This window comes from Synechococcus sp. MIT S9509, assembly GCF_047303035.1.
Lineage (GTDB): Bacteria > Cyanobacteriota > Cyanobacteriia > PCC-6307 > Cyanobiaceae > Synechococcus_C.
The window spans coordinates 900,992-1,006,006 of record NZ_CP138940.1 but is presented as its reverse complement, the minus strand read 5'-3'; the positions used below and the strand labels follow the sequence as shown (position 1 = coordinate 1,006,006).

Genomic DNA, 105,015 nt, shown 5'->3' with positions numbered 1-105,015 from the left:
GAGGCCCACCCATGGCGGATTTCTCAGCTTTTGCCCGTAGACCTGACTCAACACCAGACAAGCAACAACGCGATACGGCCGGCCGGTTCGTCGCAGGTCGCAGCTCAGTCGATGGCAGCACCGCCGAGGCGTTCCTGAACTGTTTCGGGAAGCAAGGCACGCACGTGAAGCCGGCAGAGGAGGCCATCCCCCTGGATCCCAAAACGCAATGGGACCTGGCTCAGCGGGGTTCACTGTCTCAGAGTTTTCAGGCCGCCTTCGCTCCGGAGTCCGTCAGCACCAACCGCGTTCGGTTTGAGCAGCAGCAACCTGCAGCAGCAGAACAACCCGAGGCCGAGGCATCAGCACCCGCGAACGACTTCGAGGCAGAACGGGCCCGCCTCCATAAAGAGATTGAAGACTTAAGGGAGATGCTCGGCGCAACCGTCGACAACAGCGCCGCCATTGTTGCTGAGGCGAAGCAAGGCGAGAAAGCGGCCGCAGCTATCGCCGCGCTGCGTGCAGAAAAAGCCCTGATTGATGAGGCCGGGAAGGCTTCAACCGACACCAAAACGGAGGGCCTGTGATCATGACCAGTCGCCACCTGGAGGGCTACGGGCCCGCACCTGAAGACGGAGACGCCGGACGCCTCCGCGATGAGATCGAGACCCGGCGCCTGTATGCCGTGAAGTCCCGCAAAGTTCAACCCGCAGAGGTTGGCCGTGAATGAGACCACCAGCAGCCGCACCTGCAGGCTCTACAAGCTGACCCGTGACCGTCTGCAGGGCTATGCCGATCAACACGGCTTGCCCTTCCATGAGGCCGCCCGCGCTGTGCTGATTCAGGAGGTCGAGAGCTTGACCCTGCTCACTCAGTCGCAGGTCCGTGCCGTTCTGCGGAAGGGCAACCCATGAGCGCCGCCGATCCTCGAAACACCGGGTTAAACATCCCCGTGAGTGACTGGCGCGTGCTCAACAACGTGCATGAGTGGGCCTGGCCGAAGGGCAAGCCCGGCCGACCTGATCGGGTCGCTTCGGCCCTGCTCAATCGGTGGGCTGCTGAGGCGGTTGAGGTTCCACTGGTCGAGATGGTGACCATCGGCGGGCGTCCTGCTGCCTCTGCTGACGCTTCGCCTCGAATTGATCAGCCAGACGACCCAGCTCATCCTCAGAGAGATCCGGCCTGATCTCTCGCGAACGAAGAAAGAACTCAGCCCGGCGATCCTGTCGGGCCTGGTGTTCCCGCTCCTCCTGTTGGAGGCGTTGCGCTTCGGCCTCCTGCCGCTGCGCTTCTTTCTGCTGCTGGATCGCTTGCCGGCTCAGGTCACTGGCCCGGCGTATCCGTTCCCAGCTCATCTCGTGACCGATCGGGCGCAGCTCGCCGTCAATCTCGAACGTCTCCAGGTGCCCGGCCTCCTCCGCTGCTGCAGCGTTCACACCCTGCAGGCCTTCGCCTGTGAGGCGGTGGTTCATCCATGCCTGGCCAGCGTCGACTGGGTCACCATCGGGAACCCATCGGGCGAACTCTGACGACAGCGTGCGGTCGACTTGTGAGGCGATCACCTCGCGGAGTCTGTCGCTGACGGTGTGACCTGTGTGCGCTTCAACGGCGGCCACCGCTCCGTCTGTCATCTCCTCAACCCTCAGCCGTCTCTCCCAGTCCATCGGTTGCGTTGTCGGTCCCTGAGGGTTCCGATTCCACGGGGAACCCGTACAGCTCGCCCATGGCCTCGAGAAAGCCCGGATCACCAGCCCAGAGGGTGCGGCCGTCAGGCGTAACTATCGGGCCCGCCTCCTCTCGACTGACCACATGAAGCGATTTACTCCGATCAGCGCTGCTACCGCTCTTTTGATGGCAACGACCTTCCCCGCCAAGCAATAGGCACTCGATGAGACAAGAGTTTTTTGATTCGTAGTTGGCAACTTACTTCAGAACTTTATGCGCGGTTCCATCGCCTTCATACTTGTCTGTGTTGTAAAAACCATTCCTAGTGCCGAAGTACAGGGTGACTAACACAAAGGGTATCGAGATATAAAGAAGTACCGTGGCTAAATCCATTTTAGATCTGCAGCTCAGTTTGATATTTCGACGTTAGGTGCAGGGTTTTGGATGTCGATGCATTGCTTGAGGTTGAACACCAAGCGGGCCTATCTGCCCTTAACAGTCCGGGATGACATGGGTGACTAGGTCGGCGTTGACCCAGCGGATCACGCCTGAATCGACATCAGCGATCTGGAAGAGGTTGTGGATGCTCGGATCACGGGCAGCACCGCCGCAGTGGATCACCTGCCCCATCCACCAATCCTTGTCGGCCTTCTCTCCGGTCAGATAGTCGTGGCGCACGATCACCGTCATCCCTGGAGCCACGTCCAGAAAGACCGGCCTCTCTGACTCGGGCGAGCTGTAAACCCCGTGGTCAATCGACATGCCTACAGAACTAGGACGCCAGTACTAGCGACAATTGAGGAAAGCTGCAGATTGACGGGCTGGGATCTTCGCAACGCTAAAAAGTAATAGACAGTGCTGACCTAAATGTTTAACTCTCCCGAAAAGTTGGTCCAAACGCAAATAGACACTTGGATGGGTTGGATTCAGAAAGCTAGTCAGCAAAACGAGGATATTAAGTCTGGAAAGTTAAAAATAAATGATGTAGATGGATTGTACCTTCAAAAGCAAAATGAGGATTTTATTGCCGAATGTACAGAGCAGTTGAAGGCCCTAGAGCTCAAGCAAATTGATGTCCTTTTAGCGGGAAGAACCGCGATTATTGCGTTTTTTGGTGCAGTGATCGGTGGTGCCATGGGCAGCGTGGTTACTGCTCTTTGGCCCGTGGAAGCGGAGAAGCTGCAGCCTCAGCCCGCGGAGACGGAGAAGCTGCAGCCTCAGGCTTTGCTTCCAAGTCATCGCTCTGAAAGGGTTATCGCTTTTGCAGGAATTGCAAGTCACTTGTCTCAATCAGGCGTTGTCACCCGCCATCACCCTTGAGGCTTATTGAGAGGAAAGTTTTCTAATTGCTGGAACGGGTTTGGCTTGTATCAAGAGGTGCTCCCAAAGCACCCGCGTTACTCCGTGGTCAGTGAGCCGATGGAAAAATGAGGTTGACGGGTCGGCCTGGTCAGCTTCCGTCGCGTTTAGTTCCGCCCCTTCTCAGGGTCGATCACCTCTCGGAGTGATGAATCCGCCTGCTTAGCCGAAAACCTCGGCGATCGTCTCGTTAGTCCTAAAGCGGGCGTGATCTGAGTACGTCAAGCGCAGTTGAGTTTCCGAGGTTGAGAGGAGGCCGGCGATCCGCCAGAGCTCCAGGGCCGGGCGCCCGTCGCGCTTCACCTCGAGCAATCGACGCGCAGCGTTGTGCCTGAGGGTTCTCAGCCCGATCAGTTCGCGGTCAGCTTTCATGCCCTTGCGTTCTGACAGCGTCCGCAGCAAGTAACCGGACACGGCTCCCAGTTCGCGCTCAGCCTCCTGCTGCTGTTCGGTGGTCGGTTTGTCATCCCATGGGAGGGCCGCAGTCCGAAGCCGTTCGGGTGGGTTGGCCAGACGATCAACGCCGACGGCCTCCAACAGTTCACGCCATGAGGGGCACAGGTTCGCCGGTCGGTTCCGGCCGCGCTTGCTGTCCCTGCATCGGACATATTCGCCCACCTTCACGGCAACCGATCCAGCCGGAGCGGTCAGCAGCTCCGAGCCCATCACCATGGCCCCACGGGCTCCGGTCAGGGCAACCCATGACGTCAGCCAGGCCGCGCAGTGTGCAAGGTCGGCCGGGTCGTCACCTTCGGACAGCTCCCACAGGTAAAGGATCACGCGCAGGATCTCGTCAGGGTCAACCGGTTTCCCCTGGCCAGGTGCCGGCGGTTCGTATGCGACCTCACTCCCTGGATTCAGTGGCCTGCCTTTCGTCGCGGCGTTGAACAAAAGGCAAGCGGCTGAGATTGCATCCCGACGGCTGCGCTGGTCAGCGGGCCAGGTACGGATCCACTCGAGCAAGTGCTCACGCTCGGTCGCTTTCCTGTCGTTCTCATCGAGCCAGGTGCACAGCGTGTTGAGCCATCGCCGGCGCCGTTCGGCGTGCTTAACCGTGTTGCCGCTCTCCTCGATCTTTTTAATTGCGGCCCGCTTGTAGATCCCCAGACTGCTGCCAACTGTGGCCGCTTTTTTCTCACTCTTCTGATCGAACTTGATCAGGGCGAGGTCGACAGCTTCGGAGATCTCGGCGTCGTTGCTGTGCCAGTCGACCCCATCCAGGCGGACCCACTTCTGCGTTCCCTGCCGATCCTCCTGCGTGTTGAACGTGACCCAGATCGGTTCGCTTCCATCCGGTTGCTTCTTACGGCGCAAGCTCAACCCGTACCGGGCAGGATGTTTCCCGCGCACGTACTTGCCAAGCTGTAGCAGCCGCGCCTTGCTCTCGCGTTGCCCTGTGCTGCGCGTCATGCGGTAAGGATCTGGTGGCATCTGTGCACATCCTACCCCTATAAAATCCTTATAGCCATTTGTGACCAGTTATCCCCGACAGCACACGAGAGAACAGTGAGACAAGAGAAGCAAGGCCAGAACAGCGGTTTAAGTGCCTCAGGTAGAGTCTCACCAGACGATCAAAGCTGGCCTTGGTGGCCGCTGCTGCCGCTTTATCCGTATGGCCGCCGTGCCACTCACTTTGAAGAGCTGATTCCCGGAGAGATCTGGAGCCTCGAGCAGCTTCAGGGTGTGTATTACGTGGCGGTGCCCATCCGGCTCACGGTGGTGAAGGTTCCCGGCGGTCTGATGCTGGTGAATCCGCTGCCGCCCACCGGTGAGCTTCGTGCGTTGATCCGCACGCTCGAATCTGAGCATGGTCCGGTATGCAGCATCGTGTTGCCCACGGCCTCCGGCCTGGAGCACAAGCTGCCGTTGGCTCCGATGGCCAGAGCATTTCCTGATGCTGATCTCTGGGTCTGTCCTGGTCAGTGGAGTTTCCCGGTCAATTTGCCGCTCTCCTGGCTGGGTGTTCCCGCTGGCAGAACTAGGGTGTTGCTCGACGATGGTGTGCCCCACCCCGAAGTCTGTGAGTGGATTTCATTGGGCCCGCTGGATCTCGGCGTTGGTTGTTTCCAGGAGGTGAGCTGTCTGCACCGCCCCTCAGGCGCACTGCTGGTGACCGATGCCCTGGTTGGTATCTCCTCGGAACCACCGGAGGTGTTTGCGCAGGACCCCGCACCGCTGTTGTTCCATGCGCGTGATCGTGGGGATCAACCCTTTGAGGACACTCCCGACAATCGCCGTCGCGGATGGGCTCGGCTTGTGCTGTTTGCTTCCTACCTGCGCCCGGAACCGCTTGATGTGCCTGGTTTGCTGCAGGTGATCCGGCAGGCCTTTCGGCCCGGTCTGCGCAGTGCGCGAACCCATTTCGGCCTGTATCCCTTCGCCTGGAAGCCCGGTTGGCTGGATTCAGCCAAGGCTCTGATGGGTGACGATCAACCACGACTGCAGGTGGCGCCGGTGCTGGAGCGCCTGGTGCTGCCCAGGCAACGACAGGCGTTGATAGCCTGGTTGGCTGCTCTCGAACAGCAGCGCGATCTGCACTGGCTGGTGCCCGCTCACTATTCAGCGCCGCTGAACTTCTCAACCCTTCAGGTTGTTCAGCTGCGCGAACATCTCATGATGCGTGAATGGGCCCCCAGTGAAGGCAACTGGGAATTCCTGGGCAGCATTGATCAAACCCTGCTCGATCTTGGAGTTGTTCCTGACTCGGAGAAGTCATCGCAGTAAGCCAACGCCGTAATCGCTGAGCACTGCAGATGTGAATTGGCTTGTGGGCTCAGAGATTCGATTCGGAGTCGATCGCCATTTCATCGTCTCCAAACAACGTCTCTTCCAATTCCTTGCGTTGCTCCATCTGGCGCAGGAAGTAACCAGTCATCATCGCGGAGGCCAGCATGTTGGCCAGATTGTCGCGATTGGATGTCACTTTCACTTCGAACTGTTCACCAGGGAGCATTCCCAGCAATCCCTGAACGTTATGGCGAATGATGTCCTGGATGTCCGGGCTGGCCGATTTAGCCACGCGTTGCAGCACGTCCGGAGATTGGTCCTGCAGGTACTGAATCAGGCCATTGACGGGCTGACCCTCCTGGTTATCAGTGGTCAGAAACTCAGGATTGAACATCCCATCGCGCTCCGTCATGCCCTTGACCCTATCGCAGCTGTGCTCTTCGTCACCAAGGCGTCCGGTCGTGAGAACCGAATCGGCCCGAATCTGCTGAGCGGCCAATAACGCAGTATTGCCGTTCCGATCACATCGGCTTCCGGCAGGGGGCCCCAGAGGTGTGAATCAAGGCTGGCATTGCGGTTGTCGCCCATCACCCAGAGCTCGTTGTCCGGCACGGTGACCGGGGCCATCACGTAGTCGATCGCCTCGTTCAGCCAGGGCTCATCCACGGCCTCGCCGTTGCGCCTGAGCTGGCCATCACGCACCTCCAGCTGGTCTCCAGGCCTGCCCACCACCCGCTTGATCAATGCAGCATCCGGGTCATAGCCGGCCTGCACCAGTGGCTCAGGAACCCGGAACACCACGATGCTGTTCAGGGGCAGCGCTTGGTGACGCGCCCGGTCAAAGCGTGGACTCAGCTTCTCCACAAGGATCCTGTCCTGCAGCTGCAATGTGGGCAACATTGATCCGGATGGAATCCAGCGCGGCTCCACCACGATCCAGCGCAGCAGCAGTGCCAGCAGCACCCAGATCAGCAAGGAGCGCCAGCTGTCCTGACGTTTCGTGGAGTCGGCGGACGGGTCGCTCATCAGCAGCGTCAGCAATGAGGGTTGGCCTTGACCGAGGATCGCATCAGCCTCGGCATCAGGTCTGAGTCACGCTTCCGACAACCTGGCCTCCGCCATCGGCCTGCTGCTGTACCTGCAGCGGCAAGGCCTGGAACGTCTGGTGCTCTGCCCTGGCAGTCGTTCCGCACCACTGGCGCTTGCGGCGGGTGGCCTGGCTGAACGGGGAATGCTGATGTTGACCACGGCCATTGATGAGCGCTCCGCCGCTTTTCATGCCCTCGGCATGGCCGCTGCATCCGGGCGTGCAGCGGCAGTGATCACCACCTCGGGTACTGCAGTGGCCAATCTGCTGCCCGCTGCGGTGGAGGCCGATCGCTCAGCGCTGCCCTTGCTGTTGCTCACTGCCGATCGTCCGCAAAGGCTCAAGAACTGCGGTGCCAACCAAACGGTCAATCAGGAGGACTTTCTGGCTTCGGTATGCCGTGCGTTCATGACAGGACCCATCGATGGCCTGCACCGGCTGTCGAAGACCCAGCTGCAAGCGCTGGCGGACAAGGCCTGGGAGCAAACGCTTCAGCATCCCGGGCCGGTGCACCTCAATCTCCCTTTCGAGGAGCCCCTGCATCCCAGCCGCGAAGACCAGCAGCAGGCCTGGTCTGATTGGGATTGTGCTTGGAATGAGCAGCGGCCGTTTTGCCTGCCGGTGGCCTCCGCTGCTGCCAGGCCAACCGATTGCCTCGACTGGTCTCGTCCCGGCGTGGTGGTGGCCGGACCCTGGCGGGGGCTGGAGGCCGACAAGCCCGCCTATCAGCAGGCACTCAGGACTGTGGCTGAGTGCAGTGGCTGGCCGGTGCTGGCGGACCAGTTGGCCGCAATTCCTGCAGATCTTCCCAATCTGATTCGCCACTGGGAGCTGCTGTTGCCGCGGGGTCTGCCGGCTCCTGAGGCAGGCCTTCAGGTGCTGCGGCTGGGCCCACTCCCTGCCAGCCGGCGACTGGAGAGTTGGTTACGCAGCCTTGGTTCGGGCCAGCTGTTGATCAGCGAAGGCGAACCCCGCTGCCTGGATCCGCTGGGGATGTCGAGGCAGTGCAGCAGTGGCCTGGTGGCCTGGTGGAACGCCATCAGCACCGATGCTCGCTTCGCTCCCTCCAGCTCCAGGGCGCTGCTCACGGCCTGGGCTGAGGCCGACGCCCAGGTGCAAAGCGTTCTTGATCAGCACTTGCCAGCTGCTGGCGCTGTCAGCGAGCCCGCACTGATGAAGGCCCTGCCCGAACTGTTGCCGCAGGGGCTGCCGCTGATGCTCGCCGCCAGCAGTCCCGTGCGCGACTGGCAGACCTTCGCCGCCTCGGATCTGGGGGCGCGTTGTTGTTTCAGCTTCCGAGGCGCCTCCGGCATCGACGGCACTCTCTCGCTGGCTCTTGGTCTGGCTCGCGTTCTGGGTCCAACCGTGCTGATCTGTGGTGATCTTGCGCTGCAGCACGACAGCAACGGTTGGCTGCTGGCCAGTGAGGCCTCTCCACCTTTGCTGGTGCTGTTGATCGACAACGCCGGTGGCGGAATCTTTGCCCAGCTTCCGATCGCCTCCAGTGCTTCCAGCTCGTTTGAGCAGCTGTTCGCCATGCCTCAGCGCCTCGATCCCCTTGCCCTTGCAGCGGCCCACGCGGTGCCCTCACGTCAGCTGAGCCGGCTCGAGGACCTGCAGTCGGCTCTGGAATGGGGGCTCTCGCAGCAGCGCACGGTTCTGCTGCGCGTCTGCACCGATCGATCCGCCGAAGCCGCACTGCGGCGGCTGCTGCGTGAGGTCACGGTCACCGCACTGCAGCAGTCCCGGGGCGGTACAAAAGAGTCCTGATCGTTGTCGCTGGCATGGCTGAGTCTTCGTCCCGTCCGGTGTTGCCCGGTGATTCAGGAGTGGCATGGCAACCCTGGGTCCAATACGAGGATGTGTTGCTCGATCGCAGCGACTCCGGTATCGCCAGGGTCGCCATCAATCGACCGCAGAAACGCAATGCCTTTCGCCCGCGCACCGTGGCGGAGCTCTGCGATGCCTTCGCCCGCATTCGTGATGACAGCGGCATCGGCGTGGTGCTGTTCACCGGGGTCGGTCCTGCAGACGACGGCGGTTATGCCTTCTGCGCAGGTGGTGACCAGAGCGTCCGTGGCGACGGCGGCTATCTCGATGAGCAGGGTCTGGCCAGGCTCAATGTTCTTGATCTGCAGCGGATGATCCGCAGTCTTCCCAAGGTGGTGATCGCCCTTGTGGCCGGCTATGCGATCGGTGGCGGCCAGGTGCTGCATCTGCTCTGCGACCTCAGCCTGGCGGCGGACAATGCCGTGTTCGGCCAGACCGGACCACGGGTCGGCAGTTTCGATGGCGGATTCGGTGCCGGTTATCTGGCCCGGGTGGTGGGCCAGCGAAAGGCGCGGGAGATCTGGTTTCTCTGTCGCAGGTACGGCGCTGAGCAGGCGCTGGCGATGGGGCTGGTGAATGCTGTTGTTCCTTTGCGGGAGCTGGAGACCGAGGGCGTGCGCTGGGCCCGGGAGGTGTTGCAGCACAGCCCCACCGCGATCCGTTGTCTCAAGGCTGCCTTCAACGCCGAAACTGACGGGCTGGCGGGGCTTCAGGAACTGGCCGGACAGGCGACCCATCTCTTCTATCGAACCGAAGAGGGTCAGGAGGGTCGTAATGCCTTCCTTGAGAAGAGAGATCCCGATTTCTCTTCTTCCCCCTGGCTGCCTTAGCTAAACAGGGTGAGATCCCGCTCTGCGCAGCGATGCCGGTTCACATTTCCATCCCCTCACCGGGCCCGGCATCCCTGGCCGCACTGATGTTGCTGCTGCCTGGTGGTGCTCTGTCCGCTGAGACAGAGTTCACCACTGAAAATGCTGCTGCGCCAAAAGCTGTGACGCCAACAGCCAAGCGCGAACCGGATCCGATCCCCCCCCTGGCAGCAGCGGTCACGGATGCTGAATCCATGCAGCGGGTTCCCGATGATCTGCTGCAGCGCCTGGGTCTGCAGCTTGTTCTTGATCGTCAGCATCGCCAGTTGCTGGTTCTCCACGACGGTGTCCTTACCCGACGCTTTCCAGCTGCGGTCGGAACGGTGGGATGGGAAACGCCCGCAGGACGTTTTCGTGTGATGCAGAAGGTGAAGAAACCGGTATGGACCCATCCGGTGAACGGCGAGAAGCTGGGACCGAATGATGCGGACAATCCACTCGGAAGCCGCTGGATCGGTTTTCACCGCGACTGCAAAGGTCGCGAAGGCTGGGATGGTGAGCAATATCTCGATATCGAGGGCTGCACGGTGGCTGGATTTCACGGCACCCCCTATCGCTGGACGGTGGGGCGCGCCGTGTCCCACGGTTGTGTGCGTCTCTACGAGGAGAACGTGCAGGAGATCTTCGAGATGGTGCGGGTCGGCACTCCGGTCACCGTGCTGCCCTGATCAGCCTGATCACCAGGCCTGATCAAGCGGCATTGCGCTTAAAGTCGCGCCGCTTAGCCGGATCGATCGTCCATGCGTGTGCTGTTTGCCGCCGCTGAATGTGCACCCATGGTGAAGGTGGGCGGTATGGGCGATGTGGTCGGTTCCCTGCCTCCAGCTCTGGCCCAGCTCGGCCATGATGTGCGCTTGATCATGCCCGGCTACAGCAAGCTCTGGAGCCAGCTGGAGATTCCAGCTGAACCCATCTGGCGCGCCCAGACCATGGGCACTGAATTTGCAGTCTTCGAGACCCGCCATCCCACCAACGGCCTGCCTCTCTATCTGGTCGGGCATCCCGTGTTCGACCCTGAGCGCATCTACGGCGGTGAAGACGAAGACTGGCGCTTCACCTTCTTCGCGAGTGCGGCAGCGGAATTCTCCTGGAATGTCTGGAAGCCCCAGGTGCTGCACTGCCATGACTGGCATACGGGGATGATCCCTGTCTGGATGCATCAGGACCCTGAAATCAGCACGGTCTTCACCATCCACAACCTCAAATATCAGGGACCCTGGCGCTGGAAGCTGGACCGCATGACCTGGTGCCCCTGGTACATGCAGGGCGATCACACGATGGCGGCGGCGCTTCTCTATGCCGAGGGAGTCAATGCCGTTTCGCCGACCTATGCGCAGGAGATCCGTACCCCCGAGTACGGCGAAAAACTGGAGGGGTTGCTGAACTACATCGCAGGCAAGCTGCGCGGAATCCTCAATGGCATCGATCTCGAGGCCTGGAATCCTGCTACAGACAAGGCCTTGCCAGCGAATTACAGCGCTGATGACCTCAGTGGGAAGCTGGTTTGCAAGCGCGTGCTGCAGGAGCGAATGGGGCTTGAGCCGCGCGATGACGCCTTTGTGCTGGGCATGGTGACGCGCCTTGTTGATCAGAAGGGTGTGGATCTGCTCCTTCAGGTCGCCGATCGACTCCTGGCCTATACCGATACCCAGATTGTTGTGCTCGGGACCGGTGAGAGAGGCCTCGAGTCGGGTCTCTGGCAGCTTGCCTCCCGCCATCCCGGCAGGGTTTCGGTGTTTCTTACCTACGACGATGCACTCTCACGCCTGATCTACGCCGGCAGTGATGCCTTCCTGATGCCCAGTCGTTTTGAACCCTGCGGCATCAGCCAGCTCAATGCCATGCGTTACGGCTGTGTGCCTGTTGTCCGCAAGGTTGGAGGACTAGTTGACACCGTGCCACCACATGACCCGCGCAACGATCTGGGAACAGGTTTCTGCTTCGATCGCTTCGAGCCGGTTGACTTCTACACCGCGTTGGTTCGCGCCTGGGAGGCCTATCGCCATCAGGACAGCTGGCGACAGCTCCAGCTGCGAGGCATGCGTGAGGATTACAGCTGGGCGCGTTCGGCCCTTGAGTACGACCAGATGTACAGGGATGTGTGTGGTCTGAAGGAGCCCGGACCCGATGCGGCGGCTGTCGAGCGTTTCTCTCAGGGTCAGGAAGCTGATCCATCGCGCAATGGAGCCGTTGATCCGCAGGCTGACCAGGCCTCGAAGGCTGATGGCCGTGGTCGAGGCAGTCGCAATCCCCTGGCCCGTTTGCTGCGTCAGTCACGTTCTTGAAGATCGCTTCGTCGCTGTCAGAAACGACCATGATGGGATTGAGCCTTGTGCGCAAAAACTGTGCGTCACTCGGTTTTCATGGCTTCATGGCTGAGTGATGCAGGAACAGGATGCAAAGGACCAACGTTCGCTTCCGGCTCCTTACCAGAGCCCCTGGGAAGCATTGCGTGAGGACCTTCCAGCTGCTCTGGCGGATCTGCGACTGCGCCTTCAGGAACTCAGACGCCGCAATCGTGAGGGTGATCTTTCCACTCCCGGATTCTGGCCACAGGATCTGGCTCCTCTTTTCTGGCCTCTGGTGCTGGCCGCTCTGTTGCTGGTTCTTTCGCTTGGTGTCGTCCAGCTGCGTGCAGCTTTGAACGTCGCAGAACCGGATCCAGCTCCGGTTGTCGAACGGATGCGCACGACTCCCTTGCCTGATGCACGCCCTCTGAGCCCCGAACCTGCGATCGTGCCTGGCGATGCTGATCAAGCACCGAGGTCCCTGACAACGTCTCCTTCACAGGCGCCGATTCAGGTCGCACCAGCTGAGCCCGAGCTTTTCGAATCCTCTGAGCCGGAGCCAGCGGCCCTGCAGGTGAATCCCCTGTTGAATCTGCTGGAGCAGGTGGATGTCGACAGCGCTGCTCCAACAGGTTTGCTGCTGTCTGCACGGCCTGTTCCCGCAGAGAATGCTGCGGTGCTGGTTGTGGATTCAGATCTGTGGTCTGAACTGCCGCTGACCCTCCGTCGCCAGTGCGCGGAAAGCTGGTGGTTCACCCTGCAGGACCAGGGCTTCGATGTCATCACTCTTGAAGATGTCAACCAGCGTCTGCTCGCCAGGCCCGCCAGGGTGGGCGGCGGCATGATCATGTTCGACCCGTTGCCTTCGTCATGACGCTGCAGCTCGCTCAGCTTGTGCAGCTCTGGGGGAATCCCGAACTGCGTGGAGCTGCGTCCGCAGATCAGCTGCAGGCCAAGCTCGGGCCTGTCTGCACGGACAGTCGGCAGCTGCAGCCTGGTGCTTTCTTCATTCCCCTGCGCGGTAACCGTTTTGATGGACATGCGTTTCTGAACCAGGCCGTGGAGCTTGGGGCTCAGGCCGCTGTTGTGGCCATTGACTGGAACCATCCCCTGCCGAATGGGCTGCTGCACTGGAGGGTTGACGACACGCTCTGGGCCTATCAGCAGCTGGCCACGCTGCACAGGCGTCAGCTGAAAGCGGGCGTTGTGGCCGTGACCGGTTCAGCCGGTAAGACCACCACACGTGAGCTGATCCGAGCATCGCTGGCGCCTCTTGGAGATGTTCAGGCCACCGTCAGCAACAACAACAACGACATCGGCGTGCCGCTCACCCTGATGGGTGCGCATCAAGGTCATGCTGCTGTGGTTCTGGAAATGGGCATGCGCGGCCTGGGTGAGATTGAGCGCCTTTCCCGTTGTGCGGAACCGGAGATCGCTGTGATCACCAACATCGGAACTGCTCATATCGGTCGGCTCGGAAGTCGAGCCTCCATCGCTCAGGCCAAATGTGAGATCACCGCCGCTCTGGCTCCTCAGGGAGTTGTGGTGATTCCTGCAGGTGATGCTCTGCTGGAGCACGCACTCTCCAGCTGCTGGAGCGGCCGCATTGTGCGGGTTGCCCTGGAGGGAGATCTCTCTGCTGATGACTCCGAAGTGGCGGGCCTGCCTGTGGCTGATCCTGATGTCGCGGATCTGATCGGGGTGCATGATGCGCGGGAGAGTGTGCTCAGCTTTGATGGTCTGCGCTTCAACTGTCCGCTCGAAGGACGTCATAACGCCCGTAATCTGATGCTGGCACTGGCGGTCGCTCTTGAACTCGGGGTTTCCCCGGCGGATCTGCAGGCGATCCAGGTGGATGTGCCCGGCGGGCGCAACAGGCGCCTGAGCATCGGCACACTCAATCTTCTGGATGAGACGTACAACGCTTCGCCGGAAGCCGTTTTCGCAGCTCTGGATCTGCTCGCACAACAACCAGGTCGTCGATTCGCCGTGCTCGGCACCATGCTTGAGCTCGGTGAAAGCAGCATCGAGCTGCACCAGGCAGTCGTCTCCAGAGCTGTGCAGCTCGGACTGGATGGTCTGGTGGCTGTGGCGTCCGGTGCGGAAGCTTCTGCCATGCAACGAGCTGCGGAGTCGATGGACCGCTTCGCTCTTGCGGAGTCTCCAGAACTCGCTGCTGAGGTTCTCAATCAATGGCTTCAGCCAGGAGACACTCTGCTGCTCAAGGCCAGCCGAGGAGTTGCGCTTGAACGGCTGATTCCACTGCTGCAAGAACCCTGAGCTAAGGGTTCAAGCCACCATTACATCGGTGTTGGAGTCTTCGCAGCGAATCAGATCAATGGCATGGGGGTGGTCTCGAATGAAGGGAACTGCCTCCATGGCCAGCACTCTGGCCTCGAACGCATCACTGGCATAAAAACAGGCTTCGAGTCTTCTGCTGCTGCCGTCGCGGTATCGCACCGTGTAGCGCTTCTGATCGCTCATGGATCCAGTGATCGATACACCCAAGTTCCCTCATGTTCAGCATGAAACCATTGCCAACAGCTTTAGAGATTCAGGGGATTCATGTCATTTTTCACGTCTGCTCTGGTTCGGCACTGTTGTTTCGAATCACTCATTTGTTGTTAATCCCTCATTCAGCTGTTGAGCTCATTGGTTTGAGCTGATCTGTCTGCAGCAATTCAATCGGATCCATGGTGACCTCATTCCAGCCATTGTCCTCACGATTGGAGATCAGCGGAGTCAGTTGAATCCTCAGAGGACATCCCTCGCTGATGTCGACTCGCAGGGCGCTGTACGCCTTGCCGCCATCGCAATCAGCCCAGTTTCTTCCCACGTAGAGGTCACTGCTGGCAACCAGTCGCTGTTCTCCGTTGTCCCGTGCTTCGGTCAGGTCAGGTCCCTGTCCCCGTTGATCGCGAAGGCTGTAGCCGCTGCCTCCGCAGACAACCCAGTTGGTGAATGAATCGCCGTGGCCGGTGTCATGAGTTCGCAAGACCTCGAGGCAATGGGCATGACCGCTGAGTACGAGATCAACGGTTCGGTGATTACGGCTGTGTCTGCCAAGAGCTGTGTTCACATCATCGAGAACGTTGCGCAGTCGGTTTCGGATCGCCAGCGCGTCGGCCTGAGCCCATTTGGTTCTCTCCGTCACGTAAGGCGGGTGATGCAAGGTCAGGATCCGGCCGCGGGCATCCGGATCACGATGGGATTCGATCAGTCCCTCACACAACCATTTCAGTTGCTCGCCGTCCACAGCGGTGTGGTGCTGAAGCCTCCGTTGCAGATCCAGCCTTTCCTCCTGGAGCGTTTCGAGGTCATCCATCAGTCCATCGCGTTGATTCTCGTCGCTTGCTTTGAGGGAAAGCGCCTTGAGGCAGTGAGCCTGTTCGTCTTCAAGGGATTTCAGCTGTTGTCGCAGCCGGACACGGTCATCCTGACCACTCACCGGTGCAATCAGGGTGTTGGAGTCAAGCGCGAAAACGTCGACACCGGCATGACGAAACCGGTAGTAGCGGTTCGGAAGACTTGTGTGATGACCGGGTTGATAGCTCAGGCAACGATGACCATCCCATTCAGCCGTGTAGTGACGGTCGAGATGGTCAGCCAAGCGGCTGCTGGGCACGTCCGACAGCACATCCATGAAGGCATGGGCAAAGCAGCCCCCCTGATCAGAACCGCGCCATCCGGTATCGACATCGTGAAACCACTGCAGATAGCGACGCAGGGGCAGGGTCAGTCCGGCCAGTGCCGAGATGATCGGGGCCAGATCGTAATAGTCGTGGTTGCCGAGCACCGGCAGAAAGGGTTGGTTGAACAGCAGGTTCTGCGGAGTGATGCTTTCCCAGTTCTCTCCTCCACAGAGCCATTCCCGGTAAGGGCGAATGAAGTTGTTGCGGTACTGGGCCGCGGCGCCCACCAGATACACCACATCTCCTGTGTGCAGCAGGAAGGCGGCCTTGTTTTTGTGAGGGAGCAGACGCTCGGCGATGTGACGCGGAGGGCTGTGCCGTCGATGGCGACCTGTTCCGCTGTCGCCGAGCACCAGGAAGTGAAACGCGTCGTGTTTTGTTCTGTGGCCTCCGGAAGGATCGATCACCAGTCGTGTCTGATCGATCCCTCGCTCCCTGATCGCCGGATGCTGCCAGCGGACGCGGTGTTCCATGCGCATGATCTTGCGCTCAATCGGCGGGTCGCTGGCGAGATTCAAGGGCTGAGGCGGATTGGTGCGATGACTTTCAGTGCATCGGGGATCACGGACACCGTCATGTGGTCGGTTTCCTCGATCTCACCATCAATGACCATGGTCTGCGGCTTGGGGAGGGTCACGCTCAGCTGATGTGTGCGTGTGCAGAAGATATCGGCATTGCTGGCACTGTTTTTCAGCACTGCTGATTTCGCCAGGCTGGACAACACCGAGAAGCCGCCCATCCGCCCTCTTGGTGAAGCGATGATCACCTCCAGTTGGCCGTCATCGGGGATCACCTGACCGAAGCCCTGTGCCATGACTGATGTTGCGGGGGCTGCATTGGCCACGGTGATGGCACTGGCATTCACTTCCGTTGATTCGCCGTCGATCAGTAATTCGGCCGTGAAGGGTTGCTGTTCCACCAACTGCCGGGCTCCCGAAAAGATGTAGGCCATCGGCCCCAGCATGTTCTTCAGTTCACGGCTGGCTTTGTTGACCATGCCGGCTTCGAAGCCAAGTCCTGCCAGCAGGATCATCGGCTTGTCATTGCAGAGCGCAACATCCACAAGGCGCGTGTTGCCGAGAATCAGATTGGTGCAGGCGGCCTTGACGGACGTTGGAATTCCCAGCGCGACCGAGAAGGCGTTGGCTGTGCCCCTGGGAATGATGCCCAGAGGAATGTCGGTGCCTCGCAGTGCACTGGCGACGGCACCCACTGTGCCATCACCACCGGAGGCAATGATCAGCGATTTACCCTGCCCCTCCTGATCGAAGGCGTTGATCTCCCTGATCAGTTCCTGTGCCTGCACGCTCGGATCGACACCGGGTTTGGTCATCCACACCTCAAGCATGATCTGGGGCTCGAGGTAGTTGCGGATCTCGGCGAGTTCGGCGTTGGGATCGCCTTGTCCTGAAATGGGGTTGAAAATCAGAAATCCTCGACGACTTCCCTTGATGCCCCGAAGGATTGCCGACGCGGTGGCGGGATTGAGCGCGATGGGCAGGTTGTTGAGCAGTGCTGCCCGCAGGAGTGGTTCGGAGAGCACGTCCCCGGCTCTTTCACCGCCTGGGGATGGGAAATGGACGAGGCCGCTGATTTCGCCGTTGATGATCGTTGCGGCCAGTTCGATATCACCTCCTTCAGTGATGGCACGCGATGCCGTGACAGCAAGATCGTCGAGGCTTCCGCCGCTGGTCATCAGCTCAAGCACATCCTCAGCGACGAGAAGTTCGAAACCTTTGAGAACCGCAGCGTTGTTGAGGATCCAGGTTCTGAGCGCCGAACAAACGTTCAGGTCGGCATTGAGAACAATTTTCGACGGCATCGATGCTCAGGTGAGTTGTCTGGTGTCTGGACATGGTTGGCCTGGAGTTCACCGACCTGACCTGACAGCCTTTCCGGCTCGACTGACGGCAGTGAGCCATTGAGGTCTTCTCTGTTAATAGTGGACCAGACCTTCCACGTCAGCTCACGACTAAATCCGACAGATCCCGATAGTGCTGAGATTGATCCTCGGCAGAGTGCTTCCCCGGTTCCAGTCGCAACGCAGGTCGGAAGACTTTTCGCTGGTGCAGATTGCCAGCGAGGCATCACCCGGTCGCCTGCCCCCTATGGCTTGGCTCCTGACCAGTTCTCTTTGATCGTCTGTTTGGCCCTCCCAATCGCCAGAGCTCCATCCCCGACATCCTTGGTGAGTATCGAACCTGCGGCCACGGTGACCTGCTTGCCAAGCTTGATCGGTGCGACCAGCACTGAATTGGCACCTGTTTTGCTGCCGTCGCCGATCACAGTGCGATGTTTGTTGGCGCCGTCGTAGTTGGCAGTGATGGTGCCAGCACCGACATTCACATTGGTTCCCAGCTCGGCATCGCCGATGTAGCTGAGATGGTTCACCTTGCTGCCGCTGGCAATGGTGCTCTTCTTGACCTCCACGAAATTGCCGATCTTGCAGTCATCACCGACTGCAGCATCGGGCCGCAGGTGAGCAAATGGTCCGACAGCCGTGTTGTTTCCCACTTCGGCCTTGATGACTACCGAGTGCAGCACAGTGACGCCTTCGCCCAGCACCGCATTTTCCAGAAAGCTGCCAGGGCCCAGTCGGCAGTTGTCACCGATCCGGCAGGAACCACGCAGATGCGTCTGAGGTTCGATCACCACATCCCGGCCGAACCGGCATGTTTCGCTCAGGCTGCAGCTGTCCGGGTCAATGAAGGTGACACCCTCATCCATCCAGTGCTCTTTCAGGCGCTGCTGCAACAGGGCTTCGCATTGAGCCAGCTGGCGTCTGTTGTTGATGCCGTTCACTTCATCGGCATCGTCCACTTCAAGATGCATGGCACGATCGAACATGCCAACGGTGTCGGTGAGATAAAGCTCGCCCTGATCGTTGTCGGTGCTCAGCGTCGGGAGCACGGCTGCAAGCTTGCGCCAGTTGAAGCAGTAGATACCGGCATTGGTGAGGCTGTTGCAGCGTTGTTCCTCACTGCAGTCGCGATGCTCAATGATGGCGCTGACCTGGCCATCCGCCTTCACGAAAACACGCCCGTAGCCGCTGGGATCCTCCAGACGGGCCGTCAGCAGCGTGACATCCGCTCCACTGCTTCGGTGACTCGCCACCAGCTGATCAATGGTTTCCGCACGCAGCAGGGGAACATCACCGTTCAGAACAAGAAGCTCTCCTTCAAAGTTCTGCAGAGGCATGAGCAGCTGTTGCACGGCATGACCGGTGCCGTTCTGGGGATCCTGCAGCACAAATTCGAGCCCGTTGATGTGGCTGAGCTGCTGCTCAACACGATCAGCCTGATGTCCAACGATCAGGATCCGTCGCTCAGGCCTCAGATTGCCGGCGCTGGCAAGAACCCGTTCCACCAGGGTTGCGCCAGCCAGCGGCTGCAGCACCTTCGGTAATGAACTCTTCATGCGGGTGCCTTTGCCTGCGGCCAGAACAGCGACAGCGAGCATGAACAGCGATGCGAATCGGGCGGAATCTATCGGGATGTGGTGGATTCCGCCCAGCGGTCAGGTTCCTGACCTCTTCAGCGGCCGACCAGAGTGCAACTGGGTTGGCGAATCAGGGCGTGGGCCCGTTGGCGGGTGCAGTCCATGGGTTGAAGAACTGTGCTGAGGCGGTCGTCGCCATGCAGGGCTTCGAGAACCAGAAGACTGCCGTAAAAAACGATCTGAAATGTCCAGGCGTCGAAGCCGGACAGAGTGAAAGTCATGGCAGAAATGCACATCACTGCATTCAGCCTGAACCTTCATGGGCCCGAAATCGACGATGTCTTGAATTCCCCATTGTGAATCAACAGAAAAGACAATCAAGATTTCACCCTCTGCCTTGTTTTTCATACCGGCAAAGGTTGATGCAGACCCCGAAAACTGTTTGATCAGATCATTTTTTCCTGTCTGTTCAACCCGTTGTTGATGTCGCTTCGGCACTCAAATCCCAACCTCTCATCGCTGTTTGTCATCAGATTCAGGTCTTGTACTAGGTCTGTTCGTGAGCACATGCGATCGCCAGCGGCGGTGCCAGAGGCTGGTGCTCTCAAGATCACAGGACTGCTGCTCGAGCTCGCGCCTCCGCTGGATGCTTACGGCCTCATCATCGCCATGGGGATCTCGATAGGGCACTGAAGCTCTCGTGTTCAGATGTTCCTCTTCCATGGCACTCAGTGAAGTCCAGCCTGGCCCCTCAGCGGCCAACGCTTTGTTGGTTCGTGGTTTCAGGGCCAGAGTGCCTGAGCTCCATTCCGCTCGTTCTCCTTTTGCCGGCAGCAATGAGCGAAGTGTCAGGCCTGCACGCCTCAGACTGCTTCTGACGGCAGCTGCTCTGCAGTAGGTCAACAAGCGCCCTCCCGGTGCAAGTCGACTGGCCAGAGCAGCGAGAAACTCCTCACTCCAGAGCTGAGGACAGTGCACTGGAGAAAAGGCATCCAGAAGGATCAGGTCAAGCTGGCAACCTCCTGGCAGCTTTTTGAGGTTGTGGCGCGCATCGCCCCACAGCATTGATCCATGGCCGCCCCTGTCGCACCATCTGCCGCTTCTCTGCAGTTGTTCAAGTCGCTGGAGCACGCCACTGGGCCAGAGCTCACGGAACGGTTTGTGGCCCAGGCCCCATCCCAGAGGACGTGGATCCAGCTCCAGCCCCCACCACTGCAATCTGGGATGGCTGGCTGGTGGGAGTGAACGCATGATGGCTGCGCTGTTGTATCCCATTCCGAAGCAGACATCGAGCAGCTTCAGTTCACTGTGTTGTGAGAAGGTTTCCAGCTCAGCGGGTCTGACAAATTTCGCCTCCGCTTCCTCAAGAGCTCCTGTGGAGCTGTGAAACGCTTCATCAAAATGATCACTGTGAAGACTCAGACTTCCGTCTGCGGTTTCGATCGCCCTGAGCTCTCCAAGCGGATGCCTCAACGTTGCAGTCGCTCGAGATCGTTCCAGAAGGTTGGGTAACTGACGGCGGCGGCTTCGCTTTGCGCCAGTGTTGAATCTCCCTTGGCCATCAGGGCAGCCACCGCAAGGCTCATGGCGACGCGGTGGTCGGTCTCGCTGTCGAGTTGTGCGCCTTTCAGAGGCCTGCCTCCACGGATGGTTAGCCCGTCGGGGTGCTCCTCGATGTCGGCTCCCATGTGTTTCAGCTGGCGAGCCATCACCGCCAGTCGGTCTGTTTCTTTCACTCTCAGTTCCGCCGCGCCAGTGATCCGGCTTTCGCCGTCGCAGAAGCATGCCGCCACGCTCAGGATCGGGACCTCGTCCACCAGACGCGGCATGATCTCCTCCCCGAATTGGAAGGGTTCCAGTGATCCGTGCGTGACATGCAGATCCCCCACCGGTTCTCCTGCCACATCACGCTGATTGAGCACCTCGATCTTCGCTCCCATCTGATCGAGAACTTCCAGCACTCCTGTGCGGGTCGGATTCAGACCCACATTTTCAACGGTCAGATCAGCTCCGGGTACCAGAGCGCCTGCGATCAGCCAGAACGCTGCTGAGCTGATGTCACCCGGAACCACAACATGCTGACCCTTCAACCGCGCACCCGGTCGAACGGTGATGTGACGGCCCATTTCTCCACCCACATCCAGATCGGCACCAAAGGCCTTCAGCATTCGTTCGCTGTGATCACGGGAGTGGGCAGGTTCAATCACCGTGCTGTTGCCATCCGCAGTCAGGGCGGCAAGCAGCAGGGCGGATTTCACCTGCGCACTGGCGACGGGTGTGCCGACAACAGCACCGCGCAGCTTGCGTCCCTGAACTGCCAGAGGGGCGAAATTTCCCTGACCGCGACCGCGCACCTCCGCACCCATCATCGAGAGCGGTTGCCCAACACGCTGCATCGGTCTCCGCTTGAGGGAAGCATCACCGCTGAGCACGAAATGTCGGCCATTCAGTCCTGCCAGTAGTCCAAGCATCAGTCGCATGGTTGTGCCGGAATTTCCGCACTCGAGCACTTCACTCGGTTCCTTCAGACCATCCAGGCCAACGCCATCAATGGTGATGAGCTCACCATCGGCGACAGGACTGATGTCCGCTCCCATCGCTCGAAGACAGGACGCCGTACTGATTGGATCCTCTGCAGGAAGCAATCCCTCAATCGTGGTTCTGCCCTCAGCTATGGCTCCAAAGAGCAATGCCCTGTGAGAGATCGATTTGTCTCCGGGAACCCTCACGTGACCACTAAGAGTTCCGCCGGATCTCAGTTGGCGGACATCTCCTGTGATTACCGGCACGTTCTTCCATCTCTTGGTGGTCGAATTCTATGAGTCGCTTGATCCAGCATCAGTTCGCGGGCTGATGCCGATTCAAGTCATCATTTTTGTCCGAATGGCTTCAGATCCCGCAGACAATTTTTATTACCACTGTTGTGAAACGCGTCTTGAATCAAATTCACCAATCCCTTAATCCGAATCATCAACATTCTTAATAATAATGAAAAGTTAAATTTTAGAATAGAAATATAGTTGTGATTCAATAAGTTCGATTATTATGAAATTTTCAAATTTTCTGCAATTTAGAGAATTTGATTGAATTGAATTTCAAGACAACGCAACTTTTTTCGCTATGAGAATGTTGAGTTCGTCGCGATAGTTTCGAGCAGCCTGCCAATCCTTTCTTTTCACCGCGTTGTTGTAAGCCTTGATGAGTTGTTGACGATGCAGTTCGTGCGCTACGTCCATGATTTCGCATTAGCTCTGATCAATTTATGGATGGTTTTTATGGGTCGGTCGAAGTTCTGATGCGCTGCAGGGTGATCAATGAGCCTGGGCGCCCCCCAATTGCTTTGCAGGCGGATTTAAAGCCGCTGGCCTGAGTCCGAATGCGGAAACAGCGTTCTTTGGTACCGGCGGTAGTCGCGTTTGTCACGCGGGTGGCCGGTTTGTAATTTGGCAGAATTGCTGTACTGGCCTCCCCTAGGACCTTGCAGTGATTGACTGAATGGGGAGTCCATCTGTTGCCGCGCCTGCGGCCTTTGATGTTTTGGCGGTGTTGGTTTGTTCTTGCTTGATGTAGTAACGCCAATGGTTTTGAGGGTTTGATCAGGGGGTTTTCGGGCCTATCCGCGGCTCTGAAGGATGCGTCCTAGCTGCTGGAGCCGTTGTCGGCTTGTGCGTTGAGTGCCGAAGTGGCGTTGGTTGATTTCCTCTCTGGATGGTTTTTTCGTGTCGCCGGCCCTGAGCTGCCTGTGATGCTTGCTGTTTTCAGGTAGCGAAGTCGCTGTCTGTGCGTTTTAATACGGTGAGAGGCAATTGCCTCTTCCTCTTTTATTGGTGTGAGGATCAATGAAATTGTTCAAGCAACTGCTTGTTGCCCCCGCTGCCCTGGGCCTGCTGGCTCCTGTGGCTGCTGGCGCAACTGAAATGAATGTTGCCGGTGTTTCTGACTACGCCCCCGTTTCCCAGGACGCGGTTGCTGTGGATCAGGTCACCAGCATCACCCAGTTCTCCGATGTCTATCCGACTGACTGGGCCTATCAGGCACTCAGCAACCTGATTGAGCGCTACGGCTGTGTCGCGGGTTATCCCAACGGCACCTACCGCGGCAACCGTGCGATGACACGCTTTGAAGCGGCCGCGCTGCTCAACGCCTGTCTCGACCGCGTCACTGAAGTGACCGACGAGCTCAAGCGTCTGATGAAGGAGTTCGAGAAGGAGCTCGCCATCGTCAAGGGCCGTGTTGACGGTCTGGAGGCCCGCGTCGGTGAACTGGAAGCAACCCAGTTCTCCACCACCACCAAGCTGAAAGGAAAGGTCGATTTCGTCACCGGTGGTGTTAGTTACGGAGGTGAGGACTACGACCTCGGCGAAGGCCCTGAATACCGTGGTCAAGACGCCTTCACGTTCAACTATCGGGCCACGTTGAATCTGAATACCAGTTTCACCGGAAAGGATCTTTTGTACACCCGCCTGCGTGCAGGTAACTTCAACAAGAACGCCTTCTCTGGTAAGGGTTACACCGGCAACATCACCCAGCTGAGCGTTGCCAAGTCAACAGGCGATGCCCTCAAGGTTGACAAGCTCTGGTACCAGTTCCCACTTGGCGCTGACTTCCAGGTTTACCTGGGAGCCAAGATTGAGAACTACTACATGCTTGGTGCTCCTGCCAGTGTGTATCGCGAAATTCTCAAGGACTTCAAACTCGGCGGTTACTACGGTGTTTACGGCGCCAGTACCTCACCTGGTGCGGGTATCGTTTGGAAGCCCAACAGTAAAAATGATCCTTTCGATCCAAAGTTTACTGTTGCTTTGAACTACACCGCCAAAAACGGTGCGAAAGGCAATCCCAGAAAAGGTGGTGGCATTATGACCAACACCTCAGGAGGTAAGTTTGTTGCACAGGTGGGCTATGGCGGTCCTCAGTGGAACATCAACGCTGGTTATGCCTATGTTCAGGATGGCATGACTGTCGGTTACGGCACTCCTCTCGGCTCTGGTACCACAGTCGTTGGTGGTGATGACCAAGCTGTCTCACGTGGCTTTAAGGACGCTAATGCTGTTGCTTTGCGTGCATGGTGGCAGCCTTCCGAGTCCAGCTGGGTTCCCAGCATCTCTCTAGGTTGGGATCTGACATCATTCAACGGTAAAGATGTCAATTTCCCTGCTAACAATTTCAAGAGAGACCTGCGTGAAAAGCAGACCTCACAAGCCTGGACTGTAGGTTTGAACTGGAGAGATGCCTTCATGCGCGGAAACCTGCTCGGTTTCGCCATCGGCCAGCCTCAGTTCGAGACTGAGCGAGAAGAAGGCACTCCCGATGATGGCAACTATGCAATGGAGCTGTATTACCAGTTCCAAGTCACCGACAACATCGCTGTGACACCTGCCATTTTCTATGTCTCACGTCCCTTCGGTGAACTGACTGGTTCAGCTCCTAGGTACGGCGGTGACGGTGCTGAGAGATTCAATACTTTTGGCTACCTCGTGAAAACAACCTTCCGTTTCTGATTCAGATCGGTTGATTCTTCTACAGGCTCCCTCTTTGAGGGAGCTTTTTTTTGCTTTCATAAATCCAATAAAAAAAGGAGGCTCTCCGGCCTCCTTCATCTTGATTGCGAATGTCTGGCCTGATTACCAGCAGTTTTCGCCCTCTCCAATCGGAACGCAGACGTCTTCCTGTGCAGCTTTTTCAGCTGCTTTCTTTGCGTCTGCATCCTTCTTGGCTTCAGCGTCGATGTTCTGATCTGTGTTCCACTCCTGCAACCCACCACCCATGGGGTTGGTATCAGCGAGAGCAGCTGGATCTGCCATTTGGCTGCTCAGTGCAGCAGCACCAGCGAGAAAAATGGAAAGAGTTGACCTCTTCATCCCAAAAACCACCGTTTATATAGGCTCCATCAATTCTAAGTCGTTTCACGTGTGTTGTTCACGTGCCCAGTGATCGCAGTAAATTCGTATACGCAAGAAACACGAGATCCAGCTCATCACTTCGTCCGTGCTTGGCAAGCAATCCTTTGGCTCCGGTATCGAGTTGAAAAAGAGTGACGCGATCGCCTTCATTTTTCAAATAACTTTCAATCCATCCCACACAAACAATTCGCTCACCACTGCTCACCTGCTTGACCCGGTGCATGCTTGAGCTTGGGTAAATCACAATCTCCCCCTGCTTCAATTCCAGCTGCAATGAGTCTGTAATGGTATCGACTTCCAGGGCTCCGCCTGTGAATGCCTGGTGATCAGACAGGCAAAGAGTGAAGGAAAGATCACTTCTGCCGCTGCTCATGTAAGCATTATCGACATGACTGTCATATCCACCTCCGGATTTTGTTCTGCTGATCAGCAATCGATGCAGTTTCCTTGGTACACAGAAGCTTTTGATGGCTGGATTAGCCCACATAGCGTCCTGCACCAGACGATGAATCTCCTCTCTGACCGGTGATGTCTGAGCAATCTGCTCATTGATTTTCCCTGACCTGGCCTGGGCACCAGCCGTTGCTCTGCCATCAATCCATTCAGCGTGACTGACCTTCTCTAGAAGTGCCTTGCACTGGTCTGAACTGAAGAGCTCAAGCTTGATGTGATTCATTGAAAACGACGTTTTTGTATTAAATGAGCAGTAGCTTGGTATCGTGTTGGCGAGACGTTTCGGTTTTTCGCAGACAACCTCAGAGGGGTTCTTGTGTTTTATGAAGCTGCTTGCATTTCCTTTGCTTGCGTCACTGTCTCTGTTGACGGCCGCCGCGCACGCTGAAGAAGTTCGTGTCTATTCAGGCCGTCATTACAATACCGACAGGCAGAGTTACAAGGCATTCTCTGATCAAACCGGAATCAAAGTTCGCTTGATCGAAGCTTCCGGTATTTCTTTGGTTGAGCGGCTCAAGCGCGAAGGAAGCAATACCAAAGCTGATGTGATCATTCTTGTTGATGCCGCCAGGATCAACAATGCCGCCAAGGCAGGTTTATTTCAGCCAATCAATTCTTCGAAGCTGAATTCAGATGTCCCAGCTCGATATCGAGATCCCTCCAACCGTTGGTTCGGAATCGCTAGACGGGTTCGTGCGATTGTCATCAACCCAAACCAGGTCAAACCTTCCCAGGTCAAGACTTACGCTCAGCTTGCATCTCCTGATTTGAAAGGAAAAGTTTGCCTGCGTAATCGTAAAAATGTCTACAACCAGTCATTGGTTGCTGATCAGCTGGCAATTCGTGGAGAAGCTAACACCAAAGCCTGGCTGAAGGGCATGATTTCCAATGTTTCTCAGCCATATTTCCCTGGTGACATCGCTTTGATTCGAGCTGTTGCTCAGGGCAAGTGTGGTGTTGGGGTGGTGAATCATTATTATCTCGCTCGCATGCGTGCGGGTATCAATGGAGCCAAGGATCAGAAACTTGGTAATCAGGTGAAAATTGTCATGCCCGATCCGGCGCATGTGAATATCAGCGCCGCAGCAGTTTCCAAATATGCCAAAAATAAAACAGCTGCAGTCAAGCTGATTGAGTTCCTGGCCTCTCCCAATGGCAGCAGGGGGATTGCCGGCCCCACCTTTGAATTCCCTTTAACAGGAGTTGGGGGATCAACGTATCTGAAAGGGATGACCAAGTTCACCCCAGATAATGTGTCGATTTCTCAGTTGAGTGCTCTTAATCCCAAGGCCATTCAGCTCATGGCCCAGGCCGGTTGGCAATGAGTTGATCCAGCAGATAGCCGAACAGTTCAGGGTTCGGCTCTCTGTTGCTGATATCGGTTAAGCCGAGTTCGTCCAGACGATCCGTGACACGTTGTTCCAGATCGTCTGGTCTGCTCAGAGGTTTGCCCCAGGGGTGATTTTTTTCCGGCCCAACCTTGGTTGTAGCGTCGATTGCCAGTCGTCCACCGAGACCGAGTTGTTCGCTGGCGAAGTCGAGTGAATCAAACGGTGTGTTTTCCAGAGTGAACAGATCTCTCTGTGGGTCCACCTGGGCGGCGATCGCCCAGACCACCTGGCGTGGATCGCGCACATTGATATGGCTGTCGACCACAACCACGAACTTGGTGTAGGTGAACTGAGGCAGCGCGCTCCAGAAAGCCATTGCAGCTCTCTTCGCCTGGCCTGGATAGGCCTTGTCGATTGAGATCACCGCGAGTTTGTAGCTCAGTGCCTCCATCGGCAGGAAGAAATCCTTGATCTCAGGGATCTGCTGACGCAGGATCGGCGTGTAGATCCTGTTGAGCGCAATGGCGAGCATGGCCTCCTCCTTCGGAGGTCGACCGCTGAAAGTGGTGAGGAAGATTGGATCCTTGCGCTGAGTCATGCAGTGAAAACGCACCAGCGGTGAGTCCTCCACTCCCCCGTAGAAACCCATGTGGTCGCCGAAGGGTCCATCAGGCATCACCTCTCCAGGTGTGATGGTTCCTTCCAGAACAACCTCACTGTGACTGGGTACCTTCAGATCAACCGTCTTGCAGGGGCTTAGCCTGACACCCTCTCCGGCGTAGATCCCGGCGAACAGCCATTCGCTCAGTTGCACCGGGATCGGTGTTGCTGCCGCCATCACAAGCAGTGGATGAACACCGATGGCGATGGCGATCTCCAGCTTCTGTCCCAGTGCAGCCGCCTTGCGCAGATGGCGAGCGCCCCCGCGCACGCTCAGCCAGTGCACGGTCATGGTGTTGACCGACTGTTTCTGCAGCCGATACACCCCCACGTTCGGTACGCCGGTCTCTGGGTCCTTTGTGATCACCAGTCCGAGAGTGATGACGCCTCCGGCATCACCAGGCCAGGGACGAATGAGCGGGATGTTGTCGAGGTTGACCTGATCGCCTTCAAACACCTGTTGACGGCATGGAGGCAAAAGATCTCTGTCCGGTCTTGCCTTCACCAGATCCCAGAAAACACGTGCGAATTTCTTGGTTTCACCCAGCCCCTTGGGTGGGCGTGGCTGTTGCAGCAGCGCAAGTCGCTCACCCAGATCCTCCAGCTGCTCCGGATGTTCGAGCCCCATGCTCCAGACGACCCGCTCCACGGTCCCGAGCAGGTTGACCGCCACCGGCATTGAGGATCCGATCACGTTCTCGAACAGAAGCCCAGGGCCTCCGCTGGCCAGGACTCGATCGGCGATCGCCGCCAATTCGAGATCAGGATCCACCGGTGCCGTGATCCGTTTGAGCTGTCCCCGCTCCTCCAGCAGCTGAATGAAGGCACGCAGATCCCGTGTGCCGGGACCGGGGCGGAACAGAGACATCTGGAGGCCACCTCAGCAGGGGTGATCCCGGTACTGTGACGCACGCTGACGGTGAGTGTGGCCATGCAGGTTTCCTATTTCCATGCGGCCGCGCATGTTCCCGACACGGTCGGTTCCGCAGACGGTCCGGATGCAGCTGTCGTGATTGATGTTCTGCGTGCCACAACCACGATCGCCTGGGCTTTGCACAATGGTGCCGAGGCGGTGCAGGCGTTCGCTGATCTCGATGAACTGCGAGCGCAGGCAAAGCTCTGGCCCGACCATTCGCGTCTGCTTCTGGGAGAGCGGGGGGGCTGCATGCTGGAGGGTTTCGACCTGGGTAATTCCCCCGTCGCCGTGACCCCTGAGCTGGTGAAGGGCAAACGGTTGCTGATGAGCACCACCAACGGCACCCGCGCTCTGCAGCGGGTCCGCGACGTGCCCTGCGTTGTCACGGCAGCTCTGCCCAACAGACGCGCTGTTGCCGAGCGATTGCTGGCAGGAGCGCACCAGCGGATCGTCATCCTCGGCAGTGGTTGGGAAGGGACCTATTCCCTCGAGGATTCACTTGCTGCCGGAGCAATCGGAGAGCTGCTTGTTGCTGCCGGAGCTGCAGTGGCCAATGATGAACTCCAGGCGGCACTGGCTCTCTGGAATCAGTGGAAGCATGATCCTGAAGCCTGCCTTCGCGTTGCTTCGCACGGTCAACGGTTGATCGGGATCGGTGATCACGATGCTGATTTCAGCTGCTGTTCCGGTCTGGATCAGATTCACGTCGTCCCGACCCAGGTTGAACCCGGTGTTTTACGAGCCGTTCGTGTCTGAAGCGCGAAGCGCTCTTCAGCCATACCATTCCATCGACTGAATACTGACCTCTGTGCGTGATTTCCTGGCGGCGGCCGTGCAACTCACTAGCAGTTCCGACCCGGAGAGCAACTTCAGTGCTGCAGAGGAACAGATCGACCTTGCAGCACGACGTGGAGCTGAGTTGATTGGACTTCCCGAGAATTTTGCTTTTCTCGGAGAGGATTCACTGCGGCTGGAACTTGCGCCTGTTCTGGCGGAACAGGCAACCAGGTTCCTGGTCACCATGGCGCGTCGCTACCAGGTGGTGATCATGGGCGGCGGATATCCCGTTCCCGTCGGAGACGGTGCTCACACCTTTCAGCGGGCCCAGCTGGTTGGACGCGATGGTCAGATCCTGGCCAGTTACGACAAGATCTATCTCTTCGATGTCGACCTGGCAGACGGCAGTTCCTATAGGGAGTCGGCTTCTTTCAGGCCAGGCACGACTCCACCACCTGTTGTGGATGTGCCTGGACTGTGTCGGGTGGGGCTGTCGATTTGCTACGACGTGCGCTTCCCTGAGCTCTACCGAGAACTGATCGAGGCAGGAGCTGAGTTGCTGATGATTCCCGCCGCTTTCACGGCCTTCACGGGTAAGGACCACTGGCAGGTTCTTCTCCAGGCCCGTGCGATTGAAAACACCTCCTATGTGCTTGCTCCCGCACAGACAGGTCTCAATGCAGGGCGACGGCAGAACCATGGCCACTCGATGGTCATTGACCCCTGGGGAACAGTGCTGGCTGATGCCGGTGTGAGTCCCGGCGCAGCCGTTGCGCCGGTGGACCTGGATCATCTTGAGCGCATCCGTGCTCAGATGCCTTGCCTCAAGCACCGCAGAACCGCAGCGTTCTGAATCCGATGCCTCGGCTATCTCGTCGTTTCAGCGCCCTGCTGGTCGCTCTTGTCGTGCAGGGTGCGGGCCTGGTGATGGGCCTGCCTGCTCGGGCGGCCAGTGCTCTGGCGGCCTGGTCGCTGGGTAGTGATGGGGTTCTGCAATTGCGCACAGCCACAGGGGCGCGCCTCAATGCCTTTTTTGAAGCCGGTAAAGCCGGACGCGGGCCCAGGGTCTGGATCGATTTCCCCGGCGAACTGAGTCGCCCCCGCAAGCTTCGCGGCTCCGGTCCCGTCCGTGAGGTTCGTCTCGGCAAGCCCAACCCCGGAGCCACCCGCCTGGTCATCGAGTTCCAGCCCGGGGTTGAACTCGACCCTGGTCAGCTGCGTTTGATCGGCACCTCGCCGGATCGCTGGAAGTTGATGTTCGAGGGACTGGCCACCAGAGGTCTGCGCACCATTGGAGAGGGCGATCTCAATCGGGCGGGTCCCGGACGCTGGGCTGGCGTGAGGATCAAGCCCACCCGCACTCCTGTGAATGCCGCCGGACTTCCAAGTGTCCGTCGTGGTCGTTACCGGGTGGTGATCGACCCTGGTCATGGTGGCCCTGATCCTGGCGCTGTCGGGATCAGGGGGATTCGCGAATCGGAGATTGTTCTTGACGTTTCGCTTCAGGTGGCGCGACTGCTTGAAGCCAAGGGGGTTCAAGTCACGCTGACTCGAACTGCTGAGGTGGATGTTGATTTGCCACCGAGAGTGGCGCTTGCCAACAGAATCGGCGCAACGGCGTTTGTCAGCATTCACGCCAATGCCATCAGCATGTCCAGACCGGAAGTGAATGGCATCGAAACCTTTTATTTCTCCGATCCACGTTCCGCACGGCTTGCTGCTCATATCCAGCAGCAGGTGTTGAATGTGTCTCCGGGAAGTCCCAATCGCGGCGTGCGTCGCGGCCGCTTTTTCGTGATCCGTCGCACCACCATGCCTGCGGTGTTGGTGGAAACAGGGTTTGTCACCGGCAATCTGGATTCTCCGAGGTTGGCCACCGCATCGCATCGACGTCGTCTGTCACTGGCCATTGCCACCGGAATTCTCGAGTATCTGCAGGGGGTGCGATGACCATCCGACTTGGCATGTTTGACAGTGGTCTGGGTGGACTCACCGTTCTGCGTCGGGTTCTGGAACGCCACGGCTCCCTGCAGGTGGTTTATCTCGGCGATACGGCCCGTGTTCCCTATGGCAGTCGTTCAGCGGCTGAAATCCGCACCATTGCCTCAGAGGTGGTGAGTTGGCTGAGCCAGCATCAGATCTCAACGGTGGTGATGGCCTGCAACACCACCAATGCCTTGGCCAGAGATGTCGCTGAAGGCCAGGCAGGTGTTCCTGTTGTGGGTCTGATTGGTGCTGCCGCGGCGATGGTTCGTGAAGCCCGGGTCGGGGTGCTGGCCACGCCGGCAACCGTGGCATCAGGGGCCTACCGGGAAAGCATTGAGGCTCTTTGTCCGGGAACGCTGGTGGTGCAGCAGGCCTGTCCTGAATTCGTTCCCTTGATTGAAACCGGTGATTTGCATTCCAGAGCTCTCCATGATGCCGCCACCTGTTATCTCCAACCTCTGCTGGAAGCTTCGGTGGAGTCGGTGATTCTGGGCTGCACGCACTACCCCCTGCTGGTGCCGTTGCTCAGCCGGTTGTTGCCGCAGCCCATTCGCTTGATCGATCCTGCAATGGCCGTGGCCAGTCAGCTTGACGCACTGCTCGGGAAGCCTTTGCCCGGAGGTCTGGATCACCCCCTCGCTCTGGGATCAACCCGCATCTGCGTCACTGATGATCCTGAGGGATTCGCCGACCGCGCTACGCCCTGGCTTGGGCAACGGCCACGGGTTGAGCTGGTGCAGCTGCAGTGACAGGTCGGTGCCTTCTAGGATCTCTTCACTGAGGGGATTCATGACCACCGTCACCGATTTGCTGGAGCCGGTTGAGGCGGATCTGGAGATCCTGCTCAGCGACCTTCGCAGTTTGATCGGAGCGGGCCATCCGATTCTTCAGGCAGCAGCCGAGCATCTGTTCAGTGCCGGTGGCAAGCGTCTGCGTCCGGGCATTGTATTGCTGATTTCCAGAGCTCTTGCGAGCGACGGCGGTCTCACGTCCCGCCATCGCCGCTTGGCTGAGATCACCGAAATGATCCACACCGCGTCTCTGGTTCACGATGACGTGGTCGATGAAGCGGCCACCAGAAGAGGCGTTGAGACTGTCCACAGCCGCTTCAATCACCGCGTCGCTGTTCTGGCCGGTGACTTTCTCTTTGCTCAGGCCAGCTGGCATCTCGCCAACCTGGACGACCTTGATGTTGTGAAGCTGCTCAGCCGCGTGATCATGGATCTGGCCGATGGGGAGGTCAAACAGGGCCTGTTCCGTTACGACACAGGCCAGACCTTCGAAACCTACCTCGAAAAGAGTTACTGCAAGACCGCCTCGCTAGTCGCCAACAGTGCACGTGCTGCTGGGGTTCTCAGTGGTTGTACCGATCCTCAGCTTGAATCTCTCTATCGCTACGGTCGCCAGCTCGGTCTGGCCTTCCAGGTGGTTGACGACATTCTCGATTTCACAGGCAGTGACCAGCAGCTTGGTAAACCCGCAGCCAGTGATCTTTCCAGCGGCTATCTCACTGCCCCTGCCTTGTATGCCCTCGAGAAGACCCCAGCCATGGGGGTTCTGATTGAACGCGAGTTCAGCAACGAGGGTGATCTTGATGAAGCTCTGGGCATGGTCCGCGATTCGGATGCGATTGCTCGCACCCGTCAACTGGCTGAAACCTTCGCTCAGGAATCCCGTGAAGCACTGACCTGGCTTCCTGAGTCGCCCTATCGAACCGCATTGCTGGAGCTCCCGGACTTCGTTCTCAGTCGCCTTTACTAACTAACGACTCGAGGCAACGCTGGGCTTCGATCAGTTGAGTGATGGCAATCAACCGGTTCGAGTTCAATAATTCCTGCGCACTGGGATCAGGCTGATCGGAGCACTCAGTTTGTCTGAGCAGTCGCCAGACCAGGCATCCAGCTGCCAGGGCTGATTCACATCCTGCTCTGGAATCCTCAAAGGCCCAGCAGTCCTCAGGTCTGACCCCCAGTCCTGCAGCGCCCAACAGGAAGGGATCGGGGGCGGGCTTGCCGGCTTTCAGCTCGCGATCGTCGCCGCAGATCATCAGCTGCAACCGATTCACCCAGTGATGATTGCCGATCTTGTGTCGCACTGATTCCCGGTCGCTACTGGTGACGAGGGCCGTCGCAATCTCAAGACGTTCGGCTGTGCGCACCAGCGATTCCGCTCCCTCCATGGGCCTGGCATCGGGAAGAAGCCGCCTGGCGATGGGCTGTCTGACGGCAAGAAGTTGATCCGGTGTGATCGCCTGCTTCATCCAGGAGCAGACGAGCTTTGCGTTGTCGTGCCGACGGCGCCCCTGCAGTCTGATCAGCTGATCTGGAGCAAGGTCGGTGCCGAAATGGTGTGCAGCCTGTTGCCAGGCAAGCGCGTGGAGCGGCTCGGTGTCGAGCAGCAGACCATCCAGATCAAACAGGCAGGCCCTGGGTTTGGTCGTGAACTGATTCAGAGATCACACCCATGGCTGTCGTTGCCACTGATCGATGGCCCAGCAGGAAAGGCTCCGATGTCGTCATTCAGTTCAGGCATTGCTGATCATTGACTCCCATTCATTCTGATCTGGAAAACCTGTGGTTGCCCGCTCCAGGCGAACCAGAAAACTCAGGCGTTCGCTGGTTCGAAACGGTTTGATCCAAGGTTCTGTCTGAATGCGCCGTGCCAATTATCTTTTGCCCAAGGCGCAACAAGGCAGACCCCAGATGACGAGCGAGAAATCCACCATCGAAAGCGTGCTGGACGAGCAGCGTGTTTTCGAGCCTTCTCTCGACTTCTCCCGAATCGCTCGCATCGGCGGTATGGAGGCCTATAAGGCGATGGCCGATGCAGCCCGTCGAGATCCAGAGTCGTTCTGGGGGGATGCGGCGCGCAAGGAACTCTCCTGGTTCAGGCCTTTCGACACCGTTCTTGACTGGTCGGATGCCCCCTTCGCCCGTTGGTTTGAAGGCGGTACCACCAACATTTCCCACAACTGCCTTGATCGGCACCTCGAGGGCGAGAAGGCCAACAAAACGGCACTGATCTGGGAGGGTGAGCCTGGTGACGTACGACAGTTCACCTACCGCGAGCTGCATGCCCAGGTCTGCAAAGCCGCCAATGCCCTCAAAGCAATGGGAATCGGCAAGGGCGATCTTGTGGCGTTGTACATGCCGATGGTGCCCGAGGCGGCGATCGCCATGCTTGCCTGCGCCCGCATCGGTGCCCCTCATTCGGTTGTTTTCGGTGGCTTTTCAGCCGAGGCGCTTCGGGACCGATTGATCGATGGCGAAGCGAAGGCGGTGATCACCGCTGATGGTGGTTTCCGCAAGGACAAGCCCGTGGCGCTGAAGCCTGCGGTTGATGCGGCGCTTGCCGATGGCAGCTGCCCAACCGTGCAGTCCGTTCTGGTGGTGCGGCGCACCAAGCAGACCGTGGAGATGGTCGAAGGTCGTGATCAGTGGTGGCATGAGCTGGTCGAGGGGCAGAGCGCAGACTTCCCCGCGGAGCCGATGGCCAGCGAAGATCGTCTGTTCGTGCTCTACACCTCAGGCTCCACCGGCAAACCCAAGGGCGTCGTGCACAGTACTGCGGGATACAACCTCTGGGCCCATCTCACATTCCAGTGGATCTTCGACATCCGTGACGATGACGTCTACTGGTGCACAGCGGATGTGGGCTGGATCACCGGTCACAGCTACATCGTTTACGGCCCGCTTTCCAACGGGGCGACCACCGTGATGTACGAGGGCGCGCCGCGTCCATCCAAGCCCGGAGCGTTCTGGGAGCTGATTCAGAAGCACGGAATCACGATTTTCTACACCGCTCCCACCGCCATCCGCGCATTCATGAAAAACGGCCGTGAGGTGCCTGATCAATACGACATGAGCAGCCTGCGTCTGCTGGGCACCGTGGGTGAACCGATCAACCCCGAGGCCTGGATGTGGTACCGGGATGTAATCGGCTCCGGTCGTTGCCCGATCATCGACACCTGGTGGCAGACCGAGACCGGTGGCGTGATGATCAGTCCCCTGCCCGGTGCAACGCCGACCAAGCCAGGTTCAGCGACCTTGCCTCTACCGGGAATTGAAGCCGATGTTGTTGATGCCGATGGCAACTCTGTCGGAGTTGATGAAGGGGGTTACCTGGTGGTGCGACGCCCCTGGCCGGGAATGATGCGTACTGTGCACGGCAACCCTCAGCGGTTCCGTGAGAGCTACTGGGAGCACATCCGTCCCGCTGACGGCAGTCATATCTATTTCGCCGGAGATGGTGCCCGTCGTGACGCGGACGGCTACTTCTGGGTGATGGGTCGTGTGGACGACGTGATCAACGTCTCCGGTCACCGCCTCGGCACCATGGAGATCGAATCTGCTCTGGTCAGTCACCCCGCCGTCGCGGAGGCTGCCGTTGTGGGTCGTCCCGATGACCTCAAGGGTGAAGGCATTGTCGCCTTCGTCACCCTTGAGGCAGGTCGTGAACCGGAGGATGCCCTGATTGCGGAGCTGCGGGGCCATGTGGGTCAGGAAATCGGCCCGATCGCCAGGCCCGATGAGATCCGCTGCAGTGATGCCCTGCCCAAAACACGCAGCGGCAAGATCATGCGCAGGATCCTGCGTGCCCTCGCGGCCGGTCAGGAAGTCACCGGAGACACCAGCACCCTTGAGGATCGTTCGGTGCTCGACCGGTTGCGTGCCTGAGCCCGGCGTCAGCTGTCGCTGCCACCACTTCACCGCTTCGAGTCCGCAGCTGCCTGAATCGCCTGATGCAGTCCACTCCGCATGTGGCGTTTCAGGGGTTGCGAAGTGGCCATCATCAAAAAAAGTGCTCCCCTTGAGTTGATCGAGACGGCACTCAGTGACGACGAACTGTTTGGAGAACCCGAGGCCAATTCAGTGATCTATTCAGAGGAGGCGGAGCCGCTCAGCGCCCAGGTGGTGATCAGGTCCTGAAGACGGTTCACCTGTTGCTGCCTTTCGTTGCCCTCCGCCCAGTCACCAAGGAACTGTCGTCTAAGGCCCGCACTGGCGGGTGTGAGGTGATCGCCTTGCAGCCTCAGCAATTCGCTGCTGTCTCCTCTGCGAGCCCGCAGTGCCTTCATCAGATCGAGACTCTGGTCGATCTGGTCCCTGTTGAAACGCACCACCTGATTGCGGGGCTGCAGGTACTGACGTTCGATCAGTCGCAGCGTTTCTTTCGGGCTCGGACTGAATTCAGTGCTCACGCCCAGGCTCGGTGCAACCACTCCCAGCAGCGGAATGGACTGGTCAGCGGTGAAATTGTTGAAGCTGAGCGCGACCAGGCCGCTGCAGTTTCGTCCTCCATCTGGCGCAAGCAGATGCAGCTTGCAACCCAGGCTGTGGCCAAGGCGCAGAGGTGGTGGCAGCTGCCCCAGATGATCCTGCAGCCGATTGCGACAGGCCCGCATGGCACTCCAGGCTTCGCGTGCCTGCAGCTGGTGGTCGAACCCAGGCACATAGCTCCAGGCGTGTACGGCGAGGCCACGGGCCTCCAGTCCTTCGAGCAGGCGGCGGTAACTGATCTGCGGTGTTGCAGCCAGGTAGCTGCCTCCCACGAATTCGACCAACCCGCGTGGCTGACGCGGGTAGAGGGTCCAGCAGTCACGGAAGCGAACCCAGTCGCTCATTGACTGGGTTGCAGCGAACGCAGCACCTGAATGGCTTCGCGCACATGGGCCGGGCCATCGAGCAGGTTGTTGAACACGTGCCGGATCACTCCTTGGCCATCAATCACATAGGTGACCCTGGATGGCAGCAGGCCAAGGGTTTTGGGGACACCGAATGCCCGGCGCAGGCGTTGATCACTGTCACTCAGCAAGGGAAAAGGCAGCTGATGGCGTTCCGCGAAGCGGCGATGGCTCACCAGATCGTCACCGCTGACGCCCCAGACCTGAGCACCAAGCTGCTGCAGCTCCTCGTGGGAATCCCGGAATCCGCAGGCCTCCGCTGTACAGCCAGGGGTCTCGTCCTTCGGATAGAAGAACAACACCAAGGGCGTCCCGTTGCGCTCGCTGATGGCGCAGCTGTTGCCTTCGTGATCCTCCAGGTTGATGGACGGAACGCTGTCACCAACGGTGAGGGCCATGCCAAGCAGTCGAATTGGTGGCGAAACCTTAGGAAGCGTGGATAAAGGACGGAGAATGGAATGATTCAGGAGGCAGGTCTGCGCATGGAGAACCAATCCGTACCAGGTCAGCTCGATCTGCTGTCGTCGAGTGCTGGCCAGCCCTTCACGGCCTCGCCGCCTCAATCTCCGGCTCAACTCCCAAGGCAATCTCCGCAGTCTCCTGAGACCAGTCCCTCGCCGCAGCCAGAAGCTGATCGTTTCGCCGCAGCAGGAACGCTGTTGATTGTTGACACGGAAACCACAGGACTCGATCCACAGATCGATGAGTGCCTTGAGGTGGGCGCGATTCTCTTCGATGTCGCCAGTCGCCAGGTGCTTGCGCAGCAATCGTTCCTGCTGCCGGTGGAGGCCAATGCTGCGGAGGCCATCAATCGAATCCCCGCTTCCGCGACCACCCTGCCCCAGCCCTGGAGGCCCGCCCTCGACTATCTCCAGTCGCTGCTGGATGCTGCCGACGTACTGGTGGCCCACAACGCCGCCTTCGACCGCCAGTGGTTCGGGCGCGGCCATCTGCCGGCTGTTAACAAGCGCTGGCTCTGCAGCATGGAGGACATGCGCTGGCCGGCTGATCGTCAGCTGCGGTCCAGGCCTTCGGTGCGCGATCTGGCCCTGGCCTATGAAATCCCTGTCTGGGCGGCTCATCGTGCTTTAACTGACTGCATCTATCTGGCAGAGGTCTTCCGGCGCTGTGATGACCTTGAGCACTTGATCGAGTGCGGTCTGGAACCTCGGCAGCTGATGCGCGCTCAGGTCTCCTACGACGACCGTCATCTCGCCCGGGATGCCGGTTTTCGCTGGAACGAACCGGTGAAAGGAGCCTGGGCCAGGCGACTGTCCGCAAGGGAAGCCGGCAAACTCGATTTTCCTGTTGTTCCTGTTGATCCTGAATTGCCCCTGGCGTCCTGATTTGCTTCAGCACTCGGAAGCCTCGTGGTGGGTTTGCTGCTGCCGGGCTTCAGCCAGCCAAGCTGACTGCATGGATCATCCAAGGCATCCGCCTTCCATTCGTTCCCGCCTGCAGCGCTGGCAGCAGGTGCGGACCTGGGCTCGCCTGATACGCGAGGCTGAGTGCCTCTGGCATGTGGATGTACGCGAACTGAAGCGTCTCGGTGCGCTGGAGCTCTCGCATCTGCTGGAGGAGGTTCCATCCTGTCAACGCTCGCGCGTGAATCGATGGCTGACGCGTTATTCAGCTTCGACTCGGTTGCCTTCAGCTTCCATCCATGAGCCCTGATGCGTCGTTCAAATGCTCTTGAGCGTTCACGAACAAGCCTCATGAAAGCTGTCCGAGCCTGCTCTCCGCTATGGGTAGGTCGCTTCGCTGCAGACCATTGATGGCCTTCGCCAGGCAGGCTCTCGTTCTGTTCTCCCTGCTCGCTGCCGGAACCGGTGTCTCCGCCTCCTCACAGTCATCTCTGATCGCAGTCGGTTCATCTCTCCCCACCAGGCTTCACCGAACCTGGTTCGGCCGGATGGCCAACTCCGGTGGTTTTGAGATCAGCTATCGATCGGTGGGCTCGGCCGCAGCTCAATGGGCCTTGATCAGGCAGGCAGTTGACTTCACGGTTTCCGACGTCGCGATGCAACCCAGGGACCTGGCCAAGGTGAGACGTGGCGTGGTTCAGATCCCCACGTTTGGAGCCGCCATCGCTTTCGGATACAACCAGCCCGGTTGCGACCTGAAGCTGACCCAGCTGCAGGCTGTTCAGTTGGCCAGCGGCAGAATCACCGACTGGAAGCAACTCGGCTGCGAGCCCGGTGCTCTCACCTGGGTGCATCGGTCGGATGCCTCTGGCACCACCGATTCCTTTGCTCAGTCCATGCAGGCGTTTTCTTCGCAGTGGCCTCTTGGGACCGGAACGCTGATTCGCTGGCCAGCCGACAATGTGATCGCCGCTGAAGGGAATTCCGGCGTTGCCGCTGTCATTGAAAGCAAGCGTGGAGCCATCGGTTACCTCGGTCTCTCCCATGTCAAAGGCAGGATCCGGGCTGCTGCGCTGCAGAACGACAACGGAGAATTCCTCCGACCCAACCCGATTTCCGGAGCCAAGGCCCTTCAAGGCATCGATCTGGATTTCAATCTTGCCGGCAGCAACCCGAACCCCTCCACCCAGGGGGCCTATCCGATCGTTACCTTGATCTGGGTCAAGGCCTACAGGTCTGGAAACGGCGAGAAGTCCCAGGTGATCAAAGCGACCCTTGAGCTCATGCTCAGTAGCGAGGCTCAGAGTCAGCTTCCTGACCTTGGTTTGATTCCTCTCGAGGCTGAGATCCTCAGCAAGTCGAAGGCAGCCATTGAAAGGATTGGTCAGTAACTGCAGGGCTCCTGATCGGGCGTCGAACAGGTTGACACCATTCGGATCATCATTTTTGCCACGAACTTTCGATACTTTTGAACACTCCTTATTGATTCGATAGGGGGCTCTTCGTCTGGGTGTGTGATGTTTCGCTCCATACGTTGCTCGGTAGGGAATCGTCAGTCGGTTCTGTTGAAACTCCAGCAGAATCAAAGTCTGAAAAGTAGAGCTCTTCCTTCTGGACTCCAGTTTTCAAAACCGAAATCGCTTGCACCTCGCCGCGGGAAATGTTGTGCCACTGCACAAAAACAGGCTGTGGCTTGTTGTTAACGGCATGGTGAAGCTTGGTGCGGTTTCTGTGCATGGTGATGAACTGCTGCTTGGTCTCGCAGGTCCCAATGAAACCTTTGGTGAGCCATTGAGTACGGTGCAGGCTTATGAGGCCGTCACGCTCACCGACTCCGATCTTCTCTGCATGACGATGGGCGAGGTCCGGGAGTCTCAGGACCTTGCCAATAATTTCCTGGGAGCGGTCGTGCTACGGCATCGGCAGTCGGAATATCTGCTGTCTCTTCTCGGACTTCGTCGTGTTGAGGAGCGAGTCAGGGGATTTCTTGAGTTGCTTGCCCAGGATTACGGTCAGCCCTGTGACCAGGGATTGCGCCTGAATCTGCGTCTGACTCACCAGGAGATGGCCAGTGCCCTGAGTACAACCCGTGTGACAGTGACCAGGGTCATCGGACTGCTCAGAGATGAGGGCTGGCTCCAGATCGATGGTCAGCGCCACCTTGTGATCACCCATGTGCCCTGTAAATGAATTTCTCTGTGCCTAATTTCCTGAGTGTTTTGATTCAGTGAGATTGTGATCGCTTGATCAAGCCGATTACGGTGAAGCAAATAAAAAAAGACTCCCCAAACGAGGAGTCTTCGTCATCGATTGGACTGTGACATCGGAGCGGCGGGATTTGAACCCACGACCCCTACTACCCCAAAGTAGTGCGCTACCAAGCTGCGCCACGCCCCGACGGCAGATTCAAGTTATCACAAGGCATTCCCGCTCTTTGTGTGTCGCTTGATGCGTGCCAGCAGTCTTGTTGTGAGTCTGTCTCGGCTTTCGCTTGAATACCCCCAGAGGCGCATTTCTCTGGCCAGCTGACGCAGCGCTGAAAGATTCATTGAGGCAAGCTGCAGCTCAGGCAGCGTTCTCCATGCTCTTGAGGCGATCGGCAGATCAGTGCGACGTTGGTTGTCGCTGAGACTCAGCGTTCCATCAGCGATCCACTCCGGTATGAGCACCACCAGCACTGCGATCAGACCGTAAAGCTCCACCAGGCCGCTCGGCAGGGGATGCAGGCGACGGGGGGGCTTGGGCTCAGGAATGGTGGGCACGCCTTGCGAGGAGACCAGTTTCCAACCTTGCCAGGTCGGTTTATCGGCTGCGCAGGCAGTGGTCAGATCCCCTGGGTTGCTCTCTGTGAAGGTGTGGAGACCAGTCCAGGAGGGGACTGGGATTCATCACGCCAGAGAAAGGGAGGCTGATCATCGGATCGGGGCTTCAGGGCGAAGGCCATGGCGAAGACAAGAATCACCGTCAGAGCGATGACGGCGATCACCACTCTGTCGGGCAGTGGGTCATTCATGCCTGCAGCTGGATCGGATTGTTGTCTCCACGCAGCACGCAGTGGCTGATGCTCCAGTCGTAATGGGTCCAGACCTGGCTGGGCAACTGGTAGTCAGCAGCTTCAAAGGCACCGAGGAGGATCCCTGTGGGCATGGCGGAGCAATAGGGCCGGCTGCCTGGTCGTGCCAGATATTGCTGGTGGTAGTTTTCGGCGAAATGAAAAGTTCGGTCAGCTGCGATTTCAGTCGTGATGCTGTCCCGTTCGGCCTGAGTGAGGGCTTGTTGGTACCAGTCACGACTGGCCAGTGCGAGCTGCATCTGTCGGGTGGTGGTGGTGTAGATCGCCGATCGATACTGGCTTCCCCGGTCATTGCCCTGACGATCTCCCTGGGTGGGGTCATGACATTCCCAGAACAGCTTGAGCAGATCGCTGACATCAATGGCTGGTGTGCTGTACACCACACGCACCACCTCGGTGTGCCCGGTCCGTCCGCTGCAGACCTGCTCGTAACTGGGGGATGGTGTCTGCCCGCCGGCGTAGCCAACAGCAGTGGATACAACACCAGGCAGCCGCCAGAAACCCTTTTCCGCGCCCCAGAAACAGCCGCAGCCGAAAACAATTTCCTCCTGATCCTCCATCAGCGGGGCCTTCAGGGGAGTGCCGAGAACAACATGACGCTCGTCAGCGTTGCTGTCTGATAGTCCCTGCTGAGAACCGGTGAGCCAGTTGGGCAGCATCACATCCATGTCATTCGCCCGAACCCTAGGCAGATGTCATGGGTTCCAGGCGGATGTGATTGAGCAGTGTGGTGACGAAGGCGAACAGCAGAAACGGGACGCTGAGCACAAGAATCAGGCCGACTCCGACCAGTGCAAACACCGGTCTTGAGGACCCCATCAGCGCCAGCCCTGACGCAAGGCTTACAAAAATCACAGCCATCCAGGCCAGAATCTGCCCGTAGATATCCCCGAACGTCAGGGTGCAGCGGACCGAAAAAGGAGTACCTGACGTCATGGTTCGGCAGCAGAGACTCCAGCTAAGCCGAGGCAACAGGGTTTGTCGCCCGTACGTTGCACAACCTTTGCGTCAGGCCGCCGATTCCAGCCGTTCAGCTGCCTGTTCCCGCTCCCACAACCTTCGGTAAAGGCCCTGTTCCGTGATCAGATCGGAGTGGTGCCCCTGTTGAACCAGCCGTCCCTGATCCAGCACCAGAATTCGGTCGCAGGCCGCGGCCGCCGAAAGCTGATGGCTGATCATCACAATCGTGCGTTGTGTCTGGCGTCGGACTGAAGCGAGAATCTCTGCTGCGGTGTTGTTGTCAACGCTCGCCAGTGCGTCATCGAGAACCAGAACAGGAGCCTTAAGCAACAGGGCCCTGCCGAGCGCGGTGCGTTGTCTCTGGCCTCCACTGAGCGTGATCCCCCGCTCTCCCACCAGTGTGTTCATGCCATCGGGGAAACCGCGCACATCTCCCAGCAGGCGAGCCTGTTCAGCCGCTGCCTCAACCCGACCGATGTCGGCTTCGGGTTCGCCGTAGCGAAGATTGTCCGCCAGGCTGCTGGTGAACAGGTAGCCCTCCTGAGGAACCAGGGCGATCTGTTCACGCAGGTCAACAAGACGCAGGTTGGTGAGGTCGTGCCCATCGAGAAACAGTTGATGCTGGGGCACCTCCACCATGCGACCAAGGGCACGGGCGAGCGTGGTCTTGCCGCAGCCCACCGGCCCCACAACGGCCACCAGTTCGCCTGAGTGAATCTTGAAACTCAGACCGTCAAGGGTGTCGCAATCGGATCCGTCGTAGCGGATGTGAAGGTTGCGGGCCTCCAGTTCTCCGCGCACAGGCTGTTCAAGACACTCCGGTTCAACAGGGTCATTGATCAGCGGTCGTCTCGACAGCAGTTCCTCAACACGCTCCAGGCTGACTTGTCCGGTCTGGAATGTATTAAGCGTGAAACCAAGCAGAGCCGTGGGAAACACCAATCGCTCCACATAAAGAATCAGGGCCACCAGGCCACCGATGGACAACGTCCCCTGCTGGAGCTGACCGCTCCCCAGTGCGAGCAGCAGCAGCAGGGAGATCGACGAGATGCCCTCAAGCAAGGGAAACAGGGTGCTGCGCGTACGCGCCAGCTGGATGGCGGTATCGCGGTATCCGCGGTTGCGCGAACTGAATGCATTCAGTTCCTGTTCTTCCTGGCTGTAAATCTTGATCGCTGCGATCCCTGAAAGGTCTTCCTGAATCAGTTCACTCAGACCTGCCAGCGCTTCCTGCTGGCGGCGCTGTTCGCGCATCATTCGCCCACCGAACAGGCGCACTGCACCGAGCATCACCGGGTAGAGGGAGATCGCAGCAACGGTGAGACCGGGATCGATCGCCAGCATGGCCGGCAGAGTGAACGCGTAGGCCAGAACGGTGTTCGTGAGACTCAGCACTGCAAAACCCAGCAGTCTTCGAACGTTCTCAACGTCGCTGGTGGCTCGGCTGATCACCTCACCACTACCTGTTTGCTGAACCCATCCAGGCTCCTGCTGCAGCATCTGATCAAACAGCTTCTGACGAAGCTCAACCTCCACCTGACGCCCGACTCCAAAGACCAGCTGACGTGAGATGAGCCTCGCCACCCCCATGCTCGTCGCGAGAAGCACGATCCATCCCGCCTGTGCAAGCACATCGGAGAAGGCGAAACCCTCCTGAAGGTCATCGATCACCCGCCGAACCTCAAGAGGGATGGTGACGCTGAGAATGTTCACGATGACCAGAGCAACCGCACCCATCAGCACCGTTCGGCGATGGGGCTTCAGGTAGCGGCCGATCAGATCGAGGCGAAAAGCGGCCATCGCGATTTCTGAACAATGATCAACCTAGGCATTGAGCTGATGCTCAGGCGAGAGCAGAGCGCGAGGAAGGGTTGAGATTGGCGTCGAACTGGCCATTGCATCCTTTTTAAGGGATAGTGTTGATGTCCCCATCACCCGGCCCGGAGTGCATCTGCACCCGGGCTTTTTTCTGTCCGTCGAACCCAAGGCTCCAGGCCTCTCTTTTCCATGGTCTCCCAATCTGTTTCCTGGCCTCAGACACTGGAGCATCTTCTGAATGGAGGTGTGCTTGTTCCTGATCAGGCCGCGGCATTGATGAGGGCCTGGCTTTCCGAGGAGCTCACGCCTGTGCAGACAGGGGCTTTCCTGGCTGCGATCCGCTCAAGAGGGGTGGACGGCGGCGAACTCGGTGCCATGGCGGCGGTGCTGCGCGAGGCCTGTCCTCTCCCCGGCGAACGTCCAGATCTGCTGATGGTGGACACCTGCGGAACGGGAGGCGACGGTGCTGACACGTTCAATATTTCCACAGCCGTCGCATTCACGGCCGCAGCCTGTGGATCCCATGTGGCCAAGCACGGCAATCGAAGCGCCAGCGGCAAGGTGGGCTCAGCTGATGTGCTCGAAGGCCTCGGCCTGCATCTGCAGGCTCCTGCTGTCCAGGTGATCGATGCCCTCTCTCAGGCAGGGGTGACCTTTCTGTTTGCACCGGCATGGCACCCGGCTCTGGTGAATCTGGCCCCGCTGCGCCGCAGTCTGGGTGTGCGAACGGTGTTCAATCTGCTTGGCCCTCTGGTGAATCCCTTGCGTCCCAACGGTCAGGTGCTGGGCGTGGCGACCGAAGACCTGCTGGATCCTATGGCGGAAGCACTGCAAAGCCTTCGTCAGGACCGGGCGGTGGTTGTTCACGGCGCCGGTGGCCTCGATGAAGCCTCGCTGGCGGGTCCCAATTCCCTGCGCATTCTTGAGAACGGAGTGCTGCGGTCTGAATCCATCGCACCGGGGGATCTGGGTCTCCGGGCGGCACCTCTCGATGCATTGCGCGGCGGTGATCTCGCCTGTAACCAGACGATTCTCAGAGAGCTTCTCCAGGGCCGCGGCACCCAGGCTCAGATGGATGTGGTGGCTTTCAACTGTGCTCTGGTGCTTTGGGTGGCCGGTGTGGAGATGGACTTGAAGGTGGGTGCCCAGCGAGCTCTCGCGGCTCTGGGGCATGGTCATGCCTGGGAGCGTCTTGAGCAGCTGCGGCTGGCCCTGACCCCCGCCGAGGGAGGATGAGGGCTCCAGCGTTGTTGAGGGGATTCATCTGCTGATGGCTGCTTCATCCGGGGAGTCGGCGTGGCTTGTGCTGGCCGATGGCACTGTCTTTTCAGGTCTGCCCTGTGGCGCCGGCGGCAGCGTGGTCGGCGAGGTTGTTTTCAACACCGGCATGACCGGGTATCAGGAGGTGTTGACCGATCCCAGCTATTACGGACAACTGGTCACGTTCACGTATCCGGAGCTGGGCAACACCGGGGTCAATCCTGACGATCAGGAAGCCGATAAGCCGCAGGCTCAAGGTCTGATTGCCCGGCAGCTCTCACCGGTGGCCAGCAACTGGCGCTCCCGGCAGAGTCTTCAGGACTGGTTGACGACCCACGGCGTCATCGGTATCCACGGCATTGACACCCGTGCGCTGGTTCGCCATCTGCGTGAAACAGGAGCGATGAACGGTGTGATCAGCTCCGATGGACGCTCGCCGGCTGAGCTGCTTGAGCTGGTGCGCTCTGCTCCGTCGATGGAAGGCCTGAATCTCGTCGACAGGGTTTCGACAACCACTCCCTATGGCTGGAGCGCGCCTTGCGCCGTTGATTTCGACCGACGTCTGCACAGTGGTCGACCTGAGAGCCCGTATCGCGTCGTTGCGATTGATTTCGGCATCAAGCGAGCCATTCTCGATCGATTGGTCAGTCACGGCTGTGATGTCACAGTCATGCCTGCATCCAGCGACCTGCAGAGCGTGCTGGATTGCAATCCTGAGGGTGTGTTCCTGTCCAACGGCCCCGGTGATCCAGCGGCTGTCAGTGAGGGGATTGCACTGGCCAGGGGTCTGATCCAGCAACGGGATCTTCCTTTGTTCGGCATCTGTCTCGGCCATCAGATTCTTGGACTGGCGATGGGTGGCACCACGTTCAAACTCGTCTATGGGCATCGCGGCCTCAACCATCCCTGCGGTACCACCGGACAGGTTGAGATCACCAGTCAGAACCATGGTTTTGCCTTGGATTCCGTGAGTCTCCCCACCGACAGCATCGAGGTGACCCACTTCAACCTCAACGACCGCACCGTTGCAGCGATGGCTCACAGGCAACAGCCGATGTTTGGCGTGCAGTATCACCCCGAGGCGAGTCCTGGTCCCCACGACGCCGACCACCATTTCGCCCGTTTCGTTTCGCTGATGTCAGATCGACGCTGATGCGTGGTCTGTCCCGGAGAGCATCACTACACTTCGCTCGACGACGACGCAACATGGGGGGTCTGGTCCCATCACTGAACTGCAGCGACTGACGGTTTCGCTCCGTGGAGGCTTTGAGCAGAAAGATGGCTGCCTGGTGTTTCACTTCACCGGCCAGTTGGATGCCTACTCCGAAAAGCAGTTCATCACTTATGTGATGGATGTTTTGAAGGCCAACGCCTTTCCGGCTGTCTTTGATCTGAGCAAAATCGACTTTCTCGATTCCTCCGGTCTAGGTGCACTGGTGCAGCTGGCCAAACAATGCAAAGACGCCAAGCGCAGCTTCGTGGTGGTTGGCAACGCCCGTGTCACCCAGACCGTGAAACTGGTCCGACTGGAATCCTTCCTGCATCTGGTCAACGATCTTGAGACGGCTTACACCCAGCTGGCTGCTTGAGCGACTGGATCCGGCTTCAACAGTCTCTTCCGGCGGGATCCACTGATCTTGGCCCCCTGCAGCTGGCCTGGCTTGGAGATGCTGTATGGGAACTGCATCAACGGCTGCGGCACTGCCGCCAGGCCGGACGTTCCAAGGACCTGCATCGAGCCGTGGTCTCCGAGGTTCGTGCCGATGCCCAGGCTGTTGCCCTGAAACGGCTCGAGCCGTGGCTCACTGAAGAGGAAAAGGATCTTGTGCGTCGTGGTCGCAATCGTGCCGGTCGCGGCCCGAGGGGTGCAGACCCTGCTGCCTATGGAAAGGCCACAGGATTTGAGACAATGGTTGGCTGGCTCTTTCTGCAGAATCCGACGCGGCTTGCCCAGCTTCTGGATCGACTCGAGGAGACCGAATCCGCCCTGTCATAACCATCGATTCCATGAGCTCCCGTTTTGATCGCCGCTCCGCCCGCCCCTCCCGTGGTGGCGATTCCGCAGGCGGGCGACCGCCTCGAGGCGGGGCCCGAGGTCGACGCCCCAAGGTGGAGGGCAGTCCGACGGGATCCCGCCGCCGGGATGGGGACAACAGTCGCGCTGACACTCCCTGGCGAGGGTCGCGTGATGGAGAGTTTCGAGGACGGGCACCGTCCAGGTCTGGTGCATTGCGTGGCGGTCCAGGCGGTCCAAGAGATGGATTGAGATCCTCTGACCGTGGTGATCGCCGTGATGGCGAGCGGCGCTTTGAGCAACGCCGTCAGGGAGACCGCCGCTTTGAAGACCGCCGTTTTGAAGGTCGCCGCCCTGAAGCCCGTCGCGACGCTGACCGCCGCCTAGCAGACCGTCGCGAAGCTGATCGTCGCGATGGCGATCGCCGCGGGGGCAACCGCCGCTTTGAAGACCGCCGTTTTGAAGGTCGCCGCCCTGAAGCCCGTCGCGATGGTGATCAGCGCTTCAAGGGACATCGTTCTGATGACAGGCGTTTCGCGGACCGTCGTCCGGGAGGACGCCGTTTCAGTGACGGGGACTCCCGAACTGTCTCTCCCGGGCGGGCCGAACGCCATGATCGTCAGGCCGCAGACCAGCCCCGAGGAGAAGCTGCTCCCCATGGGGCTGATCCCGTGGCTGATGATCTGCTCTGGGGCCGTCATGCCACCCAGGCGGCGCTCGAGGCCGGTCGTCCGGTCCATCGCATCTGGTGCACCAGTGAGATGCGCAGTGCTCCAAAGTTCATGCAGTTGCTTCGTGATGCCAAGTCCTCCGGAGTTCTGGTGGAGGAGGTCACCTGGGCTCGTCTGGCTCAGATGACAGGTGGTGCGGTTCATCAGGGCATCGCTCTGCAGACCGCAGCAGCGGACACCCTGAATCTTCCTGATCTGATCGACGGTTGCAGCGAGCTCAATGAACCGCCGCTGCTGCTCGCTCTGGATGGACTCACCGATCCTCACAATCTCGGCGCGATCGTTCGTTCCGCTGAAGCCCTTGGGGCACACGGGGTGGTTCTGCCTCAGCGTCGCAGTGCAGGTCTCACGGGATCCGTGGCCAAAGTCGCTGCCGGCGCACTGGAACACCTTCCCGTGGCTCGGGTTGTCAATCTCAACCGCTCCCTCGAATCGCTCAAGGATTCCGGATATCGCGTGGTCGGCCTTGCCGAGGAAGGCGATCAGACCCTGGAAGAAGTCGATCTGGAAGGTCCCCTTGTGGTGGTCACCGGCTCCGAAGGTCAGGGGCTTTCGATGCTGACCCGTCGCCACTGTGATCAGTTGATCCGCATTCCTCTGCGTGGTGTCACACCAAGCCTGAACGCTTCCGTCGCTACAGCTCTTTGCCTGTATGAGGTGGCTCGCCGCGGTTGGATGAAGGGATTGAAGGGGCAGAACCCTTCCCCCCGCATCGTGCGGCCCCAGCTGTCGACGCCGCCCCCGGTGACGCCGGAGCACGTTGATGCGTCACTCAACGGAACGTCCGCTGGTGACGATGCAGCAACATCGCCCGCCGATGCATCGGTTACTGCCGGGATAGAGGCCTCCAGCGAGTCTGAGCGCTCCCAGCCACAGCCTGAGGATCCAGGCATCGATCTGGGGATCGAACGTCTTCCTCACACGGCGGAACCATGCTTTGAAGGCAGCATTGATCTCTGACCGCAGTGGGGCGAACTTCAGGGACTCGGAACAGCGATGGTTGGAATCCTTCCGCCAGCGGTGAATCAGTGCACAATGACGATGTCTTCTTCGCTCCGCCATGGGCCCTCTGAACCGACCGCTGCGCTCACTTGCCAACGGTCTAGGTATGGCTTGGTGGGCACGGGTTCAGACCCACGGCCCGGATGTCACCTACTGGTTCGGTCCCTTCGTGCGTCGCACCACCTTGGAGCGTGAACTGCCTGCTTTTCTGAACGATGTGTCTGCGGAATCCCCCGCTTCACTTGATCATTCACTTCTGCGCTGTCGGCGTGCTGAACCGTTCACGATCGAATCCCAGGGGTGACACGGCCCGATGCCAACGCATCTGACTGATAGCGTCTCAGCTGCACGCGAATCCTGACCATGGCGATCGCCGAATGGCGTCAGCAACTGGCAAACGGGGAGGTGTCCGCGAGGGAACTCACCGATCTACATCTGGCCAGGATTGATGCGGTCGACTCCAGCGTTCATGCTTTTCTCGAGGTCACGGCAGAGCGTGCGCGTGCTGATGCCGATCGCATCGATGAGGCTCGTCGTTCTGGAGAGGACCTGCCGCCACTGGCTGGGATCCCTCTCGGCATCAAGGACAATCTCTGCACGAAGGGTGTACGCACTACCTGCTCCAGCCGCATGCTCGAGCAGTTCGTGCCTCCCTATGAGTCCACGGTGACTGACCGACTGTGGACCTCCGGAGCGGTACTTCTGGGAAAGACCAACCTGGACGAATTCGCCATGGGTGGCTCAACCGAAACCTCCGCATTCGGTGCAACCGCCAATCCCTGGAATCCTGAACATGTGCCGGGTGGCAGTTCCGGCGGCAGTGCAGCCGCAGTTGCCGCCGGCGAGTGTCTGGCTTCCATCGGCTCCGACACCGGTGGTTCGATTCGTCAGCCCGCATCCTTCTGCGGGGTGGTTGGTCTCAAGCCCACCTACGGGCGCGTGAGTCGTTACGGCCTGGTGGCTTTTGCCAGTTCCCTGGATCAGGTGGGACCGTTCACCTCATCGGTCGCGGATGCCGCCGAACTGTTGCAGGTCATGGCAGGAGCTGATCCGCGCGATTCGACCTGTCTGAATGTTCCTGTTCCTGACTACACAGCTGACCTTGCTGCTCCGATCAAAGGTTTGCGGGTCGGTCTGGTCACCGAGTGCTTTGACCAGGATGGATTGGACCCGCAGGTGAAGGCGTCGGTGCTGGCGGCAGCAGACCAGCTCAAATCACTTGGTGCCGAACTGGTGGACGTGAGCTGCCCCCGTTTCAACGACGGCATCGCCACCTACTACGTGATCGCCCCCTCGGAGGCATCCGCCAACCTCGCCCGCTACGACGGCGTGAAGTATGGCTATCGGGCAGGGGACGCAACATCTCTGGCTGCCATGACTGCCAGAAGTCGTGCGGAGGGTTTCGGCAGTGAGGTTCAGCGCCGCATTCTGATCGGCACCTATGCCCTCTCCGCCGGCTATGTCGATGCGTATTACAAGAAAGCGCAGCAGGTGAGAACACTGATCCGGCGCGATTTCGACGTGGCTTTTCAGTCGGTTGATGTGCTGTTGACGCCCACTGCTCCCAGCACGGCCTTCAGGAACGGTGCCCATGCGGATGATCCCCTGGCCATGTACCTGGCGGATCTGCTCACCATCCCGGCCAATCTCGCCGGTCTTCCGGCCATCAGCGTTCCCTGCGGCTTCGATGCCGGCGGTCTTCCGATCGGGGTTCAGCTCATCGGCAATGTCCTGCAGGAGCCCCGTCTGCTGCAGGTGGCTCATCAGTATGAGCAGGCGGCGGAGGTGATGAGGTCCCGGCCGCAAGCGGCTCTGGTGCCCGCCTGACACGATGCTTCAGGTCCGGTCAGCACCGCATCTGGTGTTGGTCGGGCTCACTGTGCACTGCATCTTGCGCATGCGCCTAGGCTGGGAGCATGGCTTTCGTTCCACTTCACAACCACAGCGACTACAGCCTGCTGGATGGTGCATCCCAGCTGCCTCAGATGGTGGAGCGTGCCAAGGAGCTGGGAATGCCGGCACTGGCACTCACCGATCACGGGGTGATGTACGGCGCTGTGGAACTGCTCAAGCTTTGTCAAGGCAGTGGTGTGAAGCCGATCATCGGCAATGAGATGTATGTCATCAATGGTTCGATTGATGACCCGCAACCCAAGAAGGAGCGTCGATATCACCTGGTGGTGCTCGCCAAGAATGCCGTCGGTTATCGCAATCTCGTCAAGCTGACCAGCATCAGTCACCTGCGCGGCATGCGAGGTCGTGGAATTTTTTCACGCGCCTGCGTGGACAAGCATCTGCTCGCTCAGTACTCCGAAGGTCTGATCGTGGCCACAGCCTGCCTGGGCGGTGAGATCCCACAGGCCATCATGCGCGAACGACCTGATGTGGCGCGCGATGTGGCCCGCTGGTATCAGAGTGTTTTCGGAGACGATTTCTACCTCGAGATTCAGGACCACGGCTCCCCGGAAGATCGCATCGTCAACGTGGAGATCGTGAAGATCGCCGATGAACTGGGCATCAAGGTTGTTGCCACCAACGATGCCCACTACCTCACCCGCAATGATGTGGAGGCCCATGATGCGCTTTTGTGCGTGCTGACGGGCAAGCTGATCAGTGACGAAAAGCGCCTTCGCTACACCGGCACCGAATACCTCAAATCGGAAGAGGAGATGGGCCACCTCTTCGCTGATCACCTCGAGCCTGAGGTGGTGAAGCAAGCGATTGCCAATACCGTCGCCGTCGCTGAAAAAGTTGAGGACTACGACATCCTGGGTCGCTATCAGATGCCCCGTTTCCCGATCCCTGATGGCCATACCCCCGTCACCTACCTGCGGGAGGTGACCGAGCAGGGCCTGCGAGAGCGTCTCGGCCTGACAGCGGCAGACACCATCGAAGAGGTCTACGCCGATCGGATGCTGCACGAGCTCAAAATCATGGAACAGATGGGCTTTCCCACCTATTTCCTGGTTGTCTGGGATTACATCCGTTTTGCTCGCGAACAGAGCATTCCCGTTGGCCCCGGTCGAGGTTCGGCCGCAGGATCACTTGTTGCCTATGCCCTCGGGATCACCAACATCGATCCCGTGAGCAACGGTCTGTTGTTTGAGCGTTTCCTCAATCCGGAACGCAGGTCGATGCCTGATATCGACACCGACTTCTGCATTGAGCGCCGCGGTGAGGTGATCGATTACGTCACCCGACGTTACGGCGATGAGAAGGTGGCTCAGATCATCACCTTCAACCGCATGACCTCAAAGGCCGTGCTGAAGGATGTGGCTCGCGTGCTGGACATTCCCTATGGCGATGCCGACCGGCTCGCCAAACTGATCCCTGTGGTCAGGGGCAAGCCAGCCAAGCTCAAGGCGATGATCGGCGATGACTCGCCGAATCCCGATTTCAGGGAGCGCTACGAGAAGGATCCCGTCGTGAAGCGCTGGGTCGACATGGCCATGCGCATCGAAGGCACCAACAAAACGTTCGGTGTCCATGCCGCTGGGGTGGTGATTGCCGCGGATCCCCTCGACGAACTGGTGCCTCTCCAGCGCAACAACGACGGTCAGGTGATCACCCAGTACTTCATGGAGGACGTGGAGTCGATGGGGCTGCTGAAGATGGACTTCCTTGGCCTCAAAAATCTCACGATGATCGACAAGACCCTTGAGCTTGTCGAGCAGACCCTTGGCAAACGGATCGACCCTGATCAGCTGCCCCCTGAAGATCAGGGAACCTTCGATCTGCTGGCCCGTGGTGACCTCGAGGGCATCTTCCAGCTCGAGTCCACCGGTATGCGTCAGATCGTGCGTGATCTCAAACCCTCATCCCTGGAAGACATCTCCTCGATCCTGGCTCTCTACCGACCAGGCCCACTCGATGCAGGCCTGATTCCAAAGTTCATCAACCGCAAACATGGCAGGGAGGCAATCGACTTCGCCCACAGCACCCTGGAGCCGATTCTGAGCGAGACCTACGGAATCATGGTGTATCAGGAGCAGATCATGCGCATCGCGCAGGACCTGGCCGGCTACTCCCTTGGAGAAGCGGATCTTCTGCGCCGGGCCATGGGCAAGAAAAAAGTATCGGAGATGCAGAAGCATCGCAGCATTTTTGTGAAGGGAGCGACGGAGCGCGGCGTTGACACCAAGGTCGCCGATGAGTTGTTTGATCAGATGGTGCTGTTCGCTGAGTACTGCTTCAACAAGAGTCATTCCACGGCCTACGGAGCGGTGACGTACCAGACCGCCTATCTGAAGGCGCACTATCCGGTGGCTTACATGGCTGCGCTGCTCACGGTGAATGCCGGAGCCAGCGACAAGGTTCAGAGATACATCTCCAACTGCAACGCCATGGGCATCGAAGTGATGCCTCCGGATGTGAACGCATCCGGAACCGATTTCACTCCCAAAGACAGCCGCATCCTTTTCGGCCTGTCGGCGGTGCGCAACCTTGGTGACGGTGCAATCCGGGCACTGATCAGCTCCAGGCAGACCGATGGTGTGTTTCAGTCACTCGCCGATCTCTGCGATCGGATTCCTTCGAGTGTGCTCAACCGGCGTAGCCTCGAAGCGTTGATCCACTGTGGAGCACTCGACGCGCTGGAGCCTGAGGCCAACCGCGCGCAACTGATCGCCGACCTTGATCTTCTGCTCGACTGGGCTGGATCCCGGGCAAGGGATCGTGCCAGCGGTCAGGGCAATCTGTTCGATCTGATGGCGGCCCCCGCCGAGGATGCAGCTGACGCCTCAACGGATCTAAGCCTTGCTCCCAAGGCGGCTCCTGTGAAGGACTATCACCCCAGCGAAAAACTGAAGCTTGAAAAGGACCTGGTGGGTTTCTATCTCTCCGATCACCCGCTCAAGCAGCTCACCGCACCAGCCCGTCTGCTGGCGCCGATCGGACTGGCCTGTCTGGAAGAACAGGCTGACAAGTCAAAGATCAGTGCCATTGCGATGATCAGTGAAATGCGTCAGGTCACCACACGTAAAGGCGACCGCATGGCGATTCTTCAGCTTGAGGATCTCACGGGCTCCTGTGAAGCCGTGGTGTTTCCGAAAAGTTATGCGCGGCTCTCCGATCACCTCATGGCCGAGGCCAGGCTTCTGGTCTGGGCAGCGGTGGATCGACGCGATGAGCGGGTTCAGTTGATCGTGGATGACTGCCGCGCGATTGATGATCTGCGGTTGCTTTTGGTGGAGCTGGATCCTGATCAGGCCTGTGATGTGGCTGTTCAGCACAAGCTCAGGGAGTGCCTCCAGGCCCAGCGTCCGGACCAGGATGAACTGGGTGTGCGCGTTCCCGTGGTGGCTGCCGTGCGTAAAGGTCCCGAGGTGCGTTACGTGCGTCTTGGCCCCCAGTTCTGTGTGAGGGATGTGGCCGCGGCTCAGCGACATCTGCAGAACAGTGCGTTCACCGTCAGCTGCAGCGACCCGTTGATGAAATGATGCTGAATCGGTGTGGGGCTCAGCCCTGCTTCTGGGCTTTCACTGAGCTGCGCAGACGTTGCAGGTTGGGCTTCAGATGCTCGAGTCCAAGAACCGTGCCCGGCTGAGGTTCCCAGCTTGCGGACAGAACTCCGTAGCTCAGGCCAACCAGTCCCAGCAGAAAGAAGAATCCTGATCCCAGAAGGGTGACGCTCGGAGGCACATCGAGAATGCCCCGGCTCACCACCAGATAACTGATCACAAAAACCGCCATCCCCATCAAGGACGGAACCCCTGTGGAGATAGCGACGCGTCGGGCCATTCGGTTGGCCACTTCTCTTGGGATCGCTTGATTCCGGCTGGTCTCGGAAACTGAACGACGCGGTTCAAAAGGGAGACGATCGCGTTTTTCAGCCATGACTCATGCAGATTCCGGAACGCGGCTCAACCGCGGATACCCAGTTTGGCGATGAGGCTGGTGTAGCGCTGTTCGCTCTTTCCCCTCACATAGCTGAGCAAACGCTTTCTGCGACCGATCATCTTCAACAGACCCTGTCGAGAGGAATAGTCGTGGTTGTTCTGCTGCAGGTGGCTGCTGAGCTTCGAGATGCGCTCGCTCAGCATCGCCACCTGAACCTCCGCCGAACCGGTGTCGGTGGCATGGGTCTGGTGAGTGTTGATCAGCTGCTGCTTTTCGGTGGTATCGAGCGACATGCGCGGCGTCTGGCCCTGACAGTGCAAAGAACCAACCTACCTGCCCGCGGTCCCGTTAAGCCGATTCGCTCAGCCAACGCAGGCTGGCGCGCAGCCAGCCTTCGCCGTCATTGTCTTCAGGAACCTCGGAACTGCTGGCGACAGCGCGCATGGCCCGTCGGATCTCCAGGTCTTCGTAGCCGAGGGTCTCGAGGGTGAGTTGCAGCTCCTGCAGTGAATCCGGCTGAATCGGCAGCGCTTTCACGTCACTGCGATCAACAATGGAGAGTGACGATTCGTCGGATTCGGGAGCCCAGGCTCCAAGGCGATCCCGCAGTTCCACGGCGATCCGCTCAGCAGTGCGCTTGCCGACCCCCTGAGCCTGCGTCAGCCGTTTCAGGTCCCCTTCAATGATGGCGATGACCAGATCGTGTGCGGCGCAGCAATCCAGCAGTGACAGGGCCATCTGAGGACCCACACCATTCACGGCTATCAGGGTTCGGAACAGGTCACGGTCCCGTTGCTGTGGGAATCCATACAGGGTCGACCCGTCATCTCGCTGAACCTGGTGGATCCAGACCGTGCAGCTTGAATCGGTCTGAGCCTGCTGGTCGCGTTTGGTCAGCTGCACCTCATAGCCGACTCCTGAACAGGCGATCACGACGCCTCGGCGGCCCCCCTGCTCCCAGCTCTGGATCCGTTCGCCCTGAAGCCAGCCGATCATGGAATGCCCCTGTCCGTTGAACCCTGACCACCATCAATGATGCCGGTAAAAACTGAGTTCAGAGTCACCCGGTGAGTTGAATCCTGGATCGTTGCTGTCACCGTCAGCCCCGCTGAGAAGCGGAAACGATTCCGTATCGATTGACAGGGTGAAAAAAGCGATTCAAGGCTGATTGAAGCAATGCCACCTATGGATCCGAAGTGTTCACACCGCTCCTGCTCAAGAGTGTTGTTGTTCATGGCGTTCGTGTCGCTGTGAATTGCATTCAGTCCATGAATCGAGATGGTCTGGACATACTTTGGATTCAACCCTCACTGCTGTGGAATTTGTCACAGATCGGTTGATGCTGGCGCACGGTTTCAAGTCGTTGATTGGTGAATTCTCGGTTGATTGATGATGTCGGCCATTGCTTCATGAATCGAACTTTTGAATCGTCTTGAGTTCCTTCTGACAATTCCTGTGTTTCCGGTGGCTGACCGTACCTTTGATGGCGGCTCTCCACACTTCACTTGGATCTGAAACAGCCCTAGACCAAAACAGTTGATTGAAGCTTTGCATGAATAACACAGGTTTCTTATGCAGTGACTCATGAATCGAGAGTCCGGAATTTTTCGATGACTCACGACATGGTTTGCTCCAACATCTTGCACTGTGATTGAACATGAAATTTTTTACCTCTCTTGCTGCTATTGCTTTGCTGATCATTCCTGCGAAATCGAACGCAAGGCCCATGGTCGGTGATCTCATGGCGGAAAAGCTCTACTACGCTGAGGGGCGTCAGCATCCGGGCCATCCTCTGCATGGCTCCCATGAAGGCCTATGGGCCGGTTCCGAGCATTCAACAGTTGTTGATTGATGCGTGATTGGGAATTTCCCTTCGATCAATATTTTGATTAATTGATAATCGAATTTTCTTTTGAAGCAATCTTCTCTCAACTCTTTGTAGCTTTCGTCACCTGAATGCTGCTTATCGTATGAGATCGTGAGTGATTAATTCTTGATCCATGGCAAAGTTACGGCTTGGCCTTTACGGGGCAACTGCTCTTGCTGGTATTGCATGGCCCTGGTATTGCATCTATCAGTTCATTCAAGAAACGGAAGCTTTGGGTCTGACTGATCCAATTGAAATCGTTAATTTGTTCTCTGAGGGAGTCTGGGCCAATGCTTCTGCCGGTTTCATTGCTGCTGATCTAACTCTGGTTCTGATTGCATCGTTTGTCTTTTACGCAGCGGAAGGCATTCGACTGAAAATGAAGTTCTGGTACCTCTACATCGCAGTGACGTTCGCTGTGTCCTTCGCCTTCTCATTCGGTCTGTTCATGTTCAACAGGGAGCGCAACATGGCTGCTGCATCTGCGGCCGACTAGTCGTAGCCGCCGATGCGGCACAGGCCATCCTGTCTGCAACTGAGGGGAGTGGTTACTGAATCCCTGCCGCGATTAGCCTGGGTAACAGCTCTGACCGAGCGCTCCAGACACCACCAATCGTTGGCATGCAGGTCACTGGAATTTCAGTTTTCAGCGCGTTTGATCACTCCCGATGTTCTGCTGTGACTGAACTTTTGGGCGGCCTGCACAGATTGTTGATGTCGATCATGCTCCTGTGCTTGATCAGTCTGGGGCTGACCTCCTGTTCATTCGGCGATCGTCCGCCTCGTGCTGTGATTCTCAGCGCTCTTGGCCAGCAGATTCAGCTCACCCAGAGTGCAATCGCCCAGTCTCTGGATCTTGAGGCCTCCGGTGCTCCAGAGGTCACCAGGGTTCGCATTGAGGAGCAGGAAAGTCTGAGCATTGGTGATCAGAAGGGCGTGCATCTCATCGGACGCTTCGATTGGCGACTGCCTGGAGATGCGGTCAAGGTCGACAGTACCTTCGAGTTGTTTCTCGAGCGAGGTGAACGCGGCCAGAGCTGGCGTCTGGCGTTGCCGAGTGGTTCCGATGACGGCACTTCGCAGACCTGGATCACTTATCCACTGGCTATCGATCCAGCCTGACGTTGTCTGGCGCTGAGACTGATGAGCGTGGCGCCGAGCACACAAAGCGCGCCAACGATCACGGAACCGGTCACCGGTTCAGCAAAGATCACAACACCCCAGAGAGTGGCAAACACCACCTGGACGTAATTGATTGAGGTTGCGCGTGCCGCAGGAAGCGCTGCCAGGCCTTCGGTCAACCAAACCTGTCCAATCTGCGTGAGCAGACCGACCCCCAGTAACCACAACCAGTCGATTGCCGTCGGCAGCACCAGATTGTTCACCAGGAACGGCAACGTCGCCGGGACTGAAACAAGCGGAAAATAGAACACGATCACCAGAGGATGTTCCCGAACAGAAAGCTGGCGAACGCTCACGTAAGCGAGAGCCGTTAACAGGGCTCCGCCAAGTCCGATCAGTGCTGAGATCGGTGGAAGTCCTGCCATCGGCTGTCCTGCCCACTCGGGCTGCACCACAAGCAGGACACCGAACAGCCCCAGCAGGATCGCCAGGCTGATGCGCTTGCGGATCGGTTCACGCAGCAAGGCCCAGGCGCAGACCGTGGTGAGGGTCGGGTAGGTGTATTGAAGAAGTGTGGCTGCGGCCAGAGGCAAACTGGAAATGGCCTGGAAAAACATCAGCAGTGCGCCAGTGCCGAGCACACCTCTCACCAACAGCAATCCCTTCTGGTGGCCCCAGGGTGACACCCCCAGTCGCCACAGCATGGTGATCGTGATCGCAAGGCTGATCAGCGATCGAATCAGAACGACCTCAGCCACGGGCAAGCGGCCTCCAAGGTGTTTGACGCAGACGGTCATCAGGCTGAAGGCCAGTGCAGCTCCGACCAGACTCACGCAGGCCTTCCATTCCTCAGAGGACTGCGATCCACGGAAGGTTGTCAGCAGGCCTCGCATTCATCGGTCTGCAAGCTAGTTCTCAACGATGCCACCCGAGCTGTGTTTGATCGAGCTCTGTGTGGAGAACATCAGAGCAGGTTCATTCCACCAGCGAGCCCTGTTCGAGCTTCACGATCCGATCGGCGATGTCGAGAATTTTGTTGTCATGGGTCACCATCACGATCGCGGTCTTGTTGTCGCGGGCCAGGGTCCTGAACAGATCCACCACATCGCGTCCGGAGTCCTTGTCAAGAGGAGCTGTGGGTTCATCGGCAAGCAGCAGCTGAGGTGAAGCGGCAAGCGCTCTGGCGATCGCCACGCGTTGCTTCTGCCCACCCGAAAGTTTTGAAGGGAAGTAGTCAATGCGTTCCCCCAGTCCAACCTGTCCAAGCACCTCGTTGCAGCGATAATTCATGGCCGCCCGGCCTTGCTCCAGCCATTCAGGGACAACCTCCAATCCAAGCCGAACGTTCTTCTGGGAATTGAGATAGGGCATCAGATTGTGAGCCTGGAAAATAAACCCAACTTTGCGGCGCAGTCTGGTGAGATTGGTCTTCGATGTTTGCCGCAATTCCTCATTGAAGATCCGCAGACTTCCATTCTGCGCTGAGCGCAGTCCGCCGACCATGGTCAGCAATGTTGTCTTCCCGGATCCAGAAGGACCCAGAAGAATTGTGATTTCACCGGGTTGAACGGTGAGGTTGATCGACCGCAACACCTGTTTGCGTTGATCTCCATCTCCGAACCAGTGATTCAGATCCTTGATTTCCACCAGTGGCTTTTGCTCGGTCATGCTCTGAAGACATCAGCCGGATCAAGGCGTCTTAACTTTGCTGTAGCCAGCCATCCTGAGCCTGAGCCTGAGCCTGAGCCTGAGCCTGAGCCTGAGCCTGAGCAAAGCAATAAAGTCATTGTGAACACGAGTGCCGCACGACTGAATGACATCACCACCAGCAATCCGGTGGCCTGCATGAGAACTCTGTAAAGCAGAGCGGAAACAATCAGGCTTGGCAGAACAGCAAGGCTTGCAAGAATAATTGACTCCTGAATAATGATTAATACGACGAAACGATCGTCATATCCCATTGCTTTCATTGTGGCGTATTCACTGATGTGTTCACCCACTTCTGAGTAAAGAATCTGGTAAACAACTATTCCTCCAACGCTGAAACCCACAAGAACACCAAGTCCGAAAATCAATCCGAAGGAGGTGTTGCGTTTCCAGTGCTCAACCTCGCGCTGCTGGAGTTCTTCAATGCTGAGAACCTGCAGCGAGGGCCCGAGAACTTCGTTCAGCCGGCTTTGAACATCGCTGGAATCGGCATCGGACTGAAGTTGAACCACCCCGATCTGAATCTCATCGGGATCACGGTCTGGGAAAAGACTCTGGAAATTGCTGGTTGAAGTGATCAGATTGATGTCTGCAGCGAAGGTGAGGCCCAGCTGAAACAGCCCGCTCACGCTGGTGCGTTGACCGTTGAGTTCAGTGGTGAAGGGCTGACCTTGCTCAAGGCGGGTCTTCACCGGACCTGCCGAATCCTTGGAGGCTTTGTCAAACAGAACACCTCCCTGCAGTTGCAGCGATGATCGCTGCGCTCCGATTTCTGAAGGCATCAGTGCCGGATTCCCGGGGTCAACGCCCATCACCAGCGCCTGGGTTGATGCCTGGGTCTCCGGATTCAGCCATTGCAGCTTGCCCAGTTGCAGTGGGCTCACTCCACGCACTCCCTGGAATCCAAGGACCTGCGTCAACCGTGATCTGGGGAAGCCGGCGGGTTCTCCGAAATTGGTGTATCGACGCGGGATGACAGCCAGAGTTCCATTGAACTGTTGAATCGGCCGTTTCTGGCTGTCGTAGAGCCCCCCCGAGAGACCGAGCTGGAAAAACACAAGGACATTGGCGAAACCAACTCCCGCCAAGGCCGCCGCCAGACGCAGGGGGCGGTGGGATAACTGAAGCCAGGCGATGGGGGTGCGCTTGATCACTCAGCCCACCACCGTCAGGGCTGTTTGGGTCTGATGCGTCGTTGCTCGTCCGTCAGAGGGTCGAACAGCACGTTCACCTGCAGATTGTTGATTCGGCTGGCGACGGCCAGGCTCTCCTCGGGGAGAGCGAGCTTCACTTTCACCACCCGTTTGTCGACCTTGTCCCCTGCCTCGCCGCTGGTCACGCTCTGACTGCTGATCTGTTGAGCAATCTCGGTGACCTCGGCGTTCTGACTTCGGCCGGGGAAGCCGGTTGCCGTGATGGTGGCCGTTTGTCCAGGGCGAATCTCAGGCAGATCACTCTGGTAGACCTCCGCAACCACCCCCATCCTCGTGGTGTCTCCCATCAACAGCAGTCCGTCTTCCCCGACGCGGTCTCCCGCTCTTGCGAGAATTTCAAGAATGGTGCCTTTGGATGGGGCCTTGACCGTCGCCTGGTCAAGATCAGCCCGGGCCTGCTTCACCTAAGCCTGTCTGACGCTCACATCCGCTTTCAGCGTGGTTTCGTTGGCGATCGCCTCGTTGAGCTGTGCCAGGGCTGCGTCCGAGTCGGCCTGAAGCGATTCATAGCGTTGAAGACTGGTCGCTCCATCCCTGTAAAGCTGTTTGCCGCGGCGTGCTTCGGCCTGCGCCTGTCGTCGCTCAGCTTCGTAGCGCTCAATCACGGAGATCTGGGCATCCAGTGCTCGCTGTGCCGCTGTCACCTCGGCTTCCGCCTTGGTGAGGTTCGCTTTGAGAACAGGCTGAGTTTCGAGAATGGCGAGTGGCTGGCCCCGTTCAACACGTTGACCCTCCTCCACCAGAACCTGGCGGATGCTGTCATTGCTGAGTGAATTCGGAAGACTCACCTTGAGGATGCCGTCGAGTGGCTCGATTCTTCCCAGGGCGGAAACCTGTCTGGTTTGAAGACTTTCAGTGGCATCGGTTTGCTTCTCAGGAGCACCGCATCCACTCAGGATTGCAGCGGACAATCCCAGAGCAATCAACAGTGAGGAGCCCTGATTCATGCTTCCCCAACCGCTGCCTGGATCGTATTGAGCCAGTTGGGGATTGTCATCACCGGGTGTGGCAGACCGGAAGCGGCAATTGCGATCGACGGGACGCGCGGTTTCTCGCAGAATGATCCGATGGTCAGTCCTCGACTTCACCCACGCACCATCGAGGCCGTCAAGGAACGGGCCGACATCGTGGATGTTGTGGGTGAGCACGTGGTGCTCAAAAAGAAGGGGCGTGAGTTTGTCGGGATCTGTCCGTTTCACGACGACAGCAAGCCGTCGATGACGGTGTCGCCCGCCAAGCAGTTCTATTACTGCTTCTCCTGCGGCGCAGGAGGGAACTCAATCAAGTTCCTGATGGAGTTTCAACGTCAAAGCTTCAGCGAGGTGGTGCTTGACCTTGCCCGGCGATACCAATTGCCGGTGGAGACTGTCGACGGGCCGCAGCAGGAGAAACTCAAACAACAGCTGTCTCGCCGCGACAAGCTGCACCGCGCGCTTGCACTGGCTTCCGGCTGGTTTCGTGCTCAGCTCAGGACTGAAGCCGGTGCCGATGCACTGCGCTACCTGCGGGAGACCCGCGGCCTGAGCGAAACCACCCTTGATCAGTTCGAGCTGGGTTATGCGCCGGATCAGTGGGATGGCCTGCTCAAGCATCTGCAGCAGGTGGAGGGATTGGCTCCGGAATTGCTTGAGGCAGCGGGGTTGGTGGTTCCCCGCAAAGGGGGAAATGGGTTTTATGACCGCTTCCGCCACCGTGTGATTGTTCCCATCCGTGATCGTCAGGGTCGCGTGATCGGGTTCGGTGGTCGCAGCCTCGATGGCAGTGAGCCCAAGTACCTCAATTCACCTGAAACGGAGGTGTTTGAGAAGGGTAAGCACCTGTTCGGACTTGACAGTGCTTCATCCGCAATCCGCAAGGACGACCGTGCTGTTGTGGTGGAGGGCTACTTCGATGTGATTGCTCTGCATGCCGCTGGTGTCACGAATGCGGTGGCCTCCCTGGGCACCGCTCTCAGCAGTCAGCAGATCACGCAGCTTTGCCGGTGCAGTGATGGCAAGCGCATCGTTCTGAATTTCGATGCCGACGGCGCTGGCGTTCGAGCTGCCAACCGAGCGATCGGTGAGGTGGAGCAGCTGGCACTCCAGGGGCAACTTGAGCTGAGAGTTCTGCACCTTCCATCAGGAAAGGACCCTGATGAATTTCTCAAGGAGCATGGAGCCGGTGAGTATCGCGCTCTGCTGGATCAGGCGCCGCTCTGGCTTGACTGGCAGATCGACCAGGTTCTGGAGGGCAGGGATCTCAGCAAGGCGGATCAGTTCCAGCGTTCGGTGGCTTCGCTGGTTGCGTTGCTGGGCAAGCTTCCCCAGTCAGCCATCCGCACTCACTACATCCAGCAGGTGGCCGAGCGCCTCAGCGGTGGGCAGGGACGCCTGGCTCTGCAGCTGGAAGAGGATCTCAGGCAGCAGGTTCAGGGTCAGCGTTGGCACGGACGATCAACGCGACTCGAGAAGGCCGGCGATGCTTCCCAGCGTGAACGTTCCGAAGCAGAGATCCTGCTGCTTTACCTGCATTGCCCGTCCCATCGGGCCGGCATCCGCCAGGAACTGAGGAGCAGGGAGCTCGAGGATTTCGCGATTCAGCATCACCGTCTGCTCTGGGCAGGCATCACGGATCTGGAGGAAGGCAATCTCGGCAGTGTGCGTCTGGAAGCGATCAGTCGCGGGGATGATCGCGGCGATGAACTGGCAGACCTCGATTTGCCCCGACTGCTCACGGATCAGCTCCTGCTCGACAACAGTGATCTGGTGAAGCGGTTGACGCCACTGCTCGAACCGGGTGAGCTGCAGCGTGTGGCATTGGCTCGACCGATGGATCAGCTGCGTGGAACAGCAGCGATGCTCGAGCGTCAGAAGAGCCATAAACGCTGCCGGCATCTGCTGGAAGCCTGGACGGGTCAACGTCTGCAGACCCTGGAGCGTTGCATTGCCGTTTTGATTGAACAGGAGAAGGATGAGCAGTCATCTCCTGCTGTTGAGATGGAAGTTGACATGGAGCAGCGCATCCACGCCATGTTTGAAGATCTCAATGCTGAAGCTCTGCGTTTTCAGGAGCTGTACTACACCGAACGTCGACACATCCAACATCTCGATCAACAGCGTTGTGCCGGGTATGCCTCGGACACCACTTCTGAGCCGGCAGCCTCTGTCAACGGTTGAGTTAGCGGCCCATCCAGCCTCCGTCCACAACCAGGGTCTCGCCATGCACATAGCGCGAGGCATCACTGGCGAGGAACACCACCGGACCGCGCAGGTCGTCAGGTGATCCATAGCGACCGGCGGGGATGCGCTCAAGAATCTGCCTTGATCTCACCGGATCCGACTGCAGCACCGCAGTCATCTCTGTCTTCACGTACCCGGGTGCAATGGCATTGACTCTCACGCCGCGACCAGCCCATTCATTGGCCAGTGAGCGAGTGAGGTTGGCCAAGCCGGCTTTGCTGGCCGCATAGCTGGCCACATTCAATCCACCCTGATCACTGAGCACAGAGGCTGTTGAAATGATGCTTCCCTGTCCCCGCGCCAGCATCACTGCTCCGATCCTGCGACTCACTCTGAACGCTGCGCTGAGGTTGACCTCCAGCACACTGTCCCAGAGCTCATCGCTGTGTTCCTCCGCTGGAGACCGGCGAACGATGCCGGCGTTGTTCACCAGCACGTCGATCACCGGATGCCTGCTGAGGATTGTGTCCAATACGAGGTCGACGGCATGGCGGTCGCTGAGGTCGCAGCCAAAACCGGAAAATTGACGGCCACGCCGGCGAATCGCCTCCCCCACCTCACTGCTGTCGGGGTTGAGTGAGGCGCTGATACCAACAACGTCGGCTCCTGCTGCGGCCAGTGCATCCGCCATGGCCTGACCAATGCCACGCCGGCATCCCGTGACCAGTGCCACCTGACCATCAAGCCTGAACAGCGAATCCTGCATCGTTCTGCGTGTCCCTCAGATCCCATTTTCGAGTGTCCAGTCACTGGGCAGTGGTTCAGTTCGGAGTCATGATCAACACGGTCGTTCCCCGTGTCCGATGTCTGAATTCTTCGAAGCGTTCTGGCATGGGGAGGGCATCGGCGATGGCGGTGACCTGGAGGAGGCTTTGCAGGCTTATGTGACCGTCAAGCCTGACGACAACGACTGGATTGCGGCCTGTGCAGTGAAGGAGGCGGCTCCCCGGATCGAGCGTTTTCCGTCATTCGATGCCTATCTCGACAACCAGGACCCCCTGGAGGTGATTGAGGTTTCACCACAGATGATTGTGGTGGCGATCGAACAGCTGCCTGTCTGATGTCTTTCCCGTCCGTTGATTTCGAGGCCAGCGCACCGGTGAATGACCTCTGGCCTGCTCTTGTTGAGCGGCTCGGTCTTGAACGGTCGCAGCGTGCGGTCCGACAGGCACTGGACCTTCAGGCCATGCAGGGCAGTGCCGCAACTGTTCCGGTGTTGTTCTGTGAAACCTGTGGCCTGGCTCTCGCCAGCACTGATCTGCTGCGCGAGCAGACCGGGCTTAACGGCCACGGTGATGACTTCGTGCTCTTGTTCTCACCCAGATCCAACGCAGTGCAGTTGGTTTGCCCTGTCTGAGCTGAGAAGGCTGTTTGTCCAGAGAAATTTGTCTGTCAAGAGAGGGGGTCTGGTCAAGTTTCGGCAACCTGCGGTTGCCTAGATTGCAGTCGTTTTTGGTTAGGGCTCACAAATATCAGTGGCCACAGGCAGGGTGATTAAGCCATCAAGAAGTTGCCCTTTCCGTTGTTTGATGGCACGAAAAATTCAGCTTCCACTGTCGAAAAGCTCCAGTTCCAGCACCGCAGCTTGGGCTGCCATGACCTTTGCCTGCATTACAGCCCTTGCCGTCTGGGGCTTGGCGAACGCCTACCCCCACATCTGATGGTCATGGCCGAACAACCTGTTCAGTTCTGAACAATGCTGTTTTTGTATCCAGATGAACGACCAATCCCGGTATGACTGTCTTATAAGAAGTCTGTAGCGGCAGCTACCAACAACGTTCACCTCTTTTCAAAAGAGGCGCAGTTCGATTCAGGCCAAGGAACGGGGACCTGAACTTGCTTCGAGGAACCATCGATGACAGCTCTCATCTACCGAGGCCATTCCTACATCCCTCATCACACTGCTGTTCAAAAACAGAGTGTCGAACTCACCTACCGACGCGAGCATTACAACGCTCGTCGCCAGCAGGCAGCGAGAGATCTGCACCCGCAACTCGCTTATCGCGGAGTGTCCTACGCCAGGTGATTCAGCCGGCAAGGTTGCAGGCCTCGTTTCGACGAGGCTTTTTTGTTGGCTTGTCATCAAACATCCCCAAGCCATGGATCATCATCAGGAAGGCCGCCCTTCCAGATGGAAAGACGGCCTAGATCGCTCGTTTGTGCATTTTCAACCATCACTTGTAGGGAAAGAAAGGGGTCGAAGCTTCTGGCTGGAGGCGCCCTGGGGCCATTGGCTCTAGGTGTCGGGTTGTTGTCTCCTGGGGCACCTAGGGCGGTGCAAACGGAGCGGCGATTGGCGTGGCGTACAAGGTCTGCCTACCAAAGGACCAACCCAGGTCATTGTTGAGACTGTTGGAGCAGGGGCCAGAAGTCAGTCTGCTTCTGTGATCTGCTGGGGTGGAGTATCGGCCGTCATGGGCTCCTCCGATTGCGTGCTCTTACGTTCCACCTGTCGTGAGGTCTTGGCATCGGTCGAATCGCTCATTGCTCTTGCAGGCAAAAAATCCAATAGTGGAACCCCTGTGCCAAGCGCAGACAAGGGGCAGAAGAGATGAAACTTCGCCCCGCTGCGATCGGCTCAGCTGCCCTGCTGTTGGTGCTTGGCAGTCCTGCTGCTGCCCTGGAGACCATCACCATCCGCAGCTGCTACGACGGCGACACCTGCCGAACCACAACCGGTGAAAAGATCCGGCTGGCCTGCATCGACACCCCAGAAATGAGAGGGAATCGGGCTCAGCCGCAACGGGCCAGGGCTGCCCGCGATCACCTTCAAGCCATGGTGGTCGGCAAGCCTGTCAGCCTTCGCCGAATCACCAGCGACCGTTATGGCCGAACCGTCGGAGAGCTGTTCGTGGGCGGAATGAATGTTCAGCAGGCGATGGTCGCCAGCCGCCATGCGCAGATCTTTTGGAAGTACGCCAGCCAGTGCCCTTGGACGCGCTGAACACCTCAACGGGGGATCCCCCGACAAAAAGAGTTCACTCTTCTGGGTGAGGTGGAAGTAAGTCAGTTCAGCGATGGTGGCTATATAGGAGGGATGACCCCACTACCTAAATCAATCAAATGAAACTCTTGTCTTCCATCGCTGCCGCTTCTGTTATCGGCGCTGCAATGTTTATTGCTCCAACGGCTGCTGACGCAAAGGAGCATCACCACCACCATCATCATCATAGAAATCACGAACTAAGAAGAATTCATCGTGAATTCCGCCATGATGTTCGCGAATTTAATCATTACCAGAGAGCATATAATCGTGATTGGCGGCATGCCCGCAGGGTTTACAACCGCGAGATGTACGGCTACCCGAGAGTGATTCCTGCCTACGGATATAACCATCGCCATCCTGGGTTCGGAATCCAAATCAGCTTTTAATTTGAAATTTCCGTCGGAAAGCCTGAAGCCATGAAAGCGAGGCTGAGAGGTATACAAAACCCCAAAGGGAAAACAGGGGGCGTTTAGGAGTCGCTATCGATCTCCTGACTCAACAACTCACACCAATCACTCCCCGCCAAGTGCGGGGTTTTTGCCATTCACCGGAGGCTCACCGGAACTTCGTGGGTTCTGCATCGGAGTTGTGTAGTTGGTTTCACCAGAAGGGCTGTCCTGAAGGAGTCGGAGGGGGCAGCAACCCCAAAAAAAACAACTTCACTCCTTAAGGCCATGACGACGTTCAACAGGGTCAACACAGTGACTCAAAAAGTCAGCACAGCAGTGCTTTGCGCTGGATTGATCGGAGCCACAACATGCGCAATGGCTCCTGCCGCTGAAGCGCGGAATTACGAGCAGCAAAGGCGGCATGAGCTGAGGCAGCTGCGCCGTGAGATTCGCCGCGACACGCGTGACTACCGGCGTGCCCGACGTGCGTATCACCGAGAGATCAATCGCTATCCACGCGTGATTCCTGCCTATGGACTGAGGTATGGGAACGTCTATGGAGCGCCTGCAGGATTTGGAGTGCAGCTGCGCTTCTGAGGGGTGATCAACAATCAAGCAAAGCCCCGTTTCATCAGGAGTCCGGCTGGTGATGTGCTCAGTTCTTTTCCTGGCACCAGGCCCATACCTCCGCGTTCTCGTGACCCTCATACAACAGGTCAAGCGGAAAATTGTTCAACCACGCTACGAATTCTTTTGAAAAACACTTGCCGTGAGGCGTTTGAGTGGTTGCCCTGCTTCCCTTGGATTGTGAATAGCCGTAAGAATGGTTTAGTTGAATGATATGACTGAACCTTGCTATATATTCGTGTTTGAAGTCAACTTCAAAAATGTTTTTGTCAAAAAAGTCTCCAATAAACTTTGCTGAAAGGTTGTACTTGTGGACCATTTTCTGGGAGACAACGATTCTTCCAATGCGTCTCTTGTCTAACCAGTAATAGCCGCTTTTGTATCGTTTGAAGTGGTTTCCGTGCTCAAGCTCCTCGTCCATTTATCAGTGCCCTGCACAAGGTCAATGTTTGATTTTTACTTTCTAGCTATTTGAAAAGTGCATGTCATCTGGCCTGGCTCACCGATCACTTCTTTTTGCATCGTTTTTACCGGTTCAAAGCAACCGAATCGTTGCTCCCACTCCTTCGGAGCAATTCCACAGATCCTGAGCCGGCGCTTCATTGGCTTGCGGGACTCCGCTTAAGTAAAAACCCGCTCAATGCAGGTCCGTTGGATTCGGTTGTTTGCTGCGATCCTGAAGCTGCCGGGCAGATAGGCGGCCTCGGTTTTTTCCCTTTGCCTGGCTGCTGAATTGTTCCTTGATCTCCCGTCTGAGTGGGTCCTCTTTGAAGGATGTTCAGATAGTCCTTTTCAGCATCGCGATGACCCTCAGGAGTTTTGTGTTTCCTGTTGTTTTGGTTCAGCAGTAACGTCGATCAATCCTGCAGAGTTTTTGATTGGCTTGCCAGGCGGGCCAGGTTTCATCAGGTTTTGGACGCTTGTAGATCAACTTCAGCGGCCATAACGCCAACGTCAACAGAATATGCATGCAGAACATCTCAAGCCATTCGAGAAGATGAAACTTGAATCCAGAATGACGCCCTTCAGATGATTCTTTGAAGAGTCTTGTCATAGTCAATGTGCTGACCTCTCAGTCGTAGCTCATCAATGGTTCAAGAGCATCGGAGATTCAACCCATTCTGATCAGCTAAACAGGCCAAACACCTGGTCGAGGATTCCTTTGCCTGTGATTGCTTCCACAGTGATTCCGATCGCCAGCCCCAGCATGGCCATGCGTCCATTCAGACGTTCGGTGTAGAGATTGATCGGGTCAGCTGTGGTCTTCCTGGGCCCAAGTGGCGAATTCGGTGTCAGCACAAGAAATGGCTGGTCAAATATTGAGCAAACATTAAGGATGTGGATCCGTCCCCTGCTGTGCCAAAAGTGCCTGTCGTGTCATTTGATCTGTTCCTGAACAACTGCGCTTCAGGACCTGTTTTGATTTTTATGAGCAGTTTCGTGTTCAATCATGGATCTTTTTTTTAACCAGTTGATCGAGCTAGTTTTTTGTACTGAATCAACCCACCCATCGCTCTGGATCAATGGATTGATCAAAGCCTGATCCTGTCTGCCTGCTGACTTCGGTTGATCTTGCAGAGCGTTGAAAGGCAAGCACCAGCTGGGTGTCTGTTCACCTCGCCGCGGTTTCGAGTCCAGAAGGGACCTGCTTGCATCCGGAGGACTGTCGTCTTCAGCCCTCTGGATGCAAGCGATTTGTAATCCTGAGTCTGTGCTTCAGGTGTTGGTGTGGGGTGTTCCGCGTGTTCCTGGGTAAACAGGTCGTGCCAGCAGGGTCTGCGGTTTTGAATCCTCGGACTTCTTCTGTTGCGTGGCGTTCTTGTCGATGGACGTCATGGCATCCAAAGCGGCTTTTTCAGGTTTAACCCAGGTTGACCCTTTCGTGCACTTCAACGGAGCATGAGTTTCAAGGCCGTGTTCAAGACTGTTCCGCGGAAGATCAGGCCAATCCCTGCCTGGAGAATTGATGCTGTCGTTTGGATCCATATGGTTTGCATCAACGGATCTTTTCCAGGCGATCATCGCGCCACTCTTGTGCGGGACTTCGTGTTGTTTCGATCAACATAAAAAAGAGAGTCTCATCAACAGAGACTCCCCAGCGATTGTCCAATACTTGAATGATTCAGGCCACTGAAATGCTGTAGGGAGCTGCTGGATAGCTCGTAGGCATTGGATCAATGTTTCCGTTGGCCATGGCCTTTGCGCGTCGGTACATCTGGCTGTCTGTGGCACCTTGCTTTTCCATGGCGGCAGCGATCGTGGCCCAGTTGCGAATTTCGTAAGTCATCAGAACAAGTTGATCAGAGCTTCACAACAATCGCGAAACCAGGTCTCTCTCTGTGATGGAGGTATCCGCACAGCCCCTCGCTCGCGAATTGGTCGGCAATGGCCTATGCGCTTCTTGAAGCGTGGATACTGTCGCCGCCGCTACGTCAAGGCTAAAAGAAAATTTGTAATAATTTCCTTAGTTTCCCGCGTTTCCATGAACGAGCCTGTCGCCACTTTTTCGTACGACTTGAACGCTCTACGGCTGGAATACAAGACAACCTGCGATGCCTTGCGTAACTGGCCGGGCGGCGATCCCAGCGAGCAGGACTTTCTTGAATGCAAGAAACAGGAGATTTTCCGCGCTCTGGCTGAACAATCCCTTCAGCTCACCGCTTGACAGTTCTGCAGTTCCAGAACTCCGTATTTACTGCGCCGGTCTGTAAGTCTGTTCTGTCTGTCCGACAGGAGTTGCTGCAACATGGCCTGAGATGTTGTTCTTCAGTGCATCGTTACTGCAGCGCTCTGGCTCTTTCTTCCTGTCTTCTGGCTGTCCCGGTGATGGCCATTCCGGCGATGGATGATCTTGAGATCAGATTGCAGGGTGAAGCCAAGGGATGGCTGAATGCCACCTGCACCTATTACGGAATGGGATGGCTCACCCCTGATCAGGGCAGGAAGGCTTTGAAGCGTCTCATGCTGTTGCTTTCAGCGCATTATCTCGATCCAGAGGAAACGCAGCGCGCAAAATCCGCCGCATTGTCTAGAGATCCGCAATGCAAAACCATCTGGCCGTGATGGTTTCAATCCAGCTTCACGCCAACCTGCATCGAGATGCTGTTATTGACTTTCGGGCTGCGTAGTTCGCTGTAGATCGTCTGGCCGTTCAATGATGTGAACAGTCGTTGATTGTTCAGTGGAAAGATCTTCAACGCTATCGAAAAGATGTTGTTGGTTGAGATTCCGTTCACGTAGGCACCTGTATAGGTGTTCGTCACCGTGATGCTGGAGGATGAACTGGTTTTCCATTCCAGTTCCGCCCTGGCCGATGATGCGGCGAATGTCTGGCCGCAGACCGGGTCCGCATTGCATCCATCGCCTCCCCAGATCTTCTGGATCGACGGCCCGATCGACACTGTCAGGCGTTTGTTTTTGTCTTTGATCAGGTCATATCCAATGCCGATCGAACTCACGAAAAGGTCAGTCCCTGTGGTGTTCAGTGCGTCGTAATTGAAGTTTGCCGCCGCGTAGGCATTCAATCGACTGTTCAGACTGCGTGTATAGCGCAGTTCGCCATCGCCCTCATTCGTGTCTGTTGTGTTGCCGCTTTCCCCCTCATCTCTTGAGACCTCGTATTGCGCGCGACCCTTGAGCACCACTTTGTCGGCCCCTTCCGTGTAGCTGCTGTCGATCTGAACCGTTCCTCCGGCGGAGAGGTCGTTGTCGGTGTTAGATCCCGTCACCCCAGCGGAGAGACTCAGCTTCCATGGCTTCGGCTTGGGTTCCGGCATCAGCGCCGTTTTCGGGATGTTCAGCCGTCCCAGCACCGGGTGCAGCAGCACCGTTGTGGTGTCTGTGCTTTCTGATGGGAGGAGCTTGCCGTGCAGGGTGTCTCCATTGCTCAGCTTGAGCGTCACCTGCTCGGCGAGCGTCGCTTCGTCCCCCAGCAGGACAAGTCCCGCGGCCATGATCGGGATTCGCCGCAACACAACCCTTCCGTCGATAGACCGCAGATTTTTTCACAGAACCCTGTGCCGGCTTGTTCAGGCCTGAACAACGGGCACATCGCTCAGTCGCGTGGTGGCTGCACGGCCCAGGCGTTCCCGTCGCATGGACCAGCCGGAATGCAGGCCGCAGGCGGCCCACTGCACGGTGCCTCGTCCATAGCGGCGGTTGAGGCCATCGATGGTGTCCATCAGTGTGTCCCGCCTTTGCAGGTGTGCTGCACTGCAAGGCACCAGCAGGTGGTGCTGCAGCTGTTCCGTGTCCTGCAGATGCTCCATCAGCACGCCGGCCTTGGCGAGCTGACGGTTAGGCTGGAAGATCCGCTCTACCAGCGGCAGCGCTGCATTCAGCAGTGTCTGGGTGTCGTTGCTGGGCAGGTCCAGTTGAGTGCTGGCGCTGCGGCTGTAGAAGGCGGGAACGAACGGACTTGTGCGGGTGTACACGCTCAGAGAGGCGGCTCGTTGATGCTGTTTGCGCAGTTTTTCGGAAGCGCGCACCACATAGGTCGCCACGGCTTCACGCAGCTCCGTCAGGGAGGTGATCGGTCGACTGAAGCTTCTGCTGACACAGGTTTCCTGCTTCGGGGACGGTGCCAGATCGAGGGAAAGACAGGCATGACCCTGCAGTTCTCTCTGCAGGCGCAGACCGATCACCCCCGCCTTGGCCTGTAGTGGGCCGCTGGCCATATCTCGCAGTTCCCTGGCGTTGCACACACCACGAAGCCGGCACCAGTGAGCCAGTTTGCGACCGATCCCCCACACGTCTTCGATGGCGACCGTCTCCAGCCAGCGGTCCCGATGGTTGCAGTGCCCGAGGTCGAAGAGCCCCGCATGGGTTGCCTCCACCTTGGCCAGACGGTTCGCCAGCTTCGCCTGGCATTTGCTGGCACCCAGCCCGATGGCGATCGGCAGCCCCAGATTGCGGCGGACCAGAGCACGCAGTCGCCGGCCCCAGGGAAGCAGATCCGCCGCCACCGGACGACTGATGCGAGCGAAGGCTTCATCGATCGAATACACCTCCAGCTCCTCCACCTGGCTTTCGAGGAGGCTCATCAGACGCTGGCTCATGTCGGCGTAGAGGGCGTAATTGGAACTGCGCACCACCACGCCGCAGCGTTCCAGCGTCTGCCTGGCCTTGAAATATGGCGTGCCCATCGCAATGCCGAGGGCACGGGCCTCGGCGCTGCGGGCCACGATGCAGCCGTCGTTGTTGGAGAGAACCACCACGGGGCGTCCGATCAGGGATGGATCGAGACTTTGTTCACAGGAGGCATAGAAGTTGTTGGCGTCGATGAGGGCGGTGACCTGAGCCATGGCGTTCAGAGGGGGTGAATCACATGGATGGCGACCCCCCAGATCTGCACGTCCTTGCAGGACTGCAGATCGAGGGCTGGATAGCTGGGGTTGGCCGCTTCCAGACGCAGCCGTCCCTGATGGCGCATCAGGCGCTTGAGGGTGAAGCCGCCGTCGAGAACCGCCACCACCACTCGTCCGGGGCGGGGGTCAAGGCTGCGGTCCACAACCAGCAGATCGCCGTCATGAATGCCGGCACCGGTCATGGAGTCTCCGCTGACACGCAGAAAGAAGGTGCTGGTGGGATGACGGATCAGCTGGTCGTTGAGGTCGATCCCGACGTCCACATAGTCATCTGCCGGGGAGGGAAATCCCGCTGCCACCCGCTCTTCGGCCAGTGGCAGATGCTGGGCTGTGCGCTGAGTGCGCAGGGGCTGCGGTGGCTGGAGAAAGGAACGATCGATCTCCACGGCAACAGGCTCCACGGACCGGAATCCACAGAATAGTACAGATGTTCTACAACGGTGACCGTCTGCGCCCCGGCTCGAGCTCGCGGCTGATCAGGTCCGCCAGGCCAGAAGCGATCGCGGACTGGGCATGGCTGTCGAAATGGATCCCATCCAGCGACGAGACGCTGGCCGCGGTCTGCAGGTCGAAAGCGAGCACCTCCAGTTCATCGGCGAGCTGGAGATAGCGCTTGCCCAAGGCCTGGGATTTGGAGTCGGCGCCAGAGAATCCCCAGGTCAGCGACTGTGCCGTGATCATCACCAGCGGCGGTGTCATCAGCACGATGGCGGGGGGCCGGTCGGGCTGCTCGCGTGGTCCACAGCTGAGGGCGCTGTGGATGTCTTGAATCAGGATGCGGGCGCCGTCTGCAATCTGTTCTGCGGACAGGTTGAGATAGTCCTTGCAGTCGTTGCAGCCCAGCGCCAGGATCACCATGTCGATGGGTTTGTGGCTGTGCAGGGACGTCATCAGGCCTGAGCGGCCGCTGCAGCTGTACTGCGCGCCATACCTTGCTGCCCCGATGGGATCGTCGAGCAGCCATGTGCGGGAATTGAGGCCATCCTCAATCGTGCGCCAGGCACGGCGGGCCGCACGCTGGTTCAGCTGCTGTTCCAGCTGATTCGGCCAACGAGTGTCGTGGGGCAGTCGTCCACCACCGTCGGGGTTGAATCCCCAGGTGTTGGAGTCGCCGAAGCAGAGGATGGTCCTCGGCTCCTGAGACGGTGCTGTCATGGTCGGCAGGTTGTCTGCGCGAATCCAGTTCAGCCATGATTCATGTTCGGCGCCACTGCGGTCCCGACCGGGGGTGATGCGCTCACTGAGGTTGTTGTGATGGCTGCTGCTCCTTATCTGGTTGCCCTCGCCCTGATCGAGCAGGAGGGCAGTAGGGCTCTTCCGCTGGCCGGCCGCTCCCTGAGTGCAGAAGCCGCCGCTGCAGAGGAGCCCACGCAGGCGGCCCATTCCCTGGCACTGGAATTGTTGCTGCGCCTGTGGCAGCGCAGTGACGAGGGGCCGTTGCGTCGGGCTTGTGGCGTGGAGAGCCTGCTGCTGGTGGAAGTGCCGATGGAGAGTCTTCCTGAGGCGCTGCCTGTTCTCAAAGCAGCCTGGCTCAACACTGGTGACACCGCTGCATTTCAAACCGGCTTGAGAGCGCTGTGCAGCCGTGCCTGGACGTTGAGTGTGGCGAAGTTCGAGCCGGTGACCCTCACGACTTGGCCGGCCTGATCAGTGGTGATGCCGCCCGCTTCTGAAGCTTCACCAGTGCCATTTCAGCGACGGGAGCCTCATCGGCTCAGGGTGCTGGCGGGGGCCTGCGGCCTCGGTATCGGCCTGGGACTGATCCGATCCGACTTCGGAGTGATCGGCCGGGAAATGGTTGTGCAGGAATGGGTTTCTCAGGCTGATCTTGGTGAACTCGCCGCTCTCAACATGGTGGGTTACCTGTTGGGCTGCGTGCATCAGGCGCAACTGAAGGGCAAGGCCCAGCTGCTACGCAGCCTGCGGCTGGCATTGGTGGTGGGAGTGCTTTGCCTCTGGTTTGGAGCTGTTCAGAGCGGCCAGCTCGGTGAGGGTGGGTTACGGGTGTTGGCCGGATGGAGCGCCGGCCATCTGATGAGTGGTGTGCCGGGTCTGGCTCTCGCGGGCGTTCCATCTCGACATCAACGCCAGGCGGTTGCCACGGTGATGGGAGGAGGTGCACTGGTGGCTCTGCTGGGAGCCAGCGCGGTGGCCTGGCTGGCTCCGGATTCGGCTGCGGCTGCCTGGTTGGTGGTGGCCTGCTTCGCCACTGTTCTGGCCCTGCCGACACTGTGGTTATTCAATCGGGGGCACCGCCGTTGGCGCGACGTTGGAAAGCCTGGAGATCAACAGCTTCGAGATGAACAGCCTCGAGATGAACAGCGAGAAAGTGAACAGCAGGTGGCAATGCACGACAGCGGTGTGACCGCAATCTGCTGGTTTCCGTTGATTGCCCTCACTCTCGCGTTTGCTCTCGCGGGAGCGGCCCAGGTGCCGATGGCGTTGTACGAACCGATCGTGGCTTCGAATCGCATTGGTCTGGATGGCTCGATGAGCAGTGCCTCCTTCTCCGCGATGGGGCTTGGTGGCCTGATGGGGTCACTGGTGTTGCTTGGGTTGCCCAGGGCCTTGCCGACGGCACTTTTGCTCCCTGCGGTGGCCGCGGTTGGCGGTTTGGGGGCCTGGGTCTACGCGTTGGCGCGCTCGCCCCAGCTGCTCCTGTTGTCTGCTTTCTTCATCGGCTGGTGGTCGATCATGACGTCATCTCTGACGCTCGACCGTCTGCCTGACCTGGTTCCGGCTGAGTTGCAGAGGCGTTGCTGGGCGACATTCACCACTCTCAATGGTCTTGGTTTTGTGATCTGCTCGATGGGAACCAGATCGATGGCATTCACGGGCTTGCAGACCTTGCTTTGGCTGGGGGTGACGCTTATGGCAGGTGTGCTGTTGGCGCAGATGTGTCAGGTGTTCCGCCGGTCCCAGTCAGGTAACCAGAGCTGTTGAACACGATGTTCAACGCAAGTCGGAGAGGGGAGTTTCACGCCCGGTGGTAAGGGCTTCCCTGCAAAATTGACTGAGCCCTGTAGAGCTGTTCCAAGAGCAGGAGCCTGGCCAGTTCATGGGGGAAGGTCATCGGCGAGAGACTCAACTGCCATCGAGCTGATGATTTGAGGAAGTCCGTCAGCCCGTCAGCACCTCCGATCACGAAGGCCAGGCGCTCTGAACCAAATCCCTCCAGCCGAGCGGCGAACTTGACCGAGGAGAGTGGTGTGCCCTGTTCCATCAGCATCACCGGCAATTCATCGGGACGCAGAGCCTGACGGATCGCCTCGGACTCCCTGTCGCGTGTGCTGTCACGGATTTCGGTGATGCAAAGACCGGGCAGGCGTTTGAGATAAAGCTCCACACCTTCCTGAACCCATCGCTTACGCACTTTTCCGACCGCGATGATGCGGCATCGGGAGATATTCATGGCAAAGCGGCCTCACGCCGTCTCGTCGTCCTGTTCCTCGAGAAACATCTGCCCAAAGGCCACATAAAGACTGTCCTCTTCGCTGCCGGGCGTCACGTCAGGGCGTTGAGGACGGGTGTTCTTGCCCTTGCCCTTCGAGTGAGGCTGCAAGGCTTTGGTCGACACAGGTGAATCCGTGACCGATGTGGGTGGGGAATTCAGCTTTTGGCGTCGCTCATTTTCGACGCGCTCTTCCGCATCACGCAATCTCGCCATCAGATGTTCAGGCACGGTGCCGTCAGGGCTCACCTGCATCAATTCATGGAACAGAGCTTTGGGATCCTGCTCGGTCTCGACTTTGTGGCGAGGTCGGCTGGTCTGTGCAGAGGTTTTGGTCTCGGTTTCCGGTGCGGGGATGGCCTCAGGAAGCTGTCGTCCAAGTTGCTTGAGACGTTCCAGACTGCGGGGATCGAAGCTCATGAGCAGCCGAGAGTGTCGCGAGTTTCGCGGCCGGTCACCGGATTGGTGCCGTCAGCGGCGGCACAGAGTGTTTTGAGTGCGTCGCCCCGGAAGGGCACATTGGTGAAATCGGCGCCGGTGATGGTCACATTGATGAAACGGGTGTTGAAGGCGAAAGCATCCTCCAGGACGGCATCTGTGAGATTCGTGCCATCAAGTACCGCCGAATCCAACGTGGCATCACGCAGATTGGTTCCTGTCAGGTTGGCGTCCTGAAGCTTGGCTCCATAGAGACTTGCGCCTTGCAGGTCGCTGCCGGACAGATCAGCTTCACGAAGGTTCGTGAGATTGAACGTCACCCCCTGCATTTCACGGTTGGAGAAATCTGCACCGATCAACACCTGCTTGGCGTAATCCATCGCTGCCTGCACCGGCTGGGCAGGCAGACCGATCGTCAGGAGCAGAGCAAGCAGGGAGGCCAGCAGATGTCGTTGCATCAGCGGATGGAAAGCGTGTGTCAAGCCTAGGGGGCCTGATTCGCGGGACAGGGGGAATGCTCTCTGGATCCAGGGAGCGGATCGTGTGTGCCGTTGATGCGAAGAGCGATCCCGGTCGCTGGGCGGAGCGCCGCGTTCTGAAGCTGTTGAAGAGCCGCGGCTGGCGCTGCCTTGATCAGCGCTGGACCTGTCGATACGGGGAACTGGATCTGATGATGATCAAATCGGGGCGTTCCGGTCCTCGTCTGCTGATGGTGGAGGTCAAGGCCAGGAGTCGTTGCGGTCCTGATGGCTGGGGTTTGAAGGCTTTTGCCTCGACCAAACGCCAACGCCTGGCCAGAACCATGGCCTGCTGGCAGGCGAGTAACCCCTGGTGTGAAGAGGGGCATCTGGAGGTGGTGCTCGCGCTGGTTCCGCTGCCACCAAGTTTCAGACCTGTCCGCTGGATCAGGGTGCCTGAGCTCCGGATGTCTTGATCAGCTCGTCAATCGCTTTCACAGCCAGCCCAAGACCCTTTGGAATTTCGCGGATGACCAGATCGGCTGAATGTCTCAGTGGATGGATGAATCGCCGCTCCCCCGGAAGCATCTGCATCACCGTCTGACGCAGAACCGACAGGATCGTTCGCTGGCGTTCATGCACATCTCGGCGCAGGCGGCGAATAATTCTGATTGGCAGGGACGCGCTCACATAGATCAGAAGATCGAGGCGGAGATGAGTCATCAGCAGTTGTGGCCCGAATGCTCCCTCCAGCAGCACAACATCACAGGTCCCGTTGAACGACTCCCAGCTGACGTCCCTCGTGCCCATGTCGTAACGGCGCCGGAGCTGCAGACGGCCTTCGAGCAGAGCCTGCACGTCTTCGATCAGTGCATCCCTGTCGATGGCATCGACGGTGTCGAACCCGTAGATCGAATCGGGTCTCCAGTGCTCCCGGTAATAGTCATCGGAGGCGATCACCACTGCGGAGATTTTGGCTTGAGCCAACAACGTCTTCAGTTCCTCGCTGAAGTAGGTCTTGCCCGCCGCGGAAGGGCCGGCGATGCAGATCAGCAGGGCAGGTTTGTCCATCAACCGCCCCAGGCCTTCACAACGGCATCATCGCGTTGCTCACGTTCTTCGCTGGTGCACAGTGAACCCATGGCCCGCATGAGATGAGCTTCGCAGGACATACGGCCCGCAAACGCTTCGGTCAGCACTGGCTGAGGGATGAAAGGGTTCTTGACCGGATTCTTGAGTCGGCGGCGCTGGTGGAGGGAGACCGTGTTCTCGAGGTGGGACCAGGACGTGGTGCTCTGACCGAACGACTGCTCAGCAGCCCTGCCGCGTTGGTGCACGCGATCGAGCTGGACCGCGATCTGGTGTCAGGTCTCAAGGAGCGATACGCAGCTCAGCCACGGTTTTCTCTCTGCGAAGGCGATGTTCTCAGCGTTCCCCTGACACTTCCAGGTGGCTCTCCGGCCTCAAAGGTGGTCGCGAACATTCCGTACAACATCACCGGCCCCTTGCTCGACCGACTGATCGGTCGTCTTGATCGGCCTGTAGATCCGCCCTACGAGAGGCTCATCCTGCTGGTGCAGAAAGAGGTGGCTGAACGTATCCGCGCTCGACCGGGACACAGCAGTTTCAGTGCCCTGAGTGTGCGATTGCAGCTTCTGGCCCGTTGTCAGAGCGTCTGCCCTGTGCCGCCGCGTTGTTTTCAGCCTCCTCCGAAGGTTCAGTCGGAGGTGATCAGACTGGATCCACTGCCGGCTGATCAGCGCCCAGATCCCGAGCTCTGCCGTGGGGTCGAACGCTTGCTCAAACAGGCGTTTCTGGGCCGACGCAAGATGCTGCGCAACACCCTCGCCGGTGTCAGATCACCTGATCAGCTCCAGGAGCTGGCACAGCAGGCGGGCATTGATCTGCAGCAAAGGCCTCAGGAGGTGGCACCGGAGAACTGGGTGGCATTGGCCAGGGGCCTGAAAGCAGTGGAACCGTTCAAGTGAGCCGCTTGGGCCGGGTCGGTGTCTTTCGATCCCTTGTCAGGACCGGGCCATGGCTGTGGTTTAACCTCCATGGTTGGGTCGGAGTCCGACCGACTTCGTGATGTCCTGTTCATGACTCCGGTCTGCGTCAAAGCTCCGGCCAAGATCAATCTTCATCTCGAAGTGCTGGGCCTGCGGGACGACGGGTTCCACGAACTCGCCATGGTGATGCAGAGCATTGATCTCGCCGATGAGTTTGAGTGCGAGAACACCGCCGACGGAACGCTTTCCCTCAGCTGTGATCAACCAGGGCTGAGTTGCGGAGACGACAATCTGATCATGCGGGCGGCCAGGCTGCTGCGTGATCGATCCGGATTCGGGGAGTTGGGGGCACGGATGCATTTGCGCAAGCGCATTCCCATCGGCGCCGGTCTTGCCGGAGGCTCCAGTGATGGGGCAGCAGCACTGGTTGGCCTCAACACGCTCTGGGGTCTTGGCCTCGGTGCCTCTCAGCTCGAGACGCTGGCGGCTGATCTCGGATCCGACATGCCGTTCTGCATTTCCGGCGGCACCCAGCTCTGTTTCGGACGTGGAGAACGACTTGAGGTTCTGCCTGAAGCGACCGCGCCGCTGGGCGTGCTGCTGGTAAAGGATCCATCCATCAGCGTGTCGACGCCCTGGGCCTATGGCGAATGCAGGCGAGAACGTTTTCATCACTACCTCGAGGGGGAGTCAGTCTTTGAGCAACGTCGAGAGGCGCTTCGCTCTGCTGCCTGGCTGAGCCCCCTGCGAATCGAGTCGCCTCCGCCCCTGCGCAACGACCTCCAGGCCGTGGTGGCTCCGCAGACGCCCTCGGTCCGAACCGCGCTGTCGCTACTGGAGGCATTGCCAGGTCAGTTGCGAGTGGCCATGAGTGGTTCCGGCCCGAGCTGTTTTGCTCTGTTTCCAGATTTCAACACTGCTGAACAAGCCCGCCTGCATGCTGCTGCGCAGTTCGAGGCGGAGGGCCTGCAATCCTGGAGTTGTTCCCTGCTCCCCTTCGGCGTCAAGCTGGCGGCATGAGTGACAGCAACGCAGCCACAGCCAAACCCCGCAAAGGACCGCTCAGTTTCCTTTCCGGATCCATCACCAGTTTGGTTCTGGCCTGGCTGAGTTTCGGCTTGAGCAAAAAAGTCGTGATCTATCTCTCGACGCACTCTTCGAATTTCAGCAGCACCACTGCCCAGAACATCGCGTCTGCCATGAAAACGCTGTTCATCGGCATGTGCTTTCTGGCCACATTCAGCTTTGCCTTCATCGGGATTGGCTTGTTCCTGGTGTTTCTTCGCAGTCTTTTCATGAAAGACAAGCTGGACGCTGCCTAGCCTCAGCTGAGAGCTTCTGGCTAAATGACCCTCCACGATCTCGGTCAGCTGGTGCTGCTGCTTTCACCTGGGCTGCTTCTCTCTGTTCTGCTGCTGGCGACCTTCGCTGCCGGGGGCTGAACACACCTGGACTGAGATAGCTTGGCCGCTGACGCCGGCATGGCCGGGATTGCAGCAACGCCGTGGCAGGGACGCTTCTCTTCAACGCACTTCGCGAAGCCATCGATGAGGAAATGGCCCGTGATCCCCATGTCTGTGTGATGGGAGAGGACGTCGGCCATTACGGCGGCTCCTACAAAGTCACCAAGGATCTCTACGAGAAATACGGCGAATTACGGGTTCTCGACACCCCGATTGCCGAGAACAGCTTCACAGGCATGGCCGTGGGTGCGGCGATGACAGGCCTGAGGCCGATCGTGGAGGGGATGAACATGGGATTCCTGCTGCTGGCCTTCAATCAGATCTCCAACAACATGGGGATGCTGCGCTACACCAGCGGTGGCAACTTCACCATCCCCACGGTTGTGCGGGGACCGGGAGGTGTCGGGCGACAACTGGGCGCCGAGCACAGTCAGCGGCTCGAGGCCTATTTCCATGCCGTGCCCGGCATCAAGATCGTGGCCTGCAGCACGCCGACCAACGCGAAGGGCCTGATGAAGGCCGCCATCCGCGACAACAATCCCGTTCTGTTCTTCGAGCACGTGCTGCTGTACAACCTCACGGAGGAGCTGCCGGACGGCGACTACACCTGTGCCCTCGATCAGGCGGATCTGGTCAAGGAGGGCGGTGACATCACGATCCTGACCTACTCACGCATGCGTCATCACTGCCTCAAGGCCGTGGAGCAGCTCGAGGCCGATGGCATCAACGCTGAACTGATCGATCTGATCAGCCTCAAGCCCTTTGATATGGAGACGATCGCCCGCTCGATCCGCAAGACCCACAAGGTGATCGTGGTGGAAGAGTGCATGAAGACCGGTGGCATCGGCGCCGAGCTGATCGCTCTGATCACCGAGCATTGTTTCGATGAGCTCGATGCCCGGCCGATCCGGCTGTCCAGTCAGGACATCCCCACTCCTTACAACGGCAATCTCGAGAATCTGACCATCATTCAGCCGCATCAGATTGTCGAAGCGGCACAGACCATCGTTCGCCAGGGGCTCTGATTGATGGCCCGTCAACAGGGCTGGTTCGCCCTCATCCTTGCGCTAGCCATCGCGGCGGCGTCAGTTCTGTCCAGCTTCCCGCTGCAGCTCGGACTTGATCTGCGTGGGGGCAGCCAGCTCACACTTGAGGTTCAGCCTGCCGGAGAGATCACCATCATCGGCGCAGAGCAGATGGAGGCGGTCAAAGCGGTTCTTGATCGTCGGGTGAACGGTCTGGGTGTGGCTGAATCCACTCTGCAGACCGTGGGTGATGACCAGCTGGTGCTTCAGCTTCCCGGCGTCACCGATCCGACCCGCGCTGCTGATGTTCTGGGCAGTACCGCATTGCTTGAGTTCAGGGCTCAGCAGGCAGAAACACAGGAGGAAGTCCAGAACCTGCGTCAGCTGAGAGCCCAGCTGCTCAGTGTGCTGGCCACGCGTACTGAGGATGAGGCAACCGAGCTTGATGCCGAGGAGCAGGAAGAACTTGCGAGACGCCAGCAGGAACTCGGTCTCGATGGAACGGCCACCTCGGAGACGGAGCAACTCCAGCAGCTGCTGGCGCGCACCAATCAGGAAATTCTGAATCGATTCGAGCCAACAGCCTTCACTGGCAAGCAACTGATCAGTGCTGGTCGTCAGCAACAACAGAACGGCTCTGGCTGGGAGGTGACCCTGAATTTCAATGCAGAGGGCGGCGAAAAATTCGCTGAACTCACCCAGTCGATCGCCGGCACCGGGCGTCTGCTCGGCATCGTTCTCGATGGTGAGCTCATCAGCGAAGCCAGTGTTGGGCCCCAGTACAAAGCTGCTGGCATTTCAGGGGGCACCGCGTCAATCTCGGGTAACTTCACTGCCGAGGATGCCCGTGACCTCGAGGTGCAGCTGCGTGGAGGTTCATTGCCTCTGCCCGTTGAAATCCTGGAGGTGCGCACCATCGGACCGTCTCTCGGAGCGGAGAATGTCCGCCGCAGCCTGATCGCCGCCCTTTCAGGTCTTGTGCTCGTCGGCATCTTCATGTTGCTCATCTACCGGCTCGCAGGTGCTGTGGCGGTGATCGCTCTCAGCCTCTATGCCCTCTTCAACCTTGCTGTTTATGCGCTGATTCCCGTGACCCTCACGCTGCCGGGCATCGCCGGATTCATTCTGAGCATCGGCATGGCTGTGGATGCCAATGTGCTGATCTTCGAGCGCATCAAGGACGAACTCCGGCGCGGCAACACTCTGATCCGCTCGATTGAAACGGGATTCTCCGAGGCGTTCTCCTCGATCGTTGACGGTCACCTCACCACATTGATCAGTTGTGCAGCCCTCTTCTTTCTCGGCACCGGCCTGGTGAAAGGCTTCGCGGCAACGCTCGGAATCGGAGTTCTGCTGAGTCTGTTCACGGCCCTGACCTGCACGCGCACGCTGCTGCGCTTCCTGATGAGCTATCAGGGCTTGCGGCGTCCGACGAACTTCCTGCCCGCAAGTCAACTTCCCTCGACAGCGTCCTGAGCCATGGTCACCACCTCACCAGCAACCGATGAGCGACCTCTGCGCTTTCCCCTGACCAGTCGTCGACGCCAGGTCTGGGTCGTGTCCGCTGTCTGTTTGGTCCTGAGCCTGATCGGGATCGTGCGCAGCTGGACTGATCCTCAGATCGGTCTTCCTTTGAGACCAGGTCTTGATTTCACCGGAGGAACCCAGATCCAGCTGGAGCGCAGCTGCGCTGATGCCTGTGATTCGCTCAGCACCGTCACTGTCGAGTCTCAGCTTCAGCAGATCGAGCTTCCGAATCAGGAGGGAAAAGCACTGCCCAAGCTGGAAAATGCCCGTGTTCAGCTGCTCGATGGGGGACAGTCGATCGTGCTGCGCATGCCAGCCCTCACCGCTGCCCAGGGTCAGGCTGTGATCGAAGCGCTTGAGCCGGTCGCCGGACCTTTTGAGCCTGGTGGGCAGGCCGTTGACACCATCGGTCCCAGCCTGGGCGGACAGCTGCTGCGCAGCAGTCTGATTTCACTGCTTGTGGCTTTCACGGGGATCGCTCTCTACATCACCGTTCGCTACGACCCTCGTTACGCCTTTCTGGCTCTGGTGGCACTGGCTCACGACATCGTGATCGTGTGCGGTGTTTTTGCCTGGCTGGGACTCGCCACAGGCCTTGAAGTTGACAGTCTGTTCGCTGTTGCCCTGCTGACCATCGCCGGATATTCGGTGAACGACACCGTTGTTGTTTTCGACAGGATCCGCGAGCGTCAGCGCATGGATGGCGACCTCCCACTGTCCACGCAGGTTGACCGTGCCGTCTCCGCCACACTGACAAGAACCATCTACACCAGTGGGACCACGCTTCTGCCCCTGATCGCTCTCATCCTGTTCGGTGGCTCAACGCTGTACTGGTTCGCCATCGCTCTTGCCCTTGGTGTGATTATCGGCAGCTGGTCCAGCATTGCCCTGGCCCCCTCTCTTCTGAGCATCTGGCCATCCCGGTCCGGTGCAGCTGCCAGTGCCTGAACCTGCAGCGACAGCACCAGTGCGCTCTCAGCGCTGGATTCCACTGTTGTTACTGCTTCTTGCCCTGAGCGATCTCCGAACGGAGCTGCGACTGCTGGCTGATCAGCTGACCCTTACATCCCTGGTCTTCGCTGTGCGCCATCACCTGCTCGCTGTGGTCATTCTGCTGCTGCAACCTTCTCTCTGGAGGCACTATGGGCCGCGCCGTCGAAGCATCAGTAACGAAACTGCAGATAAGCACTGATTTCAAGGGAATTCTGTTGCTCAGCGTTGATCTCCTCATCCCTTTCAACATCGAATTCAATGCAGTTGAAGCGTCGATAAGAGCTCACAGGGTTGCAGGCCCGTCGAGGGTGTAAACGGGTCTGGCTCTGAACCTCTTCAATCACTTTGGTGGTGGGAAGATCGCTGGTCTCATCGTCACCCGCTGCAGTCGAATCCCCCCTGGAGGGAATCTGCTGAAAGGAACAGAGCTCCTTGGCGAGATTTGTAGCCGCCTTGTCAAGACAGGCTTCGTACTCGGCCTCAATCCTGGCTCTGCGCTTTTCATCAGCCAAGAGCTCGAGTTTGCGACGTTCCTGACGGCTGAGCGGAACTGTTCTGCGAACCCTTTGCGTGGTGATGACGGCGTAGCTGCCACCGTCCTCAACCCAGCGTTCGGCTTCCTGTTCAGCTTTCGCTTTTGTGGGGAAGGTGGGTCTCAGCTCCTGAGGCTCCACCCTGGAACTGGTTCGATGCAGATTGGTGTAGAAGAAGCCTGCGTAGATCAAAAGGCCTAACACTCCGCTTCCGGCCACCGTTGCAAACACGATCAGGGTGGAGGGCCTGTTCAGGGGTCCTGCTCAGAAGCCGTCGAAAACTAGCAATGTTGTTCTCGTGTCCGCAGCCCTGACACGTTCTGCTGTCACGGTTCTGCCTATCCTGCTGCAACCGAGAACTCGAACCGCCATGTCGCTTGATCTGGACGCCAAGAAGACGCTGTTGCGGAAAATTCCCCATGGATTGTTCATCTGCGGGGTCGCCGAAGGTGATGAAGTGAACGGATTCACGGCCAGCTGGGTCACCCAGGGATCATTCGAGCCGCCTCTTGTGGTGATGGGAGTGCGTGCCGACAGCACAAGCAACGGCATGATCAAGCGCACCGGTCGTTTTTCCCTGAATGTGCTCGCCGCCGACCAGAAGAATCTGGCTGCGACATTCTTCAAGCCCCAGTCCGCTGTGGGAGGCCGTTTTGAGGCTGCTCCCTTCGAGCTTGGATGCCTTGGCCTGCCGATCCTGAAGGACGCACTTGGCGGGGTTGAGTGCGAACTGGTCGGTGAGCTCGCCCACGGAGATCACACCGTGTTCATCGGTGAGGTGAAATCTGCAATTCTTCACCGTGACGGTGATGCGCTTGAACTGAGTACCACCGGATGGCAATACGGCGGTTGACAGGTGCTGTCAGTTCCAGCGGTTTATGGGCTGCTGAGTTACACAAATGCCATTAGAGGGATATGTGGTCAAATGTTTGGCCATATATCCTTTTTGCTTTGTGGGGCTACTGCTGCCTACAGGGTAGCCAGAGGTGAAGGCGTTGCCACCCTGATCACATGTCCAAGCCGCAAATTCCAACTAACTGGCGTCCAGAGACCTACGTCGTGGATGAGTTGTACAAGGTGGTCTAGAAGCAAGGTAGTCACGCTTTCGCAATGTCCCGAAGTGGTCGCAAGGCGAAGACGCTGATCCCTTGCTAAATAATCCAGCTCAGCAAAGCCGAGGGGCTGGACAAATTGCGACGCTAAATAAAGACCGCTCCCAAGCCTGTTTATGCTCTAAAGGCCCTGTTCTTGGGCGCGGTCAACCGGTTGATGGAGTTCATCAATGCCAACGGCAAGCTTTAGATTGCTGGCTCCGCTGGCTTCGGCGGCCTGCTGTTCGCTGAATTTCCTGATGTGAATTCAACCACTCCAAAAAGCAAGCTGTTTATTCACCAGATGGCTGCGTTTGCTCAGTTCGAGCGTCGGCGTATCAGCCAACGAACTAAGGCTTACCTGTAAGTGGCCAAGTCCTGAGGCGTAAAGCTGGGTGACATCAGGCAAGGTCAGGACAAGGCCAATGCAGTGCGTCGTCAGCAAGCTCTGGATCTGGCCGAGAGTCTGAGTTGTGTATTGACTCCCATGGTGAAAGCAGGCCAATCACTAAGGCATATGGCCGATGCTCTGGAGGCTGCTGGTCTGCCCATCTACAGGCATCAAACAATGGAAGGCAATGAAGGTGAAGCGTGTGGTGCAGAAGCTTGAGCTGGCCTGATGTACCACCAGGGCTGACGCTCTGAAAGGGCGGCGGCTGGCTAGGGCTGTGCTCGCTGACAAATCCGCGATTCTCAGAGCCCTTTTTTGGCTTGACACTTTAGGAGAAAGCAGCAGGCAGGATCAATGGCTAAAGGCAAGCTTCCACCACTGCCGGAAGCTCTGGTGCCACCGCCTAAGGACTCACCCGAATGGCCGTCGTTCTGCGAGGCGAACCCTCTTCATATGGCCGCCTGCAGGAAAGCCTCCACCGTCATCACCGAAGCCAGAGTGAACCTGATCATCCACTGGTTCCACAAAGGGGCGGCTTATGTAACTGTCGTGCACAAAGGCTCGGCGCAGTGGGGTCTGTGCAAGCGGCGTGTGGAGGAGCTTAATTAGCTCGCCGATAGGGAGGTGAAGCGCACGCTGAGACCGACCGCCACGATTACGTCTCTCGGATGATCACTAAGATTGTTAGCCCTATCGAGGCTGCATTTGAGGACCGCCAATTCAGCGCTGCTGCCGGATTGATCTCTGTCGTTGGTCGCTGGCTGCAGCTCGATCCAGCCGCTGCCCGGAGAATGAAATGAGTCGCCGTCTTGAGCGGCCGGATTCCTATTGATTCTTGTCTTCGTGAGAGAGGGCTGCATTCTTGACCCGAGTCCGAAACCGCACCCCTGGGAGCGATCTGGAGCTGCCTCCGCTGCGGCGTTGGATCAATTCCTGGAGACCCTGGAGGGTTACATCAAGTAAGGCAAGTCTTTTGTTTTTGGAGCGAGCGGTGAAGTAGTTAAAGTAATTTTGCTTTTGCTGCTGCAAACTCCTCATCAGTAAGCAAACTTTTTTTCATATCAGCAAGCCTTTCGATTGGTCCGGCAAGGCCATCTTTTTGTGTAGGAGCTGATTTTTTCTTTTGGTTCAGTTGTGCCACTAGGATTAACAGTAAGTTTTCTGCAATTTTCCTGACATAGCCTGTCTGTATTGGACCAAATCCTAAGTTTGAACAGTTGAGCTCAACTGTGGTTTTTTTCTTCACGTGAGAAGAGTCGTACTTTGAGATTTGCCGGATTCGTGAAGCTCCATTTGAGCCTCATGTTTGCTGGAAAGCTATTTCCTGTATCTTGCTTCACCACTATCTGCATTTCACTCAAAGCAAGACAACAGGCTTTAGCTGCATTCTCAAGATCACATGCAAAAGTTCGCTAAATTGCTTTATAGTAATAAACATAAGAGCAATCAATATTGCCAAAAATTTTCTCAGTAAGAATTTTTTGCCCTTGAGAAGTCAAGGCTTTTGTTGAACCCAATATGCATTGAAGTTGCTGAAATAACAAAAATTGCTCATCATACAACAAATTTTCCAGACAATTAAATTTTTTATCAACCAGGAATATCCTTGTATATATTAATGATTTTGGAACAAGTAATATGTCATGCGATGTCTTGTCAATCTTCAGTTAGCTGGCTTGAAACTTGATTAAAAACTCCTTCATAAATCAAAAAAACAACACTCAAGCTGAATCATTTATTAGATACCTTAATAAATTTTGCAGAGATCATAATATCAGGATCATCATTGAAGGAATAGAGTCAGGCGTGGATTTAGTCTATGCAAAAAATGGGATGCAGGTATGGTAAAGATTATAAGATCGGCTCTCTTGCCCTCTATGAATATTTTTTGATAAAGATATTTACGAGAGTGGCACAACATAAGCTGCTTTGTTTGCCAAAAGCAAACCCACCCTTATCTCTGAGAACACAGATAGACCCCTATAATCGTTATTGATTTTCTAAAAATTAATTACAAATTGAATACTTGCCTTGATATAGTTCTAAGTGTCAACAGAAACTTGTTTGAGTTTGATGAATCTGTTGGATTAAACTCGCCTGAATACAAGTACTTAATAAGGTGTTTCTGTACTTTATCATTTATAGTATCAAATATTAAAATTATTCCTAGTCCTCTCTCGTAGGCAGATTTGACCGGAATATTTGTCTCATTAATCTTGAGAATTATGGGCGAACTGTAATTCAGTAATTCTTCCGGTTTAGCTAACTCTATTAGAGCACCACTTAGCGACATGTTTACTAAATTAGCATTATACAGCGAGCTTGAGTTCATTATCAACTGACATTTTTTATTGATTAGAAATCTGTGTTGAAGTCGCGGCTGGTCTTTGCCTATAGCGAAATTAAAGCAGATCAAAAGAATAATGATATTGAGAAATGACCATATAAGAGCATAAACAATGAGTGAAATTTCAACCCTTTCTGTTTGTACTGAGGCTCCAAGTAAAATTTTAAAGAATGAGAAGATATTGAATACAAGTAGTACAGAGATCGGGATTAGTGTTCTTTGGTATAGCATGTTAGGACCACTATTTGAGGATAAATCAACTTTATTTTTTGGAGTTACAGAAAATTTTACTTTGTTTGCTTTCTTTTTTAATAAGGCTGATAACATTTCTGGCGCTAAGGCTATTGCTGTATGCAAATTTGCGGCTTCACTAAATAACGGAAGGTAGTGTGGTTTGTGCATGTAAAATGACGAAGTGCATAATGCGATTACAAATGCGCCTTGATACATGAAGATTTCCCCAGGCAGGGATGTTGGAAGAGGACCTATGTCAAAAACAAAGAAAACAATGGGTACAAGTTGTATAAATATTTTTGTTGGATATTGAAAAACCCAGTAAAAAGGATAAAAAAGAATTTTTGATTTTAGATCGAGCCTTTTCTCCTTTATAAGATAGTTACCTACTTCAATGTTCCCTCTACCCCATCTTTTCCTTTGAACAAAAAAAGCGTTATTTGTTTCTGCGGCCATTCCTCTGGCTATTGGTTGATTCAAATATTTCGTTTTCCATTTTCTTTTTAAAAATTCTGTTGTCAATAAAATATCTTCCGTAATTGACCATTCTGGAAAACCACCAATTTCTTTGAGCATACTGGTGCGTATTAGGCAACAAGATCCACAGCAATAGCTGGCACCAAGAAAATCACGCCCAGGCATAACTTTTGCAAAAAACACCTCTTGTTCATTTCCCCAGAACTTACTTATTTTTAAATTATGTTGATAGGCATCAGCATTGATATAGGTTTGTGGTGTTTGAAGGGTGCTTAATAATGGGTCAGCTATAAAGAAGCCAACGGTATCAAGTAGGCAATTCTTGAAAGCACAAAAATCAGCATCAAATATTAATATTAGATCACTAGTAATATTTTTGAGCGCATTGTTGATGTTGCCCGCCTTTGCCCCTTCGTTGCCAATTCGAGTAATATAATTTACATCTAATTCTTTTGCTAGAGATTTTATTTCTTGCCTATTGCCATCATCTAAAATATAGATCTTCTTTTTGACGTAACAGATATTCGTAGCAGATACAATTGTCTTGCTGAGGATGTCCACGTCTTCATTAAATGTCGGGATCAGAATGCTTACGGACGGCAATGAATATGGATTTTTTTTATGCATTAAAATTGCTTCTTGTTTGTACTTTTTTGCCTGCTCAGTTCTGTCTTTCTGGAAAACAATGCATGATAAATACTGAGTAAGTTCTATAATAGCTAATAGTTCAATTGTCAGCACTAAAGCAATCCATATACCTTCTATATTTTCAAAACTTTTCTCAAAAGGGAAGGTACGCAAACGCCACGAAATATAATTTATTAAGAATGCCAATATAGTAATTACCATTAATCCTCTTTTGATATTTTCGCGACGTACGAAAATCAATATTATTGTGGGTAATGCAAATGCGAGAAAAGATAGCTCGAGGGCTTCTGTGAAATACATCTAAAGCTCAACTACAACTTTTTCTCCAATGTTACACTCTTCAGCAAAGAATGCGTTCATGGTTTCTCTTTTCAAATCGATAATTACTCTAGTTCTATCAACAGCAGCTGTTTGAAAAACAACATTTCCAGCAGATCTGATTCCAGCAGTCGATTGCTCACCAATAATACTTTTGATAGTTCCCAGGCTATATTTGTTCCTATTCACCCAATTAATCTTCACTTCATCGCTAACCTTGCTATTTTTAACTCTGGAAGTGTTGAAAAGTGCTTCAATGCGTCTTCGATCACAATTTAAGAGAGTTAATAATGGTTGAGATTCACTTACTTCATCACCTGTACTAATGGCTTTCATTAGCAAAATTCCATTAAACTGTGGCGCATAATTAAAAGATTTGCGTTGATTTGAGACTTCAGATTTCCGATAAGCATCCTTTAATTCATCGTGAAGTGAATCATGCTTGCTTAGTAATTCATACAGTTCACCAGCAAGAGAATTGAAATCGCTAGAAAATTTATAGTTCATGGCTACTGGATTGAAATGTTGGTTTACCAATTTTTTTAAACTTATAGAGCTTGTTTTTTGATTGTGGTCAATTGTATTATTATTGCTCACATATCTCCTCATGTTTTTAAAATGCAATTTTCGCTCTTCAGTTTCCGCTTTTATTTCAGACAGTAATATGATGTCTTGTCTTAATGCAATAAGTTTGTTATCGGCTTTTTCTTTTTCAGCCCGAGCTTTTGCGAGGTCTATTTTTGCATTTAGAAGATTTTCGGTTTTTATCGCACCCTCTGAATGCAAGTAATCATGCATGTCGGTTACCTCCTTAGCGAGATTGTACGTTTCAGATGCCTCGATAGATTTGATGGTTTCATTTCTGATTGAAATATTTAATTGCCGCTCCAGATTTAGAATGACACTCCCGATCTGCTGATTGAAATTATCTAGCTTGAGCACAAATTCTCTTAATCTGTTATCGGCTTGGTCAAGAAATTGAGCATCCAGGCGCGACGCACTTATGCTCACTAGTAATGTTCCTTTTTTAAATGGCTTTCCACCATCAATATCAGAATTTTTAACTACACCATCTATTGGACTTTGAATAGTCACCATATCTGTGGCGACGTACGCTTCGATGGATTTTTTCCTGGTCATATGCGTATATATACTCACTACTGCAAGCAAAACGAGTCCAGCGCCTGCATATCTTTTGATACGGCCGTCCATAAGAATTTTTACCACAGGTCTCCTGGGTTCCAGGTTTATCCCGTTGACTTTATATCTATGTGTGTTGAGCATTTCTGAGTGGGCTCTTCGCGTTATTTTTCTACGGTCAATGGTCGATCGTTTATAGTCTGTTGATTTACTTTTGGGTAAATCAATAAGTTCTATGAAATGTGGGGTTTTTAATTTTATTTCTCACGTCACTAAATGTTGATTTCATGGCTTGTTGAGCTGCTTTGCCTGAATCGATTGCTTTTAATTTATTTGACTCATCTTTCTTCAACGAAGAATTTTTTGGGTCAGATTATGGCTTTACTTTAAATTCAATAGCGTCAATTAGGAAGCGAAGCTTGGTCTGTCCGAAATGCCAGCTGTCTGATCAGGTTCGGCTCTTGCTAGGCCAGCCTCCGCCCATGCGAGCACGGAGCCCAACGCCAGCAGCACATCAAGCAGTTACTGGACGCTTGGTGCGAGTCCCGAGTGCTGGAGCGACTTGAAGACAAGACAGATCGCTATGCCGAGCAGGTCAGCGTCACGCCTTCAGGGATCAGCGTTCGCAACTTCAAATCCCGATGAGGGCCAGCGATTCCTGAAGCCAGTTGCTTTTCAACTAAAGTACCAACGTGCTTCATGCAGTTGCTGGCTATGTAGTGGTTCATAAGTTGTGCCACCTGGTTCATCCCAACCACTCCAAGAACTTCTGGGCGTTTGTGGAGAGATTTGATCCTGCTTTCAGGCAGCACAGGGATTGGTTGAAACTGAAGGGGCGGGGACTGCTCTGACCTTCTACCATTTATTATCTGGTTCGCGCGAGCATGCCATGAGTAAACCTGATGAACTAGCGAACAGATGAGCTTTGCAAGAGTGGGACTTTGTTAGTGGTCTGGAAAGGATCACAGGTTCTCGGGTCTGTATGACCTGTCAGCACTTCACCTTTGTGACCGATCAGGACTGCCGAATTCTGCTGACTTGCGGTTATCAGCAACGCCTCGTGCCTCACGGAGAGCGCCTGATCATGAAGTGCCGCAGCCGGATGGCCCGCAAGGAGTTGGAGATCGGTTGGTGCCCGAAGGTGTTGTGATGGCAGAGGGATGGTTGACCGCAACTAATGCAGAATGCCGGACCTACAGGTTTCACAGGGACGACAAGTTCTGGACCGGGTCTGGACACGAAAAAACAGATCTCACCGGGTTCAAATCTCATCTCATCTGCCGAGCGTCTTGATGATGCAGTGTCTGAGTCTCTTTTGTGCACTCGGATCGTCCTGCTTCTTGGCTTCTGGGCACTCGGTCAGGCCGGTCGTGGGCCCCAGTGCGGGTCATCCTTCCCGGAACCCCACGGTTGATGACTAATGGGAAGTATTCCTGCTGATTCTCTGCGCTGCAGCGGGTCTGCTGAGTTCCGGGTGGTTTTATCTCGGGAACTTCGTTTTTCTCGGTTTTTACTGCGGGAACTTCGCCGGGAACTTCAGAAATCTCTTTCTCTGATTGAGATCTCTCTGAATTACTTCCCACCAGGAAATCAGCCTTTAACCGCTGAATGAGCGCCGGAGCGAGGCTGTAGTGACCACAGCGAGGTCTCACGAGCTGAGGGTTACCGACCATTGCTCCAACCGTGTTGTCCACGCCTTGGTTGATTTGCAATGGCGCACTCAAAAATCATTCAGCAATCCCTTGCGGCTGATGGATTCCATGCCGCGCCGATACGCCCTCCACATCTCATCGATGACGGCCTCACGGCAGTTGGCGACGACCTCAACATCACAGGCAAGCAGCAACTTTCCAGCCTCACGGTCGAGGTTGAAGGTGAGCGTTCAGTAGTGATCTACAACAGCTGCAGGATCCTTTTTGAACGTCGCCCTGATGCCTGTCTGACGCTCGTCAGGGTCTAGGGCTTTGGCGAACGACACCACGATGGTGGGGTCTTCGCTTCAACTTTTGGCACCGCTGTGGGTGCTTTCCTTGATGCCGTCGTGATTCAGCAGAACAATGCCGCATCCGAGTGGTTGGCAGACGGTCTCGCGAAGGCATCGCAGGAGTTTACGGTTCGGAAGATTGTGTTCATGGGTCCAGCCAGACGCGCTCGTGATGCTCTTCACGCTGTCGGTAAATACCGCGGCGATGCCCTCCTCCTTAGTGAAGGATCTGAGCTTGATGACTCCATTGATGTCGGCACACCAAGAAGCCAGACCCTGGCCTGGCTCATGAGCCCAGACAAAGATCCGCTGGTCAGGATGGCCATGCTTCAGAACCGGGTTATCCGGATCGATGCCGAGGTCGTCACAGGCTTTCTTGAGCGGCTCGAGTCCTGCGTCGGTCGCGATGAACAGGACCTTCCCAGGCTCGCCAGCATCGCTGCGTTTCAGGAATGGTTTGCAAAGCGCAATTGACCACGCGGGGGCCAGTACTGTCGTGGTCTTGCCGGAGCCGTACGGGCGTGTACCAATGGGCAACGTAACCTTTTGCTATCCATCCGTCTATTAGGTGAGGTGTTTAGTCCTCCCTAAATCCACACAGCGGTGTGAAGGGTTCACGACCGACCTCTGCATCGGTCAGACGCTTGAACAGCCCCCATGAGATCTTTTCGTCAGAGAGCTTGAACAGCTGTTTCAGCTTCCGACGGCTGTCCGTCTCCGCGTAGATGTTGCCCGCCTTGATTGCAGTAAGCGTTGCTTCGACAAGATACAAATAGGTTGGCTCGCCGTTTCCAGGTGAATCGAAAGGGCACCTGTCCAAGACCCCTCCAATTATGTGTTCGATGCTGGCACCTTCATCTATCTAGTTGGCAACATCGAGCCCGCCAGCTTCTGGCATCGCACAGTTCCACTCAGCGGTTCCGGGGTAGGGCAGGTGCCAACGGCAACCTGGATAGGCAGCCGAGACTTGGGGAGCGAACTTCATCCCGCACCGGTCCTGATCCGGGACAACAACGACTCTGGTCGAGTCGAAGAGGCCACCATCTCGATCGCCGTCGAGGTCATTACAACCCCTGAGGGTGGTAACAGCAATCAAGCCGAGGCTGCGTGAGGCATCGGCGCACGGCTCACCCTCGGGAATGAAGACGTAAGGCTCACCATCTTCAAGGGCCTGCTTCGCATCATGGAAGCCGTAGGGCACAATTCGATCCGCAACCTCCTTTGAGTTACAGCCCTCAACCAGGCTTGTCTGCCAGGAATTGCGATTGTCTTGGCCATCTTCGAAGCGATGTACTGCCAGTATTAGTATTTGGTTGCCCACCGGATAGCAGTAAATTCAGATCCGCTTTCCCCTCGGGCGATTCGGTTTTACTGGCAGGTTGGGCTGTGGGTTTGGTGGACTTTCTCGCCGCAAAACCATGCGGTACATTCGATTCAACCTGCCGATTAACTTGCAGGTTGTGACCCGGGGGGCGAGCTGGAGAAATGATCTCGCGGATGGCCCGCTTGCCCGCCTCAGTGCTGTAACACTCGCACCCGTAGGCCTCCCACTTCCCTTTTGTGACGTGGACCTTGAAGTTGGGCGTACCACAGTTCGGGCACTTGAAGCTGTGATCGCCTTAGGGATGGTTCCTGCCGCCATCGTGTTCGAGCTGATCAATGAACTGCTGGATGTTGTAGGTCATGCCCATCCGTCCAGAACAACTGTGGACTTGGCAGATACGCAAATGGATTTCTGTCTTACGCAAACGGTTCGACCAGAGTTATCGGCCTTTTTTTGAGACAGAACACCAGGCCAAGCGACCTGACGGATGTCCCACATTGAGATCGTGTCTCAATCTAAGAATTGGACTTGTTGACAACTATTCCTTACACCTACCTTGGGGTTAAAATATTCATCTCGGAGGATGGATCTGTTGAGCTTGCGCGTCATTTCTTTTGGATCTATCTGATGGCAATTGCTCAGAACGTATTGGCAAAGAGAACGCTTTAGAACCTTAAAGATGGATGGTCACACTGACAGTCTCACTTTAAATCACTGGAGACGATAGATAGCGCTTTGATTCATATCATCGATCAAGGTACTCCAATAAAACTTATGATTTGAGCTGAAATATTTTGAAGCAATTGTCCTCAATTAGGCTCAATCAGCTGGATGGGTAAAGCCATCTGTAGCCGGGCAGCTTTTAGGAATCTCGCCACGCCGCCTCGTGCAGATGTATGACAACGGTGAGCTGCACCAAGCCTGCGCAAAGCGGATCAACAACAGCACCCAGCGCCGCCGCCTTTTGTCCGATTTGGAGCTAGTTCAGAAAAGCATGGGACGGCCACTCCTGGCTTAGCTCTCTGAGGCTGGTTTCATGATGATCACATCTTCATCTCCACTATCAGCATCACGCTTGATAACGAGTTTCAAAGGGCAAGCGTTACGTTCGAGATCTCGGCGATTGAACTTGCGCCCGTACTTAACAGAATCCTTGTGTGCCTGACTCTTGGCGCCAGAAGGATCTTTTTCCCAAAATTTGCCTCGTGGTGTCCTCCAACCTTCCGTTACATCAATTCCATATCGATTCACCCAGTCTTCAAGGAAGGGACTGATTCAGCTTTTCAAAGAGGTACCGCGATCGGTTTGCCAATAACAGCGGACTTTTGCCGCAATGGGTCGGCCTTCCGTTCTTCAAAGAATTGCGTCTTCAGCCGTTCGATGCAGGATGCAAAGGACTCCACCTCCTCGCAGCGTTGGCGTCTTTTTGGTGTATTCCATTTGTGCCAGTCGAAGGTTTTCCCATTCCGCCAATCCAGAGATGTCCGAGTTCAAGTCGATCGCAAGAGCCTCTGCTTTTTCGATGCCTTGCGCGGTGTAATCCACCTCGACCTTGATGTATCTCCTCCTTGGTCGAGCTTGAACTCCTCCAGGATGTGCAGGGAGTGTTGCTCGGAGGTGCAACGTGTGGTGACGAGCAGTTGGAACGACTACCCGGACATGGCGCTTTGCTGCCTTCAGACGGTCATTCACCGTCGCGAGCTGCTGCTCTAAAGCCAGTTCGTGTCCGGCAGATATTACCAAAAAGTGTGGGAGTTTCTGTGGCCATTATGCACACAATCGAGCGTTCAGAAGAGCTAGTTAGTACATTGGATATTGCTGAAAAAGCTATTCAGAACTGTATTTCTCTAAATCTCCTGTTGCGGGGTGGAAGCGTGTTCTAAGTCCAGCGGTCCATGATTTTCTTCACCACAACCTGCTCCATCCCCACCTGAAGCACCACAATAAGTGGCAGCGCCAGCAACACCCCAGGCAGCCCCAGCAGAGCTCCAAGGCTCAGCTGGGAGGTGAGTGCCACCGTGGGCAGCAGATTCACGGTTCGCCGGAGCAGCAGCGGTGTGAGCACGAAGGCTTCAATGTTCTGCAGAGCCAGCCGCAGCAGCAGCACCTGAAGCATTGCTCCAGGAGAGATCATCAGGGCCAGGCTGAGAGGAAGCAGGGTCGCAGCTGTCGGTCCGATCGTCGGAACGAAAGTCAGCAGACCGCAGACCAGGGCTGAAAGCAGGGCCAGTGGAATGCGGAGAATCGCCAGGCCTGCCCAAGTGCAGAGAAATATCGCCAGGGCGGACAGGGTCATGCCGGCCAGCCAGCCGCCCAGGGCGGTGCGGCACTGGTCCAGCAGTTCCTCCATCGATGCCCGGGCCGGTCGCGGTGTCGCGGCGACCACCATGCCTCTGTGCGCTGACGGGTCCAGGGCAAGGAGCACTGCCAGCAGGCTCATCAGCAGCACCTGAACCAGGCCGTTGGCAGCTCCTCCGGCCACGCCGAGCAACTGAAATCCGAAAGGTTGGATTCGCTCCCAGCTGAATTGTTCGGGCAGAGTTCGCGCCAGTTCTCCAAGCAATGGCTGATTGAACAGCAATGCCTGAACCTGGCTGAACAGCGCAGGCAACAGGGTTGTGAGCTGTTCGAACTGGTTGATCAGCTGAGGCAGCAGCAGCTGCATGACCAGCAGTCCTCCGATGATTCCGATCAGCAGCACCGCCAGCAGTGCGATCGGACGGGGCAATCGGTAGCGATCGATCAAATAGTGCACAGGCACATCAAGCGCCACGGCCAGGACCACCGCACCGAACAGGACCAACAGCACCCAGCGCAGCTGCCAGGTCAGCAGAGCCAGCACCACAAGGGTGAGAGCTGCCAGCAGGTTGCTTGGGTTCATGCGGGAGCGCGACGCTTCTTCCAGGGATCCAAGACGTCGTGGATCACGATCTCCCTGATCAGCACCTGCATCACCACGGCCAGAGGAAGTGCCATCAACAGACCTAGCGGTCCAAACATCACAGTGAAGATGAACTGGGCAGTGAGTGTGAGGCCTGGCAACAGGTTGACCTGGTGCTGCATCACTGAGGGTGTGATCACATAGCTCTCAAAGTGCTGGATCACCACGTAGAGACCCAGAACGGCAACCGCTTTCCAGGGGGCGTCAAGCAGTGCCACCGCCATGGGGAATACGGTGCTGAGGGTGGGCCCCACATTGGGAATGACATTGAGTAGGCCAGCAAGCAAGGCGTTGGCCATCACCAGTTTCACGCCCAGCAAAGACAGGCCAATTCCTGCAAGTAAGCCAACGCACAGCGAGCTGATCAGCACACCGATCATCCAGCTGCTGAGGGCTTCCCCACACTGAAAAAGGATGCCTCGGGCACGCCTTCTGTAGAAAGAGGGCACTAACTGAAGCCCAACGTTTCGATAGGAGTCGGGCTGAATCGACACCATCAGGGCTACAGCGAACACGAACACCAGCTGGACGAGTCCGCTGCCGAGATTGCTGGCGAGACCCAGTAATCCCTTGATGCCACCACTCACTCCGGACGCCAGGGCAGTGCTGTTCGGGATCGATGAAAGATCGCCCGGTGCGAACTGAGAACCCTCTTCAGCTGAACCGCCTGCTCCGTAGACCAGCGACGAGGCCTGGTTGATCCACCCCATCACCAGTTGCTGAAGCTCGCGGGCCGCAGCAGGCAGCTCCTGCAGCAGCTGTTGAAACTCACTGAAAAACGGTGGAATGATCACTGCCACGGCAATCATCACGACCAACCCCAGACCGAGAAGGCAGATGATCAGCGCCAGCGGTCTCTGAATGGCCCATCGGCTGCGCAGGGCTCCCACAAGGGTGCAGATCGCCATAGCGAGCACCACTGCGGCGAAGAAATGGATCAGAACCTCACGGAGACTCCAGAGCAACAGCCCGGATGTCAGCAACGCCGCAAGTCCGAGCCAGTGCTGAAATTTCAACCGTCGCTCCCTTCCTCGCTGGAATCATTGTCGCCGGAGTTCTGCGAATAACCCATGCCGTTCGCATCCGCATAACGTTGCGCAAAACGCATGAAGCGTTCGAAATCCGCCTCGCTCTTCCACGTGTAAGTCGCTTCCAGAGCGAAAGGCTTGCCGTTCACGAACCGTCCATTCACTTCACGGGTGACCATTTCACCCTCTTCGTCCACCATCCACATGCCGGCGATCGCTTCCATCGTTTCGGGTGCGAGTGCCTGCGGTTCTTCGAAAACAAACTTGGCCTGCCCGGTGCGACCGTCGCGGCTGCGGGTCATGCGGATGTCGGGAACAACCGGCTCGTCAGTGCCACGGAAGAACTGAATCGCCGCCTTGTCACCTTCTGCCATGGTTCATCCGCTTTGAGTTGTGGATCTTAGTTGGAGATCCCAGGGATGACGTGCCCCTGTTCCAGAAGCAGTCTGGCTGCCTGCCTGCTGTCGAGTCCTTCGAGATTCACCGAGTCCCTCGCCGGTGAACGCGCAAGCTCCCTGTCGTAGCAGCTGTCGTAGTAGTCGAGCATCGCTTCACAGGCAGCAGCCCAGTTTTTGGAATCAATGGCTTCCAGCGCCTGCCGGGTGCGTTGAGGGCCAAGCCGTTTCTGAATCCGTTCGGTGGCTTCCCGCAGTTCGGCCTGCTCATGACAGGAATAGACCTCGACGAGTCGCTCCACCCGTTCCCTGTCACTGCGCTGGATTTCCAGAACCGGAGACCTCTGCATCTGATCAAATAATCCTTTGGGGATCCTGCAGCGGCCCACCTGGATGCTTTCAGCTTCCACCCAGATCCCCTGTACTCCCTGCTGGCGCAAAGCTTCCAGGCATTCCGCCAGCCTGTTTTCATAGTGCTCGCTGGTCGGTTGCGGCGGCAGCCCCAGATTGCCGAAACTGCTTCCGCGGTGACTGGCGAGACCCTCAAGATCGATCACGCCGACACCCTGTTGGTGGAGTTCCTGAAGCAGGTCTGTTTTGCCAGTGCCTGTTCTGCCGCCGAGCACCCGCAACGGCCAGGGCTGGTCAAAGAGATCCAGAACCCATCGGCGATAGGTTTTGTACCCCCCCTCCAGCACCATCACGGGGTGATCGCTCAGGCCAGCCAGCCAGCCCATGCTGTTGGATCGCATACCCCCTCGCCAGCAATAGATCCTCAGAGGATTTGCCGGCCCAGCGGCTGCGGTCGACAGTGCAACGGACAAGTCGGCCAGTACGGGACCACAGAGCTTCAATCCGAGTTGGATTGCTTTAAGCCGACCTTCCTGCTTGTAGTTCAGGCCCACCTGATGACGCTGCTCATCGTTGAACAGGGGGATGTTCACAGCCCCTGGCCAGTGCCCCTGAGCGTATTCGGAAGCTGTTCTCACATCCACAATGGTCCCTTTCGCAGTGCGGAAGCTTTCGAGACCGGTCAAGGTGCTGTTGCCCATGCCTGACATAGTGGGCCAATGCTGAGCAAGTCTGTGCCGGCAACTCACCATGCTTTCCGGACGACCTCCCACCAAACAACTCGGCATTGATCAGCTGCTGGATCGACTGGTTTCGGGATCAGCCCGGCAGAAGCGTTCCACTGCTTCATTGCTTGAACAGGTTGCAGAACAACTTTCAGCTCAGGCCGGTTCTGCCCTGCAGGCTTATTCACCGGAGGGGGATGACTGGGGTGCGGGCTGGATTCTGCAGATCCTCCAGCGCCACCATCCCGAAGCTCTTGAAACCATCCCAGGCGTCAGTGGCGGTTGGTTCCAGATGCCCTCGTCCTGCGGAATCGATTATGCGGATCTCCAGCTTGCATTACTCCGGGAGGAATTCGAGGAGGCTGATCGCCTCACCAGTTGCGCCCTGAGACAACTGGCTGGTGACCAGGCGGTGCAACGGGGATATGTGTATTTCAGCGAAGTCCCCCCCATGGAAGCCCTGGATCTGACCACCATCGACAGGCTCTGGATCGCCTACTCCCAGGGACGCTTCGGATTCACAGTTCAAGCTCGATTGCTCAGTGCACTCGGCGGCCGTTACGACAGGCTCTGGCCAAGGATCGGCTGGAAAAAAGATGGTGTCTGGACCCGTTATCCCGGAAGTTTCCAGTGGAGCATGGACGCGCCTGAGGGGCACATGCCGTTGGTGAACCAACTGAGGGGAGTCCGTCTGATGGACGCTCTTCTCCAGCATCCCGGACTGGCGAGCAGGTCCTGAAACCTGTTGGTTCCTCTGGCAGAACGTCTGCAGGCCGGTAAGGTCGAAAAGGATGAAACAGTGCTGATGTTCAGCCGATTTCTACCTTCGTTCCGGTGGGCTGATTTCATCCTTCCGTCAACGTTACAGCTCAGTCCCCTGATGGAACTGTTGCTGGAGCCTGTTGACTGCAACGAGACGTCCTGTCGTCTGCAACTGGGTCTTCAGGAAGCACTGGTCAATGCCGTGCGTCACGGCAACGCCGGAGACCCTCGGAAATGTCTGCGAATCCGCCGTATCCTCACACCGAACTGGTTGATCTGGCAGATCCAGGATGAGGGCTGCGGTCTGTCAAGGGATGCACGACAGGGATGTCTGCCTGATCAGGTTGATGCCAATCAAGGGCGAGGCCTGTTTCTGATGCATCAGTGTTTCGATGACATTCGCTGGAGCCGCCGCGGCAACAGGGTGCAGCTGGCCTGTCGCCGGCCTTGATGCCGATTGAGACCTTTCAGTGATGTGGACAGCCGGGGTCCTTGAGCTCTCCTCTGATCCAGCCGAGGGCCTGCTGGGTCAGCGCTTCCACATCATCATTGCGTCCGTTCTGAATCAGCTGCGCCAGCGCCGCCGCCAGAAGCTCGGCGCCGCGTCGATCCGGATCGGATTTGAGTCTGTGCCAGTCACGATCACTGATGCTGAGGTTCTGATGCAGAGTCAAAACCTGCTCAATCGCCTGTTCTGGCCATTTCTTCGCGGACACGTTGGCGTTGAATCAGCTGGGTCTCCCTATCCTGACCCGTGTGATTGCTGGTGGCGGTGAACAGGCAGCTTCGCAGTCGAGGAGGTTTGCATGGACTGCGTTCTCTCCTTCGTTATCAGCCCAGATCCTGGGAGGGGCAGGATCGTCGCTCGCTTCGACGCGTTCAGCAGCGCCGCCTGCTTCGTCAGCTTTTAGAAGCGGATCCTGAAGCTCTCAACTGGCTGATCACACCTGAACGGGGTCAGCGGTTCTGGAGAGCCCTTCGCTGGGGTGGTCCGGCTCTCCTGCTCGGCTGGTGGCTGGCCCGCTGAATCAGGCCGCCACTGCAGGGCTGTCGACCACCACCAGCGAATCCGGTGCATCCTGGAGACGGTCTTCCGGCTGAAACTGACCTTCGGAAGGAGAGGGAAGGTTCTGACCTTTGATCCAGGCCTGGTAAAGGGCTCGCCGGCGGCGGTCTTCGGCAAGCACAAGACGGTCAGCGGCAGCTGTCGGACTTTCGCCGGAATTCAGCGCCGTTCGCAGGCAGATCCCAAATCCGTGCGCTTCAACCTGCACCTTGCCTTCCATGAACACGATCTGAAAGGTCCATCCCCGCAACCAGCGGATCCGAAAAGGATTCGACATGGACGGAGTCCCTGAGTGCCTGCACCATATGGGGTTGCCCGGCCCCTGCAAGCATCTATGTCAGGGAATCACTGTGTTGAGAGATCTAATTTTTGATGGCTGTCCACACCCTGGTCATGAAATGAGATTCGGCGTATACATCACTGAAGCCAGCATCTTCGAGACGCTGGTCAATGTCATCACTGATGAAATTGCGGTAGTAAGGCTCGTGAAACACGCGCCTGAAATTGTCCAAGGCAACATCGAACTGGGGCGAATCCTTCAGCTGCACTGAATCCGCCAAAACCAGAACGCCTCCTGGTTCGAGCAGGCGGTAACAGTCCTGCAGCACGGCTTGCCGAGCCTCAGCAGGCAGTTCATGAAACAGAAACACGCAGGTGATCGCCTGGAAGCCGGCGTCGTCAAAGGGCATCCGTTCGGCATTTCCCTGAACCAGCTGCACGAGCGGTTTGTTGGATTGGTTCAACCATCGATTGGCCTGGCGCAGATAGGCCTCGGAAAGATCCACTCCCACGAGTGTGGCCTGTGGCAGTACGGCTCGGATCTGGTGCAGCGTCCTGCCCGTTCCGGTAGCCACATCAAGAATACGCAGGCTTCCCTGTGGACGGTCTGCAAATCTGTTCAGGCCTTTTCTCAGGGAAGGCAGAACTCGGCGGCGCATTGCATCTGCAGCTCCGTTGAAGAGGATGTCGACCTGAAGGTCGTACAGCTCGGCGGAGTGATCGCTGAGATAACCATCAGTTTGATGGTGAAAATTCTGGAGGTAGTAATCCGGATAGAGATCGCGATTGGCCTGTTCAGGAATGTCCTTGACATCCCTTGCACGCCTTCTGGCCCAGTTGGAGGGAAGGTCCAGCCAAACACGTGGATAACGTTCAGCCCATTCCAGCCAGGGGATATCAAACAGCAGAGATTGTGGGTAAACGCCGGATTCAGAGTCCTGCCAATCGCGTTCGTGCAGCGCATCCAGCGACTGGCGCAGGGCGTCCATCATTTCGCTGGGAACAGGCAGCGTTTTGGGCACAACATCAGGCGCCATCACTTCCATCACCTTGGAGCTCAGTTCCTTGTGTACGAGGCCGGCGAGGCTGCGGCCCTGTTGCATGGTCCGATAAGCGATTTCAGTGAAACTGGGCGCCATGAAAAGGATTGAGATCCAAGCTGGCCTATTCCAATCGATCGCGCCCCCTGCTGTGGACATCGATCGCATTGACCGGGAAAGTTATGTGAAGCTACCTTTAAAACGGTAGCCGTTGCTATAGAATTAACCCAGGTAATCAGGAGCTCTCGATGGCCGTTGAGATCACCACCGCCGGAACCATGGCGTCGTATTCGGGCAATGTGCTGGAGCGCAGGCAGAGAGCGGCGGCTGAATATCTGGCATGGGCCGAGAGCCATGCTCACGATGTGCTCAGAAAGCAGGCTGCGCATGCCCAGGTTGAGGGTCATCCTGATCGCCTTGATCAACGCAGCGCTTTTGCGCAGCAACAGGTGTGTGCTCGCCGGCGACTGCATGCCAAGCAACTGCACGACAGTGCCCTGGTTCAGTTGAGGCACGGCTGAAGTGCCGCAGGCCTTGAGGTGATGCACCAGGGGCACAAAAAAAGGAGCCGAAGCTCCTTTGAAAGCATTGGAGCATCGAACTCCTGAACAATCAGGCGTCGTAGTACATCACGAACTCGTGGGGATGGGGCCGCTGACGCAGCTGCTGCACTTCCTCGTATTTCAGGTCGATCCAGTTGTCGATGAAGTCCTTGCTGAAGACACCGCCTTCCAGCAGGTAATGGTGATCGGCGTTGAGAGCCTCCAGTGCTCCGTTGAGGGAAGCCGGCACGGTGGCGATTTTCTTCAGTTCATCCGCGGCCAGTTCGAACAGGTCAACGTCCACTCCATCGCCGGGGTCGATCTGGTTCTTGATGCCGTCAATGCCGGCCATCATCATTGCGCTGAAGGCAAGGTAGGGATTGGCCAGTGCATCACCTGAGCGGAATTCAAGCCGCTTCGCTTTAGGGCTCGGGCCGGTGAGAGGAATACGCACGGCTGCGGAGCGGTTTCCTTCGGAATACACCAGATTCACCGGTGCTTCGAAACCTGGAACCAGTCGCTTGTAACTGTTGGTGGTGGGGTTGGTGAAAGCAAGGAATGACGGCGCGTGCTTGAGGATGCCGCCGATGTACCAGCGAGCGGTCTGAGAGAGGTTCGCGTAGGTCCCTTCCCCAAAGAAGAGGGGCTGACCGGATTTCCAGAGACTCTGGTGGACGTGCATGCCCGATCCGTTGTCATTGAAGACCGGCTTCGGCATGAAGGTGGCTGTCTTGCCGTACTTCTTGGCAACGTTGCGCACGATGTACTTGTACGTCATCACGTTGTCAGCGGCCTCAATCAGTTCGGCAAATTTCATGCCCAGCTCGTGCTGACCG

Annotated in this window: 130 protein-coding genes and 1 tRNA gene (1 of these 131 running past the window's edge); 70 read left to right on the top strand and 61 right to left on the bottom strand. The window is 57.2% G+C overall.

The features are described from left to right. Positions 1–11 precede the first annotated feature (11 nt). Genes SIB73_RS05670 through SIB73_RS05660 form a run of 3 tightly spaced genes read left to right on the top strand, consistent with a single transcriptional unit; the run spans position 12 to position 893 of the window. Complete coding sequence (locus SIB73_RS05670; protein WP_413402240.1) at positions 12–566, top strand: hypothetical protein; 555 nt, start codon at positions 12–14, stop codon at positions 564–566. Between the two features lie 2 nt (positions 567–568). Next, a complete protein-coding gene (locus tag SIB73_RS05665) occupies positions 569–709 on the top strand; it encodes a hypothetical protein (protein WP_413402242.1) in 141 nt (46 codons plus the stop codon). Continuing rightward, positions 702–893, top strand: coding sequence for a hypothetical protein (locus SIB73_RS05660; protein WP_413402245.1), 192 nt, complete (start codon positions 702–704; stop codon positions 891–893). The genes SIB73_RS05665 and SIB73_RS05660 overlap by 8 nt, the downstream gene beginning before the upstream one ends. A gap of 129 nt (positions 894–1,022) precedes the next feature. On the opposite strand, the gene SIB73_RS05655 is transcribed toward SIB73_RS05660, so the two are convergent. The 3 genes from SIB73_RS05655 to SIB73_RS05645 all read right to left on the bottom strand — a co-directional run bounded on the left by SIB73_RS05655 (position 1,023) and on the right by SIB73_RS05645 (position 2,406). Then, positions 1,023–1,610, bottom strand: coding sequence for a hypothetical protein (locus SIB73_RS05655; RefSeq protein WP_413402247.1), 588 nt, complete (start codon positions 1,608–1,610; stop codon positions 1,023–1,025). A 4-nt stretch (positions 1,611–1,614) separates the two neighbouring features. Beyond that, complete coding sequence (locus tag SIB73_RS05650; protein ID WP_413439741.1) at positions 1,615–1,788, bottom strand: hypothetical protein; 174 nt, start codon at positions 1,786–1,788, stop codon at positions 1,615–1,617. A 348-nt stretch (positions 1,789–2,136) separates the two neighbouring features. Further along, positions 2,137–2,406: a DUF3104 domain-containing protein gene (locus SIB73_RS05645; RefSeq protein ID WP_413402252.1), complete on the bottom strand. Its 270-nt coding sequence runs from the start codon at positions 2,404–2,406 to the stop codon at positions 2,137–2,139. A 105-nt stretch (positions 2,407–2,511) separates the two neighbouring features. On the opposite strand from SIB73_RS05645, the gene SIB73_RS05640 reads away from it, so the two are divergent. Further along, the gene (locus tag SIB73_RS05640) at positions 2,512–2,964 is read left to right on the top strand and encodes a hypothetical protein (RefSeq protein ID WP_413439740.1); all 453 of its coding nucleotides are present in this window, start codon (positions 2,512–2,514) and stop codon (positions 2,962–2,964) included. Between the two features lie 201 nt (positions 2,965–3,165). On the opposite strand, the gene SIB73_RS05635 is transcribed toward SIB73_RS05640, so the two are convergent. Beyond that, positions 3,166–4,413: a hypothetical protein gene (locus SIB73_RS05635; RefSeq protein WP_413439739.1), complete on the bottom strand. Its 1,248-nt coding sequence runs from the start codon at positions 4,411–4,413 to the stop codon at positions 3,166–3,168. A 96-nt stretch (positions 4,414–4,509) separates the two neighbouring features. Between SIB73_RS05635 and SIB73_RS05630 the strand changes: the two genes are divergently transcribed. Continuing rightward, positions 4,510–5,727 carry a DUF4336 domain-containing protein gene (locus SIB73_RS05630; RefSeq protein WP_413402258.1) on the top strand — a complete coding sequence of 406 codons (1,218 nt, stop codon included), beginning with the start codon at positions 4,510–4,512 and terminating at the stop codon, positions 5,725–5,727. Between the two features lie 49 nt (positions 5,728–5,776). On the opposite strand, the gene SIB73_RS05625 is transcribed toward SIB73_RS05630, so the two are convergent. After that, complete coding sequence (locus tag SIB73_RS05625) at positions 5,777–6,124, bottom strand: DUF760 domain-containing protein (RefSeq protein WP_413406381.1); 348 nt, start codon at positions 6,122–6,124, stop codon at positions 5,777–5,779. A gap of 14 nt (positions 6,125–6,138) precedes the next feature. Beyond that, positions 6,139–6,756 carry a signal peptidase I gene (lepB, locus tag SIB73_RS05620; protein ID WP_413402259.1) on the bottom strand — a complete coding sequence of 206 codons (618 nt, stop codon included), beginning with the start codon at positions 6,754–6,756 and terminating at the stop codon, positions 6,139–6,141. A gap of 82 nt (positions 6,757–6,838) precedes the next feature. On the opposite strand from lepB, the gene menD reads away from it, so the two are divergent. The 6 genes from menD to SIB73_RS05590 all read left to right on the top strand — a co-directional run bounded on the left by menD (position 6,839) and on the right by SIB73_RS05590 (position 14,084). Next, complete coding sequence (gene menD / locus SIB73_RS05615; protein WP_413406383.1) at positions 6,839–8,587, top strand: 2-succinyl-5-enolpyruvyl-6-hydroxy-3-cyclohexene-1-carboxylic-acid synthase; 1,749 nt, start codon at positions 6,839–6,841, stop codon at positions 8,585–8,587. A 14-nt stretch (positions 8,588–8,601) separates the two neighbouring features. Then, positions 8,602–9,477 (top strand): 1,4-dihydroxy-2-naphthoyl-CoA synthase, encoded by an 876-nt coding sequence (gene menB / locus SIB73_RS05610; RefSeq protein ID WP_413402261.1) that lies wholly within the window; start codon positions 8,602–8,604, stop codon positions 9,475–9,477. A 32-nt stretch (positions 9,478–9,509) separates the two neighbouring features. Next, complete coding sequence (locus SIB73_RS05605) at positions 9,510–10,184, top strand: L,D-transpeptidase (RefSeq protein ID WP_413402262.1); 675 nt, start codon at positions 9,510–9,512, stop codon at positions 10,182–10,184. A 72-nt stretch (positions 10,185–10,256) separates the two neighbouring features. Continuing rightward, complete coding sequence (gene glgA, locus SIB73_RS05600) at positions 10,257–11,801, top strand: glycogen synthase GlgA (protein WP_413402264.1); 1,545 nt, start codon at positions 10,257–10,259, stop codon at positions 11,799–11,801. A 97-nt stretch (positions 11,802–11,898) separates the two neighbouring features. After that, positions 11,899–12,678: a hypothetical protein gene (locus SIB73_RS05595; RefSeq protein WP_413402265.1), complete on the top strand. Its 780-nt coding sequence runs from the start codon at positions 11,899–11,901 to the stop codon at positions 12,676–12,678. Next, positions 12,675–14,084 carry a UDP-N-acetylmuramoyl-tripeptide--D-alanyl-D-alanine ligase gene (locus SIB73_RS05590; protein WP_413402267.1) on the top strand — a complete coding sequence of 470 codons (1,410 nt, stop codon included), beginning with the start codon at positions 12,675–12,677 and terminating at the stop codon, positions 14,082–14,084. Before SIB73_RS05595 ends, SIB73_RS05590 begins: the two co-directional genes overlap by 4 nt. Before the next feature lie 9 nt (positions 14,085–14,093). Here the strand turns inward: SIB73_RS05590 and SIB73_RS05585 are convergent, their stop codons facing one another. The 8 genes from SIB73_RS05585 to SIB73_RS05550 form a co-directional block, all read right to left on the bottom strand. Beyond that, positions 14,094–14,288, bottom strand: a complete 195-nt coding sequence (locus SIB73_RS05585) for a hypothetical protein (RefSeq protein ID WP_413402269.1) — start codon at positions 14,286–14,288, stop codon at positions 14,094–14,096. A gap of 148 nt (positions 14,289–14,436) precedes the next feature. After that, positions 14,437–16,014, bottom strand: coding sequence for a metallophosphoesterase family protein (locus SIB73_RS05580; RefSeq protein WP_413402271.1), 1,578 nt, complete (start codon positions 16,012–16,014; stop codon positions 14,437–14,439). Next, positions 16,011–17,318, bottom strand: coding sequence for a diacylglycerol kinase family protein (locus tag SIB73_RS05575; RefSeq protein WP_413402273.1), 1,308 nt, complete (start codon positions 17,316–17,318; stop codon positions 16,011–16,013). The genes SIB73_RS05580 and SIB73_RS05575 overlap by 4 nt, the downstream gene beginning before the upstream one ends. A 284-nt stretch (positions 17,319–17,602) precedes the next feature. Beyond that, complete coding sequence (glmU, locus tag SIB73_RS05570; protein ID WP_413402274.1) at positions 17,603–18,955, bottom strand: bifunctional UDP-N-acetylglucosamine diphosphorylase/glucosamine-1-phosphate N-acetyltransferase GlmU; 1,353 nt, start codon at positions 18,953–18,955, stop codon at positions 17,603–17,605. A 74-nt stretch (positions 18,956–19,029) separates the two neighbouring features. Further along, positions 19,030–19,215, bottom strand: coding sequence for a hypothetical protein (locus SIB73_RS05565; protein ID WP_413402276.1), 186 nt, complete (start codon positions 19,213–19,215; stop codon positions 19,030–19,032). 232 nt (positions 19,216–19,447) lie between these two features. Continuing rightward, a complete protein-coding gene (locus tag SIB73_RS05560; RefSeq protein ID WP_413402278.1) occupies positions 19,448–20,407 on the bottom strand; it encodes a tRNA (5-methylaminomethyl-2-thiouridine)(34)-methyltransferase MnmD in 960 nt (319 codons plus the stop codon). Next, on the bottom strand, positions 20,404–21,714 hold the full coding sequence (gene aroA, locus SIB73_RS05555) for a 3-phosphoshikimate 1-carboxyvinyltransferase (RefSeq protein WP_413406384.1): 1,311 nt from the start codon (positions 21,712–21,714) through the stop codon (positions 20,404–20,406). The genes SIB73_RS05560 and aroA overlap by 4 nt, the downstream gene beginning before the upstream one ends. A 315-nt stretch (positions 21,715–22,029) precedes the next feature. After that, positions 22,030–22,170 (bottom strand): hypothetical protein, encoded by a 141-nt coding sequence (locus tag SIB73_RS05550; RefSeq protein WP_186988258.1) that lies wholly within the window; start codon positions 22,168–22,170, stop codon positions 22,030–22,032. 603 nt (positions 22,171–22,773) lie between these two features. Here SIB73_RS05550 and SIB73_RS05545 point away from each other — a divergent pair. Continuing rightward, entirely contained in the window at positions 22,774–24,435 is a 1,662-nt protein-coding gene (locus SIB73_RS05545; RefSeq protein ID WP_413402280.1) for an iron uptake porin, read from the top strand. 123 nt (positions 24,436–24,558) lie between these two features. Here the strand turns inward: SIB73_RS05545 and SIB73_RS05540 are convergent, their stop codons facing one another. Continuing rightward, on the bottom strand, positions 24,559–24,738 hold the full coding sequence (locus SIB73_RS05540) for a hypothetical protein (protein ID WP_413402281.1): 180 nt from the start codon (positions 24,736–24,738) through the stop codon (positions 24,559–24,561). 115 nt (positions 24,739–24,853) lie between these two features. Continuing rightward, positions 24,854–25,513 carry a Fe2+-dependent dioxygenase gene (locus SIB73_RS05535; RefSeq protein WP_413402283.1) on the bottom strand — a complete coding sequence of 220 codons (660 nt, stop codon included), beginning with the start codon at positions 25,511–25,513 and terminating at the stop codon, positions 24,854–24,856. 100 nt (positions 25,514–25,613) lie between these two features. Between SIB73_RS05535 and SIB73_RS05530 the strand changes: the two genes are divergently transcribed. Further along, the gene (locus SIB73_RS05530) at positions 25,614–26,615 is read left to right on the top strand and encodes an extracellular solute-binding protein (RefSeq protein ID WP_413402285.1); all 1,002 of its coding nucleotides are present in this window, start codon (positions 25,614–25,616) and stop codon (positions 26,613–26,615) included. Here SIB73_RS05530 and SIB73_RS05525 read toward each other — a convergent pair. Continuing rightward, a complete protein-coding gene (locus SIB73_RS05525) occupies positions 26,590–28,149 on the bottom strand; it encodes a UbiD family decarboxylase (RefSeq protein ID WP_413402286.1) in 1,560 nt (519 codons plus the stop codon). The two genes, SIB73_RS05530 and SIB73_RS05525, sit on opposite strands and share 26 nt — an antisense overlap. A gap of 63 nt (positions 28,150–28,212) precedes the next feature. Here SIB73_RS05525 and SIB73_RS05520 point away from each other — a divergent pair, with 63 nt between their 5' ends. The 5 genes from SIB73_RS05520 to sds are packed head-to-tail and all read left to right on the top strand — an operon-like array spanning position 28,213 to position 32,721. Further along, positions 28,213–28,953: a 2-phosphosulfolactate phosphatase family protein gene (locus SIB73_RS05520; protein ID WP_413406386.1), complete on the top strand. Its 741-nt coding sequence runs from the start codon at positions 28,213–28,215 to the stop codon at positions 28,951–28,953. Positions 28,954–29,005: 52 nt separating this feature from the next. Further along, positions 29,006–29,827, top strand: a complete 822-nt coding sequence (locus SIB73_RS05515; protein ID WP_413402287.1) for a carbon-nitrogen hydrolase family protein — start codon at positions 29,006–29,008, stop codon at positions 29,825–29,827. 5 nt (positions 29,828–29,832) lie between these two features. Then, on the top strand, positions 29,833–30,924 hold the full coding sequence (locus SIB73_RS05510; protein WP_413402288.1) for an N-acetylmuramoyl-L-alanine amidase: 1,092 nt from the start codon (positions 29,833–29,835) through the stop codon (positions 30,922–30,924). Further along, a complete protein-coding gene (gene murI / locus SIB73_RS05505) occupies positions 30,921–31,709 on the top strand; it encodes a glutamate racemase (RefSeq protein ID WP_413402289.1) in 789 nt (262 codons plus the stop codon). The genes SIB73_RS05510 and murI overlap by 4 nt, the downstream gene beginning before the upstream one ends. A gap of 40 nt (positions 31,710–31,749) precedes the next feature. Continuing rightward, entirely contained in the window at positions 31,750–32,721 is a 972-nt protein-coding gene (gene sds, locus SIB73_RS05500) for a solanesyl diphosphate synthase (RefSeq protein ID WP_413402291.1), read from the top strand. Here sds and SIB73_RS05495 read toward each other — a convergent pair. Further along, complete coding sequence (locus SIB73_RS05495; RefSeq protein ID WP_413439787.1) at positions 32,705–33,358, bottom strand: HAD family hydrolase; 654 nt, start codon at positions 33,356–33,358, stop codon at positions 32,705–32,707. The two genes, sds and SIB73_RS05495, sit on opposite strands and share 17 nt — an antisense overlap. Here SIB73_RS05495 and SIB73_RS05490 point away from each other — a divergent pair. The 3 genes from SIB73_RS05490 to SIB73_RS05480 all read left to right on the top strand — a co-directional run bounded on the left by SIB73_RS05490 (position 33,248) and on the right by SIB73_RS05480 (position 35,888). Continuing rightward, positions 33,248–33,505, top strand: a complete 258-nt coding sequence (locus SIB73_RS05490; RefSeq protein WP_413402292.1) for a hypothetical protein — start codon at positions 33,248–33,250, stop codon at positions 33,503–33,505. The genes SIB73_RS05495 and SIB73_RS05490 overlap by 111 nt on opposite strands. A 157-nt stretch (positions 33,506–33,662) precedes the next feature. Beyond that, the gene (gene acs / locus SIB73_RS05485) at positions 33,663–35,636 is read left to right on the top strand and encodes an acetate--CoA ligase (protein WP_413402294.1); all 1,974 of its coding nucleotides are present in this window, start codon (positions 33,663–33,665) and stop codon (positions 35,634–35,636) included. Between the two features lie 81 nt (positions 35,637–35,717). Then, positions 35,718–35,888 carry a hypothetical protein gene (locus SIB73_RS05480; RefSeq protein ID WP_413402295.1) on the top strand — a complete coding sequence of 57 codons (171 nt, stop codon included), beginning with the start codon at positions 35,718–35,720 and terminating at the stop codon, positions 35,886–35,888. Here SIB73_RS05480 and SIB73_RS05475 read toward each other — a convergent pair. Further along, on the bottom strand, positions 35,837–36,583 hold the full coding sequence (locus tag SIB73_RS05475) for a DUF1350 family protein (RefSeq protein ID WP_413402297.1): 747 nt from the start codon (positions 36,581–36,583) through the stop codon (positions 35,837–35,839). The genes SIB73_RS05480 and SIB73_RS05475 overlap by 52 nt on opposite strands. Next, complete coding sequence (locus SIB73_RS05470) at positions 36,580–37,041, bottom strand: peroxiredoxin (protein ID WP_413402298.1); 462 nt, start codon at positions 37,039–37,041, stop codon at positions 36,580–36,582. Before SIB73_RS05470 ends, SIB73_RS05475 begins: the two co-directional genes overlap by 4 nt. A gap of 60 nt (positions 37,042–37,101) precedes the next feature. Here SIB73_RS05470 and SIB73_RS05465 point away from each other — a divergent pair, with 60 nt between their 5' ends. From SIB73_RS05465 to SIB73_RS05450, 4 genes are all read left to right on the top strand, one after another. Next, positions 37,102–37,989 carry a 3'-5' exonuclease gene (locus SIB73_RS05465; RefSeq protein WP_413402299.1) on the top strand — a complete coding sequence of 296 codons (888 nt, stop codon included), beginning with the start codon at positions 37,102–37,104 and terminating at the stop codon, positions 37,987–37,989. Between the two features lie 70 nt (positions 37,990–38,059). Continuing rightward, complete coding sequence (locus SIB73_RS05460) at positions 38,060–38,317, top strand: hypothetical protein (RefSeq protein WP_413402300.1); 258 nt, start codon at positions 38,060–38,062, stop codon at positions 38,315–38,317. 100 nt (positions 38,318–38,417) lie between these two features. Next, positions 38,418–39,398, top strand: a complete 981-nt coding sequence (locus tag SIB73_RS05455; protein WP_413439738.1) for a substrate-binding domain-containing protein — start codon at positions 38,418–38,420, stop codon at positions 39,396–39,398. Positions 39,399–39,618: 220 nt separating this feature from the next. Continuing rightward, positions 39,619–40,197, top strand: a complete 579-nt coding sequence (locus SIB73_RS05450) for a Crp/Fnr family transcriptional regulator (RefSeq protein ID WP_413406389.1) — start codon at positions 39,619–39,621, stop codon at positions 40,195–40,197. 133 nt (positions 40,198–40,330) lie between these two features. Here SIB73_RS05450 and SIB73_RS05445 read toward each other — a convergent pair. From SIB73_RS05445 to SIB73_RS05420, 6 genes are all read right to left on the bottom strand, one after another. Further along, positions 40,331–40,404: transfer RNA gene (locus SIB73_RS05445), tRNA-Pro, on the bottom strand. A 17-nt stretch (positions 40,405–40,421) separates the two neighbouring features. After that, positions 40,422–40,769, bottom strand: coding sequence for a hypothetical protein (locus SIB73_RS05440; RefSeq protein WP_413402302.1), 348 nt, complete (start codon positions 40,767–40,769; stop codon positions 40,422–40,424). Between the two features lie 62 nt (positions 40,770–40,831). Next, on the bottom strand, positions 40,832–41,020 hold the full coding sequence (locus SIB73_RS05435) for a hypothetical protein (protein ID WP_413402303.1): 189 nt from the start codon (positions 41,018–41,020) through the stop codon (positions 40,832–40,834). After that, on the bottom strand, positions 41,017–41,739 hold the full coding sequence (msrA, locus tag SIB73_RS05430; RefSeq protein WP_413406391.1) for a peptide-methionine (S)-S-oxide reductase MsrA: 723 nt from the start codon (positions 41,737–41,739) through the stop codon (positions 41,017–41,019). Before msrA ends, SIB73_RS05435 begins: the two co-directional genes overlap by 4 nt. A gap of 25 nt (positions 41,740–41,764) precedes the next feature. Beyond that, positions 41,765–42,016 carry a hypothetical protein gene (locus SIB73_RS05425; protein ID WP_413402305.1) on the bottom strand — a complete coding sequence of 84 codons (252 nt, stop codon included), beginning with the start codon at positions 42,014–42,016 and terminating at the stop codon, positions 41,765–41,767. A 72-nt stretch (positions 42,017–42,088) separates the two neighbouring features. Further along, positions 42,089–43,840, bottom strand: coding sequence for an ABC transporter ATP-binding protein (locus tag SIB73_RS05420; RefSeq protein WP_413402306.1), 1,752 nt, complete (start codon positions 43,838–43,840; stop codon positions 42,089–42,091). 207 nt (positions 43,841–44,047) lie between these two features. Between SIB73_RS05420 and trpD the strand changes: the two genes are divergently transcribed. The 8 genes from trpD (at position 44,048) to SIB73_RS05380 (ending at position 54,303) form a co-directional block, all read left to right on the top strand. Next, the gene (trpD, locus tag SIB73_RS05415; RefSeq protein ID WP_413402307.1) at positions 44,048–45,094 is read left to right on the top strand and encodes an anthranilate phosphoribosyltransferase; all 1,047 of its coding nucleotides are present in this window, start codon (positions 44,048–44,050) and stop codon (positions 45,092–45,094) included. Between the two features lie 34 nt (positions 45,095–45,128). Next, on the top strand, positions 45,129–46,271 hold the full coding sequence (gene carA / locus SIB73_RS05410) for a glutamine-hydrolyzing carbamoyl-phosphate synthase small subunit (RefSeq protein WP_413402309.1): 1,143 nt from the start codon (positions 45,129–45,131) through the stop codon (positions 46,269–46,271). Between the two features lie 88 nt (positions 46,272–46,359). Next, positions 46,360–46,707: an STAS domain-containing protein gene (locus SIB73_RS05405; protein ID WP_074160780.1), complete on the top strand. Its 348-nt coding sequence runs from the start codon at positions 46,360–46,362 to the stop codon at positions 46,705–46,707. Beyond that, positions 46,704–47,114, top strand: coding sequence for a ribonuclease III domain-containing protein (locus SIB73_RS05400; RefSeq protein ID WP_413402310.1), 411 nt, complete (start codon positions 46,704–46,706; stop codon positions 47,112–47,114). Before SIB73_RS05405 ends, SIB73_RS05400 begins: the two co-directional genes overlap by 4 nt. 11 nt (positions 47,115–47,125) lie before the next feature. Continuing rightward, positions 47,126–48,823, top strand: a complete 1,698-nt coding sequence (gene rlmB, locus SIB73_RS05395; protein ID WP_413402311.1) for a 23S rRNA (guanosine(2251)-2'-O)-methyltransferase RlmB — start codon at positions 47,126–47,128, stop codon at positions 48,821–48,823. A gap of 100 nt (positions 48,824–48,923) precedes the next feature. Further along, on the top strand, positions 48,924–49,169 hold the full coding sequence (locus SIB73_RS05390; protein WP_413402313.1) for a DUF1816 domain-containing protein: 246 nt from the start codon (positions 48,924–48,926) through the stop codon (positions 49,167–49,169). 59 nt (positions 49,170–49,228) lie between these two features. Further along, on the top strand, positions 49,229–50,692 hold the full coding sequence (gene gatA, locus SIB73_RS05385) for an Asp-tRNA(Asn)/Glu-tRNA(Gln) amidotransferase subunit GatA (protein ID WP_413402314.1): 1,464 nt from the start codon (positions 49,229–49,231) through the stop codon (positions 50,690–50,692). Between the two features lie 89 nt (positions 50,693–50,781). After that, complete coding sequence (locus tag SIB73_RS05380) at positions 50,782–54,303, top strand: DNA polymerase III subunit alpha (RefSeq protein ID WP_413402315.1); 3,522 nt, start codon at positions 50,782–50,784, stop codon at positions 54,301–54,303. Positions 54,304–54,322: 19 nt separating this feature from the next. Here the strand turns inward: SIB73_RS05380 and SIB73_RS05375 are convergent, their stop codons facing one another. From SIB73_RS05375 to ruvA, 3 genes are read right to left on the bottom strand one after another with little or no spacing between them, the layout of a single operon-like run. After that, on the bottom strand, positions 54,323–54,700 hold the full coding sequence (locus SIB73_RS05375) for a PAM68 family protein (RefSeq protein WP_413402316.1): 378 nt from the start codon (positions 54,698–54,700) through the stop codon (positions 54,323–54,325). 26 nt (positions 54,701–54,726) lie between these two features. Continuing rightward, complete coding sequence (gene rpsO / locus SIB73_RS05370) at positions 54,727–54,996, bottom strand: 30S ribosomal protein S15 (RefSeq protein WP_066906638.1); 270 nt, start codon at positions 54,994–54,996, stop codon at positions 54,727–54,729. A gap of 55 nt (positions 54,997–55,051) precedes the next feature. Then, positions 55,052–55,699: a Holliday junction branch migration protein RuvA gene (gene ruvA / locus SIB73_RS05365; RefSeq protein ID WP_413402318.1), complete on the bottom strand. Its 648-nt coding sequence runs from the start codon at positions 55,697–55,699 to the stop codon at positions 55,052–55,054. Positions 55,700–56,429: 730 nt separating this feature from the next. Between ruvA and SIB73_RS05360 the strand changes: the two genes are divergently transcribed. From SIB73_RS05360 to SIB73_RS05350, 3 genes are all read left to right on the top strand, one after another. Continuing rightward, a complete protein-coding gene (locus tag SIB73_RS05360; protein WP_413402323.1) occupies positions 56,430–56,555 on the top strand; it encodes a hypothetical protein in 126 nt (41 codons plus the stop codon). Between the two features lie 148 nt (positions 56,556–56,703). Next, positions 56,704–57,066, top strand: a complete 363-nt coding sequence (locus tag SIB73_RS05355) for a DUF2834 domain-containing protein (protein ID WP_413402325.1) — start codon at positions 56,704–56,706, stop codon at positions 57,064–57,066. 218 nt (positions 57,067–57,284) lie between these two features. Continuing rightward, the gene (locus tag SIB73_RS05350) at positions 57,285–57,692 is read left to right on the top strand and encodes a hypothetical protein (protein WP_413402327.1); all 408 of its coding nucleotides are present in this window, start codon (positions 57,285–57,287) and stop codon (positions 57,690–57,692) included. On the opposite strand, the gene SIB73_RS05345 is transcribed toward SIB73_RS05350, so the two are convergent. The 5 genes from SIB73_RS05345 to SIB73_RS05325 form a co-directional block, all read right to left on the bottom strand. After that, complete coding sequence (locus SIB73_RS05345; RefSeq protein ID WP_413402329.1) at positions 57,665–58,585, bottom strand: DMT family transporter; 921 nt, start codon at positions 58,583–58,585, stop codon at positions 57,665–57,667. The genes SIB73_RS05350 and SIB73_RS05345 overlap by 28 nt on opposite strands. Before the next feature lie 82 nt (positions 58,586–58,667). After that, positions 58,668–59,360, bottom strand: coding sequence for an ATP-binding cassette domain-containing protein (locus SIB73_RS05340; protein WP_413402331.1), 693 nt, complete (start codon positions 59,358–59,360; stop codon positions 58,668–58,670). Continuing rightward, positions 59,357–60,553: an ABC transporter permease DevC gene (devC, locus tag SIB73_RS05335; RefSeq protein WP_413402333.1), complete on the bottom strand. Its 1,197-nt coding sequence runs from the start codon at positions 60,551–60,553 to the stop codon at positions 59,357–59,359. The genes SIB73_RS05340 and devC overlap by 4 nt, the downstream gene beginning before the upstream one ends. 14 nt (positions 60,554–60,567) lie before the next feature. Next, positions 60,568–61,017: an efflux RND transporter periplasmic adaptor subunit gene (locus tag SIB73_RS05330; protein WP_413402335.1), complete on the bottom strand. Its 450-nt coding sequence runs from the start codon at positions 61,015–61,017 to the stop codon at positions 60,568–60,570. Beyond that, complete coding sequence (locus SIB73_RS05325; RefSeq protein ID WP_413402337.1) at positions 61,018–61,701, bottom strand: biotin/lipoyl-binding protein; 684 nt, start codon at positions 61,699–61,701, stop codon at positions 61,018–61,020. It abuts the gene before it with no gap. Between SIB73_RS05325 and dnaG the strand changes: the two genes are divergently transcribed. Continuing rightward, complete coding sequence (dnaG, locus tag SIB73_RS05320; RefSeq protein ID WP_413402339.1) at positions 61,681–63,768, top strand: DNA primase; 2,088 nt, start codon at positions 61,681–61,683, stop codon at positions 63,766–63,768. The genes SIB73_RS05325 and dnaG overlap by 21 nt on opposite strands. Position 63,769: 1 nt before the next feature. On the opposite strand, the gene SIB73_RS05315 is transcribed toward dnaG, so the two are convergent. Further along, positions 63,770–64,537 carry an SDR family oxidoreductase gene (locus SIB73_RS05315; protein WP_413402340.1) on the bottom strand — a complete coding sequence of 256 codons (768 nt, stop codon included), beginning with the start codon at positions 64,535–64,537 and terminating at the stop codon, positions 63,770–63,772. A gap of 97 nt (positions 64,538–64,634) precedes the next feature. Between SIB73_RS05315 and SIB73_RS05310 the strand changes: the two genes are divergently transcribed. From SIB73_RS05310 to SIB73_RS05280, 7 genes are all read left to right on the top strand, one after another. Beyond that, entirely contained in the window at positions 64,635–64,892 is a 258-nt protein-coding gene (locus tag SIB73_RS05310; protein WP_413402342.1) for a hypothetical protein, read from the top strand. Beyond that, positions 64,892–65,188: a hypothetical protein gene (locus SIB73_RS05305; RefSeq protein WP_413402344.1), complete on the top strand. Its 297-nt coding sequence runs from the start codon at positions 64,892–64,894 to the stop codon at positions 65,186–65,188. Before SIB73_RS05310 ends, SIB73_RS05305 begins: the two co-directional genes overlap by 1 nt. A 172-nt stretch (positions 65,189–65,360) precedes the next feature. After that, positions 65,361–65,492 (top strand): hypothetical protein, encoded by a 132-nt coding sequence (locus SIB73_RS05300; protein WP_413439737.1) that lies wholly within the window; start codon positions 65,361–65,363, stop codon positions 65,490–65,492. 194 nt (positions 65,493–65,686) lie between these two features. Then, positions 65,687–65,857: a DUF4278 domain-containing protein gene (locus SIB73_RS05295; protein WP_413402346.1), complete on the top strand. Its 171-nt coding sequence runs from the start codon at positions 65,687–65,689 to the stop codon at positions 65,855–65,857. Positions 65,858–66,382: 525 nt separating this feature from the next. After that, a complete protein-coding gene (locus tag SIB73_RS05290; RefSeq protein WP_413402347.1) occupies positions 66,383–66,775 on the top strand; it encodes a thermonuclease family protein in 393 nt (130 codons plus the stop codon). A gap of 119 nt (positions 66,776–66,894) precedes the next feature. Next, complete coding sequence (locus tag SIB73_RS05285; RefSeq protein ID WP_413439736.1) at positions 66,895–67,203, top strand: hypothetical protein; 309 nt, start codon at positions 66,895–66,897, stop codon at positions 67,201–67,203. Positions 67,204–67,581: 378 nt separating this feature from the next. Beyond that, positions 67,582–67,803 carry a hypothetical protein gene (locus SIB73_RS05280; protein WP_413439735.1) on the top strand — a complete coding sequence of 74 codons (222 nt, stop codon included), beginning with the start codon at positions 67,582–67,584 and terminating at the stop codon, positions 67,801–67,803. A gap of 58 nt (positions 67,804–67,861) precedes the next feature. On the opposite strand, the gene SIB73_RS05275 is transcribed toward SIB73_RS05280, so the two are convergent. The 3 genes from SIB73_RS05275 to SIB73_RS05265 form a co-directional block, all read right to left on the bottom strand. After that, complete coding sequence (locus SIB73_RS05275; protein WP_413402352.1) at positions 67,862–68,254, bottom strand: hypothetical protein; 393 nt, start codon at positions 68,252–68,254, stop codon at positions 67,862–67,864. Between the two features lie 704 nt (positions 68,255–68,958). Then, on the bottom strand, positions 68,959–69,132 hold the full coding sequence (locus tag SIB73_RS05270) for a hypothetical protein (protein WP_413402354.1): 174 nt from the start codon (positions 69,130–69,132) through the stop codon (positions 68,959–68,961). A gap of 823 nt (positions 69,133–69,955) precedes the next feature. Further along, positions 69,956–70,120 (bottom strand): hypothetical protein, encoded by a 165-nt coding sequence (locus tag SIB73_RS05265; protein ID WP_413402356.1) that lies wholly within the window; start codon positions 70,118–70,120, stop codon positions 69,956–69,958. 228 nt (positions 70,121–70,348) lie between these two features. Between SIB73_RS05265 and SIB73_RS05260 the strand changes: the two genes are divergently transcribed. After that, positions 70,349–70,498, top strand: coding sequence for a hypothetical protein (locus tag SIB73_RS05260; RefSeq protein WP_413439734.1), 150 nt, complete (start codon positions 70,349–70,351; stop codon positions 70,496–70,498). Further along, positions 70,495–70,896, top strand: coding sequence for a hypothetical protein (locus SIB73_RS05255; protein ID WP_413402360.1), 402 nt, complete (start codon positions 70,495–70,497; stop codon positions 70,894–70,896). Before SIB73_RS05260 ends, SIB73_RS05255 begins: the two co-directional genes overlap by 4 nt. A 5-nt stretch (positions 70,897–70,901) precedes the next feature. Here the strand turns inward: SIB73_RS05255 and SIB73_RS05250 are convergent, their stop codons facing one another. From SIB73_RS05250 to SIB73_RS05235, 4 genes are all read right to left on the bottom strand, one after another. Next, complete coding sequence (locus tag SIB73_RS05250; protein WP_413402362.1) at positions 70,902–71,786, bottom strand: DUF481 domain-containing protein; 885 nt, start codon at positions 71,784–71,786, stop codon at positions 70,902–70,904. A 75-nt stretch (positions 71,787–71,861) separates the two neighbouring features. After that, positions 71,862–73,136 (bottom strand): Y-family DNA polymerase, encoded by a 1,275-nt coding sequence (locus tag SIB73_RS05245; protein ID WP_413402364.1) that lies wholly within the window; start codon positions 73,134–73,136, stop codon positions 71,862–71,864. A 5-nt stretch (positions 73,137–73,141) separates the two neighbouring features. Continuing rightward, positions 73,142–73,585, bottom strand: coding sequence for a LexA family protein (locus SIB73_RS05240; protein ID WP_413406393.1), 444 nt, complete (start codon positions 73,583–73,585; stop codon positions 73,142–73,144). A gap of 46 nt (positions 73,586–73,631) precedes the next feature. After that, positions 73,632–74,354 (bottom strand): SGNH/GDSL hydrolase family protein, encoded by a 723-nt coding sequence (locus SIB73_RS05235; protein WP_413402367.1) that lies wholly within the window; start codon positions 74,352–74,354, stop codon positions 73,632–73,634. A 99-nt stretch (positions 74,355–74,453) separates the two neighbouring features. Here SIB73_RS05235 and SIB73_RS05230 point away from each other — a divergent pair, with 99 nt between their 5' ends. Then, positions 74,454–74,846, top strand: a complete 393-nt coding sequence (locus SIB73_RS05230; protein WP_413406395.1) for a hypothetical protein — start codon at positions 74,454–74,456, stop codon at positions 74,844–74,846. Between the two features lie 9 nt (positions 74,847–74,855). Continuing rightward, the gene (locus SIB73_RS05225; protein ID WP_413402369.1) at positions 74,856–76,142 is read left to right on the top strand and encodes a YbfB/YjiJ family MFS transporter; all 1,287 of its coding nucleotides are present in this window, start codon (positions 74,856–74,858) and stop codon (positions 76,140–76,142) included. Positions 76,143–76,176: 34 nt separating this feature from the next. Here the strand turns inward: SIB73_RS05225 and SIB73_RS05220 are convergent, their stop codons facing one another. Genes SIB73_RS05220 through SIB73_RS05210 form a run of 3 tightly spaced genes read right to left on the bottom strand, consistent with a single transcriptional unit; the run spans position 76,177 to position 77,546 of the window. Further along, a complete protein-coding gene (locus SIB73_RS05220; RefSeq protein WP_413402371.1) occupies positions 76,177–76,611 on the bottom strand; it encodes a 23S rRNA (pseudouridine(1915)-N(3))-methyltransferase RlmH in 435 nt (144 codons plus the stop codon). A gap of 12 nt (positions 76,612–76,623) precedes the next feature. Then, positions 76,624–77,070, bottom strand: coding sequence for a hypothetical protein (locus SIB73_RS05215; RefSeq protein ID WP_413402373.1), 447 nt, complete (start codon positions 77,068–77,070; stop codon positions 76,624–76,626). Next, complete coding sequence (locus tag SIB73_RS05210; protein ID WP_413402375.1) at positions 77,067–77,546, bottom strand: pentapeptide repeat-containing protein; 480 nt, start codon at positions 77,544–77,546, stop codon at positions 77,067–77,069. Before SIB73_RS05210 ends, SIB73_RS05215 begins: the two co-directional genes overlap by 4 nt. A 56-nt stretch (positions 77,547–77,602) precedes the next feature. Between SIB73_RS05210 and SIB73_RS05205 the strand changes: the two genes are divergently transcribed. After that, positions 77,603–78,022 carry a YraN family protein gene (locus tag SIB73_RS05205; protein WP_413439733.1) on the top strand — a complete coding sequence of 140 codons (420 nt, stop codon included), beginning with the start codon at positions 77,603–77,605 and terminating at the stop codon, positions 78,020–78,022. On the opposite strand, the gene SIB73_RS05200 is transcribed toward SIB73_RS05205, so the two are convergent. Beyond that, positions 77,994–78,617, bottom strand: a complete 624-nt coding sequence (locus SIB73_RS05200; protein WP_413402379.1) for a uridine kinase — start codon at positions 78,615–78,617, stop codon at positions 77,994–77,996. The genes SIB73_RS05205 and SIB73_RS05200 overlap by 29 nt on opposite strands. Before the next feature lie 83 nt (positions 78,618–78,700). Between SIB73_RS05200 and rsmA the strand changes: the two genes are divergently transcribed. From rsmA to SIB73_RS05165, 7 genes are all read left to right on the top strand, one after another. Beyond that, on the top strand, positions 78,701–79,534 hold the full coding sequence (rsmA, locus tag SIB73_RS05195) for a 16S rRNA (adenine(1518)-N(6)/adenine(1519)-N(6))-dimethyltransferase RsmA (protein ID WP_413402380.1): 834 nt from the start codon (positions 78,701–78,703) through the stop codon (positions 79,532–79,534). Positions 79,535–79,603: 69 nt separating this feature from the next. Then, on the top strand, positions 79,604–80,575 hold the full coding sequence (gene ispE / locus SIB73_RS05190; RefSeq protein WP_413402382.1) for a 4-(cytidine 5'-diphospho)-2-C-methyl-D-erythritol kinase: 972 nt from the start codon (positions 79,604–79,606) through the stop codon (positions 80,573–80,575). Beyond that, positions 80,572–80,877, top strand: coding sequence for a DUF3082 domain-containing protein (locus SIB73_RS05185; protein WP_413402384.1), 306 nt, complete (start codon positions 80,572–80,574; stop codon positions 80,875–80,877). The genes ispE and SIB73_RS05185 overlap by 4 nt, the downstream gene beginning before the upstream one ends. 182 nt (positions 80,878–81,059) lie before the next feature. Further along, positions 81,060–82,043 (top strand): alpha-ketoacid dehydrogenase subunit beta, encoded by a 984-nt coding sequence (locus tag SIB73_RS05180; protein ID WP_413402386.1) that lies wholly within the window; start codon positions 81,060–81,062, stop codon positions 82,041–82,043. 3 nt (positions 82,044–82,046) lie between these two features. Continuing rightward, positions 82,047–83,519, top strand: a complete 1,473-nt coding sequence (gene secD / locus SIB73_RS05175) for a protein translocase subunit SecD (RefSeq protein ID WP_413402388.1) — start codon at positions 82,047–82,049, stop codon at positions 83,517–83,519. A gap of 3 nt (positions 83,520–83,522) precedes the next feature. Then, positions 83,523–84,518 carry a protein translocase subunit SecF gene (gene secF / locus SIB73_RS05170; protein WP_413402390.1) on the top strand — a complete coding sequence of 332 codons (996 nt, stop codon included), beginning with the start codon at positions 83,523–83,525 and terminating at the stop codon, positions 84,516–84,518. Beyond that, positions 84,499–84,762: a hypothetical protein gene (locus tag SIB73_RS05165; protein ID WP_413402391.1), complete on the top strand. Its 264-nt coding sequence runs from the start codon at positions 84,499–84,501 to the stop codon at positions 84,760–84,762. The genes secF and SIB73_RS05165 overlap by 20 nt, the downstream gene beginning before the upstream one ends. Here the strand turns inward: SIB73_RS05165 and SIB73_RS05160 are convergent. After that, positions 84,734–85,315, bottom strand: coding sequence for a hypothetical protein (locus SIB73_RS05160; protein WP_413402393.1), 582 nt, complete (start codon positions 85,313–85,315; stop codon positions 84,734–84,736). The two genes, SIB73_RS05165 and SIB73_RS05160, sit on opposite strands and share 29 nt — an antisense overlap. 151 nt (positions 85,316–85,466) lie before the next feature. On the opposite strand from SIB73_RS05160, the gene SIB73_RS05155 reads away from it, so the two are divergent. The 4 genes from SIB73_RS05155 to SIB73_RS05140 all read left to right on the top strand — a co-directional run bounded on the left by SIB73_RS05155 (position 85,467) and on the right by SIB73_RS05140 (position 87,187). Continuing rightward, positions 85,467–85,949: a flavin reductase family protein gene (locus SIB73_RS05155; RefSeq protein WP_413402394.1), complete on the top strand. Its 483-nt coding sequence runs from the start codon at positions 85,467–85,469 to the stop codon at positions 85,947–85,949. 542 nt (positions 85,950–86,491) lie between these two features. Continuing rightward, positions 86,492–86,554: a hypothetical protein gene (locus SIB73_RS05150; protein ID WP_413406397.1), complete on the top strand. Its 63-nt coding sequence runs from the start codon at positions 86,492–86,494 to the stop codon at positions 86,552–86,554. A 63-nt stretch (positions 86,555–86,617) separates the two neighbouring features. Further along, positions 86,618–86,797 carry a hypothetical protein gene (locus SIB73_RS05145; RefSeq protein ID WP_413402395.1) on the top strand — a complete coding sequence of 60 codons (180 nt, stop codon included), beginning with the start codon at positions 86,618–86,620 and terminating at the stop codon, positions 86,795–86,797. 135 nt (positions 86,798–86,932) lie between these two features. After that, a complete protein-coding gene (locus SIB73_RS05140) occupies positions 86,933–87,187 on the top strand; it encodes a hypothetical protein (RefSeq protein ID WP_413402397.1) in 255 nt (84 codons plus the stop codon). A gap of 391 nt (positions 87,188–87,578) precedes the next feature. On the opposite strand, the gene SIB73_RS05135 is transcribed toward SIB73_RS05140, so the two are convergent. The 3 genes from SIB73_RS05135 to SIB73_RS05125 all read right to left on the bottom strand — a co-directional run bounded on the left by SIB73_RS05135 (position 87,579) and on the right by SIB73_RS05125 (position 91,814). Further along, positions 87,579–87,824 carry a hypothetical protein gene (locus tag SIB73_RS05135; protein WP_413402398.1) on the bottom strand — a complete coding sequence of 82 codons (246 nt, stop codon included), beginning with the start codon at positions 87,822–87,824 and terminating at the stop codon, positions 87,579–87,581. Positions 87,825–88,589: 765 nt separating this feature from the next. Then, on the bottom strand, positions 88,590–90,584 hold the full coding sequence (locus tag SIB73_RS05130) for a glycosyltransferase (RefSeq protein WP_413402400.1): 1,995 nt from the start codon (positions 90,582–90,584) through the stop codon (positions 88,590–88,592). Beyond that, on the bottom strand, positions 90,585–91,814 hold the full coding sequence (locus tag SIB73_RS05125; RefSeq protein WP_413439732.1) for an HlyD family secretion protein: 1,230 nt from the start codon (positions 91,812–91,814) through the stop codon (positions 90,585–90,587). 620 nt (positions 91,815–92,434) lie between these two features. Between SIB73_RS05125 and SIB73_RS05120 the strand changes: the two genes are divergently transcribed. The 4 genes from SIB73_RS05120 to SIB73_RS05105 all read left to right on the top strand — a co-directional run bounded on the left by SIB73_RS05120 (position 92,435) and on the right by SIB73_RS05105 (position 94,200). Further along, complete coding sequence (locus SIB73_RS05120) at positions 92,435–92,593, top strand: M48 family metallopeptidase (RefSeq protein ID WP_413439731.1); 159 nt, start codon at positions 92,435–92,437, stop codon at positions 92,591–92,593. Between the two features lie 131 nt (positions 92,594–92,724). After that, on the top strand, positions 92,725–92,892 hold the full coding sequence (locus tag SIB73_RS05115) for a galactose oxidase (RefSeq protein WP_413402403.1): 168 nt from the start codon (positions 92,725–92,727) through the stop codon (positions 92,890–92,892). 561 nt (positions 92,893–93,453) lie between these two features. After that, a complete protein-coding gene (locus tag SIB73_RS05110) occupies positions 93,454–93,702 on the top strand; it encodes a hypothetical protein (RefSeq protein ID WP_413402404.1) in 249 nt (82 codons plus the stop codon). A gap of 57 nt (positions 93,703–93,759) precedes the next feature. Next, positions 93,760–94,200 (top strand): hypothetical protein, encoded by a 441-nt coding sequence (locus tag SIB73_RS05105; protein ID WP_413402405.1) that lies wholly within the window; start codon positions 93,760–93,762, stop codon positions 94,198–94,200. Positions 94,201–94,303: 103 nt separating this feature from the next. Here SIB73_RS05105 and SIB73_RS05100 read toward each other — a convergent pair whose 3' ends face one another. Together SIB73_RS05100 and SIB73_RS05095 are read right to left on the bottom strand one after the other, a co-directional pair. After that, on the bottom strand, positions 94,304–94,546 hold the full coding sequence (locus SIB73_RS05100) for a hypothetical protein (RefSeq protein WP_413439730.1): 243 nt from the start codon (positions 94,544–94,546) through the stop codon (positions 94,304–94,306). A gap of 42 nt (positions 94,547–94,588) precedes the next feature. Then, positions 94,589–95,047 carry a hypothetical protein gene (locus SIB73_RS05095; RefSeq protein ID WP_413439729.1) on the bottom strand — a complete coding sequence of 153 codons (459 nt, stop codon included), beginning with the start codon at positions 95,045–95,047 and terminating at the stop codon, positions 94,589–94,591. Between the two features lie 304 nt (positions 95,048–95,351). Between SIB73_RS05095 and SIB73_RS05090 the strand changes: the two genes are divergently transcribed. Further along, a complete protein-coding gene (locus SIB73_RS05090) occupies positions 95,352–95,507 on the top strand; it encodes a hypothetical protein (RefSeq protein WP_413402408.1) in 156 nt (51 codons plus the stop codon). Positions 95,508–96,403: 896 nt separating this feature from the next. Here SIB73_RS05090 and SIB73_RS05085 read toward each other — a convergent pair. Beyond that, on the bottom strand, positions 96,404–96,595 hold the full coding sequence (locus SIB73_RS05085; RefSeq protein WP_413402410.1) for a hypothetical protein: 192 nt from the start codon (positions 96,593–96,595) through the stop codon (positions 96,404–96,406). Positions 96,596–96,628: 33 nt separating this feature from the next. Here SIB73_RS05085 and SIB73_RS05080 point away from each other — a divergent pair, with 33 nt between their 5' ends. Beyond that, on the top strand, positions 96,629–96,763 hold the full coding sequence (locus SIB73_RS05080) for a hypothetical protein (protein ID WP_413402411.1): 135 nt from the start codon (positions 96,629–96,631) through the stop codon (positions 96,761–96,763). 166 nt (positions 96,764–96,929) lie between these two features. Here the strand turns inward: SIB73_RS05080 and SIB73_RS05075 are convergent, their stop codons facing one another. Genes SIB73_RS05075 through mnmH form a run of 4 tightly spaced genes read right to left on the bottom strand, consistent with a single transcriptional unit; the run spans position 96,930 to position 100,475 of the window. Next, the gene (locus SIB73_RS05075) at positions 96,930–97,931 is read right to left on the bottom strand and encodes an AI-2E family transporter (RefSeq protein WP_413402413.1); all 1,002 of its coding nucleotides are present in this window, start codon (positions 97,929–97,931) and stop codon (positions 96,930–96,932) included. Continuing rightward, complete coding sequence (locus SIB73_RS05070) at positions 97,928–99,007, bottom strand: AI-2E family transporter (RefSeq protein ID WP_413402415.1); 1,080 nt, start codon at positions 99,005–99,007, stop codon at positions 97,928–97,930. Before SIB73_RS05070 ends, SIB73_RS05075 begins: the two co-directional genes overlap by 4 nt. After that, positions 99,004–99,393 carry a photosystem II reaction center protein Psb28 gene (gene psb28, locus SIB73_RS05065; RefSeq protein ID WP_413402417.1) on the bottom strand — a complete coding sequence of 130 codons (390 nt, stop codon included), beginning with the start codon at positions 99,391–99,393 and terminating at the stop codon, positions 99,004–99,006. The genes SIB73_RS05070 and psb28 overlap by 4 nt, the downstream gene beginning before the upstream one ends. Before the next feature lie 26 nt (positions 99,394–99,419). Next, a complete protein-coding gene (gene mnmH / locus SIB73_RS05060) occupies positions 99,420–100,475 on the bottom strand; it encodes a tRNA 2-selenouridine(34) synthase MnmH (RefSeq protein ID WP_413406401.1) in 1,056 nt (351 codons plus the stop codon). 40 nt (positions 100,476–100,515) lie between these two features. Here mnmH and SIB73_RS05055 point away from each other — a divergent pair, with 40 nt between their 5' ends. Continuing rightward, on the top strand, positions 100,516–101,229 hold the full coding sequence (locus SIB73_RS05055) for a GUN4 domain-containing protein (RefSeq protein WP_413402419.1): 714 nt from the start codon (positions 100,516–100,518) through the stop codon (positions 101,227–101,229). Between the two features lie 66 nt (positions 101,230–101,295). Next, positions 101,296–101,703, top strand: a complete 408-nt coding sequence (locus tag SIB73_RS05050; protein WP_413406403.1) for an ATP-binding protein — start codon at positions 101,296–101,298, stop codon at positions 101,701–101,703. A gap of 16 nt (positions 101,704–101,719) precedes the next feature. Here the strand turns inward: SIB73_RS05050 and SIB73_RS05045 are convergent, their stop codons facing one another. Further along, positions 101,720–101,968, bottom strand: coding sequence for a DUF6439 family protein (locus tag SIB73_RS05045; protein WP_413402421.1), 249 nt, complete (start codon positions 101,966–101,968; stop codon positions 101,720–101,722). 50 nt (positions 101,969–102,018) lie between these two features. Here SIB73_RS05045 and SIB73_RS05040 point away from each other — a divergent pair, with 50 nt between their 5' ends. Beyond that, the gene (locus SIB73_RS05040) at positions 102,019–102,279 is read left to right on the top strand and encodes a hypothetical protein (protein ID WP_413402422.1); all 261 of its coding nucleotides are present in this window, start codon (positions 102,019–102,021) and stop codon (positions 102,277–102,279) included. Between the two features lies 1 nt (position 102,280). On the opposite strand, the gene SIB73_RS05035 is transcribed toward SIB73_RS05040, so the two are convergent. Together SIB73_RS05035 and SIB73_RS05030 are read right to left on the bottom strand one after the other, a co-directional pair. Next, the gene (locus SIB73_RS05035; RefSeq protein WP_413402424.1) at positions 102,281–102,595 is read right to left on the bottom strand and encodes a copper-binding protein; all 315 of its coding nucleotides are present in this window, start codon (positions 102,593–102,595) and stop codon (positions 102,281–102,283) included. 85 nt (positions 102,596–102,680) lie between these two features. Continuing rightward, the gene (locus SIB73_RS05030; RefSeq protein ID WP_413402425.1) at positions 102,681–103,736 is read right to left on the bottom strand and encodes a class I SAM-dependent methyltransferase; all 1,056 of its coding nucleotides are present in this window, start codon (positions 103,734–103,736) and stop codon (positions 102,681–102,683) included. 149 nt (positions 103,737–103,885) lie between these two features. On the opposite strand from SIB73_RS05030, the gene SIB73_RS05025 reads away from it, so the two are divergent. Then, positions 103,886–104,158, top strand: coding sequence for a hypothetical protein (locus SIB73_RS05025; protein ID WP_413402427.1), 273 nt, complete (start codon positions 103,886–103,888; stop codon positions 104,156–104,158). Positions 104,159–104,249: 91 nt separating this feature from the next. On the opposite strand, the gene glnA is transcribed toward SIB73_RS05025, so the two are convergent. Beyond that, on the bottom strand, positions 104,250–105,015 hold the 3' portion of the coding sequence (gene glnA, locus SIB73_RS05020) for a type I glutamate--ammonia ligase (protein WP_413402429.1). The gene runs 656 nt beyond the window's last position; 766 of the gene's 1,422 nt are visible here — the last part of the coding sequence; the start codon falls outside the window, past its right edge — the gene reads right to left on this strand; its stop codon occupies positions 104,250–104,252.

What these genes read in the sequence shown, in the direction of transcription:
- SIB73_RS05535 (WP_413402283.1), bottom strand. Translation starts at nt 25,513, where the DNA reads ATGAATCACATCAAGCTTGAGCTCTTCAGTTCAGACCAGTGCAAGGCA.
- SIB73_RS05280 (WP_413439735.1), top strand. Translation starts at nt 67,582, where the DNA reads ATGGCTCCTGCCGCTGAAGCGCGGAATTACGAGCAGCAAAGGCGGCAT.
- glmU (WP_413402274.1), bottom strand. Translation starts at nt 18,955, where the DNA reads ATGCTCGCTGTCGCTGTTCTGGCCGCAGGCAAAGGCACCCGCATGAAG.
- SIB73_RS05275 (WP_413402352.1), bottom strand. Translation starts at nt 68,254, where the DNA reads ATGGACGAGGAGCTTGAGCACGGAAACCACTTCAAACGATACAAAAGC.
- SIB73_RS05110 (WP_413402404.1), top strand. Translation starts at nt 93,454, where the DNA reads ATGGCGCACTCAAAAATCATTCAGCAATCCCTTGCGGCTGATGGATTC.
- SIB73_RS05075 (WP_413402413.1), bottom strand. Translation starts at nt 97,931, where the DNA reads ATGAACCCAAGCAACCTGCTGGCAGCTCTCACCCTTGTGGTGCTGGCT.
- SIB73_RS05265 (WP_413402356.1), bottom strand. Translation starts at nt 70,120, where the DNA reads ATGACTTACGAAATTCGCAACTGGGCCACGATCGCTGCCGCCATGGAA.
- msrA (WP_413406391.1), bottom strand. Translation starts at nt 41,739, where the DNA reads ATGCTGCCCAACTGGCTCACCGGTTCTCAGCAGGGACTATCAGACAGC.
- SIB73_RS05115 (WP_413402403.1), top strand. Translation starts at nt 92,725, where the DNA reads ATGACCTGTCAGCACTTCACCTTTGTGACCGATCAGGACTGCCGAATT.
- SIB73_RS05355 (WP_413402325.1), top strand. Translation starts at nt 56,704, where the DNA reads ATGGCAAAGTTACGGCTTGGCCTTTACGGGGCAACTGCTCTTGCTGGT.
- SIB73_RS05210 (WP_413402375.1), bottom strand. Translation starts at nt 77,546, where the DNA reads ATGCAACGACATCTGCTGGCCTCCCTGCTTGCTCTGCTCCTGACGATC.
- SIB73_RS05425 (WP_413402305.1), bottom strand. Translation starts at nt 42,016, where the DNA reads ATGACGTCAGGTACTCCTTTTTCGGTCCGCTGCACCCTGACGTTCGGG.
- carA (WP_413402309.1), top strand. Translation starts at nt 45,129, where the DNA reads ATGGCTGCTTCATCCGGGGAGTCGGCGTGGCTTGTGCTGGCCGATGGC.
- SIB73_RS05590 (WP_413402267.1), top strand. Translation starts at nt 12,675, where the DNA reads ATGACGCTGCAGCTCGCTCAGCTTGTGCAGCTCTGGGGGAATCCCGAA.
- SIB73_RS05550 (WP_186988258.1), bottom strand. Translation starts at nt 22,170, where the DNA reads ATGGACGTAGCGCACGAACTGCATCGTCAACAACTCATCAAGGCTTAC.
- SIB73_RS05305 (WP_413402344.1), top strand. Translation starts at nt 64,892, where the DNA reads ATGTCTTTCCCGTCCGTTGATTTCGAGGCCAGCGCACCGGTGAATGAC.
- SIB73_RS05125 (WP_413439732.1), bottom strand. Translation starts at nt 91,814, where the DNA reads ATGGACGGCCGTATCAAAAGATATGCAGGCGCTGGACTCGTTTTGCTT.
- SIB73_RS05655 (WP_413402247.1), bottom strand. Translation starts at nt 1,610, where the DNA reads ATGACAGACGGAGCGGTGGCCGCCGTTGAAGCGCACACAGGTCACACC.
- SIB73_RS05360 (WP_413402323.1), top strand. Translation starts at nt 56,430, where the DNA reads ATGGTCGGTGATCTCATGGCGGAAAAGCTCTACTACGCTGAGGGGCGT.
- SIB73_RS05285 (WP_413439736.1), top strand. Translation starts at nt 66,895, where the DNA reads ATGAAACTCTTGTCTTCCATCGCTGCCGCTTCTGTTATCGGCGCTGCA.
- SIB73_RS05380 (WP_413402315.1), top strand. Translation starts at nt 50,782, where the DNA reads ATGGCTTTCGTTCCACTTCACAACCACAGCGACTACAGCCTGCTGGAT.
- SIB73_RS05585 (WP_413402269.1), bottom strand. Translation starts at nt 14,288, where the DNA reads ATGAGCGATCAGAAGCGCTACACGGTGCGATACCGCGACGGCAGCAGC.
- trpD (WP_413402307.1), top strand. Translation starts at nt 44,048, where the DNA reads ATGGTCTCCCAATCTGTTTCCTGGCCTCAGACACTGGAGCATCTTCTG.
- SIB73_RS05470 (WP_413402298.1), bottom strand. Translation starts at nt 37,041, where the DNA reads ATGGCCCTCACCGTTGGTGACAGCGTTCCGTCCATCAACCTGGAGGAT.
- SIB73_RS05310 (WP_413402342.1), top strand. Translation starts at nt 64,635, where the DNA reads ATGTCTGAATTCTTCGAAGCGTTCTGGCATGGGGAGGGCATCGGCGAT.
- SIB73_RS05375 (WP_413402316.1), bottom strand. Translation starts at nt 54,700, where the DNA reads ATGGCTGAAAAACGCGATCGTCTCCCTTTTGAACCGCGTCGTTCAGTT.
- SIB73_RS05140 (WP_413402397.1), top strand. Translation starts at nt 86,933, where the DNA reads ATGGCTAAAGGCAAGCTTCCACCACTGCCGGAAGCTCTGGTGCCACCG.
- SIB73_RS05510 (WP_413402288.1), top strand. Translation starts at nt 29,833, where the DNA reads ATGCCTCGGCTATCTCGTCGTTTCAGCGCCCTGCTGGTCGCTCTTGTC.
- SIB73_RS05665 (WP_413402242.1), top strand. Translation starts at nt 569, where the DNA reads ATGACCAGTCGCCACCTGGAGGGCTACGGGCCCGCACCTGAAGACGGA.
- SIB73_RS05215 (WP_413402373.1), bottom strand. Translation starts at nt 77,070, where the DNA reads ATGAGCTTCGATCCCCGCAGTCTGGAACGTCTCAAGCAACTTGGACGA.
- SIB73_RS05340 (WP_413402331.1), bottom strand. Translation starts at nt 59,360, where the DNA reads ATGACCGAGCAAAAGCCACTGGTGGAAATCAAGGATCTGAATCACTGG.
- rlmB (WP_413402311.1), top strand. Translation starts at nt 47,126, where the DNA reads ATGAGCTCCCGTTTTGATCGCCGCTCCGCCCGCCCCTCCCGTGGTGGC.
- SIB73_RS05635 (WP_413439739.1), bottom strand. Translation starts at nt 4,413, where the DNA reads ATGACGCGCAGCACAGGGCAACGCGAGAGCAAGGCGCGGCTGCTACAG.
- SIB73_RS05540 (WP_413402281.1), bottom strand. Translation starts at nt 24,738, where the DNA reads ATGGCAGATCCAGCTGCTCTCGCTGATACCAACCCCATGGGTGGTGGG.
- SIB73_RS05475 (WP_413402297.1), bottom strand. Translation starts at nt 36,583, where the DNA reads ATGAGCGACTGGGTTCGCTTCCGTGACTGCTGGACCCTCTACCCGCGT.
- acs (WP_413402294.1), top strand. Translation starts at nt 33,663, where the DNA reads ATGACGAGCGAGAAATCCACCATCGAAAGCGTGCTGGACGAGCAGCGT.
- SIB73_RS05595 (WP_413402265.1), top strand. Translation starts at nt 11,899, where the DNA reads ATGCAGGAACAGGATGCAAAGGACCAACGTTCGCTTCCGGCTCCTTAC.
- SIB73_RS05225 (WP_413402369.1), top strand. Translation starts at nt 74,856, where the DNA reads ATGCCGCCCGCTTCTGAAGCTTCACCAGTGCCATTTCAGCGACGGGAG.
- SIB73_RS05520 (WP_413406386.1), top strand. Translation starts at nt 28,213, where the DNA reads ATGCAGGTTTCCTATTTCCATGCGGCCGCGCATGTTCCCGACACGGTC.
- dnaG (WP_413402339.1), top strand. Translation starts at nt 61,681, where the DNA reads ATGGTCAGTCCTCGACTTCACCCACGCACCATCGAGGCCGTCAAGGAA.
- SIB73_RS05435 (WP_413402303.1), bottom strand. Translation starts at nt 41,020, where the DNA reads ATGAATGACCCACTGCCCGACAGAGTGGTGATCGCCGTCATCGCTCTG.
- SIB73_RS05205 (WP_413439733.1), top strand. Translation starts at nt 77,603, where the DNA reads ATGCTCTCTGGATCCAGGGAGCGGATCGTGTGTGCCGTTGATGCGAAG.
- SIB73_RS05390 (WP_413402313.1), top strand. Translation starts at nt 48,924, where the DNA reads ATGGGCCCTCTGAACCGACCGCTGCGCTCACTTGCCAACGGTCTAGGT.
- psb28 (WP_413402417.1), bottom strand. Translation starts at nt 99,393, where the DNA reads ATGGCAGAAGGTGACAAGGCGGCGATTCAGTTCTTCCGTGGCACTGAC.
- secD (WP_413402388.1), top strand. Translation starts at nt 82,047, where the DNA reads ATGGCCCGTCAACAGGGCTGGTTCGCCCTCATCCTTGCGCTAGCCATC.
- SIB73_RS05525 (WP_413402286.1), bottom strand. Translation starts at nt 28,149, where the DNA reads ATGTCTCTGTTCCGCCCCGGTCCCGGCACACGGGATCTGCGTGCCTTC.
- SIB73_RS05640 (WP_413439740.1), top strand. Translation starts at nt 2,512, where the DNA reads ATGTTTAACTCTCCCGAAAAGTTGGTCCAAACGCAAATAGACACTTGG.
- SIB73_RS05350 (WP_413402327.1), top strand. Translation starts at nt 57,285, where the DNA reads ATGTCGATCATGCTCCTGTGCTTGATCAGTCTGGGGCTGACCTCCTGT.
- SIB73_RS05345 (WP_413402329.1), bottom strand. Translation starts at nt 58,585, where the DNA reads ATGCGAGGCCTGCTGACAACCTTCCGTGGATCGCAGTCCTCTGAGGAA.
- SIB73_RS05465 (WP_413402299.1), top strand. Translation starts at nt 37,102, where the DNA reads ATGATTCAGGAGGCAGGTCTGCGCATGGAGAACCAATCCGTACCAGGT.
- SIB73_RS05625 (WP_413406381.1), bottom strand. Translation starts at nt 6,124, where the DNA reads ATGTTCAATCCTGAGTTTCTGACCACTGATAACCAGGAGGGTCAGCCC.
- SIB73_RS05530 (WP_413402285.1), top strand. Translation starts at nt 25,614, where the DNA reads ATGAAGCTGCTTGCATTTCCTTTGCTTGCGTCACTGTCTCTGTTGACG.
- SIB73_RS05300 (WP_413439737.1), top strand. Translation starts at nt 65,361, where the DNA reads ATGGCACGAAAAATTCAGCTTCCACTGTCGAAAAGCTCCAGTTCCAGC.
- SIB73_RS05605 (WP_413402262.1), top strand. Translation starts at nt 9,510, where the DNA reads ATGCCGGTTCACATTTCCATCCCCTCACCGGGCCCGGCATCCCTGGCC.
- SIB73_RS05035 (WP_413402424.1), bottom strand. Translation starts at nt 102,595, where the DNA reads ATGTCGAATCCTTTTCGGATCCGCTGGTTGCGGGGATGGACCTTTCAG.
- SIB73_RS05245 (WP_413402364.1), bottom strand. Translation starts at nt 73,136, where the DNA reads ATGGCTCAGGTCACCGCCCTCATCGACGCCAACAACTTCTATGCCTCC.
- SIB73_RS05130 (WP_413402400.1), bottom strand. Translation starts at nt 90,584, where the DNA reads ATGTATTTCACAGAAGCCCTCGAGCTATCTTTTCTCGCATTTGCATTA.
- sds (WP_413402291.1), top strand. Translation starts at nt 31,750, where the DNA reads ATGACCACCGTCACCGATTTGCTGGAGCCGGTTGAGGCGGATCTGGAG.
- SIB73_RS05250 (WP_413402362.1), bottom strand. Translation starts at nt 71,786, where the DNA reads ATGGCCGCGGGACTTGTCCTGCTGGGGGACGAAGCGACGCTCGCCGAG.
- SIB73_RS05235 (WP_413402367.1), bottom strand. Translation starts at nt 74,354, where the DNA reads ATGACAGCACCGTCTCAGGAGCCGAGGACCATCCTCTGCTTCGGCGAC.
- ispE (WP_413402382.1), top strand. Translation starts at nt 79,604, where the DNA reads ATGGTTGGGTCGGAGTCCGACCGACTTCGTGATGTCCTGTTCATGACT.
- murI (WP_413402289.1), top strand. Translation starts at nt 30,921, where the DNA reads ATGACCATCCGACTTGGCATGTTTGACAGTGGTCTGGGTGGACTCACC.
- rpsO (WP_066906638.1), bottom strand. Translation starts at nt 54,996, where the DNA reads ATGTCGCTCGATACCACCGAAAAGCAGCAGCTGATCAACACTCACCAG.
- gatA (WP_413402314.1), top strand. Translation starts at nt 49,229, where the DNA reads ATGGCGATCGCCGAATGGCGTCAGCAACTGGCAAACGGGGAGGTGTCC.
- SIB73_RS05185 (WP_413402384.1), top strand. Translation starts at nt 80,572, where the DNA reads ATGAGTGACAGCAACGCAGCCACAGCCAAACCCCGCAAAGGACCGCTC.
- SIB73_RS05670 (WP_413402240.1), top strand. Translation starts at nt 12, where the DNA reads ATGGCGGATTTCTCAGCTTTTGCCCGTAGACCTGACTCAACACCAGAC.
- SIB73_RS05220 (WP_413402371.1), bottom strand. Translation starts at nt 76,611, where the DNA reads ATGAATATCTCCCGATGCCGCATCATCGCGGTCGGAAAAGTGCGTAAG.
- mnmH (WP_413406401.1), bottom strand. Translation starts at nt 100,475, where the DNA reads ATGTCAGGCATGGGCAACAGCACCTTGACCGGTCTCGAAAGCTTCCGC.
- SIB73_RS05420 (WP_413402306.1), bottom strand. Translation starts at nt 43,840, where the DNA reads ATGGCCGCTTTTCGCCTCGATCTGATCGGCCGCTACCTGAAGCCCCAT.
- SIB73_RS05315 (WP_413402340.1), bottom strand. Translation starts at nt 64,537, where the DNA reads ATGCAGGATTCGCTGTTCAGGCTTGATGGTCAGGTGGCACTGGTCACG.
- SIB73_RS05230 (WP_413406395.1), top strand. Translation starts at nt 74,454, where the DNA reads ATGGCTGCTGCTCCTTATCTGGTTGCCCTCGCCCTGATCGAGCAGGAG.
- SIB73_RS05455 (WP_413439738.1), top strand. Translation starts at nt 38,418, where the DNA reads ATGGCCTTCGCCAGGCAGGCTCTCGTTCTGTTCTCCCTGCTCGCTGCC.
- SIB73_RS05055 (WP_413402419.1), top strand. Translation starts at nt 100,516, where the DNA reads ATGCTTTCCGGACGACCTCCCACCAAACAACTCGGCATTGATCAGCTG.
- SIB73_RS05290 (WP_413402347.1), top strand. Translation starts at nt 66,383, where the DNA reads ATGAAACTTCGCCCCGCTGCGATCGGCTCAGCTGCCCTGCTGTTGGTG.
- SIB73_RS05090 (WP_413402408.1), top strand. Translation starts at nt 95,352, where the DNA reads ATGGTTCCTGCCGCCATCGTGTTCGAGCTGATCAATGAACTGCTGGAT.
- SIB73_RS05545 (WP_413402280.1), top strand. Translation starts at nt 22,774, where the DNA reads ATGAAATTGTTCAAGCAACTGCTTGTTGCCCCCGCTGCCCTGGGCCTG.
- SIB73_RS05480 (WP_413402295.1), top strand. Translation starts at nt 35,718, where the DNA reads ATGTGGCGTTTCAGGGGTTGCGAAGTGGCCATCATCAAAAAAAGTGCT.
- menB (WP_413402261.1), top strand. Translation starts at nt 8,602, where the DNA reads ATGGCTGAGTCTTCGTCCCGTCCGGTGTTGCCCGGTGATTCAGGAGTG.
- SIB73_RS05155 (WP_413402394.1), top strand. Translation starts at nt 85,467, where the DNA reads ATGTCGCTTGATCTGGACGCCAAGAAGACGCTGTTGCGGAAAATTCCC.
- rsmA (WP_413402380.1), top strand. Translation starts at nt 78,701, where the DNA reads ATGAGCTTCGCAGGACATACGGCCCGCAAACGCTTCGGTCAGCACTGG.
- SIB73_RS05460 (WP_413402300.1), top strand. Translation starts at nt 38,060, where the DNA reads ATGGATCATCCAAGGCATCCGCCTTCCATTCGTTCCCGCCTGCAGCGC.
- SIB73_RS05645 (WP_413402252.1), bottom strand. Translation starts at nt 2,406, where the DNA reads ATGTCGATTGACCACGGGGTTTACAGCTCGCCCGAGTCAGAGAGGCCG.
- SIB73_RS05050 (WP_413406403.1), top strand. Translation starts at nt 101,296, where the DNA reads ATGTTCAGCCGATTTCTACCTTCGTTCCGGTGGGCTGATTTCATCCTT.
- ruvA (WP_413402318.1), bottom strand. Translation starts at nt 55,699, where the DNA reads ATGATCGGCTGGCTTCAGGGCGAACGGATCCAGAGCTGGGAGCAGGGG.
- SIB73_RS05030 (WP_413402425.1), bottom strand. Translation starts at nt 103,736, where the DNA reads ATGGCGCCCAGTTTCACTGAAATCGCTTATCGGACCATGCAACAGGGC.
- SIB73_RS05025 (WP_413402427.1), top strand. Translation starts at nt 103,886, where the DNA reads ATGGCCGTTGAGATCACCACCGCCGGAACCATGGCGTCGTATTCGGGC.
- glgA (WP_413402264.1), top strand. Translation starts at nt 10,257, where the DNA reads ATGCGTGTGCTGTTTGCCGCCGCTGAATGTGCACCCATGGTGAAGGTG.
- lepB (WP_413402259.1), bottom strand. Translation starts at nt 6,756, where the DNA reads ATGAGCGACCCGTCCGCCGACTCCACGAAACGTCAGGACAGCTGGCGC.
- SIB73_RS05565 (WP_413402276.1), bottom strand. Translation starts at nt 19,215, where the DNA reads ATGACTTTCACTCTGTCCGGCTTCGACGCCTGGACATTTCAGATCGTT.
- SIB73_RS05200 (WP_413402379.1), bottom strand. Translation starts at nt 78,617, where the DNA reads ATGGACAAACCTGCCCTGCTGATCTGCATCGCCGGCCCTTCCGCGGCG.
- SIB73_RS05575 (WP_413402273.1), bottom strand. Translation starts at nt 17,318, where the DNA reads ATGCCGTCGAAAATTGTTCTCAATGCCGACCTGAACGTTTGTTCGGCG.
- secF (WP_413402390.1), top strand. Translation starts at nt 83,523, where the DNA reads ATGGTCACCACCTCACCAGCAACCGATGAGCGACCTCTGCGCTTTCCC.
- SIB73_RS05295 (WP_413402346.1), top strand. Translation starts at nt 65,687, where the DNA reads ATGACAGCTCTCATCTACCGAGGCCATTCCTACATCCCTCATCACACT.